Origin of the sequence: Marinicella sediminis (genome assembly GCF_002000055.1) — a bacterium.
GTDB classification, from domain to species: domain Bacteria; phylum Pseudomonadota; class Gammaproteobacteria; order Xanthomonadales; family Marinicellaceae; genus Marinicella; species Marinicella sediminis.
In genome coordinates this window covers 230,686-346,028 of sequence record NZ_MVBD01000003.1, presented here as the reverse complement: position 1 = coordinate 346,028, position 115,343 = coordinate 230,686, and the positions used below count along the sequence as shown (strand labels likewise).

Genomic DNA, 115,343 nt, shown 5'->3' with positions numbered 1-115,343 from the left:
GTAATCACTCAACAGCCACCTGAGTACCGAGAAGTAGTTCTTACCCTGTTGTTTGATGACTGAAATATTCAAATTTGGCCCGCAAGTTTAATCTGCTCTGTGCCAGTTTAGCAGTTCAGCATAAGCTTGATTGTTTTTTCTGAAGTCAGCCACCATCTCCTCGGTGATGCCGAGGGTTGCCATGCGCTTGACAAATAAGTCTTTGGCGTAGTCATAAAGCGCCATATCCACGGCATTGAGTTCCTTGATGCGTTCAATGGTTTGGGGATTGATGGTGGTTTTATCGGTTTTGACTTTTGATTCATTCATCCGCCGATAAAAAATATCCTGCCAACCCATGGTTTGCTGTGCCATCACCAAAAAATGATCATACATCTCGGTCAGACCAAACAAGCTGAACCGATGAGTCAATTGATGACACACGTCTTCGATCATCTGTTGATCATCGCGCTTATCCTTTTGTGATGCATTGTTTTTCAGTAATCCCATGATCCGGTGGCTTTGGGCATTGGGCATCTCATCAATCTGGGGATGCTCAATAAACTCCTCGAGTGACATGTCTTTGGCCAACTCATATTTGGGATGATTTTCACTGGACCTGAGGTAGTCGTAATACGAAATGATGCGGGAAACTGGCTCTCTGATCATCGTAAACTGAGCCATTTTTTGGCGATCAAACAACTGATAATAAACGTCATTCAATTCATAATGCCCCATCAACGTGCGAAACATTTGATTGTTTTTGAACACGCCTGCAATGTGCTGATCAAGGGCTGGTGCATTGACCTGATAGACATAATCAATGCGGTAATTTTTGGCGGTGATGTAATCCAGTGTGGTGCCACCGGTTTTGGGAATGTGGAAAAAAATCACATGAAACCCAGCCAATCCTGGTAATGGCTTCTTCTGAGCCCTCTTGACCATTCTGGGCCACTTAATCAGCATTTCATCAATGACCTGGTTGTTCAGTTCGTTACGCTCTTCAACAGATTTTTTGTACCAACTTCCGGCATCAAATTTCATACTGAATTGTTTTTTCAATGACATCACTCAACTCATTTAAAAGTAACGGTGTAGTATAAAAGAAGGGGCCGGTTGTTTGTAGCTGTATTTCAGTAAAAGACCGATCATGAGAACCAGATCAATGTTTTGCATGACCAGAATCCGATCAACCTGGTGCCCATGACCGCCCACAACGGTCACCACAGTCAAAACCGCAGTGACCAGTACGGGTCATCAACTCAGGAGTGAACTTTGCACTGCACCTGAATGGATTTCAGCGGAACCTCTTTGCCCTCGGCAGTGGCAATGGCCAAAGCATACACATACCCAGGCTCAGCCTGATGATTGAACTGCAGGCGGGAACTGCCATCCAGTTGCAGGATTTTGCTCTCCACCACTGATCTGGAGGTCGGCTTTAACTGCTCTGCTCTGATCAGCTTAAACCGCAGTTTGGCTGATTGAAACAAATCAATCAGCACCTGAAAACTGAACGCATAATCGGCCAGGTAAATCAATTCTGTAAAAGTAAAATGCCCTTTTTCGATTGGCATCAGTTCAAAATGATCCTCGTGGTTACTGACCAGATACTCAAGGTGGTCATTCATCACTGAACGTGAGTTTTTATTCAGTTTGGCAGTGGGATTGAGTGTCTTGTAATCTGCATAAATGGCCTGGATGTTTTTGCTGATTTGATGCTGGCACAATTCAGCCTGCTCACTGCTTCGGTTTTCAGGTAATTCGAACGGCTGCTGCTGGTCGTTTCTAAAAACAAAACAGCTGGAAGTATATGGCACTCCGAATTTTGACAAAATAATGCCGGGAAACAAGTTGATGACTTCTTCATTGAAGCCATCCAGGGCCCCCAGTTCAGGTTTGACCTGATTGAGCTTTGATGATTCAAGGTGTTCGTCAAGGGTGGTGGCCGGAAAAAAATCAGCGGCGGCAAAAACCGATGCCAGATAATCCAGTGAGAATTTATAGTTGCCTTTGGTTTTAATGGTTGGGTGACAAAACAAATGCTCAGTGGTCATGACATAAACACCATCCTTTTTCAGCACCCGTTTGACTTCTTTTAAATGACTGACAAAATCTTCAAAATCACCGATGTGCTCAAACGCACAAGAGGAAGAACAAAAGTCCAGGCTGTTATCTGCAAAGGCAAGGTCGCGCATATCCATGTCCTGAACATCCAGTTTTTCCCGGGGAAAATCCTCACCAGCCAGTTCCAACACAAAATCACGGCACGTCAGGTTTTTATCAACCTTGGCAGTCGTCCAACCCGTGTTAAAGCGATACAGGTCAGTTGCGGTGAATTGTTTAACCCGCTCGGCAATGAGATAAATCAAGGGTTCTCTGCCGGCGCCAAATGACGCCCCGGTGGCATCAGGATTGATTTTACCGGCCTTGAGCAAATTCAGATAAATCACCACAAATTCCCATTGTTTACGGTGATAAGCAGCAGCCCTGCCAAAGACATCTTGCAGAACGGCTTTAAAATCCGGGTGCTCATAATCTTCAGCAGCACAGATTTTTTGCCAGTTCTTTTGTTCATCAATCAGTGATTGCATGTTTCAACTCCTCTTTGCGTTCATTGCCTGAATGGCTGTGATGGTAACATTAAAATTGATAGTAGGGGTTTTTCTTATCAGCCAATTCCAGGTTGTATGTCTTGCCATTAATCGTGACCGGTGCAACTGGCCGTTTTTCCAGGCGACGTAATTGCACCCTGTCTACTTCAAGCTCACTGATCAGACCTTCTTCATGTTGCATGACCCTTGACCAGACGCCATGGGCGATGGTCATTTTATATGATCCTGGCTGCCATTCAGTATGGCCCTGCTTATTCTCCAGGGCAGCCACCACTTTTGCCAAATCAATCTGCAGGTGTTGTTGTTTGCCGGTAAAAGTCAGCGGCAGGGAAAGCATGTCATGAGAATCGATCATTCTTCTGATGGCATCTATGTCTGGATTTTCTCCTGTGGCATTGGAGAACCAGGACCGATACATGAGTTTGACCTGGTCTTCTCTGGCTCCCCAGTGCAACAAGATGATTTTGTCCAGTTTTTGTTCTTTGAACAGGTTCAGTTTGATGTAGCCACCACCACCCCGTTCATCAAAAACCGGCGTTTTGAACCGATAACTCAATACCGGTTGTTGACTCAGGTCTGTGTTCACCAACTGGTAGGATTCCTGGTATTCGTCAAAGCTCCAGGACCCCCAGGGTGAAGTGATTTTCAGCACATTGGAACCCTGACCCAACCTGTTAATGAAAGATGGGTTTCGGGTCTTCCTGTACCGATGGGATGTGTACCACCCGCGTTTGCTGTTGAACCTGGGGTTGAGCAAGTCTTCGTTGGCAGGTAATTGAGCTTCCGGCTTGAAAAAACGTGGCTCAAAAGATTTTTCAAAACGCTTGAATTGTTTGGGGTATTTCGCTTTGCGAGGATGACCGATCTTTCGTCCCAACAAATTGACATTGTTACCATCTACCTGCACTTCAAGGTAAAAGCCCCGTTTGGGATTTGGGTCTTTCCGGCGTTGAAAATAGTGATACTCCTCACCAAAAGGCCTGGCCATCACTGGTGTTGGCACATTGATGAACTTGATTCCTTTGTATGTAACTGATGACTTGACTGAGGCTTTAACCCCACTGTGAACATGACCAGAAAACACATAACGCACATTGCGGTGACGCGTCAGTTCAGCAAGCAGTTCATTGCGGAAGGAAACCGGTTGATAGGTATAGTACTCCAATTGACTGAGACCAATCGGCAGCATGTGGTAATGCATAAAAAACATCACCTGCCGGTCTTTGGCTTTGGTCAGTTCAGCCCTGATCCATTCCAGTTGTTTGGCCTTGTCTTCATCAGAATAATACATTTCCTGAGCACCGATATAAATCATGGTCCAGTTTCCACGCTCAAATGAATAATTGAGCTGCTCAAAACCAGACAATTTTTTCTGTGCCTCAAAAAAATAAGGGTGTACACGGTATCCATCATGATTACCATGCACCAATAAAACAGGGGCCGACTGCTGTTCAACTATACGGGTGAAATTGGCAAATGCCTCAGGACGATAGTGCCAAACCAAATCACCGTTGTAAACGACGAAATCCAGAGGGTCCTTTTTATGCTCAGTATTCACCTCTTTGACAAAATCTGATAACAGGTCGTTGAGCTTGCCCAAGTCCTTTTTATCTGTATTTTGCTCTCCCATTTGAGGGTCAGCATTGATGAAAAATCTGAAGGACTGGCGCTCCCTGTCATCCGGGAACGGTTCTGAAGTGGCGATAAATGCACAGCATAACAACAGAAAAAAGGTCAGAGGTGTTTTGATTTTGTCCATCTTGAGAAGATTCAAATGCTTTTCCAGGGTCGGGAATGTCCTGACTCAGTGCATCAATCGAGCCAGCTCGACCAAGTATAAAAGAGATTAATGCAAAGATTCAACAGATATTGACCGGCCGTTGAGTTTTAATGGAGGGTCCTGCTCATCTGCCGGTACATGACTGACTTTATTTACCACCAGGCGACTGTAGCTGCTGTTGTTTTTCTTCACCACTGACCACACACCATGTGACAAATCGGCCTGCATACCGGTGGTGTTAATTTCTGCGCCTAATACGTCAAGCATGCCTGAAACGCTGATGTCTATGGATTGTGATTCATAAGGTAAATACAGCGGCAGTCTTTTGAGCAAGACCCTGGCCTGAAGCTTGTCATTGTGCCAACCCTGTTCAGTGGCTTGCCACTGCCCACCTGGCAACCAATGATTCAACATGTCTGCTGCGGGGAATGCAGAAGCCCCCCAATACAGCACCAGACCCTTCCAGCCCGATTCCTGTGCCATGAACAACCTGATGAACCCGCCTGCCTGGCCGGCTTTATAATCAGGCGTTTTGAACCGATAGTTGATGCGGGACGGTTGATTGTTGTCAAATGCCAGCCGCTTCAAACTTTCAACCACTTCAACAGACTGCCAATGGCCCTCTGGAAAACGGATTTCAAGTGCGTTCCCGGTTTCGGTGAATTGATTGCTGAAATAGTGAATCTGCTCTCTTTGATACCTGAAAGCCGGTATCCAGTTGTCCTGGACCATGGGCCACTCACCCAACTGTGCTGTCTGTGCTTCGGCTTGCTGCTGATGACGAAAAAACCAATTCAATTCTGATTCAGTCAAAGCCGCCAGCTGTTCCGGATAAGACACTTTATGAACCCGGTTGAGTTGGCGACCAGTCAATTCACTATCCAACTCATCATGCCGCAACTCCAGATAGAAACCCAATTGGTTTTGTGGCTTTTGACCACTCATTTCATATACCGCAAATTCCTCACCAAAAGGCAATGGCAATGAGGCTGAGGGCACATTGATCAGCTTCACCCCCCGGAAAGTGCGCGATGTCACGATGGAGGCCTTTAAACCTGCCTGAACAGAACTGTTCAACACATGAGTTACCCCATGACTGGCTAACAAATCCATGAGGCTTTGCCAGTGACCGGATGAGTATCCAGCGGCATCCTGCCCGAACAATCCAACCGGAGCAAGGTTGCTGTTTATCACTACCAACTTGGGTTGGTGTTTTTTCAGGCGATTTGATAACCACTTCAACTCAGCTTCAGGCTGGGCTGACTGTTGCCAGTGGAGAACATCCCAAAACAGCACACTGTATGGATCTTGCATCACCACATTGGGTTTTTTTTGCCAGCTGCCCTGTTGTTGAATCAATTGGGGTCTGAATGTTTGATGTGAACCCGGGGCTCCATTCAGTATGACATGAGGTATGCTCAAATCCTTCAACAGTTTTTTTAACGAGCGGTGTACAAAAGCAGCCTGGGGGTTCTCAACAGAAAGGATCACTGCCAAATCAACATCGTTGCGGGCATTGATTTCAGCAACAAATTGCTTAATGAGCTGGACATAGTGACGCCGGTGGCTGGTTTTATCTGCTGGTTCAGTGATGGAAAAAAACACCATCCTGACGGGTTTGGCCAGTGGTTTTTCGGAAACACCTTGTTCGGCTGACACCTGCGGAACAATCAAACAAAACAACACGGCCAACCAGACAGTTCTCATCGGCTTATCCATGACAGCGATTCAACAAGTCAGCAGGGTGAATCAGAAATAATCATCGGTACCTGAATCATCATCGCTGGACAGGTTGATGCGCACTTCAAGACCCTGAGCCGAATCGGCATTGGACAAAGCCTCTTCCAGGGTAATGATCCCTTCTTTGTACATGTCATACAATGCCTGATCGAAGGTTTGCATACCATCTTCCAGAGATTTTTCCATGGCCATTTTCAACTCACTGATTTCTCCGCGACGGATCATTTCCCTGATTTGCGGGGTGTTCATCAGCACTTCACAAGCCGGTCGGCGTTTCCCGTTGACGTCAACAATCAACCGTTGTGATATCACTGCCCTGAGGTTCAAAGCCAGATTCATCAGGACGTTGGCGTGCATGTCGCTGGGGAAAAAGTTCAACACCCGCTCCATCGCCTGGTCAGAGTTGTTGGCATGCAAAGTGGCCATACATAAGTGGCCTGTTTCAGCAAATGAAACCGCTGCTTCCATGGTTTCTGCGTCATTGATCTCACCAATCAAAATCAGGTCCGGTGCTTCACGAAGGGCATTTTTCAAGGCCGGTGCATAACCCAGTGTGTCGATACCGATCTCCCTTTGATTGACCACTGATTTTTTGTGCTTGTGGACGTATTCGATGGGGTCTTCTACCGTCAGTATATGACCGGTCTGATTGCTGTTACGGTAATCAATCATAGACGCCATGGTGGTCGATTTACCTGAACCTGTGGCACCTACCACCAGAATCAAACCCCGTTTTTCCATGATCAGGTCATACAAGTGGCTGGGCATGTTCAGTTCATCCAGATCTGGGATGGTGTTTTTGATGGTTCGTATCACCATCGAAACCTCTCCCCTTTGCCGGAATACATTCACCCGGTACCGTCCGACGCCTTTGATGGACACTGCAAGGTTACACTCCATGGTTTCTTCAAATTCCTTGATTTGCCGCTCATCCATTACCGAGTAAGCAATTTTTTCCACAATACCCGGTGGCAACCCGGTCGAACTCAATGACTGCAAGACACCTTCGGCCTTGATGCTGATCGGCGCACCGGTACTCAGGTACATATCAGACCCATTGTTTTCTCTCATGGTTTTCAGGAAATGTGTTAAATCCATAGTGTCCTCACAGGCGCATACTCAGGTATGTTCAAATATCAATGGGTTGACAAATTTCGTCAAGCTGCGATTTTTTAATGCCCAGCTGCTGCCCGGCTTTATAAAACAGGTTCTCTTCCAGCAGGTGAACCTGGTTATCAGCAATGGCCAGTTGCCACAATTGATTCATCAGGTCGACCTTTTGTTCTTTTCCAAGGTAATTATTAATGACATTGGTTTGAGATTCAAGCGAAATGGAAAAGTTAATCCGCAGCTCAGCAGCCTCAATGTACGCATCCATGGCGTCCTTGGGCAACCCCAGCGTTTCAGAGAGGTAACCGGAGAGGGCTTTCTTTTCTGCATGGAGCTCGACAAAATCTGCCTTGACCATTTCCAGCATCAATTCAACAATGGCATGATTCAATTCTTCTTTTTCATCTTCATTGAGCTGCCTGGGACCTTCCTGGCCTCCCAGCAATGACTTGATTGTGTGGAACAAATTCATGACGGAAAGGTTGATGACGCAAGTAAAATACTGATAATACACAATACCCGTAAAGACTGACAATGATTTTATGCGTCTAATTTTGATCATCTTCCTGTTGTTGTTTTTTTCTGCCTGTCAGAAGAAAGCATCGACCCTACCCACACCACCTGAAGCCAAACCCTTATCGGTCGAGGTGCTCCTGGAAGGCATTTCGCAATGCCAGAAAGATCCGATGTGTCTGCAACAGCTGAATACATACTTTACCGAATTATCAGAACAGGCACGGATTGAAGAAACCCTCAGCACTGACTTACCCGAGGACCTGGAAACCGCCAAGCAAACGCCTCTTCCATTGGATCAACCAGCTGATCTGAATCAACCTTTGCTGGACAACCCGAGGGTACAGGCTGCCCTCAATGAATGGCTGACATGGAAACGTCCCAAACTGATTGAGACCTGGAATAACTACCAGTTTCTGAAGGCCAAGGTATGGCCACCGTTTGCCTCCAAAAACATCCCTGAAGCCCTGATCCTGGGTATCATTGCACAGGAATCCGGTGGTCGGGTACATTCCATGTCATCAGCCGGCGCCAGTGGTTTGTTTCAATTCATGCCTGCCACTGCAGACCGTTTTGGGGTCAAAGGGACCATAGGTGATTATGATGCCCGCTTTCACCCTGAGTCCGCATCCAAAGGAGCCGCTTTGTATATCCTGGAACAACGCCAGCGTTATGGTGATGATTATGCCAAAATTCTGGCCGCGTATAATGCCGGAGAGAACCGGTTCAGACGCCTGAATAAAAAACACAACAATCAATCCGTCTGGACCAATCAGTTCTTTTATGAATTACCCGCTGAAACCCAGGATTACATTGCCATTGTATTGTCTGCCATGTTGATTTTCGAGTCTCCTGAGGCGTTCAATGTCACCCTCAAAACCATTGATGGCAGCACCGCCTTAATCCGTGCAAAAAATGACACCTCTTTGAGTGAACTGGCGGTTTGTTTTGGACAGCATGACAATGAAATCGGCTGGTACCGGATTCTCAGAAACTTAAACGCCAGTATCAAGGCCAAACGCGTGATCAAACAAAACGCCGTGGTGGTCATTCCCAACAGCCTCAAACCGGTCTATGAAACCCAGTGTGGCGACAATGAACTGATGAACCTGGCGAAAAAAATTCATGACGCTGATTTCCCTGATCGACCGGTGTTCACCTGGTATAAGATCAAAGCCGGAGATTCCCTCAGCTCGATCAGCCGTAAATTCAAATGCAGCAGCAAACGCGAAATTGCTCAGCTGAACAAAATCAAAGCGCCCAGATACCTGATCAATGCCGGCAAATCACTGAAAGTACCCAGATGCTGAATGCAGGCAGGCTGCGGATCACATTTTTTGGTGCTTTTGCAGTCACCCTGTTAGTTCAGTTCTACACGGCCTTCAATCACCAATTATTTGGCGATGAAGCTTTCTACTGGCTTGAAGGCCAACATCTGGATTGGTCGTATGCCGAGTTACCTGGCTGGACCCAATGGCTGGCTGCCCTGACCGATTGGTTGCTGCCCAGAACTCCGGGGTTTCTCAGGTTACCCTCGCTGCTGGCGGCCATCAGTCTGCCGGTTCTGGCCATGGCCATGGCCAGAACCCTGCAGGCCAATCAAATCCAGGTCTATACCACCGGTTTGCTGACCCTCAGTCTGCCGATGCTGACCTTAACCCATACCCTGGCCTTACCTGATGTCTGGCTGGTGTTTTTTGGCATGCTCTCAGTGTGGCAATTGCTGCTGGCTGTTCACCGCAATGGTCAACGGCATTACCTGATGCTGGGATTGCTGTTGGCGCTTGGCATCAATGTTCATGTCAGATTCTGGTTGCTGGTAATGATCGCTGGGTTGGCCACCCTGTGGTTGTATCGTCATCAACGAGACGTGGTGATGAGTCTGCTGAGTAAAACCCTGCCTGTGATGTTGCTGGGATTTGTGCCTGTTCTGATGTTCAATCTGAAACATCAGTTCCCATTGTTTATGTTCCAGTTTCAGGATCGGCACCCCTGGCAGTTCCAACCAGACCACGGGTGGTTTTTCCTCAGTGAAGCGTTGGTCGCTACTCCTGTGGTTTTTGCATTATGCACCATCGTTGTTCTGCGCCACTTCAATGCCGTTAATCCCGCCATCAAATTGGTGGTTCAACTGGCTGTCTGGCATTGGTTGTTTTATGCGCTGGTGGGGTTTTATTCGGACAACCTGCGATTCAGTCTGCATTGGACACTGTTTTCATATGTATTGTTGCTGATCATTGCCGGCAGTCATTATCGGGTAAACTGGTTATTGAAAGCAGCCATCGTCAGCGGCGTACTCTGTGCCTGGATCATGCCATTGGCTATACTTAACTGGACCCGTGAACACCAGAATAACCGACCGTTTCAAGACGAATTCACCGCCAACATCCGGGGCTGGGAAACCCTGGCTGACAAAACCGGGCAATTGATCAGAAAGTGGCAGCCAGACCAATTGGTGGCAGATCATTTCATGACCCTTTCAACCCTGCGTTATCACAGCACAGCAGCCGTTCACTGGACGGTGCTCCCACACCCCCTGAACCGCAAACACGGCCGGGAAGTTCAATTGAAGCTGATGGGTTATTCAGCCGACAATGACACACACACAAAATCGCTGGTGGTGATTGAGCATTCTGCATTGACAACCAGCCAGCAAATCCCCTTTTACCAGGACGCTTGCCTGCAACTGGGAGGGCTTAAATGGGTGGACAGTCTGAACATTGACAATGGTCTGAAAACTTATCATTTTTTCACCAATCAGACGACTGGGTGTGACTTACCCACCATCAGTTATGTTGACATGGAAGATGGCCTGCTCAGCGGCTGGGCTGTGATTGATAAAGACCAAGTTCCACAAATCGCTTTGGTCAGCAACGGTCAGGTCTGGCAAGCTGACAGCACGGTTGGTCCGCTGGGCAGTAACGCGATTTTTTCTGCATTGAGTAATGAAACCCATCAGTTACTGCGCTTCAGCTTCAGCAGTGCGGATGCCATTGCTCATCCCGGACAACTCCGATTCACCTATACCGATCGGATCACTTACGGTTCAACGTTATACCCGCCATAAACCATGATTAGCCGTCTTCAAGCAATTGCCTGAGATCAATGACCCCGGCATTGGCCCTGGATATGTAAGACGCCATCACCAGGGAATGATTGGCAAAGAATCCGAAACCTGATCCATTCAATACCACGGGGGTCCAGATGGTGTCCTGAGCTGCTTCCAGTTCACGGACAATCTGCCTGAGTGAAACCAGTGCATTTTTCTTTTCCAGAACCTGTTTGAAATCAACCTCAACGGCTTTCATAAAATGAATCAGGGCCCAGGTTGCCCCTCTGGCTTCATAGAAATTATCATCAATTTGTAACCAGGGTGTCTGCACCCTCAATTCACTGGGTTTATAGGTTGAGGTGGTGGCCACTTCATCACCGCCGGTATCGGTATTGACCCGATCCTGACCCACACTGGCACTGAGTTTTTGCGACAATGAACCCAAGCGTTTTTCCACCAGATTCAACCACACCACCAAATTATCGGTCCTGGCGAAAAACTGCGCTTCGGGATCGCTGCTGTCAGCCAGCCGGGTCAGGTAATTATGAAAAAACGCCTGCCCCTCCCGATAGCGTCCTTCGGTTCTGGGCCAGATCCACTTGTCATTGTCATTGTGGAATTTGGGATCAGCAGCAGCCAGATCAACGTCCTCTTCGGACTGACTCTGTGAGCGACTGATGTCGTTGCGCATCACCCTGGCAAAATCGCGAACCTGCACCAAAACCCCATATTCCCAGTTTGGCATGTTGTCCATCAACACAAACGGTGGCATGACATCATTGGACATATAACCACCAGGCTTATTGAGCAGCACATCGGTAACCTCCATGAAAGTGGCACCGGTAACAAACCCAGTAACCATTTCGTGCTGATGCATACCAGCCCGGACTTCGGCATTGGTTTTGATGTCAAAAAATTCCGGTTCCTGGTCGTAATACATGGCCATGATGATTTGTATAACCACCAGTATCAGCAATCCATACAACAACCACTTGCGTTTTTTTTGGGGCGTTTTATAACGGTTTTCCATATGCAATCCATGGGTTTATTCAAGACAATGATTATAGTGCAATCAGTCCTGTAATTTCATGTGCTGATAGTCGGGAATCAGATCAGGGCGCCTGGTCAAAGACTGACACCAAGTATCTCATCATCTGTCAACTCGATGCGTACCGGTTGTCCTTGTGCATCCACCACCAAAACGGCATACTGATCATCATCAATCAACAGGTAATAATCCTGCGCATCCGCATCCGATTGAGATTCATCCGTTTGTAAAGCCGCAACCACTTGCAAGACATGTTTTTTATCCAGGGCTTTTGCTTTGACTGATGAGTCTGTAAATTCCATGGATTCCAGGGCATTTTGTTGGGACATGGCCGAATTGAAGATGTTCACGTCGGCTGACTTTATTTTCACATAATGTGGTCTGCCCAGTGGATTAAACGAAGATTTGAATGGTTCTGGCATGACCTCTTGATCAACCTGTTTTTGTATGACCACTTCAAACATGTTGTTCTTCATCACCACCAGCGATGGCTTACCTGCAAAAAGGGTATAGGCACCGTAGCCAAAGGCCAGCAACTGAACCAGCACAATCAGTGATAAATCCAATTTGAGGTTTTTCTTGCCTGCTTTGTAGATGATGAAGGTGAGCAGGGGCCCCAGAACAACATCCACCAAAACCAGCATTTTGGCTGGTTCCAATACCCCTGAAATGTCAATAAAAATCCATTCATACCAGACCATCATTACCCAGCTCAGAAATAGGGCAATGACGAAAAAACTGATGAGAAAATGAATCAATGCAGCTTTGCTTTTGGTCATCATGATGCTCCTGTAATTGGCTAAACTCAAGAATACAGCAATGATTATAGGGATCAATTGAAATTCTTCAACTCTGCTTGATTGCTGGATATCAAGCCGGAACCAGGTTGTTTAAAAGCACCAACAGGTCAAGTGGCAGTTGCTCAGATCAGAGCAACTGCGTCACACAATTTCAAGGCAGTTAAGGAGTGGACTTAACAGGGACTTTGATAAGGTCGATTAACTGAAGCCGTACAGGTCCATTGCACCGTACCTGAAGCTGAGAGAGTTGGCGTCCAGGTGACTGATGCCGCCAAAACCTGGGGATCTGCCACGCCTTCTGAACCAGCTGCACAATCATAACTGATATCTATCACGCCATCAGTGACCACGATCTGATTGACACAAAACCCCACGGCGTCAGCCGGGCCAATGCCGTTGTTATCATTGCTGAGGCCAGCAAATGTGCCGGTTCTGACAAATGCTTCATTGATCGCCATTTTATAAGCCGCCGACATGGCATTACCTTCACCCAATTTGGTCCGCACGCCGTAATCACGGTATGCCGGCAATGCATATGCCATCAAAATCGCCAATATAGCGATGACGATCATCAATTCGATCAATGTGAACCCTCTGTGTGTGTTTATTTTATTCATTTTGTTTCAACATTGTTTTTTTACCCATATTTATTTTTACAGCCCACTTCATGAGAGTAAACAAAGCTATAATGAAATCACCGTTTTTGATGTCTCTGGTGTTAAATTAAGCATTGCAACCTTTAAATTTCACAACAGTTGACAAATTTTGCCAAGACAAACACATATTCCATGACCGACCAACACCACGAAAAATACGATTCAACGAACCCAATCGCTCAAAAACTCATCAATCAATTCATGACCAGCATTGATTCACTGCTGACATTAACCAGTCATGACATTCAATCAGTCACTGAATGTGGCTGCGGTCAGGGTCATGTCAACAGAAGACTCGAACAGCTGTATCCGAATGCACGCATCAAAGGACTGGACATCAGTGATGCAGATTTAGCGATTGCCAATGCCGAAAAATTATCCAGCCAGACCGAGCTCTACAACAAAAGCATTTACGACATAGGTGAGCATGAAAAAGCCGACTTGGTGGTGTGTTGTGAAGTGCTTGAACATTTGGAAAATCCTGAATTGGCATTGCAAAAAATGAGCCAGTTGAATGCCAGGTATTATCTGTTCAGTGTACCCAGAGAGCCTCTCTGGCGAATATTGAACATGATGCGTGGTAAATATTGGAGCGACTGGGGGAACACACCGGATCACTGTAATCACTGGAGCAGCCGCGGATTTAAAAAGTTCGTCAATGCCGAGTTGACCATCATTGCCAGCCGTCAACCGTTGCCCTGGACCATGATACTGGCCAAGCCTGATTGAAATGTCTGAACGTCTGAAAAAAACGTCACTGCTGGTGATCAAGTCTGCAGTGGTTGTGCTGTCGGTGTATTACATTGGGCTGGTAGTGGCTCAAAACTTAACCGCAATTCACAACACAACTGTACCTGACTGGTACCTGCTTTCAGGCGTACTTGGTGGATCAGTCATGTTGTATGTCATGGCCATGATAGCTTTAATGAATGGCTGGTTATACTTATCACAACCTGAAGATAAAAAAACAATGGCCATGATTTACTTCAAGAGCCAACTCTTGAAATACACACCTGGCAATGTAATGCATTTTGTTTACCGTCACCTGCACAGTAAAAACACAGGTATCAGCCACCAGAGGTTGATCAAAGCAACCATCAGCGAAACTGTGATATTGATCAGTCTGGCATTGTTGTTAACCACTCCATTGTTGTTATGGGGATATCAACATGAACTGCTGTTGGGTTTACCTGTCACCCTGATTGTGTTGATCATTCTCGTTTTGGTCGCAACTTTCCAGATACACCAATTCATCAGCCTGAAAGTGAGCACCTGGCTTCACGTCAATCTGGTTTATTGCCTTTACTTTATGCTCATGGGTATGGTTTGCTTCCTGATCGCCCAATCGCTGAATTTCAGCCATCAACCGCTGATCACTGTTTCAGCGCTTTACGCCGCCGCCTGGGTCGCCGGCTATGTGGTACCAGGTGCTCCCGGTGGACTGGGGGTCAGAGAGGCGGCTTTTGTGTTATTGAGCAACGGCATTTACACACCTCACGAAGCGTTGATCCTCATCGCCCTGATCAGACTGATTGCCGTTGCTGGTGAAGCCATTTGTTATTTGTCAGCCAAACAACTGGCTAACTGGGTCGTTCATCATCGTCCCTAGACTGGTAAAACAGGGTGGTTATTTGTTCTGAAATCAGGCCCATCAAAAATATCATCACTGCAGTAGACAACAGCAACACACCCATGTTTGTGAACCTGCCATCAATCAGGAACGTATAAATGTAATAAATCAAACCAGTGAGAAAAAACAACACACTGGTCGGAAAGAACAGCTTCATGGGCGAATACAGGGTGCCAATTTTAAAAATAATGAGAAAAAATCGCAGACCATCTTTGAGGATGTTGATGTGGCTTTTGCCGATTCTTTTGGGGGCAAAAATGGGATGGTACCCCACTGAATATCCCACCCTAAAAAATGCCATGGTTATCGTGGTTGGGTATGAAAACCCATTGGGCAACAGGTAAAGAAACTTTCGGAATTTTCTGGCATCCACCACCCGAAACCCTGAAGTTAAGTCCTCAATGGGTTGTCCGGTCATGTACCTGGCTAACTTGTTATACAGACCATTACCCATGCCCCTGGCCAGTGAAGCCTGGGATTCACTGCTGCGGGCACCGACCACCATGTCATACCCCTTTGCAAATTGGTCCAGCATGGCCTGAATGTCTTTGGGTTGATGCTGACCATCGGCATCCATCATCACCAGGGTGTCTCCAGAAGCAGCCCTGGCTCCGGACTTGATGGCCGCTCCATTGCCTTTACTGTAGGGATGGGTAACGCATTTGACTTGCTGTTGTTGACAAATCATTGCGGTGTCATCTGTGGAGCCATCATTAACCACAATGATTTCGGCATCGGCTTGTTCCGCACGAAGTGCAGGTAACAGGGTCTGCAGGCTCTCAGCCTCATTTTTTGCCGGGATGATGATGGAAAGCTTCATGTTATTCACTCCTGAATGACTCAATTTTTTGATTCAGCTGCAAAATTTGCGCTTTTATTTTATGCCAGTCCATGCGATACCTGAACTGTTTATGGTAGGCATTCTCTGCCCGTTCCAGCATCAGTCTCGCTTGTTTGATGGCCGATTTGCTGTAAAAATCCCTGCCCGCCTCAAGCAAAACATTGATGTCCTGATCGGTGGCAAAAGTTGCCATATAGTGTTCCACCGCCTGATCGAATTCAGCGGTTTTATGGATGTGGTATTTAGCCCGATAGTATTCATTCAGGCCTACACCAAATTGCGTTGACATCACTGGATTTCGGGCAAAGTATTCGAGAGTTTCAAGCATGCGATCACCGCCCCATTGGTCATCACAGTCACCATTGACCATCACCCTGATCAGGCCATCGAATGGCAACATATCATCTTTGGTGAATCGTTGATTTTGCAAGGCTTGGTTGAACTCATCCAGCCGTTGTTCATCCATGATTTTCATGTTGCAGCGCAGCATGATGGCATTGATTTTAAGTTCCAGATCATCATGGATCAAACTGGCATCTTCAATGATCTTCAGCGCATCGCCGGGCAACCCGGATTGATCATATTGCATGGCATATAAAGTATGAACCCTGACTGATTCAGGAAACTTGCTCAGGGTTTGTTGGTTGAGAAAAGTGTTGTTTGACCAAAAGTGAACCCGCATTTGGGTCTGCATGGCAAACAGGGCAACCAGTACCAGTGGGACCAGAAAATACAACCGGGTTTGTCTGACCAAATGACTGAGCAACAAACAAACAGGCACAAACATGAACAAGGCAGGTACATAGTTCCGGTGTTCAAAATACATTTCCAGCGGAAAAATACTGGATTCAAGGATGTGCGCGGCAAAAAAGAAAAACACCACAAAAGCCAGCCATGGATAGGGCTTCCGCAACAACCAGCCACCAAGCAATAAACCAATCACAAACAGCATGGAAAACATCGTGCTGAGGGGCTGCCATGGTCGTGTCGACGTTTTGAACCCATCGGTATACACACCCTCAGTAAAATAATCCGGTATCAGTAAATGATACAGATAAACTGTCAGGGCTCTGAACTGAGTCAACAACCGTTCTGTCAGGTCAAACTCACGGTAATCATATTTATCGATGGCGCCGGGAACCTGCAACACTATCGCCAACACCAACAAGATCACCGGCACCCTGATAATCCACCAATTGGCCGTGCGGCTCATGGGCTGAAAGCCCAGCCAGCCCTGTAAAATATAAACATTAAACAAAGCCACCAGAAAAATGTACAACACGCCGTTTTCTTTACTGAGCATCGCCAGTACAGTGGCCGCCACCACAGACAACCACAGCAGCAGATACAATGGTTTGCTTTCATGCGCCAACAACCGCCTTCGAAGCAAGAAAAAAACCAGTAGCCCCAACAAGACAAACAGCGCCGGCAGCATGGCCATGCGTTGCACCACATACAAGGTTGAAGACACCAGGAATGGATTGAGCAACCACAGAGCAGTGGCTGTGAACGCCACCCAGATTGCGTGATCCTGATACCGCTGATGAGCCCTCACCACCAACCAGATCAACAGATAGAGCAAGCCACCATTGATGAGGTGAATGATCAGATTGGTGCGTTTAAATGAATAAGCTTCCGCTGGCCAATTAGTGGCATCCAGCAGAAAAGAAAACACCGAAACCGGTCGTTTCAATAACCCGGTTTCGGAGGCTGCAAAGTAATCATACAAGTGATCAAAACTGAGCTCGTCATTGATGATGGCCAGTTTGGACACGCTGGCCTGGTCATCCAGCAAAAAACCACCGGACAGGCCAGGCTTGTAAATGGAGTGCGCGATCACCAGTAACAAGACCAGTGGAACCACCACAAAAAGGAAACGTTTTATCATGCTCTGTATTGTAACCACAAGATCTTCAATTCAATTGAAATAAGCAAAAAAAAAGGGCATCCAACAGGATGCCCTTTCTTATTTAACTGTACTGTCAAATCAGCATGGATCTTGTGCTGGACGGTTTACAGTAGAAGTACAGGTCCATTGCAGGGTTCCTGAAGCACTTACAGTTGGTGTCCAAGTTACTGAAGCGGCAGCCACGTCAGCATCGTCTTCACCAGCTGAACCAGCCAGACAGTCGTATGCAATAGCGATCACACCGTCAGTTACAGTCAGGGTGCTCACACATTGACCAACCTGATCAACTGAACCGATGCCATTGGCATCATTGGTCAAACCAGCCAAATCACCAGTTCTTACGTAAGCTTCGTTGATGGCCATTTTGTAACCAGCAGCCATGGCATTACCCTCGCCCAGTTTTGTACGAACGGTGTAGTCACGGTATGCAGGCAGTGCGTAAGCCATCAGGATTGCAATAATCGCGATCACGATCATCAATTCGATCAATGTAAAACCTTGTTGATTTCTTTTCATTTCAATTTACCTCAAAAAATTAGTAGTTATTAATAATTCATCCATGTGTAAAGGTTATTGGATTCATTGCTTATTGACAAGAACACTTGTTCGTTTTTTTTCTAAAACCAGCTCTTGCAGTCAAAATGTAAACTAATTAAAGCGATTTTGTCACAATTGACCATCCAACCACATCGAATTGACACTTATTGTCAACAATCCCTTTATTATCCTGGCAAAAAAGCCCATTGTGCTAAACTTGGTGCCTCATAACCAGACAATCAGTATAACAAAAATGCAGACCGATTGGTTCAATTCTGATGATCAGACAAACTTTCTGAACAACACAAAACGGCTCAAAGCCATGCTATATAAGGGTTCAACGCGAAAAAAAAATCAGACCATGATTTTTTCCCATGTCCCTAAAACCGGTGGCACCTCGCTGGAAACCATTCTGGCAAAAAACTTTCGGCTTTCAGAAGTACTGCACATCAACGCTGCTGATCTGAACCGCTATCCGGCTCTGCTGAAGTTAAAAAAGAACCCACCTAAATTGATTTGCGGGCACCACCCCATGCACGGACTGCTGTATTCCCTGCTCGATCATCAGCCCATCATTCACTGCACGATGTTAAGACACCCTGTTGACCGTTTACTGTCTTTTTATAATTATATTTTAGGTAAAACCGATCATCCATTGCATGCAGCGAGCCAGTCATTAACCCTCAATGATTTTCTCCAACAACAACTGACCCCTGAGCTTATTAATGGACAAACCAAACGGTTCAATGGAACTTTACATGACAACAATCCAGACATTCATTCATCGCTGGATGTGGCAAAGCAAACCCTCAAAGAGTGTTTCAGTGAAGTTTGGGTTACTGAGATGTTTGATCAATGCCTGATGCAATTACAGCAACAATATGGATTCGCTGATGTGTTTTATCAGCGACAGAACGTCTCGCCAAAAACCATCACCCGCCAGGCATTACCTGATGACAGCCTCAATTTAATTTGTGAGATGAATACCGATGACCTGGCACTTTATGAATGGGTGGAACACAAGTGCCAGACAACTTTTTCGCAAGGCCACACTGCCACAGAATTGGCAGAATTCAGAAACCGGCTCAATCAATGGCAGGCACTGCTTAACCCGGAACAGGCCATTGAGCTGACCAGTCCGGGTTAAGCAACGATTCAATCAATGCACGTAAGGTGCACCGATGTCTGCCAACTGTTGTTCAAATGCCGGCAGTTCCTGTTCTGTGATTTGTTTGATTTGTTCACTCAGAGCCTGCAGTTCATCGCTGGCAATGGCCAGTGATTGACGGTGGGTTGGTGTTGGTCCATAAGTAGACAAACTGGTTCCCAGTGTCACTGCAGATAATCGCCCACCAATGGTCATTCTGGTTTTTTCGCCCACCTGTTGTTTTGAGCGATTACCATTCAACTGTCGATCCAGTGAAATCAGGCGTTGATTCAGGGTAAACCAAAGGGTATCAAGCGCACCATGTTCTGCCATGGACTGGTTCAGGGCTGATTTCAACTGCTCCATGCGCTTAAGCGATTCACTGAGTTTCTTGCCCATGACCGCCGCCTTGTGTTGTGTTGCCGACAGTTGCTGCCAGAAAGCCGCCACCTCTTCAGGTTCAGCACCAGACAAAGCACCCGTTCTCAGGGGTTTGACTTCGAAAGATTGGGGGGAACCCACAGCGGTCATTTGTCCATTGACTTCATGACTCAATGACACTTGATAAGTACCGGGAGCCACCATCATACCAGCTGGCTCTTCAGAGAACCAGCTGCCACCGCTACCCAATACCCCAACCGGGGGGTAGCGCAGATCCCAGGCCACCTGATTGAATCCTTTGTTGGCAGTACCAGCCACCCGTCTGACCACCTCACCAGCCTCGTTCTTCACGGTCAGCCAAACCTGTGGTGCTGGTTCGGTTCGCTCTGCATCAACCGCATCCCATCCTGGAAAACTGATATCTCCATTGTTTTCCATGACTTTTTTCTCGGCTTTTTTCCGACGCTTTTCAAGGGTTGTCATTTCGGTCTGCAGGTGGTAATTGAATACCGCTCCAAAAGGAGGATTTTTAGCTGTATAAAAATCATCACCCTGAGAAGCTTTTTCATTGAAGCCAAGCACAATTCTCGGCAGGTACCAGTGCGCATCACGAACCGCAAACAGTTGATCACCCAATTCAGGCTGATCATCCAAATTTCTTAACCGACTGTAATCATCAAATACATAAAAGCCCCTGCCAAAGGTGGCCATCACCAGGTCATCCTCTCGTTTTTGAATGGCCAGGTCTCTGATGGATATGGTCGGCATACCGCCTTTCATGGCACGCCACTGATCGCCTCCACTGGTGGTGACATACAGGCCAAACTCTGTGCCCAAAAACATCAGCTCGGGATCAACATGATCCTGAACCAGTCGCCAGACCAAATGATCTTTTGGCAAACCGCTGCTGATTTTTTTCCAGGACTTACCCCGGTTCTCACTTTTCAGCAAATAGGGTTGAAAGTCCCCATATTTGTGATTATCCAGCGCCACATATACAGTATCGGCATCATGTAAATCTGCTTTGATGTCATTCACAAAAGCCATGTCAGGTACACCCGGCAAGGAGCCAACTTTGATTTCCCGCCAATTCTGACCACCATTTTCAGTGACCTGGATCAGCCCATCATCTGTACCGGCATAAATCAACCCTTCAACCAGCGGAGATTCACTGATTGAAGTAAGGGTGTTGTAATTACTCATGGCCAACAGATCCCAGGGCATATCCCAACTTTGCTTGCCACCCATGATGGGTAATTCAATGCGTTCCTGATTTTTGGTCAGATCTGGAGAAATGGCTTCCCAGCTGTCACCCCGGTCATCCGACTTCCATACCCGCTGAGAACCAAAATACAATCGGGTATTGGCATGTGGACTGACCAGAATCGGGGCGTCCCAGTTAAAACGCTCTGGTTCTTCACCAGCCCCTGGTTGTGGTTGGATATAGATCATTTCTCCAGTGGTTTTATCAGCCCGCACCAGATTACCCTGCTGCCATTGGGCATAGACTATATCCGGGTTACCTGGTTCTGTGGCTGGCTGATGCCCATCTCCAAACAGCACCACGTACCAGTCAGAGTTCCTGATACCGTGTACATTGTCAGTTTGGGACGGCCCACCCTGGGTGTTGTTATCCTGCGTTCCGCCATAAATGTGATAAAAAGGTTCTGCATCATCAACAGCCAACTTGTAATATTGGGTCACTGGAAGATTGCCAATGAATTTCCACGATTCTGTCAAGTCAAAGGTTTCATACAAGCCACCATCACTGCCCACCAATACATAGTTCTCATCTGAGGCTTTGAAGGCGATGGCATGATTATCCACGTGTTTATTGGTTTCATTCATGGTCCGGTATGTCTTGCCACCATCATCCGAAATGATCATGTAATTGCTCATCAGATACAAACGATCATAATGGTGTGGCGAAGCATAAAGCTCCTGATAGTAATGAGGGCCAGTTCCTCCGGCAACAGCGTCTGACTGTTTGCTCCATGAAGCACCGCGATTGAATGATTTATAAATACCACCAGTGCGTCGTTCAAGTTCGATGGCGGCATAAATTTCGTCTGGTTTTTGTGGTGAAATCGCCAAACCTATTTTACCCATGCTGCCTTGGGGCAAACCTTTGGTCAATTTTTCCCAATGTTCACCACCGTCTTCAGATTTGTACAAGGCGGTGTTAGGACCACCACCCATATAGGCGGCTACGGTGCGGTGACGCTGCCAGGTCGCGGCATACAAGCGATCAGGATTCCTCGGGTCCATCACCACATCGGTGACCCCGGTCCATTCATCATCACCCAGCACCTTTTTCCAATCCTGACCACCATTGGTTGATTTATACAAACCTCGTTGGCCACCTTTACTCCACAATGGACCCTGAGCGGCCACCCACAAAGTTTGGCTGTCTCCGGGATGTATGACCACAGTAGAAATCCGCTCCGATTGTTTGAGCCCCATGTTTTTCCAGCTTTGACCACCGTCTTCGCTCAGGTAAATACCATCACCATAAGCTGCGTGCCGACTGCCGGTATTTTCTCCGGTTCCAACCCAAATTCGCTGGCTGTTGGAAGGATCCAACGTCACGCTTCCAATTGAATAAACCGATTGATCATCAAATACCGGCTTCCATGTGGTACCTGAATTTTCAGTCTTCCAGACTCCGCCGGAGCCGACACCCACATACCAAATATTTTCATTCTTCGGATCAATGGCAATGTCAGCGATTCTACCTGACATCAGTGCCGGGCCTATGCTTCTGAATTCAATGCCCTGGAAGGGGTCGTTCTGATCTTTGTTGTCTTTTTCCGCTGAAACCATTCCGGAATACAGCACAATCAATACCCATATTAAAACGTTCATGTTAATACCTCTCTTTTTTGTGTAGTCATCTTACATTGCATGGATACATTATTCATTAGCCTATAAGTCACAACTGTTGCCATTTTTACCTGCTTCATCATTTATAATAGACAGTCTTTAGCAAAAAATTTGACTCACCATGCAATCAATGACGGCTTTCGCCTCTCATGAACTGGAAAGTGATCCAGGCAAACTGACCTGCGAAATTCGCTCTGTCAACCAACGTTTTCTCGACCTGACCATCAAATGTCCTGAATTCCTCCGGGCCAGTGAACACACTTTCAGGAAAATGTTTAAAAACAGCTTATCCCGTGGAAAAGTCACGGTCTTTATTCGTTTCTACCCCAATGATGAGACCAGCCTCAATGAACTCAATGTTAATCATGCGTTGTTGGCTCAATTAATGAACTGTGCCGACGAGATGGCACAACAACATCAATTGAACAACAACATGCAGGTCAGTCAATACATTAACTGGCCCGAAATGATCATTCAAAAACCTTCAGACATGTCAGCGTTGAATGAGTCATCTGTGCAATTACTTGAACGGACCATACTACAATTGATTGAATCCAGAAAACGTGAAGGCCTGGAAATGAAACAAGTCCTGAAAGACCGGATCAATGATGTTGAAAAAATCAATCAAACCATCAGAACAGAGGTACCTGAGATCAATCAACAGCTGACCCAAAAAATGAAACAAAAACTGGCAGAAATTGATCTTGATGTGAATGCAGAACGTTTTGAACAGGAGCTTGCTTTTCAATTACAAAAAATTGACATTGCTGAAGAACTGGATCGCCTTGATGCACACATCAAGGAATTCAAGCGCATCCTTGAACTCGAAGAGCCTGTTGGCAGGCGTCTGGATTTCCTGGTTCAGGAATTGAACAGAGAATCCAACACCATAGGTTCCAAATCAGCCAGCATGAAGACCTCTAACGCCAGCATTGACCTTAAAGTAGCCATTGAACAAATGCGCGAACAAATTCAAAACATCGAATGACCATGACACATCAAGACTTATCAGGCACTTTATACATCGTTTCTGCACCATCAGGCACCGGCAAAACCTCTCTGGTTAATGCCCTGGTCCGTGACACAAACCATTTGAAATTATCCATTTCACACACCACCAGAACCGCCAGACCCAAAGAAATCGATGGTTACAATTATCACTTCATCAGTGAAGCCAAGTTCAAGCAAATGAAGATGGCCGGGGTATTCATGGAATCGGCCAAAGTTTTTGGCAATTATTATGGAACATCTCAGGATGCCGTACAAAAAATGCTTGATGAAGGTCACGATGTGGTTCTGGAAATTGACTGGCAAGGGGCGGAACAAATCAAAGAACGTTTCCCTGAAGCCATCAGTATCTTCATCTTACCTCCCAGTATTCAGGCATTAAAAGATCGTCTGGAAACCCGTGGACAAGACTCAACGGAAGTCATCAACAACCGCATGACTAAAGCCATTGCGGAACTGAAACATCATCACAAAGCCGATTTTCTGGTGATCAATGACGAATTTGAAGAAGCCCTGAAGAGCCTGAAGGCCATTGTTAAAGCCAACAGAATGACCACAGCCAAACAACAAATCATCAACCGAAGATTGATAGAATCATTGATCAGCGAAGCTTGATGAATTCATAACTGTGACCAGCGATGTGTTCTCCCTGGTACCTGATGACATTTTGTTTTTGTAACTGTAAACCATGTTGCTCAAATGTCAGATACCATTCAGGATCTGCCATCAGTTTATCTGAAACACTCAACATGTCCAGAGCCCGGTTACGGGAGTTTTGATATTGACTGACAAACTGAGCCACTGAGCGTCGCTGGTTCTTAAGTGTCTGGTTGGGCATGGAAATCAATTGCACCATGGACTGGCCCCACTGATTAAACAGCGGCATTGAATTGAACTGCGGCTTTTCCTTTAAATAAGAAATAAACCCATTGAGCCGATTCTTAAAACCATTGACGGTGGATTTACCACTGCCAAATTGGGCCAAATCCTCCCATGCATTGGCTTGATCGAACAACTGATATACCTGCTCTTCCTGACGCATGTAACTGAGTATGGCCGTGTCTGCAGCATGTGCAACAAACACCAAACGACCTTGCGGTTTAAGTAAATATGAGATTGCTTTGGCCGCGCCTTCAGTATCACAGTATTCAATACCATATTGACTGACAATCAGGTCATATATTGGATCAAGCTTTTGGTCCAGTTCTTCAACCAATGTACCTGCAATAAAATGAATGTCATCAATTACTTCACGTTTATTTGGATGGTGTCGCAGCACCACTTGCGGATTGATGTCACTGGCATCCACAGCAGTCACGTGTATTTCTTTAGCATTACTGACAGCGATTTCTTTCAATAAAATGGCCACTGCACCATTACCGGTACAGACATCAAGCACTTTCATTGGAGAGGGGCTGGCAGACATCACAGAGTCCCAGAAGTCAGCCAATTCACCATCATAATTTTCTTTGAAGTCATTGGGCAATGAGGTAAGTACCCCGGTTTGCCAGTATGCAGTCCAATGTTTTTTATCCATCATATTCAGCCAATAAAAAAGGCGTACCGAAGTACGCCTTTTTCCAGTTTATCAATCTCTGTTTAGAAAGATTGAGTGTATCTGAAGTAGGTAATGCGACCATAACCATCATACAGGTTGAAGTCGTAGTCACGAGAACCTTGGTTACCTTGATCGATTGGTGGGAATTTCTCGCCGGCGTTACGAACACCAACGGTGAATTTACCGTCCCAAGGAGCAAAGTAGTTAACTTGTACGTCATGGGTAGTCCATGAACCTACAGTTTCCTGACCATCAATGTAGTTGATGTTGTAAGCCAAAGACCAATCGCCATAAGCGTATACGTTGTTCAAAACAGCGCGTTGCTCAGGCAGACCGTCAGTACCTACAATGTCATCACTCAGAGTACCGTCAGTTTGTGACAACTGTTGGTTCAGCATGTGAGAGATTTGCAGGTTGTTGGTTACGTTACCACCGAACAACTCATAGTTGAAACGGAAGTTCAGATCCAGACCACTGATTTTGTACTCACCTTGGTTACCGAAACCACGGATACATTGGGTGATACGACCAGAAGCGTCACGCTCACAGCCCAAACCAGCCGGAGCACGCTCAGGGAAGTCAATCAGGGTTTGTGAAGAGAAACCACGGATACGGTTATCAATTTCAATATCAAAGTAGTCAACAGTCATGTTGAACCAGTCAGTTGGCTCATAAGCCACACCGATGGCGAACTGATCAGAAGTCTCAGCTTGCAGTGAGCTGTTAGCAATCACTTGAGCGTTGATCTGACAAGACGAGTCAGGATCACCAACTGCCAATTCACAAGTCACAGGATCACGAACAGAATCAGCTGAGAATGAAGGCTGTTGAGTCAGGATGTCCAGAGTAGGAGCACGGAAACCTTGGCCGTAAGAAGCACGAACAGTCAGGTTGTCCATTGGCTGCCATCTGAAAGAAGCTTTAGGTGAGAACTCAGAACCAAAGTCAGAGTAATCATCGTAACGACCAGCCAGATTCATTTCCAGGTTGTCCAGGATAGGAACCAATGCCTCGAAGAAAATTGAGGTCACGTCACGGTTACCACCCGCAGAGTTACCAGCTGAACCACCTACGGCGCCAGACTCAGATTGTGGATCGTATTGATCAACGTATTTCTCTTCGCGGTACTCAGCACCAATCGCCATTGAAACAGGACCGTTGGCCATGTCGAATGCATCGAAAGAAACCGTACCGTAGTACTCGTTTTGATCGTATTTAGAATCACGGAAAACAGTAATTCTCATGCGTTGCAGTGCATCTGGGTTGCCGTATGGGTTAGCCAGAGAGTATTCACCGTTTTCGATCAGTTGCTGTGCAACAGATCTCAACAGGTAGTTTCTGCCCACATCAGTACGAACGTTATTGGTGTGACGTACACCAAACTCAACTTCAGCATTACCGATCACACCAGTGGTGCCCAACAACATGTCAGTCAAAGTGGTACCAACAGTACTGTCACGAGGACCTACTGCATCAAAACGGTGCCACCAATCCATTGGTTGTGGATCCAGACCCAATGAAGGATCATACAGCGGAGAAGCTGGGTTGGTTGGGTTATTCGGGCTGGTAGGAGTCAGTGCGAAGAATACTGGGTTTGCAGGATCATCAAAGAAACGTGCATCCGGTACAGGCGCATAACGACCGAAAGAATTGGTTTTCGAATATGAAGCGTTACCAAACAGGCTCCAGTTGTCATTCACTTCATGCTCAGCTTTGGCGTAGAAAGATCTGTTTTCGATCGAAGCTTCGTCAGCACTTACTTGAGTGAAGTCATAACGACACAGGCCGTCAGCAGACTGGAAGAATGCTGTGTTAGCAGCGAAACCACAGTAGTTGTCATTGGCAGTTGGGATGAAACCGAAAGTTACACCGCCGTCAGCACCAACAACAGAGAAGTTGTTACCGAACAGAGAAGCACCAGTACCAGCAGACCAAGGCAGGTCACGGGCGAAGATGATCTCACGATCGTTCCAGGACATACCTACAGTGATGCTTGATCTGTCGCCAGCAGCACCGAACAGGATAGAACCCTCTTCACGCTCACCACCGTTGGTTGGAATAGAAACTTCCGCACCACCGATCATGATTTCAGCACCCTGGTAATCTTTACGGGTGATTACGTTCACAACACCACCGATGGCGTCAGAACCGTAAATCGCAGAAGCACCGTCAGACAGAACTTCGATACGCTCGATCGCACCCATTGGGATGGTGTTCAAGTCTTGTGTAGCACCAGTACCTGGGGCTTTGGCCAGACGACGACCGTCAACCAATACCAGAGTTCTGGAAGCACCGATACCTCTCAGGTTCAATGAAGATTCGCCCTGAGCAGAGCTACCTGATTGTGGTCTCAGTGAACCTGCACTGTTGAAAGTCAGGTTACGCAGGAAGTCAGCAGCGTTTGACTCACCACTTAATTCGATTTGTTCCCGGGTAATAACTGTTACAGGTAATGCGCCTTCAACGTCTGAACGTTTAATACGCGAACCCGTTACAGTGATTTTACCTTGCTCTTCTACGTTCTCGTCGTCTTGCGCAAGTGCGACAGTTCCGAAAGCTGAAGAAGCGATAAAACCTGTAAATAATGCTTTTTGCACAGCATTAGTAATAGGATTACGTTTCATTTTCATTTATATGTTCTCCAAATTGTTGTCCATGAGTTAACTCAAAAAATTGCATCTATATAGATTCCCTATCCGGCACATACTAACACTTTCATTTGTTAAAAAAAAGATACATTTTATTTTTTTTCACATTTTCTTAACATATTTTTATCGGTCAGTTTTTCATTATGCACAGCCACCCACTGGCTTTTTTACATTTAAGTGCTTAATAATCAACCATCTTTCTGATTTTTATGTAACTTTTACCTTTGATTAATAGCCATTTATCATTTAACAACTGACCCGAAAATAGTTGTAAAACCAGTGATTTTCCAGCCATTTCAGGCAGTTTTAGCGCCCTTGAAAGTGATAATTAAGTATAATCAAATCACAGCATCAGCGATCCACCACCAGCGGCGCGTATGATGTACCGATGACCTAGACCTGGAACCAGTAACTACCTGCTTATGAGCATTGTGAAGACCACAAGACCAACCATCCTGCTGCTGTGCCAGGCTTGTGCAGATCACTTTTTCACCTGCCCGGACTACCAACAATGATCCAACCTTTGTTTGGAGCACGCTCATGATGCCTACCCTGATCAACATCCAGTTTCTCAGGGCCATGGCGGCCATTGCCGTGCTGCTTTTTCACTTCTCCTTACAATACAACAGCATCAGCGGTTCACTGGACAACCCGCTCATGCATGCAGCTTATTGGTTGGGTTACGCCGGAGTGGATTTCTTTTTTGTGATCAGTGGCTACATCATGTGGATCACCACCAGACAACAACACCACACCAGACCGGTGCTTGATTTTGCCTTTAAACGGGCCACCCGCATATATTTTGGCTACTGGCCTTACTTTGCCTTGGCTGTGCTGATTGTCAGCCTGTATCCGGCTCTGTTAAACGACAACGTTAATGTATGGGGCTCATTCTGGCTCACTGAACCAACCACCGCCAATCTACTCATCCAGGTGGCCTGGACCTTACAATACGAACTGTATTTTTACCTGTTATTTGCTGCCATTCTGCTGTTACCTGTGCGCCACAAGCTCACCGCAATACTGATCATGATGCTGCTGATTACAGGCTTTCATGGTTGGCAGGCAATGAGTCCATCAGCAACCACCCCACCAAATTTTTGGGATTTTGCCTTTTCTCCTTACTGTCTGGAGTTTTTCGCTGGCTGCCTGATCGGACATTTCTTTGCGCACAGGCGCCTGAACTTGCTGACCCCATTGATTGGCGGACTGGGTTTGCTGGTGGCAGCTGTGGTCTTACAACAATCTGTGCTGGAAACCTCATTGATTGATCATCAGCTGGTGATTCCCAGGGTGCTGATTTTTGGCACCGCTGCGGTTTGTCTTACCATGACATTGATCGAACTGGAGCTCCGTGGTCGCCAACTGTTACCGAAATTATCCTTGCTGTTGGGCGGTGCTTCTTACAGCATCTACCTGTCACACACCCTGGTTATTGCGCTGGTCTTTGCCCTGGGCTGGCAACAATGGCTGAAAAGCAACAGCGAATATCCCTTACTGTGGTTATTCCTGATCATGCTGCTGACCATTGGCTACAGCACCTTGCACTATCGATGGATCGAACAACCCCTGATGCGCTTAGCCCGCTGGCTCAAAATCAGGTTACTGGGTTCCTGATCGCAGTCATTCACCCAGAACCGGGTGATTTTGTCTGGGAATTAAGAACAACTCTTTTTGCCGGCCATGAATATACCGGACCTGCTGCCCATCAAAAAACGCATCTTCTTCCAGCATGATGCGAATTTCTTTGTCCCATTCATTGATATAGGTGGCCGCATTCAGTTCGATGGCATAAGCGGTGTTGGCGTGCAAGGGATGGTCTCCGGTGTGTGGCACCCCGCCCTGGGAATCCCACATCCCCAGCGTGGTTCCGGCCGCGTGTCCGTAATAGCCGATGGGATGGGTATATATGGCAGGTTTGAGCCCTTCTTCAATGGCCTGTGCACGGGAGGCAGCCAGCACCTCATTGCCAGTGCGTCCGACTTGAAAATGACTGGTGAAGATATCCTGTAAGCGATTGGCGTTTTGTAAAGCCCGGCTGAGGTATGCCGGTGCCGCGGTTTCACCGGGCCTGAGCACGTAGGCATGTTGCTGGGTATCGGTGTTCAGGCGCAGGTAAGTGATACCAAAATCCACATGCAGCAGATCACCCGGCTGAATGATGTTTTCCGCTGGCCGTTTATCAAAGGTGCGCAAATGATCGAATTGTGCCTTGTCCTGCCGCTGAATCGACACTGAAGGATGAAACCAGGTGTCCAGCTTCAGGGCTTTGACGCGTTCTCGGTACCACCAGACCAGGTCTTCAGTGGTGGTCACGCCGGGTTGAACGGCCACCTCAGATAAACCTTCTGCCAGGATGAAGTGCGCCATACGTACAACCTGTGGGTAAACCACCATTTCAGCCGGGGTCCTGGTTTCAATCCAGTTCACCGCCAGGGTTTCGGCACTGGTCAGGCGCTTGCGGTATTTTTTTGGCAGTTGATCAATAAAAGCCTGGTGCTCACTGTAAGTCAGCCCATCGGCCTGCGCAAAATGACCGGACATGTTCAACCCAATGGTTCTGGGATCTTTCTGTTTGATGATATCCACCAACCGTTGCCATTGGTCTGGTTGCTGTTCCTTGTCCCAGGCTTTTTTGAACACCATGCCCACATCATAGCGGGCCACCGCCAGGGTTTCGAGCTCCTGATCTTTGCCTGGGTCATAAATCACCAGAATGGTGCGTCTTCTGGCAGCATGCCAGATGGCAGGCAAAAATGTTCTGATCACCGGGTCTTCATTGTATTCACGGGCCATCACGATCCACATATCAATACCGTTTTGGCGCATCAGACCGGGCAGCACCGTACGCACTTTGTCTTCCAGCAAGCGGTCAATCACCGCCGCCTGTTGTTTCAGGGGCAGAATTTTGGGTATTTCGGCCAAAACCAGGCTGCCAGCAAACAACAGAACCAGGGTGAAAACATGTTTCATGGGATCTCCTTTTTAGTGTGATCGGTAGGAATGATTTGGCTGTTGCCGGGTTGATGAAAAAAATCTGCCCCAACTTGCTTCAAGGCTGCCGGCGCATTGTTCGGCACATGCACCCCAATGGCACTTGCGGCATGAATGCGTTGTTCAAGGATGTGCCGGCCATCCGGAGTCAGCATAAACCAGTAAGGCGGAAAGGCCTGGTCAGTGGTTTTGGCCTCCCAGTGTTCAGCCCAAGGTTTGAAGTGAAGGTCATCAGGATCAGCATCACCCATGTGCATCACCGTGACTGCCTCGTTCAGGGTTACCCGATAGACCAGGTTGGCCACATGGGCCCTGCCGGGCCAACCTGCATGAGGAATGCGCACCACATCAACTGCGACTTGCCCCAAAGTCAGGCTGACCGGCGCATCGCCATAAGCCAGATCAATGGCATGCACCTGACCGGCTATGGCTGCATAACCATCCAGGGCCTGAAGCTCATGTACCGCCTGAACAGGCGCCACCAGCCGGGTTTCAGCAAAAGTCGTCAGGTACAGCAACAAATCCCCGGCATCAAAATGATCCCCATGGGCATGACTGATCAAGATGACCTCAATACCGGCATAGGCTTCACTGCCACTCATCAAAGCGCCTCGGATGTCTTCAGGGACCAATTGATACTGACCAAAATGCTGATGAAAAAAAGGATCAAACAACACCTGGGTTTGTTGGTGACTGATCATCAGCGCGGTGTTTCCCAGGTAAGTGACCTCTGGTTGATCTGTGCTGAAGGCTTGTTGGGTGAAACCCAAAAGACCGAGTATTAACAATGTGTATGTGCTCATGACGATACATTATATATACACCATACCGTGATCGGCCAGTTGTTTGCATGCCCTTTGGAGTCAGACTTGTTTGGGCCAGTGAAAAAAAACCTCACCCACACTGAAAACCACCTACAATGGCCGCATGACACCCACCGATCACAACAAAGGCCTGGCCGCCGGACTGTTTTGTTTTATTTTCTGGGGCTTTGCACCAATTTATTTCAAACTGATCCAGCATGTACCGGCCAGCACCATCATTGCCCACCGCATCATCTGGGCGGCCATGTTCCTGTTGGTGTTTCTGGCCATTCGTGAGCGACGGCGGTTATTCAATGAACTGAGGGTGACTGGCAAGCAGTTGCTGATCCTGTTCATCAGTGGCTCACTGGTGATCAGTAACTGGCTGATTTTTGTTTGGGCAGTGAACGACGGTCAAATCCTGGCCACTTCACTGGGTTATTTTATCAATCCGCTGGTCAACATATTTTTGGGCCTGCTGTTTTTGCATGAACGATTGAACAGAACCCAGGTGGTGGCGTTGATGATCGCTGCATCAACCACCATCTATCTGGGGATATTTATTGGCGAACCACCATGGATCGCACTGGCGCTGGCAATCACTTTTGGATTATATGGCCTGGTCAGAAAACAACTGGATGTTCGGCCATTGATCGGCCTGTTTTGGGAAACGTCTCTCTTGATGCTGCCCGCCTTGCTGTATTTATTGTGGTGGTTGCCAGCCAACACTGATCCCCTCGTTTTTGACACCACCACCTGGTGGTTGCTGGTATTTTCCGGCCTGATCACCATCCTGCCATTGATCGGTTTTAACTACGCCGCCAAACGCCTGACCCTGTCCTTGATCGGCTTTTTACAATACATCGCTCCGACCATCAGTTTCCTGATCGCGGTGCTGTTTTATGGCGAGGCATTCACCTTTGGCCACAAAGTTGCCTTCGCCGGCATTTGGATCGCCCTGGGGATCATCAGCTGGCAACCGATGCAGCGTTTGTTGAAGAACAAAGCACACCCCTGACTGATTACTGCAGGTCGACGGCATATTCACGCAGCAATTTAATATCGACGATTTCCAGCGTGCGCAAGTGGGTGCTGCGGATGTGCACCCTGGGCGCCACACCCGCCTGATATGCCTGTAACCAGCGGCTGGCACACAAGCACCAACGGTCTCCGGCTTTCAAACCAGGAAATTCAAATTCCGGCCGAGGGGTGATCAGGTCATTGCCCATGCGCTGGGAAAACTGCAGAAAATCATCGGTCAGTTGCACACAAACGGTGTGCAGACCCAGGTCTTCATCGGCCGTATTACAACAGCCATCACGAAAAAAACCAGTGACCGGATCTTCACAACAATCTTCCAGGGGCTCTTCATAAACATTCAAACTGGGGTGTTTGATCATGGTGTTCTCATTGAGTTAATAAAACATCATTTTACCTGAGCGCTGGTTCACCGTATATGAATAACACACTTTGACTGATGATCCTTTGCCAACCACAAAACCACTGTGAAAGCTTTCGCTGTTAAAATGGTCTTAATCACAACACATCACCCAGAGAACACTCATGCAAAAACTAACCATCACCTTTCCAGGCAGTCAGGGGCCCTTGTCCGGTTTGTTGGAACGCAGCAATGAACACAGCACCACAGTGGTTTTGTTTGCCCACTGTTTCACCTGCGGCAAAGACTTCATCGCCGCCACGCGCATCAGCAAAGCACTGGTGGAACTGGGTTTTGCGGTGTTTCGCTTTGATTTCACCGGTCTGGGTAACTCATCGGGTGATTTTGCCAACACCAATTTCTCCTCCAATGTCGAAGACCTGGTGGCTGCAGCTGATTACCTGGCTGATCACTTCCAGGCTCCCAGCCTGCTGATCGGGCACTCCCTGGGCGGCGCTGCCATACTCAAAGCCGCCGGCCACATCCCATCAGCCAAAGCCGTGGTCACCCTGGCCGCGCCGGCCGATGCCGCCCACGTTAAGCACCTGTTCCAGTGCGATCTGCCAACCATCGAACAACAGGGCGAGGCTGAAGTCAGTCTCGCCGGCCGACCTTTTAAAATCAAAAAGCAATTCATTGATGACCTCGACCAACAGGACACCTCACACATCAGTGAACTGAAAAAAGCCCTGCTGGTGATGCACTCACCAGTTGATGGTACGGTGTCAATCAAAGAAGCGGAAAAAATATATGTGGCCGCTAAACACCCGAAAAGTTTTGTCAGCCTGGACCACGCCAACCACCTGCTGACCCGAGCCGAAGACGCCGCCTATGCGGCCAAGGTCATCGCCACCTGGTCAGAAAAATTTCTGGACGCCCCGGTCAACGCCCTGCCCACCAAACAAGCGATTCCATCAGGCCAGGTCCGGGTCAGTGAAATTGATCACCAATTCCAATGCGATGTGCAAACCACCGATCATCAATGGTTGGCCGACGAACCGGTCAAAGTCGGCGGCGGCAACAGCGGCCCCGATCCTTACCAGCATCTGTTGGCCTCATTAGGCGCCTGTACAGTGATGACCCTGCGCATGTATGCCAATTTAAAAAACATCCCTCTGACCAACAGCATCGTCACCCTCAGTCATGGCCGTGAACATGGGGCTGACTGCCAGGCCTGTGATGAAGAACACCCCAAAGTCGATGTCATCAGCCGCACCATCCACTTCGAAGGTGAGCTGACCGATGAACAGGTCAACAAATTACTGGTGATCGCCGACAAATGCCCGGTGCACCGGACGCTGCATAACAAGATTGAGGTGAGGACGGGTTTGCTGAAAGACTGAATAAGACTGCGCCATCAGCAGTCCCTTCCATGACCTGAACAATCAGTCCACCCAGACCAACGGCGGCTGCGCTGCTGTGAAAGCCATCTTGCTTAACCCGGCCAGCATCGCCAGACCGGCTGACAACGGATACATTGACTGTTGACCCTGACAGACGAACAAATCAACCACTCATCACCGGTTCATGTTTGGGTGTCTGAGCTGCTGCCTGGTCCTTAATTTGCTGGCGGACTGCGGATACATTGTAGCCCATGGTTTTCTTGAATGCCCTGCGGAAAGCGGCTTCTGATTGATAACCCAGCCGGGCTGCGAAATCCAGATCAACCCGGTCACCCGCCTGGATGTTCATCAAAGCCAGGTTCATGCGCCATTCGGTCAGGTAAGCAAACACCGTCTGTCCGACCAGCTCACTGAACCTGTTGGCCAGCGCGGTGCGGGACATACCGATTTCGCGGCCCAGTTTCTCAATTGTCCAGGCCACTTCCGGACGGGCATGCAGCTGACTGAGGGCCCGGCCAATCTTCTCATCCCTGATGGCACCCAGCCATTGTCCGCCTATTTCGCTGTGCTGTTCAACCCAGGTGCGGATGGCCTGGATCACCAATACATCAGCCAATCGGGTGATAACCGTCTCTCCACCGAGGAAGTTCCCTGAAGCTTCGGTAATCACCAACCGCACCAGTTCGCCCAGCATGTCGCCAAACAAATGTTCATCCCGCCTGATGTGAATCACCTCGGGCATCTGGCTGATCAAGCGTTCTCCGGCCGGGTGGCTGATCCGCACCACGCCACACAGCAGACGGGTTTTTATCGCGGCCTCAGGGTTCACATCAATGGTTTCATAATGTTCACTGATCTGCTGCATCGGCAGCGCAAATAAATCGGTACACTGGTTATCTGGTCTGGCTTTCAACTGGTGCCCGCAGGCCCGGCTGATGAACACCAGGTCACCGGCCTGTAATTGAGTCTGCTGATCATTGATGGTCACATGACATTGCCCTGTGGTGACGATGTGAAACATGCTGGTCTGCTCAAACGGCGGTATATCAATACCCCATTCATCTCCACCCATGGTTGTGCGGCTGTAATACATGCTGTCCAGTTTCAGGTAATGCAAAACCTGATTGATGTTGTGCATACTCATAAATCACCAAAATGTACGATCTGCAATCATTTAAGCACAATCTGATATGGTTAGTCTTGTTTTAATCCATGATAATGACACTTCAATCAACAATCGGAGACCACAACATGTCTGTTAAAAACATTTTAGTGATAGGTGCCACCGGCGGCTCTGGACGCCAGACAGTCTATGCCCTGCGTCACCGCGGTCATCAGGTCACCGCCCTGTCCCGCAAGGCTTCAGCACAATTCAGACCGCCGGTGCGCACCATCGATGGTTCTGCGCTGCATCAGGCCACGCTCAGAAAAGCCATTCAGGGACAAGACGCAGTGATCATCACCCTTGGCATCAGTGAAAATCCATTCCGGGTTCGTTTGCTGGGCCCCAAAAACACCCCGCTTAACATCCGCAGTACCGGCACCCAGGCAGTTATTCGGGTGATGCAAGAACTAGGCGTCAAACGACTGATTGTACAGACTACCTTTGGCTCAGGTCCCAGTAAACAATTGCTACGGACAGTAGACCGCCTGTTCTTTGACTGGGTATTGAAACCACAAATCGCTGACACCGATCAACAGGATCAGCTGGTACGTAACAGTGGCCTTGACTGGACCATCGTTCAACCCGTACATTTATCTGACCGCACCGATGATGACCATGAATTGCTGGCTTCCACTCAGCTGAATGTGGGACAATGGAACATTTCAAGACAGCTGGTTGGGACATTTCATGCCCAGGCCCTGGACAATGACACCACCATCGGACAAACCGTCGCGTTGTCTGCGGTCTGAATACCCTCCCCGCAATGAATCATTCACCAACCACTGACCGGACTCATCATGCATAACCTGAAAAACTCCATTCTGATGTTCATCCTGCTGATCATAACTCAAGCCTTTGTCACCCCGTCCCTGGCCAGCAAAATCGACACCGCACAGTTGCAACAGACGGCCGCAGCCATTGCCGCTGAATACCATCAACTTGGCTGGTTTTCCGGCAGTCTGCTGATCACCCACAACAACCTGCCAGTGGTCAGCCTCAGCCACGGGAAGCAGGACCTCATCAGTCAAACCGCCAACGGCCCCGACACCCGGTACAACCTCGGATCAATCATCAAAGACCTGACCCGGATACTGGTACTACAGCAAATTGAATCAGGCCAGCTGAAATTGACCGATACCCTGGATCGCTTTGCGCTGGGTTTTGCAGCGGAAGAAGCCGGCCAAATCACCATTCAACAACTGCTCACTCACCGCGCTGGTTTCAAAGACATTTTCGTGGCCGCCTACCGTGAAGACCCCCTGGTTTATGACACGTTACAGAAGAAATTTAACCTGTTGAAAGATGAACCGCTGTTGTTTATCCCTGGCAGTGATCAGCGGTACTCCAATTATGGCTATATCGTGCTCGGTATAATTCTCGAACAACTCAGCGGACAGCGCTTTGATGAGCTGCTCAACCAACAAATCCTGCAACCATTAAAGCTCACCAACACCACTTTTCAAGCCGACCCCAAAGCAAATAATCAATCCACCCGCCACACTTATCTGTATGACAACAGCCTCAAATCCACAGGCATCACCGAACACCCCGGGCCAGATGGCGGCATTGAATCAACGGTGGCTGACGTGCAACGCCTGTACCGTGCCTTATTTTATGAAGGAAGTCTGTTGAACAACAAAAGTCAATTGTTTCAAAACACCTTCAAAACCCCCAACCAACACTGGGGCTCATATGGAGGAGGCACAGGCATCAGTGCAGCCGTTGAAGTTGACCTTGAAAACAACATCGAAATCATCGTTCTGGCCAACAGTGACCAACTGGTGGCAGAACGGATCTCCGGCAGGATTTTCGCCTGGCTGCGAAATGGCAGTTACCCACCGATCAGGGCACTGGCCAAAAACCTGACCTATGACCATTACATCACCCAAGGCAAACAAGCCTTTTATCAAAACTTCAAAGACCACTACACCAGGCAGGGGTATCAACAATTCATCGGCCGGCCGGTCAATGAGCTGGGCATGCAGTTACTGAACAACAAGGTCTTTGACGAAGCACTGGACATCATGAACTACCTGACTCACCTGTTTCCGGAAGCCCCACAGGCCTATGACAGCCTGGCCTTTGCTCACCACAGCATGGGTGAATCTGATAAAGCAAAAATGGCTTTTGCCAAGGCCCTGACTCTGAAACCAGGGTTTCAAAGCGATTACCACAGTGACAACTATGGGGTTGAAGGGCCCTATCTTAATCAACGACCACCTGGGTCCTCGCCTGAAGTATTTGCGCCGGGTCTGGTTTCCACCGAACATTATTCCTATGGTGCCGCATTCACCCCTGACATGCAGACCTTCTACTTCCGCAGAATCCCCGGTGCAGGCAGCGACATGGAATACGTGGCTTATCACTACCGCAATCACCAGTGGCAGATGACACTGCTGGATGACATCGCCGGCCAACCTTTTTTCTCCCCCGATGGTCATCGCCTGCACCTGGGCAAACGCTTTAAAGAACACACTGCAGGCGGCTGGAGTGAAACCCAGATGCTCGGACAACCCTATGAAGACCTGCTGATCATGCGCATGACCAGCTCTGCAATGGGCACCTGGGTGTTCGATGAAGTGGGCTCTGAAGATGGGGACGGTGTGCTGCGTTACGCCAAGCAGGTCGATGGCCAGCGTCTGCCACCTGCAGCCTTCGGATCAGCAATCAATGCAGGTACCTTCAACGCTCACCCATTCATCGCCCCGGATGAATCTTATCTGATCTGGGATTGCAGGCGTGAAGGCGGTTTTGGTGGAGCCGACATCTACATCAGTTTCCGCCAGGCCGACAACAGCTGGGGGCCAGCCATCAACCTGGGACCAGAAATCAACTCAGCAGGCTGGGATGCTGCCGCCAGCGTAACACCCGATGGCAAGTACCTGTTTTTTCACCGCCTCAATGAACATGGTAATGCCAATATATACTGGGTGGATGCCAGTTTCATTGATCAATTAAGGCCGTAAACATCGGGAAAGACTGAATGAAATAAAAGCAAATCATGCAGTCCTTCGACAGCCACAGAGCGAACGGTTTGCCGGGAGGTTCAATAGTTCCGTACCCATTGGGGCGTTTTTTTGCTCTAAAAACTTAACAAGCCAACCCCAACCCATGTCATCCTCGGCTTGGCCCGAGGATTTATGTTCATTTGGCCAATACCCAGTGAAACCAGTTACACTGACCCCATTGATTAAATAGCAAAGCACTTACCCAAGCCAGAGAATCTATTACTGATTCAGCCCACTCTAAAAAGGTCACAGGCTTTTCTCAAGTTTTAAAACATAATTTCTCAATTGCAGAATAATGACATATCAAAACTCTCCTCATTGGTCATAATCGCACATATGTTATCGATCATATGCTGCAATCATGATTTTCCCAGTCACTATTGGATTTATTGTCAAGTCAAACCTTTCAAACTTAATACACTGAATACCATTTCAATAAATGTGTAAAAATCCCACAAGAAGGTGCAAACGTCAGCATATCCCCCGATCTTTGATTCAGTCTCCTCACTAACATCGCCACCCCTGTAGAAGATGGATGTTACCTGGCAAAACAGATTATTGGCCTAATTGTGTGCTACTTATGTGGCGTAGAAAACGGCAGGAACCGTAAGTTAATCTCATGATGGTTATCCAGATTCAAGAGATTGCCTCAGCCCGAGTCGCTCACCTGAAGTGCACCTGTAGCAGAAGTATCTGCCTAACTCCATGAACCATTTCAGCTAACCCCGGTCAGAAACAGCAGGAATCATAAAAACAAATAAAAATAACAAAAGGAGTCAAGCGTATGAAAAAATGGGTCGCTGTTACAGCCTTTATCGTCTACATGTCAAAATCCTGGTCAGGTGTTGATGCACAGCAACTGTCAAAGGCAGAGATCGATCAGGTCATCGGTTCAGTTGCACAGATTCTGGAGTCCCGTTATGTGTATCCGGAAAAAGGCAGGAAAATTGCCAATGTGTTGAACAAAAACCACCGCCGGGGGGTATATGATGACATCACCGATGAGTTACAGCTGGTCGAACAAATTCAAGGAGATATGCTGGCGGTGGTCAATGACAGTCATTTGATGTTTGACTATAATCCGGAACACGCAGCTCAGTTACTTAAAGACGCGGAGAATCCTACCCACTCCTGGGAAATCAAAAGCCAATCACCCGGCATGGAACGCTTCAATTATGGTTTTCAGTCCGTGAAAATCCTTGATGGCAATATCGGTTATCTGAAACTTGATGTATTTTATGACACAGAAGATGCCTCTGAGGTGGCAGTGGCCGCGATGAACTTTTTGGGTCGAACCGATGCCATCATCGTTGATCTGCGACAAAACGGCGGTGGCTCCTGGAAAATGATTCAACTGATCAGCAGTTATTTGTTTGATTCTACCCCGGTTCATTTGGGTGGTTTCTACTGGCGCCCGGAAGACAAGCAGACTCAGCACTGGACTTTGCCCCACGTGCCTGGCAACAGGAACCCGGATGCAGAGGTGTTCATTCTGACCAGTGCAAACACCCACTCAGCGGCTGAAGAATTCAGCTACAATCTCAAGCATTTAAAACGTGCCCGGGTGATCGGCGAATCGACCATGGGTGGTGCCCATCCGGGGGAGTTTGTCCCAATCGGCAACCAATTTGTCTTGCTTGTTCCCCATGGTCGCTCGGTCAATCCTGTCACCGGTACCAATTGGGAAGGCACCGGTGTGCAACCAGACACACAGGTAACTGCCTCTGAAGCCCTGGAGGTCGCCAAACTGGAAGCCTTGCAGAGACTGTCAGAAAAATTTCCTGGGTCACATGGCGATCTGCACCGATGGTTTCTGGTGTCGCAACAAGCCCGCTTGAACCCGGTCAGCCTCAGTCAGGCAACGCTACAAAGCTATGCCGGCACCTACGGACCCAGAACACTGGTCGCTCAAAACGGTCAGCTTTACTACCAACGTGCCGGTGGCTCTAAATTGTTATTGAATGCCCTGGCCGAGGACCTGTTTGAACTGGATGTGGACCACAGTTTCCGCATGAAAATCATTCGGAATGACGGCCAGGCGGTGGCTGTTCAGGGGCTGTTCGATAACGGTTACACCGACCAGTTTCCCAGATCAGACTGAATCAGGAGCACAGCCATGTCACATTTGCCCAGAATCACCGGATCCGCGCTGCTCAGTGCGGGCATCACGGCCGCTTTGTTCATCGGCATGCAAGGCTTGCTGGAAGGAGAAAGCCATCCGCTGTCCGCCCAGGAATTGGATCTGACCATGACCCACTTCAGGCCTGATGTAGAAACCAAAGTCCGCAAAAGGGTCAAAAAGCAACCGCCTGAAAAACCACAGTCATCGCAGCCACCGGCTGTACCCAGGCTTCAAGCGGTCAAAAATGAGCAGATCCAGCTGGAGAATCCAAATGAATATTCGAACAGCAAAAGCATCAACTTACTCAGTCAGACAAGCATCCCGGGATTCAGTATCGTTGCGCATCAGGTTCAACATGAGGGTCAGGGTGGCATCAAAGCCGGAATCCCGCCGGTCTACCCACCCAAGGCCGTGCTAAACAACATCGAAGGCTGGGTGCTGGTCAGCATCACCGTCAATCAACAAGGTCAGGTGGATCAGGTGAAGGTAGTGGATTCAGAGCCGGCCCGGATGTTTGAAGAAGCCGCCGTCAAAGCCGTGAAGAAATGGGCTTTCTACAGCAAAACGAACAACGGACAGTCGGTGTCCTATGAGTTCAATCAGAAAATAGAGTTTAAACTTGATCAGTTGGAAGAAACGAACTGAACAAATTATAATGTTTTGAGAAGACGTTGTTTTATGGCTGTGCCATTTTGAAAGACGCCAGCGAGCAGGGCCCCCGACTGCCCCGGGGGGCAAAGAACAATGATGTCATTGCGAGCGAGGAACGACCTCGGCAACACCCAATCGACTATCCGGATTCATGAGACTACCGCGCCAGCCGCTCACAATGACAGATTAACAGGGAGAAGCAAATAAATCCTGTCATCAGCACCGCCGAACCGGTTTTTTAACCATCAATTGGGACTACAGTCCCATGTGGTTTCAAACACAAGGCAATCACTGTTTAACCGGTCGTTGATTCAGACTCCGGAAAAAGTCATCTGTCGCTGTCATGGTTCAGTCTGTTGAGGTGTGGCTGCGCGCTGAACATGTTGTCAGGCCAGCGAATGGAATTTGTCGTGCTTCGCGCGCGCTGAAGGACAAGGTGTGCAGCATCTGCTAAGCCTGAACCGGTATTGACCATAAGCTGTCTGGCATGATTATTGGCAAGAGGCTGCGTTGCAGCCTGTGCCGCAATTTGGGCTAATTGAAGGCCGGGTTACCTTTCTGAGCCCCCCGGGCCAAGCCCGGGGACGAAACGCAAACCCCTCGATGCACTGTCGCTTATGCTGTGAGCTTTTCCAGCCTTGACTTCATCAGCTCCAGGCCCAGGTTGGCTGCACCGCCGAGGGACACCCGGGATTTGATAGAATCTTCCGGAGTGATCACCAACTCATGGTCCTGTTTGGAGTCCAGATAAGCTTCACGAAAACTCTGGCCTTGTCCCACTTTGTGCAGGGCCTGATCGGTGGCCATCATTTCAGGGCTGATGGCGGTGCGCATGTGGTCTTTTTTGAAGACCACAGCACCCAACAAACCAGGCAACAAACCGATGACTTCACGGGTGGCCTGCATGCCTTTGATCAGTGGTTCTTTGCTCAGCTGCAGGTCCCTTTGATAACCACCTGGCAGCGATAACAATGACTGCACCTGAGCCACGGCACCATCGACCACAGCCACCGATGCACGCATCAATTCGACCACATCGGGGTTGTTTTTGTTGGGCATGATTGAGGAACCAGTGGTATGGCTGCTTTGCAGACCCACGAAATCAAATTCACTGGTCATGTATAAACTCAGATCCCAGGCAAATCGGCGCACATCAGTCAATAGGTATGACAAGCCATGCAGTACCATCAGCTCATATTTTCCCCTGGAATTCTGGGTGCTCACCGGGTTGATCTGCACCCGAGCAAAACCCATGGCCGCGGCACTGGTTTCCCGAGCCAGGGGCAACGGCACACCAAAACCAGCGGCTGTGCCCAATGGTGACGAGTTCAGTAACTTTTTCAACCCATTCAGGTGTTCGAGGTCATCCAACAGGCTTTCGGCCAGGCCGAGTAACCACACGGCCACGGTGTTGGGCATGGCCCGCTGCAGATGAGTGTAACCGGGCATCAGTGTGTTCTGGTTGGCCTCCGCCATAGAGAACAGTTGTTCGATCACACCGCTGACCTGATCACTCAATTCATCCAGCTGATCCTGCATAAACAGACGCAAACAGGTCAGTACCTGGTCATTTCTGGAGCGGCCGGTGTGGGCTTTCTTGCCCAGCGCTCCAAGTTGTTCGGTAAGGAAAAACTCGATGGCAGAATGTCCGTCCTCAAAGCGCTGGTCGAGCACGAATTCACCGCTTGCATAGACCTGTTGCAAATCCTCCAGTGCCTGTTTGAACTGATTCAGTTCTGCATCGCTGATGATGCCGATTTCAGCCAGCCCGATCAGATGTGCCCGGGTACCCTGAATGTCATAGACAAACAAAGCCCGATCCAGGCGGACGTCTTCACCCGCCAGAAAAGCCATGACTTCAGGTGGCATGGATTGCTGATCCCCGGACCAGAGCACGTTTGTGGGCCCTTTGTTTTTGTGCACATTCATAAAATCCCCTCATAAGCTTTGGTTTGGTGACTGACGGCCAGCGCCAGGTTCATATTTTGTACGGCCTGGGTTGCGGCACCTTTGAGTAGATTATCCAGGCAAACGTTCCACACCAGGTGTCCTGGCTCACTCGTCGAGCAGGCAAAGCCACCGATGATCAAATCATGACTGTTGGCCACCTGTTGGATTTCCGGAGCAGCCCGCTCTACTTGGATCAACGGATGTTCCTGGTAATGGTTGATGAACAGTTTCCGGACTTCGTTTGCCGACAACGACAGGTTTAATTTACCTGATAAGGTCAGATGAATGCCTCTGAAATGAGCCGCCACATGAGGCATAAAACGGATGGTGTGTTCCAATACATGGCTGACCTCCCGCTCATGGGTGTGGTCAGTGGGTTTGTAGGCCAACAGGTTATCAGCCAGGCGTTGAGGATTGTTTTTATCCGATGGCGTGGTCCCCGCACCGCTGTAACCAGATACCCCAAAGGCAGTTGGCACATCCAGGTCTGCTGGCAGCAGATACGACAACAAAGGCTTGAGTCCCAATTGCATGCCCGTGGCATAACAACCCGGATTGGCGATCAGCCGGGCGCCGGACAACGCAGCCTGGTTGGTCTCAGGTTGTCCATACACCCAGCCATCATCAAAACGATGATCGGCACTGAGGTCAATGATCAGGGTGTCAGGTGCCATCTGTTGCCAGAGTTTCTGATGCCTGACAGCCAGCCCATCGGGCAAGGCCACAAACAACACATCCAGCGACTGTTCAGCCAATTGGTTAAAATCCCCGGTTTCATAAATCAGTTGCTGATCAGAGTAGCCCTGTACCACCTGATGCACGGGCTGGCCGGCATAGGACCTGGAATAAACCGCAGTCAGTTGAACTTTGGGATGGGCATCCAGCAATTGAATCAGCTCCACACCCACATATCCCCGGGCACCGAGGATGGCGGCTTTGATGAGTTCAGGCATGTTTCACCTCCTGTTGATTCAGGTCGTCAGATTGCCATCCGGCGTCTTCGGCAAAGGCCTGTTGCAGACAGGCCATTGATTCTGCAGGAAAGAAGCCACAGGAAAACCCCACCCATGAATGATCGGGATCAGTGGACTTGATTGAGGCATCGGCTTGCTTGAAATACCAGTTGTTAACTGGATTGCTGAGCCTTGAGCGCCAGTACAGTTGTGGATGATTGGCTTTGATTTGTTGCCATAACGCCCCGGCCAGGCCTTCACCCCGGGCTTCCGGGGTGACTGCAAATTTATGCAGATAGGCATGGCCCCGAAAACCCTCTGTGACCACAGCTGCGGCCCGGTGAGATTCGGCCAGGTAAATCGCGGTGATGGGCAGTGAGGACAGAAAGCCCGGTCTGAACTGACGTTCAAAAGCCTGTTCAAACAAAGCATTGAGCACCGTTTCCAGTTCGCCTGTCATGGATGAATGCTCATGAATCGCTTCACCCAGATTGATGAAAGTCCCAGCCCCTTGATGAGTGAACAGCTCCCGGGCCAGGTTCTGACTTGAAGTGATGGATACTGAGTGACCCGCTCCCAGGGGTTCAAGCATCTCCTGGATTTGCTGCAACTTAAGCAACATACCCGAATGCAGCCAGTCCTGCTTAAGCATGTGGGCCAGGTCATTGTTTAACTGGATGGCGGAGATTAACTTGTCATCACCATCCAATACCCCGCCGGTGGGCGTGACGAACAGGATTTTGTGCGGATTGATCTGCCAGACCAGTTCGCGGGTGGCCACATCGGCATTGATGTTCATCACTTGCCCACTGCCGGTTTCTCCCAGGCAGCTGAGCACCGGTATGGCTCCACTGTGAAGGGCCTGACGGATCGGTGACAAATGCACTTTGTGCACTTCGCCAACCAAACCCAGTTCAGCCTGATCAAGATAATCACATTCAAACACCCCATGCACCACACCATTGGCACGCACACCCTGTTGTTCAATGGCAGCCACCAGTTGTTGATTAACCTGGTACATGATCGGCCTGATCACCGCCATGCTGGCTTCATCGGTAACGCGGAAACCGGATTTTTTCTGGCTGACGATCCCTGCTTGTGCAAGCCCCTGATCAATTTGTTCACCGGCCCCATGCACCACAATGGGCGTCAGACCGAGGTTGGCCAACAGGGCCAATGATTCAGCCAGTTGTTCAAGTTCATGGGCAAGGATACCGCCACCGACCTTGACCACCGCGAACCTGAGGTCATCCTGGGCGTGATAACGTTGCAGATAGTGCCTGGCCTCCTGACTGTTGGTCAATTGATGCAAAGCACTCTGGATGATCTGTTTGGGAGAACTTTGGGCAGCATTCAGTGTTTTCATGACAGCAACCCCGCATACAAGTGATAACAATTCAGCAACTGCTCCTCTGCCACCCATTCATCCACCGTGTGCGCCTGAGCTATGTCTCCAGGCCCCAGCACCAAGGCTGGTATTCCCGCCTGGCTGAACAATGCGGCTTCAGTCCAGAAATCCACCGGCTGACCAACGGGCAGATCATGCTTTTGACAAAAGGCCAGTGATTCGACACTCATGCCGGCCTGTTCCGGCAAGGCTGGAGCCAGCATAGACGTGTACCAGCTGGCGTGATTATCCAGCCCTTTGGTCAGCTGCTGATAGACCCCCTGTGAAGACTGCCCGGCCGGAACCCTGACACTGAATCCCAGTTGACAAGACGCAGCAATCATGTTGTTCTTTTCTCCACCGGTGATGTAACCGAGGTTGAAACACACCCCAGCCGGATTGTCTTTAGTTCGGGCATTGGCAGCAAATCCAGTGGCCTGGTTCAGCCATTGAGCGGCTTGATGGACGGCATTACCAGCCAGTGCATTGAGTGATGAAGAATGACCACTGATGCCGCTGAATTCACCATGCGCGGAGGCATAGCCCCGGTGTTCCAGCACCGCATGACAACCAGTCGGTTCAGCCACCACCACCTGGTGAAAGACTGACAAATCATGGCCACTGATGAACTGTTCAACACAGCAACTGTTGGTACCTTCCTCATCAGTGGTGAACAACACCGCCATGTCTGCAGATGACCGCTCCGCCAAGGCCATCAGGCAGGCAGCAGCACCTTTGATGTCGCATACCCCGCGGCCATGATATCGGTTATTCTCCTTGACCAGAGTGAACGGATCATGCCGCCAGTCATCACTGACTGGTACCGTGTCCAGGTGCACATTGAACAGCACTTTGGGCTGCCCCCTCAGGGCATAAAAGGCCACCCGGCCGTCAGCAAAGTCAGCCATGGTAACTTTGAAACCCCAGGCTTTGAAGAACCGTTCCAACCCGATGAATAGCGGATCGGTAAAACAAATTTCACGTGGCGGGTTACAGGTATCGTGACTGATTAACATCGCCAGATGTTGTTCTATGCTTTGTTGAATAGAGGCTTGATTGACCTTACCTGAAGTTTGTCTGGCTGCCTGTGTCATGACGCCCTCCTGACCTGATTGACCAGGGTGGCACCCTGCCCGGTGAGTTTAATGAAACCAAGGGCTTCTTCCGGTGACCAATCACAAGATTGTGCATAAACCGCATTCTGGTCCTGGACGATATAAGGCGAATCCACTGCAGTGGCCAGCAAACTGCCACCGGCGGTTTCAAGGGTCACTGTACCGCTGATGTGTGACTGTGAGTTTTGCAGGTAAGCTTCCAGATCGGCTTTGTGCGGTTCATAGAAAAAACCCTGATAGACCAGCTCGGCCCAGCGCTCAGCCACCTGGGTGCGGAACTGGTTCTGCCATTTGGAGTTGACCAGATCCTCAAGCGCTTTGTGGGCCATCATCAGACCATCGATGCCCGGACACTCAAAGACGATGCGGCCTTTCAGTCCGACACTGACATCACCGGTGTAGATGTGCCGGCCAATCCCATAAGCTGCCAGTTGCTGGTTCAGTTGCTGCAACAACTCAGGTCCTTCGATGGCCTGGCCATTCAACTGAGTCAACACGCCTTGTGCAAAGGTCAGTTGCCATTGGCCCGGGGTGGCCGGCCAATCCGCTTTGGCCTTCACCCAGCTGGCACTGGCTTCAGTCGGCGCCTGAAAGGCATCGATTTCGCTGCCGGAAATGGTCACACCCAACATGTTTTCATTGATGGAATAATGCTGGTGTTGGCTGGACATGACAAAGCCAGCGGCACCCAGCACCGCCAATTCATGATCCCGGACGTTGCCAGTGACTTCGGCCTGCAGGTCCCTGATCGGGGCGATGATTTGGTAATCGCCCAGCGAGTGTACGGTCTGATCAAAGCGGAATTGATCGTTGCCCATGGCCGTACAGCCGTGGGCAAAATACGGGGTGTTCAGCTCATCACACAGCTGTAAACATAAGCTGACAATGACATATCGATCTGAACAGAGCAACGGATATTCACCCCGCATGCGGGCTTTGGACCAGATCAGCGGAACCACAAATTCGTCCCAGATGGCTTGTTGGGCGTTGATGGTGTGGTGCTGATGAGCACCCAGCTTCAGGGCGTTGGCTTCAATGGCCTTCAGCTCCTGGGCCGACATGCCACCGGCATCCACCAGTACGGTGTGGACCTGATGACCCTGGCTGGCCAGTTGATGGAGGCAGAAACTGGTGTCCAGTCCACCTGAAAAAGCCAGCACGATGGTTTTGTTCGATTCAGAATTAATTGAGTTCATGGTCATTCCTGTTCTTTAAGTGATTGGTTCATTAGATTGAGCATCAATGCTTTTTGTACATGCAGTCGGTTTTCCGCTTCCTCCAGCGCCACACAATAATCAGCATCCATCACCTCGTCGGTGGCTTTGATGTTGCGCCTCAATGGCAAACAGTGGCTGAATCGGGCGTTGTTGGTCAGTGCCATCTTGGCGCCATCCACCATAAAATGTTTGTTAGGTTCCCGCTCGGCCAATTCAGCCGTCGGATCACCATAAAAAGGCAAGGCTCCCCAACTTTTGGCGTACACATAATCAGCGCCCTGATAGGCCGCTTTGATGTCATGGGTCACGGTAAAAGTCGCTCCATGGGCCGCGCATTGGGCCTGAGCTGCTTTGAGGTAATGGTCATCCAGCAGATAATGCTCATTGGGACACAGCAGGGTCACGTCCATGCCAAATTTAGAAGCAATCAACAGTCCTGAGTTGGCCACTGCGGTGTTCAGAGGTTTCGGATGATAGGTCCAGGTGAGCAGGAATTTTTTCCTGTGTACGGTTTTCAGGTGGTTTTTGATGGTCATCATCAATGCCAGCTCCTGACAGGGGTGGACAATGGTTTCCATGTTGATCACCGGGACTGTGGCATGGGCGGCCAGACCTTTGATTTTGTGGTCCAGGCGATCCTGCGACCAGTCTTTGAATTCAGGAAAGGCCCGGATGGCGATCATGTCCACATAGGAAGAGAGCACCCCGGCCACTTCTTTGATGTGCTCTTCAGCGTCACCATCCATCACCACACCAGGCTCAAATTCAATGCCCCAGGCATCCTGACCCGGCTGTAAGACGATGGCGGTGCCGCCCAGTTGTTGCATGCCCAGTTCGAAAGAGGTGCGGGTACGCATCGATGGATTAAGAAACAACAAGGCGATGGATTTACCCTGTAAGTGGTTGTGAATGGGATTGGCTTTGAGGTAGCCGGCGTCAGTCAACAGGTCCTCCAGGTCTCCCTGAGGCCAGTCTTCGGTGCTGAGAAAATGCTTTATCATCGTTTTTTCCTGTTTTAAGACACCAGTTGGTGTCTCTTGATAAAGCCAAAAAGCAGGGTATAAAAAAACCCGGCTCTTTGGCCGGGTTTTTAAATTCTTTATTTTACTGAATCACACGCCTAACCAAAGAGCTCCATACGCTTTACCGGACGGCGACGACGAACAACCACTGCACTGCTTTGAGCCGGTGCATTGTTTAAATTAAACAGGTTGTCGAGTTGTTGTGTCATGTGTTATTTACTGTGATTTGTGCGTAACGTAACACGCTTTGAAACACCATGGCAAATGTTTTTTTGTTATGTGGGGGTTTTTTCTGCCTCATGGGGCCTCACCACAATGGCTGTTCATTGAAATGCATTTTCAACAATTGGATGAAACGGGTCAGCTTGGGTGACACGCTGTTGCGTTGTGGGTACAGCGCACAAATGTTAAATGGCTCAAGTCGGTAATCGGCCAATACTTCAATCAGCTCACCTTTTTTCACATACTCACTGACTGAATAGTCAGGTGCCTGGATGATGCCCATGTCGTTGGCTGCAGCTTCATTCAGCAAGCGACCATTGTCGGTGCGCCACTGCCAGGGCAGCTGCTGTTCTGTGACGCAACCGTCAACCTGAAACAACCAACTGTTTTTCCTCGGGGTCTCGGAAAAAAACAAACAGGCGTGTTGCTTCAGCGCAGTCATGTCTCTGGGCACACCGCAACGTTTAAGGTAGCCGGGCGATGCCCAGGTGCGTAAGTGGGTTTGACAAATGGGAATCGCAATCAGGCCCGAATCAGGTAATTTGGGTGCCACCCGAATGGCCAGATCAATGTCTTCATCAAACAAACCCAGGGTGCGGTTGGTGAGGATAAAGTCCAGACTGACCTGCGGATGTTGTTGGCGGTATTGCTTGATCACTTCAGCCAGATAAATGCCTCCGAATTCAATGGTGGCGGTGATCTTTAAATGGCCCCGGACTTCACCGGCATAGGCGGACATCTGTTGATTGAGTTGATCCAGTTCCAGCAGTATGGGTTTGATCCGACGGTGATATTCGCGACCGACATCGGTGAGGCTGATGGCTCGGGTATTGCGGTTGATCAGGTGACAACCGACATCTGATTCCAGTCCTTTCAGGTATTTGCTCATCATGGTCGGTGACACCCCCACAGTGGTGGCCGCTTTTCTGAAACTCATGTGTTCAACAATGGCACAAAAGGCCCTGGATTTTTTGATGTCAAGCATGTCACCACCTGGATGGATTACATGCCATTGTAAACTTTATGTTTATGCTCTGTAAACTTTAAAACTTTGGCATTGGCTTTCAGAGTTTGGGACAATGACCTTTTGATTCCCCGGAAGTTTGCATGATCAAAGCCCTTGTGTTGATGTTGATGGTGACCGCTGTCCACGCCGGAGATCTGGTGCTGGAACATGTGTCGGTGGTTGATGTCGGCAATCTGACGGTCAATCACGAACAGACCGTGTGGATTTCCGGTCAACAGATCAAAGCCATCTATCCAGACCACAAAGCCCGAAAAAGTATTCCCAACGACATCACCCGTCTGGATTTCAGTGGCAAGTTTGTCACCCCAGGTTTGATCGATGCTCATGTGCACCATGCCACCGATCCCGAGCACCATGACAACCGGTCGCGCACCATGCAGTTTTACCAACATTATGTAAGGCACGGGATCACCGCAGTCCGTGACATGGGTGGTGATGCGCGGCTGTTGATGGGATACAAACGTGAAGCCCTGCTTGACAACATTCAGGCTCCGGACATCTATTATTCTGCCATCATCGCTGGACCTGAATTTTTCACCGATCCGCGTACCGTAGCTTCCAGCAAGGGGCATCAATCGGGCACGGTACCCTGGATCAGAGCCATCACCCATGATTCAGACTGGACACAAATCATTCAACAGGCACAAGGCATCGGTGCCACCGGCATCAAAATCTATCGTGAATTGCCGGGTGACATCCTTGAACCGCTGGTGAACGAAGCCCACAAACAAGGCATTCAGGTGTGGTCTCATACCTATATTTATCCAGCCACTCCACTGGATGCAATCAACGCCGGGGTACAAGTGGTATCTCATGCCGATGGACTTGTCGGTACCAGCAAGCGTGACGTGACCGCCTGGTTTGAACAAGGTGGACGAGACTTCCAAGAAATTTTGGCAAACGCTGATCATCATCAAGTCATGACACAGATGCTTGATCAGGACGTGATCCTCGATGCCACTCTGGTGATCTTTGAACAGTTGGGTCAACAGTCAGAACTGACACAGATACGCTATGAACTGGCCAAGGCCATGACCAAAGCGGCCCACCAAAAAGGCATCAAAATCACCACCGGCACGGATTTTCCGGTGCAAGACCTGGCCGATGAACCCATGCTGTACCGTGAGCTCAAACTGTTGGTAGAGGATGTGGGCATGCAGCCCATAGAGGCCATTCAGGCGGCTACCTGGCATGCTGCATTGGCGCTGGGTATCGGTGATACACATGGTCAGATAACAGTCGGCAGACAGGCCAATCTGGCGGTGTTTGATCAGGACCCGACCGCGAACATCAGCCACCTCAGCAGCCTGTCACATGTGCTGAAAAATGGTCAGATGGTGTATCGTGGCATGCCCCCTGGACTGCCTTTCAGTGCAGCCCGTAAAAGCGGGGGGCAACTGTGGCTGTCCGGCCAGTTAGGCAATGTACCAGGTACCAAAACCCTGGTTGCCGGCGGGATCAAAGCGGAGATGCAACAAACCATGATCAACATCGGACATGTGTTGCAGGAACAGCAACTGGATTTCGATGACTTGCTGCAATGTACGCTGATGCTGGCAGACATGAATGAATGGGGGCAGGCCAATGAAGTATACCGCACATTTTTCGGTCAGACCTTACCTGCCCGCAGCGCTTTTGCGGCGGCAGGCCTTGCATTGGGGGCACGGGTTGAACTGACCTGTGTGGCACAGTTATAAATCAGTGAGAGACCACATGACAGACATCAACAGACGCACATTTCTGACCTATTCTTCGCTCATCGCCGCCAGTGCCCTGAAACCGGCTCAGAGTCTGGCCATGAGTGACCAGTCGGCACAAAGCTGGGCACCGTATCACAATAAGCTGGTGATTGACGGCCTGGGCTTTGCCGTCAGAGGCTTGGTGGATACCCCGGCAGAGGAGCTGGAAGAATTCCTGAAAGTCATCCGTCAATCGGGCATCACCGCCATCAACGAGACCGTGACGTATCCGGGATCTGATTTTAAACAGGCTGTGAAGAATGTTTCCTCTTGTCTTGATTGGGCCAACCGCTACCCTGAACAGGTGAGGGTGGTCCGTACTGTGGAGGATTTACTGCAAGCCAAAAAGCAGCAACAGCTGGGTCTGATCATGGGCTTTCAGTCCACGGAGATGTTTGAAGGTACGGTTGAAAACGTATCGGTATTCAGCAACCTGGGGATACGCATCATGCAGATGAGCTATAACAGCCGCAGTGATTTTGCTGATGGCTGTCTTGTCGAAAATGCCCAAGGGGTCAGTCCATTGGGATACCAGGGCATTGAACAGATGAATGCCGAACGGGTATTGATCGACTTATCGCATGCCGCCAAAGCCACAGTACAACAAACCATGAAGCACAGCAAACAACCGGTGGCGATCACCCACAGTGGTTGCAACTCGTTGTATCAACACCCAAGAAACAACGACGACGAAGACCTCAAATCACTGGCAGATCAAGGCGGTGTGTTCGGGGTCTATCTGATGCCATTTTTGGAAGGTGGGGAACATGAAATTGGTGCCGACACAGTGATTGGTCACATAGAACACGCCCTCAAAGTGTGTGGCGAAGAACATGTAGGCATTGGCACCGATCAGGGCATCAAACCAATCAATGACACCCCAGAGTACCGCGAATCGATCCGCCAGGAAGTACTGAGAAGACAGGCCGCCGGCATCTCAGCACCCGGGGAAACCCCCAACCGGCCACCTTTCATTCCACAACTCAATTCAGAACGCCGCATGGACATGATTGCCTGGCGTTTACACAAACGGGGACACTCAGATCGGTTGATTGAGAACGTATTGGGGATGAATTTCCTGCGCCTGTTTCAGGCTGTGTGGGGTTAAAGTACTAACAGCCAGGACCAAAATAATCAATCAACCGGTTGGGTGATCAAAAACCGCAGAACTTGTCGGTCACCATCTGCGGTGCTTGATTCAAGCTCTCCACCACAGGCTTTGATCATATTGGCGGAGGCCTGATTGTCTGCATAACAGTGCACATGCACCTGTGTGATGCCTTTTTGATGGGCTTGCTCTACTGTCAGCCCCAACAATTCAGAACCCAGTCCCAGACCACGTTTCGAAGGCCTGATGCCCAAGCCGATGTGCCCGCCTGAATCCCGTAATGTTTCATTCAGGCGGTGTCGCAGGTTTGACATGCCAAGGATCTCATCACCTTCCACCAGCCAGAACGTGCTGCTGGGCTCAAAAGGTTCAGGCAAATCATCACTGGTTTCATAATGCCTGATCTTGTCCAGTAAGGCGGGAAAATCACGGTGATCGAAATCCAGTGGGAAAGGATGCCTGGATTCATTTCCCAACTCTTTAACATAGGCGTCGTAACTGGCCTGATAGCGAACTTCGGGTTTTATCAGTTTCATGACCATTCAGGTCTGCCTTTGGGTATGGCATCCAACAGCTGTTGGGTGTAAGGATTTTGCGGATTGCGGTAGATGTTTTCTGCGGTGTCCAGCTCCACCAACCGACCCTGATTCATCACTCCCACCCGGTCAGCAATGAAATTCACCACCGACAGGTCATGTGAAATGAAAATGTAAGTCAGGCCACGTTGCTCCTGTAAATCCAAAAGAAGATTCAGCACCTGAGCCTGCACAGAAACATCTAGGGCCGACACCGATTCATCACAGATGATGAATTCCGGGTCCACCGCCAATGCCCTGGCAATGGCAATCCGCTGTCGCTGACCGCCGGAAAACTCATGGGGATAGCGATGTCGCTGGTCAGGATTGAGCCCCACCTGGACAAACAATTCGCAAACCTGATCATCCTGCCGGGATCTGTTCAGCTGACTTTGGTGCAACTGTATGGGTTCCATCACCGCCCGGCCTACGGGCATCCGGGGATTCAGTGAGCCATACGGATCCTGGAAGATGATTTGCATGCGCGAACGCAGTTTACGCAGCTGTGCAGGCGACTGATCAAACACCTCTATACCATCGAAACTGACCGAGCCTGCTGTGGCTTGCTGTAACCTCAAAATGGTCCGGCCCAGGGTGGTTTTACCACAACCTGATTCGCCAACCAGACCAAGGGTTTCGCCTTTTCTGACGGTAAAACTCACACCATCAACGGCCTTGATGGGTGGTTTTTTAGGTTGGAGCCAGCCGCTTTTTTGGACAAAATGCGTGGCCAATTCCCGCACATCAAGCAAGACAGGCTGCCCTGATTTATCGATTTTCTGTTGTGGTTTAAGCTGTTCAGCAGACGGTTCTAATTCCCGCCCATCGGCACTCATGTAATCACCCACGGTCAACAAGCGACCAGGGTTGTCATGCAGTTTAGGACGACACGCCAGCAAGCCTTTGCTGTAAGGATGTCTGGCTCCGGAAAAAATACTTCGAGTGCTGGCTTGTTCCACTTTCTGGCTGCGGTACATCACCACCACTTCATCTGCCAGATCGGCAATCACACCCAAGTCATGGGTGATGAACAACATGCTCATGCCCATCTGGCGCTGCAAATCCTGCAACAGGTTCAATACCTGTTGTTGAATCGTCACATCCAGCGCCGTGGTGGGCTCATCACAGATCAGCAATTGGGGTTCACAGGCAATCGCCATGGCGATCATCACCCGTTGTTTCTGACCACCAGACAATTCATGGGGGTAGCTCCTGACCCGTACATGGGGTTCTGGTATACCCACCCAATCAAGCAGCTCAATGGTCCGCTGCCAGGCGGCTTTTTTACTCAGTTTTTGATGCAGCCGCAACACCTCAGCAATCTGATACCCAACCCGAAAAACCGGATTCAGTGAGGTCATGGGCTCTTGAAAAACCATCGAGATGTCATTTCCCCGAATGGGTCGCAATTGCTTTTCAGACAAAGTCAGCAGGTCTTGCCCGCCAAACCAAATCTGACCACTGGTAATGCGGCCCGGTGGTTGCTTTATGAGGCCCAGGATGGATAATGCGGTCACCGACTTTCCGGAACCACTTTCCCCGACCAACCCCACCGTTTGGCCCGGCTGAATGACCAGATCAAGATCACTGACCGCCTGAGTCCTGCCTTCATCGGTGTTGAAATCAACCGATAATTGTTTGATGTTCAGCAGTGCTTGGTTGTCGGCATGGCTCATGGGGCTCTCATTCCTGGCAAATTATTGTTTTTGGCAAGAGGGGTCCCAGCGATCCCGCAACCCATCTCCCAGCAAGTTGAATCCTACCAGTGTAAAGGACAAAAATAAAGCAGGAAAAAGCAAAGCCCAGGGCGCCAGCTCCATGTTTCCGGCTCCCTCATTGACCAGCGCTCCCCAGGAAGTCATCGGCTCCTGCACACCCAGACCCAGAAAGCTGAGAAACGATTCAATCATGATCACCTGAGGAATGATCAGTGTGGCATAAACCAGCACCACGCCCATAAGGTTAGGCAGCACATGCCGCCGTAAAATGACCACCTGTGACTGCCCAAGGGCCACAGCCGATTCAACAAAGGCCTGTTGTTTAAGCATCATCGTCTGACCCCGAACAATGCGCGCCATGTCCAGCCACAAATAACAACCGATGGCGACAAACAACAACCACAGCTGCTGACCGAAGAACACCAATAACAGGATCACCAAAAACAAAAACGGCAAGGCATACAAGACATCCACAAGACGCATCATGATGGCATCTGTACGCCCACCAACAAAGCCAGCCAGCATGCCATACAGCACACCAATGAACACACTGACCATGCTGGCCACCAATCCAACCAGAATGGATACCTGCCCACCCAACAATGTCCTGATGAATAAATCCCGGCCCATCACATCAGTACCCAGCCAAAATGTCTGATCAGGTTTCACTGCCATGTGATCCCAATGGATGGTTTCCGGGTCCAGAACAGTGAAGAACGGCCCCAACCAGATCAGCAGATTCACCATCACCAACATCCATATGCCCAGTTTCAGTTTCATCGGCTGGCCACCCGCGGATCGATCAGCCGGTAAAGTAAGTCCACCAGCAAATTAAACAACAACATCATCAAGCCAATCACCAGCACCACACCCAGCACCAGGGTATAATCGCGGTTCAGAGCACCCTGAACAAAATAACGACCCATTCCAGGCAAACCAAAAATCTGTTCTATCACCACCGAACCAGTCATCAAACCAACTGCCGCCGGGCCCAGGTAGCTGACCACTGGCAGCATGGCCGGACGCAGACCATGTTTGAACAACACATGACTGGCGGACAAACCCTTCGCCCTGGCTGTTTGTATGAATGGCTGACTCATCACCTCTAACACGGCACTTCGGGTGATGCGGGCCACGGCGGCTATAAACGGTAAACTCAAAGTGAGAACCGGCAAAATCAAATGCTGCCACTGACCATCTCCCCAGCCTCCCACCGGTAGCCAACCCGCGTGAACAGACAGTCCCAGGATCAGTAATGGCGCAATCACGAAATTGGGTGTGCTGATACCGATCACCGCCACCAGCATAGCAACCAGATCAGGCCAGCGATTGGCCTGAGCTGCGGCCACCAATCCAAGACCAACACCCAGCAACAAAGCCAGCAGCAAGGCATAAAAGCCCAATTCCAGCGAAACCGGCAAACCCAATGAGATCAGTTCATTGACGGTGAAATCAGCGTATTGAAAAGAAGGCCCCAGATCGCCCTGTAATAAATCACTCAGGTAGCTCAGGTATTGTTCACTCAGCGGTTGGTCGAGGCGGTATTTGCTGTTGATCAGTTGTTCTACCTGAGGGCTGAGTTGGCGCTCCTGATCAAAGGGACCACCGGGTGCTGCCCTGAGCAAAAAGAAAGTCAGGGTCAGGATCAGCCACAGTACGGGAATACCCCACAGCAACCTCCTGACCACCAGGCTGATCATTCAGTGGCTTTCACCAAGGATCACATCGCTGATTTTTTCGGCCATCATGATGGTTGGTGCATTGGTGTTGCCAGATACCAGGGTCGGCATGGCTGAGGCATCCACCACCCGCAAACCTTCAATCCCATGAACCTGCAGATTGTGATCAACCACAGCCATGTCATCGCTGCCCATTTTGCAGGTACCGATGGGATGGTAAATGGATTCGGCTTTATTTCGGATGAATTCCGTGATCTGCTCGTCGGTCTGCACCTCACTGCCGGGGAAGATTTCTTCATCACGAAAAGGATCGAACGATCCAGCACCAAAAATACGGCGCTGAATTTTAAAACCTTCGATCATCAGTTGCAGATCCTGCTCAGCACTCAGGTAGTTGGCTTCAATCTGCGGATGTTCAGCCGGATCAGTGGATTTCAGGGTGATCTGTCCCCGGCTTTCCGGGCGCAACACACACATATGAAGGGTATAACCACTGCCTTTCAGGCGGTTGCGTCCATGATCATCCAGCATTGCCGGTACAAAATGAAATTGCAAATCAGGCCGGTCATCTTGGGCCTGCGGGCTTTGCCAGAAACCACCCGCTTCAGCCACGTTACTGGTACCAGGTCCTTCTTTAAACAAATAATACTTCAAACCGGAAAGCACTTCGCTGACGGTATCATAGGTGATTTTCTGGGTACACCGCTGAACCAGACAAACATCCAGGTGGTCCTGCAGATTTTTACCCACACCGGGCAATTCATGAACACAATCAATGCCATGTACCGCCAGTTCGTCAGCCTGGCCAATGCCTGACAGCATCAACAATTGTGGCGAGTTGATCGCACCACCTGAGAGGATCACTTCTTTGGTGGCTTTGACAGCCATTGACTGGCCGCCCTTTCTCACCCGCAGCCCGGTGGCTTTTTTACCGGTCAGGATCACTTGTTCAGCCATGGTTTTGGTCCAGACGGTCAGATTGTCACGTTTTTTTGCGGGTTTCAGGAACGCCTGGGCTGTGGAGTGCCGCTGGCCATTCTTTTGGGTCACCTGATAATACCCAAAACCCCTTTGTCTGAGTCCGTTGAAGTCATCTGTGCGGTCATAGCCCACCTCTTCAGCCGCAGCCAGAAAAACATCACTCAGGGGGTTGGTGTATATATGATCCGACACCCACAGCAAGCCGTCACCACTGTGAAATTCATTCTGCAGACGTTGATTATTTTCACTCTTCATGAAGTAAGGCAGCACATCTTTACTGCCCCAACCCGGATTACCCATGCTTTCCCACAAGTCATAATCCTTGCGATGCCCACGACAATAGCACATGGCATTGATCGATGATGAACCACCCAGCACCTTACCCCGCGGCCAGTACAACCGACGGTTATTGAGCTGTGGTTCAGGTGCGGTGTCATACCCCCAGTTGATGGATTTGATGCCTACCAGCTTGGCCAGGCCGGCTGGCATATGAATCAATGGGTTCCAATCAGTACTGCCTGCTTCGATCAGCAGCACCCGGTTGTTTTGATCGGCGGATAACCGGTTGGCCAACACACAGCCGGCTGAGCCGGCACCAACCACAATGTAGTCAAATTCTTTCAAGTTCTATTTTTTGATCGTTCAAACGTTCGTTATTATACCTGAGGCCCATGTACAAAACAGGTAAATAGCCAAGAACTGGACGCAAAAGGGTTAAACCATGATGCAGATCAAACTGACATGAAAAAAGCCTGCCACACAGTGACAGGCTTTGGAAACCGATGGTGCGTCAGGATTACCTGATGTCAGGACATAGTTCGCTGGCTTGAGTGAACAACCTGATCATCTCAAACTGGCCAGCCACGCCAACTGCCGGCACCTCATATGACACAGCGGCATGGGCACAGTCCAGAAATTCAATGCGCAGGGTGCCATAACCGTTGGCCCCTTCTAGGCTCACTTCTGCCGGATCATCAAAATAGCCCCCCGAGGTGTAATACAATTGATAATTCAACACCGCCGGATTCATGTCATCAACCTGGCCAGCTCCAACCAGCCAGCGTTGACCATTGGCACCCACCTGAGCCGCTGGGGTATCGGCCGCATCCATGGTGTCAAAAGTAAACCAGCCCAAGAACGCCGCATCGGTCCCGTAGAACTGGTCGATGAACATGCCCTGACCACTGGTGTCCGGGTTATACCAGTGACCAGTTAATCGTTGATCAAAAACATCAGGTGATTGATCCAGACTGCCACTGGCGAAATCCTGACACACCGCCGAACCGCTGTTCACCGGCCGGTTGATGGTGAATTGGCCTGACAGGTTTTGCGATGGTATCTGATAGCTGACCTGTGCCTGGTCACAACCATCAAACACCACCGTCATGGATCCATATGGATTAACCGCTGGGCCGATCACCGCTTGGTTGTTGTCAAACAAACCACCGGCGGCGTACAACAAATCAAAACTGATTGATTGGGTGCTTTGGTTGATTAAACCGTTACCCACCAACCAGCGGTGTCCGGCATCACCGATGTCTCCACCAGCGCTGACCGGCATGGTGTCATAAGTGAACCAACCGGCATAGGCATAATCATGCTCCGGCCGGACATCAAAAAACAAGCCCTGTCCCTGCGTCTCCAGGTTGTACCAGTTACCATTGAGTCCTTCATTTAATGTGAAGCGTTCGGCATTGGGCTGGATGTCATACACATAGGCCATGCCTTGCCGGCTGGAGGAAAAAGGAGCTCCAACCACCAGACGATCATGATCCAACCCCAGGGCCTGCCCAAAATCATCATGATTGGTATCCGTATCCGCTTTGATCACCCTTACAAGCTGCCAACCAGAGTCTTCCTGGTTGTATACATACACCTGACCATTGATGTTGTTTTCATCAGTGCCAGTATGCCTCTGTCCAATGATCAATTGCTCATCTGCCATCACGACTTCAATACCAAAATTATCGCTCTCATCGGCAACCCTGGCTGTCAGCTTCTGACTCAGGCTCCATTGTTCGCCGATTTTTTGGAACACATACGCCGCTCCAGCCTGACTTTCACCATTGCTGCCTGTCTCCGCGGACGCCCCGACCAGCAAGTGATCGCTAAATACACTGACACTGGCACCAAAGAAATCACCTGGCATACCATCGGGGCTGCTGATGACTTGTTGCAACATCCAATTGTCCTGCTCTTCGGTATACACATGAACATATCCTGTGTATTGATCCATTTGAAAAGTGTTGACTGCGGCAGCCAGTTGACCCTGGTGATAACTCATGGGCCAGCTACCCAACAGACCTCCTGTCTCATAAGGCAGATCATTTCTGATGACTGCCGTCTCCGTCCACTCACCTGCCACCAGGTCATAGACATGAATGGCACCCCGTTGTTGGTCGGCCGGCATGCCCAATTCAAGCGCCGATATGAAAATCCGGTCAACACCCACTGTCAATTGTTTACCAAACCAGTCATTGGCTTTTGCATTGGGTCGAATGATCTGACTGGTTTGGGTCCATTCGCTGTTGCGGTACTCAAACACATAAACAACACCGGCATCTTCTGTTACCACATTGTTTATAACCGGGTCATGATAAGGTGCTGACACCACAATCCGGCCTTGATGTATCCGCACAGAATCTCCAAACTGATCTCCAGCTGCCAAATCAGTCGGATTAAGGACCTGTTCCAGGGTCCATTCTCCGGTCTGCTGCCGATAAACATAGACCGCACCAGCCCGGTCACTACCGTCTCCCACAGATACCCACCCCAAAGGTGCTCCCACAACAGCCACTTCGCCTTCCACATCAACGCTCCAGCCGTGAAATGTAGCAGACAGTGAAGCGCCTGGCAGCTGCGTTGCAGCACTGGTTGAATACAATGATTCAGCAAACAGAATCAGTACACATAAAAGCAGTTTGTTCATCGTTTTTTCCTCAGCAAAAGACAAATAAATGATTCGGATCAGTGTGCAGACTGAACAGAAGTTTTTTTCAATCAGAGGTCTGAAACACAGCCTATCCGGACAACAGGGACAAGGCACTGCCAACTGATACACTTGCGCTCAATTTCAAGCCTCCATCTATTAAAACGAATATTCCTGATAAAACTTGTCAAAAAAATCACAAACAATGAGCCGTCAACAATTTTAAACACCAGCAATGTTATACTTATTGGCTTGATAAAAACCGGGGTATGACAATGACAGAACTCAAAATCAATGGCCAACTGACCCAACTCGAAGTCAGTGAAGACATGCCGCTGCTGTGGGCATTGCGCGATGTGGCCAAATTAACCGGCAGTAAATATGGTTGTGGTAAGGGCATTTGTGGTGCCTGTACGGTGCACATTGATGGTCAGCCGATGCGCTCATGCATCACACCCATGTCTTATGCCAAAGGCAAATCAGTAACCACCATCGAAGGCCTATCAGAACAAGGCGACCATCCGGTACAACAAGCCTGGCAAAACCTCAATGTGGCCCAATGTGGCTATTGTCAATCCGGACAAATCATGTCAGCTGTCGCGTTGCTGGAGAACAACCCCAATCCCTCAGACGAGGACATCAACGGTGCCATGGCAGGGAACATTTGTCGTTGTGGCACCTACCCCAGAATCCGGGCTGCCATCAAACAGGCCGCCAAGCTGAAACAAGCGGATGAAGGAGCACAATCATGATCAAAAAGCTCAATCGCAGACAATTCCTTAAAAGCACCGGACTGGCATCCGGCACCCTGGTGCTGGGCGTACAATTCTCGCCGCTGATGGCCAAACACCATGGTGAAATTCAATTTTCTCCGGATGTGTTTGTTTCGATGGATGGCACTGGCCAGGTCACCATCATTTCCCACCGCAGTGAAATGGGCCAGGGCATCCGCAGCACGCTGCCACTGCTGGTTGCCGATGAACTGGAAGCAGACTGGAACCGGGTCACGGTCAAACAGGCCCTGGGTGATGCCAAATACGGCAGCCAGAACACCGACGGCTCGCGCAGTGTGCGGAAAAACTTCCAAAAACTCAAAGAAGCCGGCGCCATCATGCGCACCATGCTGCAACAGGCCGCTGCCCAGGTCTGGTCAGTACCCGTCGACCAGGTTCGCATCGAGCATCATCAGGCGCACCACAAAGATGAAGCTTTGGACTTCAAAGAGCTGGTCAAGATCGCCAGCAAACTGAAGGTTCCTGAACGGGATACACTGAAACTGAAAACCGCAGCCGAACAAAAATACGTCGGCAAGCCGGACATGGCCCTGCTCGATGGTGCAGACATCGTCACCGGTAAAGCGGTGTTTGGCTACGACGTTCAGCTGGATGACATGAAAACCGCGGTGATCGCCAGACCACCAGTGGTCTTTGGCACCGTGAAAAGCGTCGATGACAGTGAAACCCTGAAAGTGCCTGGCGTGGTCAAAGTGGTGCAATTGCCTGCACTGACACCACCGGCCCTGTTCAAAATGCTCGGTGGGGTGGCAGTGATTGCTGAAAACACCTGGGCTGCCATTGAGGGGCGAAAAAAACTCAACATTGAATGGAACCATGGCAGCAACAGCAGTTACTCCACCAACGATCATGAAGCAGTGTTCATCAAAGCCCTGGAAAACCCCAAAGAAGTGGTGCGATCCCGTGGTGATGTGGAACAAGCCAAAGCGAATGCAACGAAAACCATTGAGGCTGATTATCATGTCGCAGGACTGGCCCATGCCACCATGGAACCACCGGCAGCCACCGCCCGCATCACTGGCGATCGGGTGGAAGTCTGGGCCTGCACCCAAACCCCACAGGCCTCACAACGCAACGTCATGGGCACCCTGGAAATCCCGCAGGAAAACGCTGCCAATGTAGAGATCAATGTGACCCTGCTGGGTGGTGGATTCGGTCGCAAGTCTAAACCTGATTTTGTCGCCGAAGCGGCCTACCTGGCACACCAAACCAAGATGCCCATCAAAGTCTTATGGACCCGTGAAGACGAAATCAAACACGGTTACTACCACAGTCCCAGCTACCAACAGCTCAAAGGCACCCTGGATGAAAACAACCGGGTCACCAGCTGGTACCACGCCATGGTTAATCATCCGATCAGCTCAACCTTTGATCCCACCGCCAAACTGGCCGGCAGCACCGACCTCGGCCAGGGCGACATGATGTTTGATGTGCCCAATATCAAGATCGCATTGGGCGAAACCGACACCTTTATGCGCATCGGCTGGGTGCGCTCGGTAACCAACATCAACAATGTGTTTGCTGCTTCATCCTTCGTTGACGAGATGGCCCATGCCGCCGGTAAAGACAGCAAAGACTTTCTGCTGGAACTGATCGGTGATGACCGGATAGAAGATTTCAGCAAAGACGGTTTTGAGTACAGCAACTACGGCGAACCCGCTGAACAATACCCCGCCGAGACCAGCCGCCTGAAAAACGTCATTCAACTGGCCGCCAAAGAAGCTAACTGGGGCGAAAAACTACCTGAGGGCACGGGTATGGGCATCGCCGCCTGGCGCTCATTTCTGAGTTACATCGCCGTGGTCATTAAGGTTTCCACCAACGGCAATCAGGTGAAAATCGAAGATGTCCACATGGCGGTCGACGCCGGTCAACTGCTGAATCCTGATCGGGTCAAATCGCAGATGGAAGGTTCACTGATCTTTGGTGCTTCTTTGGCCTTTTACGGTGAAATCACCGCCAAAGACGGCATCATCGAACAAGGTAACTTTGATGATTATCAGATGACACGCATCAACCAAATACCCGATGTACATGTGCACCTGGTCAACAGCACCGCCATCCCAACGGGCGTGGGCGAACCCGGACTACCACCCGTGGCTCCGGCGTTGTGTAACGCGATCTTTGCCGCCAATGGCCAACGTCACCGCCGTTTGCCACTGAAGGACCTGCGCCTGGTTTGATCGTCTGAACAGCTGCTTGCCGTGCCCCTTCATGGGTACGGCAAATGGCTCAGCAGAGAACCATTGCTGACCAACGCTGTCCATCACTCCATGTTTGTCTGGCCCCTCATCAAAACCCTGCTCAGTGCCTACCTGCTGCTGATGCTGGCAGTCTATCTGTTGCAAAACCGCTTGATTTACCATCCGCCACCGACCATTGAACACCCCCATCAAACCCTGCAACTGACCACCGCTGAGGCCACCATCAATGCGGTGCAGCTGAATCCTCAGGGTGAACGGGTGTTGTTGTATTTGGGTGGCAATGCCGAACAGGTGGCCTACAGTGCCAGTGATTTTTTACACCACCTGCCCAACACCCGGGTGCTGCTGATGCAATACCGCGGTTATGGTGGCAGCGGGGGCTCACCCAGCGAAGCCGCTTTGTTTGCTGACGCCCTGGCGTTGTTTGACCACCTGCAGGGTCAGACCAACCACCCGGTCACGGTGATGGGCCGCTCTTTGGGCAGTGGCATCGCCACCTATGTCGCCAGTCAGCGGGAAGTGGCGCAATTGATCCTGGTCACCCCATTCGACAGCCTGCGGGCGGTGGCAGCCAAACTGATGCCGATCCTGCCGGTGAACTGGATGCCGGGCACAACGACATCGATCTCAAACCGGCTTATTTCCGCAGCATCAAGGGTTTTCTCGCTTGTGATGTGAGTTGTTGATACAGCACTGAAGTTAACCTGACTTAGTAATTGTAGTGCACCTGAAACTCACTGTACTCATCGTGTTCAATGACCCGGTAACGGATGTCAAAAGGCTTCAGGTTTAACCGGGATGCATTGAGTTCTTGTTTAAAGAGTTCCATGGCGGCTTCGCCCTGACCTTTGGTCAACTGATATCTGAGTAAGTCGTAATATTCAGAAAAATCACAATCACGCTTTTTGAAATTTTTGTCAAAATCCACATCATAGCAACGTTCTTCCTGGTCTTCAGTATCAACCACATGTGTTCCATCACTTAACTGGTGATCCTCCACAGAACGCAAAATGTCGTCCTTGTCTAACCGGTACTGAACCCGTTCAACCACTTCATTGAACATTTCATATCTCAACTCATCAGCGATGAGATTTCCTTTTGCATTTATTAGTTTGGTCTGTATGCAGGATTCATCATCGCCAAAGTAACTGCTGTATTTTTTAAATGGATAGATCAAACAATGCTCTGCTTTCAATTGTGAAAACTCCACGAGATTATAAGGTGTATCCAAATGTTGTTCCCAACTCGGATTCGTAACCCGCTCAATCACAAACAACGCCGTTTGACTGCTTCTGAACAGATATTTGGCGTGTTGAAATCGGGCAACTTTGATCTTTCTGCTTAATGACTCACCAACTATCACATCATCAACTTTGATGTGATAATGATAAAAGCTACTCATACAAACAGCTTCAATACAACGTGTTGGCATGACATCATCTACATATTCTTGTCTTTGCAAGCGTCCAACCATTATTGTATATTCAGGCTTGGACTCCTTGTTCAATTCATCACTGGCTTCAATGCCATCAGACAGCACAGTGGTAGAATTTGCCTGATTCCAGATAAGTATCATGCTGATGAAAAAAGTTTTCATGGTTTGATTTCCAATCCTTGATTCACCTTCATTATAACCAAACTTGATCGATGTCATACCAGCGGTCTGTGGGCTTTGTGGCACAATTGAAAAACAGACGGGGCACCCCCATTTCTTTGTCAATCTAGAATTTTTAATTGGGAATCATGAACTTTAATAAATTAACCACCAATTTCCAGCAAGCCATCAACGAAGCCCAATCGATTGCGGTCGGCAAAGACCACAACGTGATTGAATCGGCCCATGTGTTGTCAGCTATGCTGGATCAGGAGCACTCCTCCATCAAGCATGTGTTCACCAAATCCGGGGTCAACATCAACCTGCTGCGCAACAGCCTGGCAGAAACCATTGAAATGATGCCGGTGATCGGTAACAACACGGGACAAGTCAATCTGTCAAACAACCTGGTCAAGGTGTTGAATCTGGCTGATAAACTGGCGCAAAAACGCAATGATCAGTACATTGCCAGTGAGCTGTTTGCCCTCGCGCTGATGGACTCCAGTGACACCACCGCCCAGCTGTTGAAAAAAGCCGGTGCACAACGGGACTCACTGGAAAAAACCATCGATGAGATCCGCGGCGATGGCACTGTGGATGACGCGGGAGCCGAAGAAAACCGCCAGGCGCTGGAAAAATACACCGTCGACCTGACGGCGCGCGCCGAAGCCTCAAAAATGGATCCGATCATTGGTCGTGATGCGGAGATTCGCCGCACCATCCAGATACTCCAACGTCGCACCAAGAACAACCCGGTGATCATCGGCGAACCCGGGGTGGGTAAAACCGCCATCGTCGAAGGCCTGGCTCAACGCATCGTTAACAACGAAGTGCCGGAAGGCGTGAAAGGCAAACGCTTACTGTCCCTGGATCTGGGCGCACTGATCGCCGGTGCCAAATACCGCGGTGAATTTGAAGAACGACTCAAAGCCCTGCTCAATGACCTGAGTAAGCAGGAAGGTCAGATCATCCTGTTCATCGATGAATTACACACCATGGTCGGAGCCGGTGCTGCCGAAGGGGCCATGGATGCAGGTAACATGCTCAAACCAGCCCTTGCCCGCGGTGAATTGCACTGTATTGGTGCCACCACGCTGGATGAATACCGGCAACACATTGAAAAAGACAAAGCCCTGGAACGGCGCTTTCAGAAGGTGTTGGTCGATGAACCTTCCGTGGAAGACACCATTGCCATATTGCGTGGTCTGAATGAACGTTATGAAGTCCATCATGCGGTGGAAATCACCGATCCGGCCATCATTGCTGCGGCCACCTTATCCCACCGCTACATCACCGACCGCAACCTACCAGACAAAGCCATTGATCTGATGGATGAGGCGGCATCGAGAATCCGCATGGAGATCGACTCCAAGCCGGACAAGATGGACAAACTCGACCGCAAGCTGATTCAGCTTAAAATGGAGCGTGAATCCCTGCTCAGAGAAAAAGACAAGGCCTCTAAAAAACGCCGCAGTGAATTGGAAACCAACATCGAAAGTCTGGAGCGGGAGTATTCTGACCTGGAAGAAATCTGGAACAGCGAAAAAGCCGCGGTACAAGGTACCACACACTTGAAAGAAGAACTGGAACAAGCCAAAGCTGATTTTGAAGTGGCGCAAAGGGCTGGTGATCTGGCAAAAATGTCTGAATTACAGTACGGCAAAATTCCTGATCTGGAAAAACAAATCGCGCAGGCAACTGAAGTCGACATGAGCAGCTTTCAACTGCTGCGCAACAAAGTGACCGAAACTGAAATCGCTGAGATTGTCTCCATGTGGACCGGTATTCCGGTCACCAAGATGATGGAAGGTGAGAAACAGAAACTGCTGCAGATGGAAGACACCATCCATCAGCGTCTGATCGGTCAGGAAGAGGCCGTCAATGCAGTGGCCGATGCCATACGCCGATCACGTTCAGGTTTGGCTGATCCCAACCGACCGATTGGTTCCTTTATGTTCCTTGGCCCCACCGGTGTCGGTAAAACCGAACTGTGTAAGGCCCTGGCTGAGTTCATGTTTGACACCGAGGATTCTATCATTCGCCTTGACATGTCTGAATTCATGGAAAAACACTCAGTGGCCCGCCTGATCGGTGCGCCTCCAGGTTATGTGGGCTATGACCAGGGCGGTTATCTCACCGAAGCGGTGCGCCGCAAGCCCTACTCGCTGATCCTGTTGGATGAGGTAGAAAAAGCCCATGCCGATGTGTTCAATGTGCTGTTGCAGGTACTGGATGATGGCCGCCTGACCGATGGCCAGGGCCGTACTGTGGATTTCAAAAACACCGTGATCATCATGACCTCGAATCTGGGCTCTGACCTGATTCAGGCCAAAATCAATGAGTCGTACAAAGACATCAAAGACTCGGTGATGACCGTTGTGGGTTCGCATTTCCGCCCTGAGTTCATCAACCGGGTGGATGACATCGTGGTGTTCCATCCGCTGAAGCAGGAACAAATCAGACTGATTGCCGGCATCCAGATCAATCGGGTGAAAAAACGCCTGGCCACCCGCGACTTGCACCTGGAAGTCTCAGATGAAGCGCTGGATTTCCTGGGCAGTGTGGGTTTTGATCCAGTCTATGGTGCCCGCCCACTGAAACGGGCGATTCAGGATGAATTAGAGAATCCACTGGCCACCCAGCTGCTGTCTGGTGCGTTTGCCCCTGGCCAGGTCATTCGAGTGACTTTGTCAGATGATCACCTTGAATTTGCAGCCGTCAACCCCCACTAATGGCGCAATCTCATGCAGACGACACCTGAACCGGTGTCGTCTGCCAATGTTTTGTTGTTACATTAAGGAGCCATATTGCCATGCCGATTTATGAATATCAGTGCCAATCCTGTGGCCATGAGTTGGAAAAACTTCAAAAAATGTCAGATGCACCGCTGACCGATTGCCCATCCTGTGAAACCGATGGCCTGCAAAAAAAAGTCTCAGCTGCCGGATTCCGCCTCAAGGGGACCGGTTGGTATGAAACTGATTTCAAAAACAAATCCAACAAAAAAACCACTGAAAGCAGTAAAAACACCACATCCAGCGACCCTTAATGCCATGAACACACCGCTTTGTCTATATTTTCTTACAAGCTGGTAATAATCATTGGACAGACACAACCTCCATAGAAATCACATAATATCCCCAAGGGATCAGGCAACAGGAGTTGCCAGCCAGTGAGGCACTTAAGGAAGACTTAAGGAATGGTCTCTTAACAAGGCAGTCAACAAGGAGTGATTGCCCGGTACATGAAGTACCACACTCGGGGATCAAGGACAGGAAGGCTCGTGTTTGTGCCTTCGCAAATTAACCGCCGTCTTTTTGATGGCGGTTTTTTTTGACCTCAACAATCGCCTGCCTTTTGTTACAATACCGCCATGCGGGCTTTTCTGTTTCAATTCATCATCACCCTCACCAGCTGGATGTCACTGCGCAGTGCGCATCGTTGGGCCAGTTGGGTGGCTGCCATGGTTTGGCGTTGGAGTGAGAAACAACGCCGCATCACCCTCACCAACATACGTCTGTGTTATCCGGACCTCAAGAAGCCCGCACAAAAACAACTGGCCAGGGACAGCCTGACCGAAACCATCAAAGCCATGTTTGAACTGGGTATCATCTGGAAAAAACATGGTCGTAACATCGACCCTCTGATCGGACAAATCCATGGCCGCGAGGTGCTGGAACAGGCACTGGAACAAAAACAGGGGCTGCTGCTGGCAGCACCACACTTTGGTAATTGGGAAGTACTTAACCTGTGGCTCTCCCGGCACCCGGGGTTTTCATTCCTGTATAAACCACCGGAAGATGCCAGCATCGAACGCTTGCTTTTGAAGTACCGGGGGACCGGCGGAGCCAATCAAATCACCGCCAATCCCAAAGGCGTGCGTCAAATATTCAAAGTACTGAAACAACAACACATTCTGGCCATACTGCCTGATCAACAGCCCAAAGCCGGTCAAGGGGTTTTTGTGCCCTTCATGGGGCATCCGGCACTGACCATGACTTTGTTTGGAAAAATCGCCGGAAAAACCGGAGTGCCAGTGGTGTTTGCAGTGGCAGAACGATTGGCCGATGGCCGCGGCTTTGACCTGCATTTCAAGGCCGCTCCGGCTGGCATTTACGGTAATCCGGAGGCATCAGCCAGCGCCTTGAATCAAACCATTGAATCCATGGTGGCGATTAATCCAGCGCAATATCAGTGGACATATAAACGCTTCAGCATCCAACCTGATGGTCACATCCCTTACCGTCCGGATCAATCAGCCGACATTCAGTCCTGATTCAATCCTGCTCAGCAGGCACCACATTAAAAATCGTTAAATCACGGATATCCCAGGTTGCCTGCGGCTGCATGGGTGCAGGTGGATAACTGATGATGTATTGGTTGATTTGACCATTTTGCTGACCATTGAATTCCATGCCCAATGTGCCGATCTGTTCACCTTCCTGTAACAACACCGGACAGTGCGGACAGAATGCTTTGGCATGAAACACATCACGGGTGCTGCTGTCATTGGTCCCACTGGAAATGGTCCACATGGGATTGCCCAACAGGTCATAGATATAACTGATCACCACCCGGGCGGTGCCCAGGGTAATCACCGACTGGCCCCAGCCATCCTGTTCAGGGGAAAAATAATGACCGGTGTGCATATTGGGTGTCTGGTCAGCAGCAAACTGGTCCAGGACCATCAAATCTGCACTGAGCTGTCCGTTGATTTCCCGTACCTGTACCGCCCGGGAGTCATCAATGAACGTGGTTTCAGCCCAGCCAACCTGGCTGAATCGCTGATCACCGAGGGCAAAACCACCTGGAAATAAGACCTCATACAAATCATTGCGGTATTGGTTGTTGGCGCTGTCCGCACCATTGGCCAGGTACCAGATTGGGCTGCGGTCTTCCCGGGCGGTGTACATCACTGACAACATGGATTGTTGGTTACTGACGTGCAGATCCACTCCATTGCCCGAACGGGCAGGATTCCACCACAGGCCATTTCGCGGTTTCACATCATTGCTTTCGGAACGTTCAGTACTGATACCCACACCACAATCATTCACCGCTTCACACAAACCCTGATCATCACCCACCTGTGTGGTGAAAAATCCATTGTTACCGGTGTTGAACCCCTCAAGGAACACACTGGCCTGGTGATCAAAACCAATTGGCAGGCCACAGCTGGCATCCTCGGTAACGGCAAAGTTCAGCATCGCTTGTCGCGTCTGATTAATGCCAACATCAGCCAGACTGATGACTGGTGACTCCAGGCTGACACCGGTGATGCTGGAGACCAAAGGCGGGGCAAATGCCGCGTTGATCACACACACCGCGGCGGAATCACTGATGTTGTTTTGCCCATTACAGGTATAGGCATAACCGTCATCGGCAGCGGCATTTTGCAAACCAATGGTGGGGTTGGCTGCTGAAAAGCCTTCACCGCCGTACTGAAACACCCATTGCGAGGTGGCTGGATACAAAATTGCCTGAACATCAATCGCTTCGACCGCTCCACTGGTGGCCCACAGGTCTGCACCCAACCAGGAAAACACCTCACAGGATTGATCGTTGCCATCATCTGCAAGGCGGGGACAATCAGTGAATGACTGATGATAAAACAAGGCGTCCCGTAAATCACTGTGAAACGGTATGATCCGCCCACCAACCGAATCAAAATCCGGATTGGCTGGTAAGGGACAGTCCGGGCTCCAGTCTGAGCCATTGGCATCAACTGATGTGCTCAGGTAGCCATTGGTGGAGGCCACCAGGGTATTTATGGTTTCACCATAATGGTCAAAACTGTCAGCCAGCGAGATGGTTACAAAACCTTCATCAGCAGCGGTAAATTCACTGCCTGCCGCCTGCCATTCATGTAAGGTACCTGATTCAGTGATGTCAATGAATGTCCGTTCACAACTGGCGATCAGGTTACCGTACTGATCCCGGCCGTCAGCGAATGTCAAAGAGCGGTTGCCGGATAAGGCCAGCCAGGCATCATTGGCCGCCTGGGTACCCTGATTGCTCACTGCCAGTTCCAGTTGCCAGCGTTCACCGGGATCAATCACCTGATCATCATTGCCACAGACCTGTTGCAACTGATCAGTGAGGTCACCAGCTGCTGAAATCTGAATGTCCGGACTGTCGGTCTTCAGTGCCAATTGCCCGAATCCAAACTGATCGCCGACATCCTGTACCAGCACCTGAACGGTGCCGGCAAATGCTTGAGAATAGGTCACCGTGATGCTGCTTTGGGTACCATCGGTGTGGCCATCGCCGTTGATGTCCCAGGCAAAACTCAGCAATCCGCTGGCACCAGCTACGCTGGCTGAAAAAGTCACCTGCTGACCCAGCTCGGGCTGTGGGTCACTGGCATTGATCTGCACCGTCAATTGCCCCTGTGGCAAATTGATGTTGTAACCACAGGACTGGAATGACTGACCTATGAACAACAGGTCATCGGTGTACCCCAGTTCCTCCGCTGCCAGCAGCATGGCCTGAGCGGCATCTTGTTGTCCGGTGTTGGAATCAGTCATCGCCAGGCCTTCAATGACCATGGTATCGGTGCGCTCCCGCCCTACTGTTTCCCAGATATTCATCAGACAAGAAGACCAGATTTGCCCATCGGTGTGGATTTGACCCACCAGATCATCCGGGTAAGTGCGCTGATCATTGGTGATGCGCCCACCCCAGCACTCATTGTGTCCGTCCCAGGAGAACACCTGATGATATTCCGGATCCGCCGGTGTCCAGGCATAACCCGGACGGCTGCGGCTGTAACTTTGGGCAAAATAATCACCCAGACCCTCGCTCAAACCATCCACCTGAGACAAGTTGCCATCTGTCACCCAGTCATGAATGCCATGACCCAATTCATGAATGATGACATCAGCATCTTCACCGTCGTCAACACATCCCTGACCAAACTCAAGGGTGCCATCACCGGTAAAATAACTCGAGGCATCTGCGTTGTTTCTGGCATGGGCATCAAAACGCACCCCGGTATCGTATTGATAAGGCCGTACATTCAAGCCCAGGGTGTTGTTCAAATAGGACATGTATTCATTGAGGTGCCAGGCAATGTTCACGGCTTCAAATGAAGGATCAGACCGGTTGTACAGAAAATCATCGTTGTCCTGCGAATAATCACCCTCCAATGGTTCGCTGATATCGATGGATTCTGCCCACTCATTGGTGATGAAATACCTGTCATCCTGATGCAGCACCTCCAATGTTCTGCTTTGCAGCTGTGCTGTCAGTTCAGGGGTGTTGGCATCGCCACCATCGACCAATCCTCCGCCATAAGACTGACCTGAGGAACTCAATGGATCCGGATCAAACACATTAACTGGTACCGTATTGTAATGTTTGTTATCTATGGCTTTGATCACTTCACCATCGTTGGCATCCACCAGCAACAGCCACCTGGATGTATCCTGGTCAAAAGCATAGTTCACTTGCCAGACCAACCGTGGCCGGTCGCCATGAGCCCAGATCTTTGCTGTTCTGGCGGCAGATTTTTGCCTGGCCTGTTGATGATTGAAATAACCGGTCACACGTGACATGACTTGGTCATCGGAGAGTAATTTTTTGGGGGTCTGCAGGTTATCTGTGGCAAACAATTGATGGCTGGCATGGCGCACCACGCCTTGCTGGTTGATGCTCACAGTGAAATGACCATCGATCACTTCAAGTCCCTGGTGTTGTTGCTGAAAACGGTAGGTATTGAGAGCCAAGCCCTGACGTTCACTGACCAGTACCAGATCAACTTCGGCAGCGTTCAGTTGTGGCTGTTGTTGCAGTACCTGATCGATGTATTGCCGAGCGGTGCTGAGGTGGTCGGTTTTGCCACCGGACTGAAGCGATTCACCGGCTGCCACTGCAGTGCTGTGGCGAATGATTTTTTGTGGTTCATTGGCGCGGGTCTGAAGCGTTAGCGGAATCAGCTGCTTGTGGGTTGGTTGCGGAGGCTTTTTGGCCGCTGCCTGGTTGAGTACCCCAACCAGGAGTAACAGCAACAAGGTATGTAAGGTTTTCATGTATTCACCTTATGTTTTGGTTTCTTTCAACACCAGGGGCTTGTGTCCTCCTTGTTCCAGTTGTCTTTTTTGTTTATCCGCTTCGCGGCTGGAATCGAATGGTCCCACACGCACCCGGTGCCATTCTGTGCCATTGACATCAATGGCCTGTATGTGAGCGATCTGCCCCGTGAAGGCAATCCGGGCTTTCAGCTCTTCGGCATCCTGGCGGTTATTAAACGATGCCACCTGTAAAATATATGTGTATTCTTTGCTGTCACGGGCGGCTTGTTGTTCAAGCTCTTCCCGGGGAATCACCACTTCCATTTCCGGCAACACCGAGTAAAAATCATAGTCGGGTTTTTTTGACACCGTCTGTGACACGTCTTCGACCGGTTGTACCACCTCTTCGGCCACACCGGGCACCGGTTGGTTGTTCTGTATCGGTTGTGGCACCCAACCTTTGACGTAAATCAACACCGCCAGCAACAAGCCGGACAGTACCCCGCTGAGCAGAATGATCCAACCTGGCACCGGCCTTTTGTGTCCGGCTTTGCGGGTGGTTTTCCTTTTTGTGGTTTTCTTTGTGGTTTTCCGGGTCATGCGGGTGTTTTGTCCTCTGCACGCATCTCTTCAGGTGCCGAAGAACCCAACAGTGCCAGGCCATCGGCCAGCACATAACGGGTCGCCAGACATAAGTTTAGCCGTGCGTTGCGTAAATTTTCGTTATCAATCTGTACCTGATGGGCGTTGTAGTAGCTGTGAAACAGCTGGGCCAGTTCCCTGAGGTAATTGGCCACGGTGTGTACCTGATAATTGACTGCGGCCTTTTCGATGGTTTCAGGGTACTGTGACAATGCCTTGATCAGGTCTTGTTCCTGTTCCTCGATCAACAACTCAATCGACACATGGCCAATTTCGATGTTGTGGGTCATGTTTTGCTCTTCCAGCTTGCGCAGGATGCTGCAAATCCGGGCATGGGCGTATTGAATGTAATAAACCGGATTCTCATTGGACTGCGATTTGGCCAGGTCCATGTCAAAATCCAGGTGCTGATCATGGGAGCGCATCACATAAAAGAACCGCGCTGCGTCGCAACCCACCTCAGAAACCAATTCATTGAGGGTGACAAACTGACCGGAGCGGGTGGACATCTGCAGTTTTTCGCCACCTTTGAACAGGTGCGCAAATTGTACCAACAGGATGTCAATTTTATCGGCATCAAAGCCCATGGCTTTGGCCGCCGCTTTCAGGCGTGGAATATAGCCGTGATGATCGGCACCAAACACATAGATGGATTTCTCAAATCCCCGCTCAAATTTATCAAGCAGGTACGCCACGTCAGAGGCAAAATAGGTTTTCAAGCCATTTTCCCGCATCACCACCCGATCTTTCTCGTCGCCAAAGTGTGTGGCATTGAACCACAGTGCACCTTCTTTTTTATACAGGTGATCACCTGCTTTGAGCTTATTGAGGGCCCGTTCAATGGTGTCTGATTTGTGCAGTGATTTTTCGGAAAACCACTGGTCGTAATGCACATTGAATGACTCCAGATCATCTTCAATGCCCGACAAAATCGACTTCAGGGCTTTCTTGAAAATTTTCTGATAACCCTTGCCCAGGATGTCTTTGGCATTGATCACCAGATCATCGATGTGCTGTTCTTTATCACCGCCGGCCGGTTCATCCGGACTGACCTGAGCAAACACCTCTGCTTGCTGATGACGAAAATCATCACCATACTGCTGACGCACATCACGGGCAATGTCGATGATGTAATCACCTTTATAACCATTCACCGGAAAGGTGATGGGCTCACCGCACAATTCCAGATACCGCAACCACACCGAGGTGGCCAGGATGTCCATCTGCCGGCCATGGTCATTGACATAGTATTCAGCATGTACCTGATAACCGACTTTTTTCAACAGGTTGGTCAGTGACGAACCAAATGCCGCTCCTCGACCATGCCCTACATGCAACGGGCCGGTTGGATTGGCGGAAACAAACTCCACAGTGATCGGGTGATCCTGGCCCAATTGGCTGCTGCCGTAATCCCCTTTGTGCTTCAGTATGCGCTTGATGACCTGTAAACGACAGGCATCGGTGAGGTAAAAATTGATGAAGCCAGGTCCGGCAATTTCTACTTTTTTGACATGACTGGATTCAGCCAGTTCAGCAATGATTTGTTCGGCAATGGCCCGCGGATTGGACTGCAGTGGCTTGGCCAGGGTCAGGGCCACATTTGAGGCGTAATCGCCATGACTTTTGTTGCGGGTTCTTTCGATGGTGATCGCCGGGGTTTCGGTCAATTCAAACTCGCCCTTGGCCTGCAAATGTTCCAGGGCATTTTCAATCAATTCCTGAATGTGTCCAATCATCAATGATTCCAGTCAAAATAAACGGCTGATTTTATCAAATAGAGGCCCGGTAAACCAATCAATTCGGCAGACTTTGTACTGATGGCATCGGCTGAGCAGAACAATTGACCGGCAGCGGTATGATAAAGATCAAACTTTTTCATATTTTCCGATTTGAGGCTTGATTATTTACACCCAATACACAATAATGAGAACCATTATTATTTAGATTAACTCCCTGCCATGACAGAACCCCGTGATCAATCAGTGCAACTGTCCAAAGCCACTGCAGGCCGAACCTATCAGGTTTGCCAGAATGTTTGTTCTGAATCGATGAGTCAAAAGCTCACGCTGATGGGCCTGGGCCTGGGCATGATGATCGAATTGATCGCCCTTTACAAACATGGTGCAGTGGTTAAAACCCCTTTTGGCAACATCGCTGTGGGCTCCGACCTGATCAATTCCATTTCTGTTTCGCTGATTTAATCTCCACCGCCTGTGAATCAACCTGCCAAAGTCGCCCTGATTGGTAATCCCAACAGTGGTAAAACCACCCTGTTCAACGCCCTTGCGGGGCAAAACAAAAAAACCGGCAACTGGGCTGGTGTCACCGTCAGTGAATCGAAAGCCAGACTGGTGCGTCACAACACTCAATTTGAATTGGTTGATTTACCTGGCATCTATGGATTGTCTCTGGCTGAATTGTCTCAGGATGAACTGGTTGTTAAGCAAGCCATCGACAAGGACGACATTGACCTGTACGTCAATGTCCTCAATGCCACCAACCTGGAACGGGGCTTGTTCCTGACCACCGAAATTCTGGATCTGGACAAACCCACCATCCTGGTGTTAAACATGGACGATGAGCGGGCTGCCAGTGGCAAAGACCTGGACACCATCAAACTGGCTGAGTTGACCGGCTGTGTGGTGCTGACCACCACCGCCATCAAAAACGTCGGCATGGTTGCTTTGTTTGATGCCATCGCGGCACAACTTTCTTCTGCAGCAGCCCCCGATCATCAACACACTGAATTACCTGATGACATAGACCTGCCAGAAGCCAAAACCCGGGCTGCCGCCATCAAACGTTATGTGCGGTCATCTGAACAGATCATAGGCGACAGTAAACGGATTTTTGAAGCCCGCTTTCAACAGTCGCTGGAAATGGCCAGGGCCGTCACCCGTCAGGCGTCTGCCGGGGCAACACCTTCCTCAAAGTCAGCCACATTCAGTCGCGTTGACCGCTGGCTGACCAGTCCATTCAGTGGCTCACTGGCTTTTATGCTGGCGATGTACCTGATGTTCTTTTTTGCCATCAATGTGGCAGATGTGTTCATTGATTTTTTTGACATAGCCACCGGGGCGATTTTCATTGATGGCACCAAACAACTGCTCAATGCAATGCATGCACCTGACTGGCTCGCGGTGATCCTGGCTGACGGAGTGGGTGCCGGTATCCAGACGGTGGCCACCTTTATCCCGGTCATCGGGTTTTTATTCCTGTTCCTCACTTTACTGGAAGAATCCGGTTACATGGTGCGGGCAGCATTTGTGATGAACAACTGGTTACAGAAAATCGGTTTGTCTGGCAAAGCCTTCGTGCCCCTGATTGTCAGTTTTGGCTGTAATGTCCCGGCGGTGATGGCCACCCGGCAACTGGCCAGAAAGGATGAACGCATCATCACCACCCTGATGGCGCCGTTCATGTCCTGTGGTGCCCGGCTCTCAGTTTATGCCTTGTTTGTGGCGGCCTTTTTTACTGAGCATGCGGCATTGATTGTGTTGTCACTGTACCTCACCGGTATTGTGGTGGCGATCGCCACAGGTCTGCTGATGCGCAAAACCATCCTCCCGGGCGAACCGGATCCATTTGTCATTGAGTTACCCAAATGGCGATTCCCCGGGGTGAAGTTCATTGTCCGGTCTACCTGGCACAAACTCCGTGGTTTCATTGTTGATGCCGGAAAAATCATCATCATCATTGTGTTGATTTTACAGATCATCTCATCCATGGGCCGGGATTTCAGCTGGGGCAATGAAGACGTCGATGAATCGTTGTTGGCTGCCGGCTCTCAACTGGCAACTCCTTTGTTTGCACCCATGGGCATTGATGAAGACAATTGGCCGGCTGTGGTTGGCCTGTTCACCGGCTTACTGGCCAAAGAAGTGATGGTCGGCTCCCTTGATGCGATTTATTCAAAATCAGTGGATGACAGCGAAGCCACCATAGGAGAACAGTTACAGGAAGCCTTGCAATCCATTCCTGATAAGGCCGCTGGTCTGGCTGATGCCCTGATCGATCCACTGGGCTTGTCACTGACTGAAATTGATGCCGTGGAAAGCATGGCTGAAAATCAAGGTGTATCCAGCCAGTTATTCGGCATTTTACAGGATAAATTCACCAGTGCATGGGCGGCTTATGCTTACCTGTTATTTGTGTTATTGTATTTCCCCTGTGTCACGGTGGTGGCCACCATTGCCAAAGAATCCGGCAAAAAATGGGCCGTGTTTTCAGCGACTTACTCAACGGCCATTGCTTACCTGATTGCCAGTAGTTTTTACCAGGTGGTGACGTTCAACACCCAACCGTTGTTTGCCGGCCTCTGGTTAACTGGTTGTCTGGCCGCACTGGTGATCTTTTACCTGTTGCTGAAAAGACATGCCAACAAGCAAACCCAGCGGGTCATCCCACTCAACATTCAATGACGACAAAAGCAGTTCAATAATCACTGATTGAGACCCGCTATTTCTGTGCCGGGCATGTTAAAATTCATGTCATGCTGATTAAAAAACTCCCCAATCAACTGATTGACCAGATCGCCGCAGGTGAGGTGGTCGAACGACCGGCTTCGGTGGTCAAAGAACTGGTTGAAAATGCCCTGGACGCCGGTGCCACGGTGATTGACATCGACGTTCAGACCGGTGGTAAAAAGCGCATCAAAATCACCGACAATGGCCAGGGCATCAGCCAGGATGATCTGGCCATGGCCCTGCAGCGCCATGCCACCAGTAAAATTCATTCACTGGATGATCTGGAGTCCTTGTTGTCCATGGGTTTTCGTGGCGAAGCCCTGCCGAGCATTGCTTCGGTCAGCCGCTTTGACCTGATTTCAAGACACCAGGATGCAGAAATGGCCTATCAGGTCAGTGCCCATGGTGGTGACATTGAAGGCCCGGTGCCAGCGGCCCACCCAGTGGGCACCACCGTGATCGTTGCTGATCTGTTTTTCAACACCCCGGCACGCAGGCGGTTTTTGAAAACCGACAAAACCGAATACCTGAGAATTGACGACCTGATCAAACGCGTATCTTTGTCACGCTTTGATGTCACCTTCCGCCTCAGCCACAACGGCAAAATGATCCGCAATGCCCAGGGTGGAGACACCGATGTCCTCAGGCATCAGCGCATCAACCAGCTGTGTGGTAAAGACTTCATTGAGAACGCCATTTTCATTGAACAACAACGCGGCAATCTGAAAATGTCCGGCTGGGTGGCCAAGCCTTCGTGGAACCGGGCCCAGCCAGACCGGCAATTTTTTTACATCAACAACCGCATGATCAAGGATAAACTGGTTGGCCATGCCATTCGGCAGGCTTATCAGGATGTGTTATTTCATGGGCGATTCCCGGCTTTTGTGTTGTATCTGGACATCGATCCGGAGCTGGTGGACGTCAATGTCCATCCAACCAAACACGAAGTGCGTTTCCGTGACTCAAAGCTGGTGCATGATTTTATCTTTGGTTCGATCCACCAATCATTGGCACAAACCCGGGTTGGAGCCATGTCGGCCACGCCAACCACCAGTGATCAACCACTGCCCGATTATCGGCAGATGCAACACCGGCTCAACCTTGGCGGCCAAAACACTGCCCTTGGCCAGCCCGGCTCAACCCTGCCTCCGCAGGGCATCAGAGAAGCCGGTCTGAACTACCTGAACCAGGCCGCTCAAGCCAGTCAGCAACTCAGTGAATACCCATCCGCTCCTCCGATGGTCTTGCCAGAGGATGATGGTGATGATCAGGACATTCCGCCATTGGGCTATGCCAAAGCTCAGATTCACGGGGTCTTCATCATTGCTGAGAATCAGCATGGACTGATCATTGTCGACATGCATGCCGCCCACGAGCGCATCACCTACGAACGCATGAAACAGCGATTTGCCGAAGACCAGTTGAAAAACCAAAAATTGCTGGTGCCCATTCAAGTCAATGTTTCCAGCCGCGAAGTCAATGTGGTGGAAAATCACCCCGAACGTTTTGCTCAGCTGGGGTTCGAGATCAGCGTCACCGGAGAGGAAAGCCTGGTGATCCGCAAAATACCGGCGCTGCTGGCCAATGCCGATGTAGAAAACCTGATCAAGGATGTACTTTCTGAGATGGTGGCTATGGGCTCAAGCCAGAAAATTGAGGCTCACATCAATGAAATCATGTCGACCATGGCTTGCCACGGTTCGGTGCGGGCCAACCACCAGCTGACCATCATGGAAATGAATGCATTGCTCAGAGACATGGAACAAACGTTGCGATCAGACCAGTGTAACCACGGCCGGCCCACCTGGACCCAACTGGACATGAAGCAGCTGGATAAATTGTTCCTCAGAGGGCAGTGATGTGACTTTACCCAAAGCCATCATGTTGATGGGGCCTACCGCAGCGGGTAAAACCGATGCCGCGATTTGTCTGCATGAACTGTATGCCGGCGACATCATTTCGGTGGATTCTGCCTTGGTCTACAAAGGCATGGACATCGGCACCGCCAAACCGGATACCGAAACCCTCAGGCGTGCGCCGCATGCCCTGGTGGACATTTGCGAACCCTGGGAGCCTTATTCTGCTTCCCAGTTCTGTGCCGATGCCCTGAAGCTGATGCAGGCCAGCAATGACGTCGGACGGATACCCATCCTGGCCGGCGGCACCATGTTGTACTACAACGCCCTGCAAAATGGCTTGTCACAACTTCCAGAAGCCAATCCTGAGGTTCGTCAAAAGATACAACAGCTGGCCGACGAGCATGGCTGGCAACATGTCCATGACTTATTGAAAAAAGTCGATCCGCAGAGTGCAGCCAGAATTCATGCCAATGACCCACAACGCATCAACCGGGCTTACGAAGTGTATCTGCTCAGCGGTCAAACCATGACCGAGCTGTATGCCCGTGACCAGGGCCAATCGCTGGAATATGACACCCTGAAAATCATCATCTCACCGGCAGATCGCAGCGTGCTGCATGAACGCATCGCGCGGCGCTTTGAATCGATGCTGGAAGCTGGTTTTCTCGATGAGATGCGCACCCTGATGGCCGATTCCAGGAACCATCAGGAGCTGCCATCCATGCGTTCGGTTGGCTATCGCCAGGCTTGGGAACATTTATCAGGTGATACTGATCTTGAGACATTTATCTTTAAGGGCATCGCCGCCACCCGGCAACTGGCGAAAAGACAACTGACCTGGCTGCGCAAAGAGGCCAATGCCATTTGGCTGGATCCTATGCAAGCGGATTATCTGAAGAAATTACAACACCAGGTTGAAAACTTTTTGCATGAATAACAGTCAGAAACCAGGGGACCACCCAAACCATCAAGCAGAGAAGTTTGATGGCAGGTTGGTTATACAGGATCTTTTTTGAACACCTCATCAAGTACATGAAAATTCTGATTCAAAGGGTCAAGCAGGCCGAAGTCAAAGTCAATGACCAGACCGTTGGAGCCATCAGCCAGGGCATCCTCGCACTGGTTGGTGTGGAGCGGGAAGACACCATTCAAACGACAGAGAAGTTGCTCAGTAAAATGCTTCGTTACCGGATTTTTCCTGATGATGAAGACCGCATGAACCGCTCACTGCTGGACATCAAAGGTGAATTGTTGCTGGTCTCGCAATTCACCCTGGTGGCCGACACCCGAAAAGGCACTCGCCCGGGCTTCTCCAAAGGCGCCTCTCCCGAACACGGCGAACACATCTTCAATGAGCTGGTTAAACAGGCCCAACAAACCGGGTTGCATGTCCAGACCGGACGCTTTGGAGCCGACATGCAGGTCAGCCTGATCAATGACGGTCCAGTGACTTTTTGGCTGGAGGCCTCATGAAACATATTTCACTGATCACCTGTTTGCTGTTGGCACACAGTCCCTTACACGCCTGCTTACCAATGGCCAAGCCCGAAACGCCCCCCAAATTGATCAATGGCCAATGGGTTCAGGCCGCTCAGGCAAATTCTCAGGCCTTGTTGAAAGCTGATCACGATATGCTCGAAAACCGTGCATATGATTTTGTGTTTTCAGCCACTTTGCGCCGGGGTTCCCGCTTTCAGGATAAGCAACTCAGTTTTCTTGAAAGTAAAAATGTTTGGCAGGGCCAGGTACCGAAAACCCTGGACATTGAGCTCGATGACATGCCCACGCCACGCAACTGCAACCCCATTGTTTACGACAAAGAATACCTGTTTTTTGGCATCCTTGGCAGTCGCCAAAAACCCATCATTCTGAAAACCTTCCGACCATTGACCGCTGATCGCAAAGAGTTGCTCGGCACAGCCAAAAAACGCTGGCTACGGGGCAGACTGATTCAACTCAGGTAACTGCCGTTCTGATGACCTGATTCTGCTGACCTTTTCTGGCAGCCATTGACAATTCAACGCATCACAGGCAGTATGATTGGCTCATTAACAAAGAGGATCCATGATGCCAAAACCATCACATATACTCAGCTTACTGCTGTTGGCCTTTTGGCTGACTGGCTGCCAGCAAAACAGCAACCGAACCACAGCCAGCTCCGATTTTCAAACATACTCGGCCGAGGCTTTTTTCAAAACCACGACCGTTTTTGGCTCATCAATCAACCATGATCAGACAGCTGTCCTGGTCAGCAGCGATGAAACCGGTATTTTCAATGCTTACCGGGTCCCCCTGGATGGTTCAGCCAAAGTGCAGTTAACCCACTCTGATACCGAATCAATCAATGCCTATAGCTGGTTCCCCAAAGATGACCGCATTCTTTATGGTGCAGATCAGGGAGGCAATGAATTGGATCATTTGTATGTCAGAAATCTGGACGGCACGGTGGTTGATCTGACACCTGGCGAAAACCTCAAAGCAGGACTGTTGGGTTGGCACGAAGGGGATCAATCCTTTTTTGTTTTCAATAACCAACGTGATCCTAAGTTCTTTGATGTGTACCTGTATCAGGTCGCTGACTACAGTCACCAAATGGTTTATCAAAATGACTCCGGGCATCAATTGGAAGACATCAGTTCCAATGGCCGCTGGCTGGCGGTCAGCAAAAACAACAGCAATGCCGATTCAGATTTGTTTCTGATTGACTTGCACTCTGAAGACAAAAAACCCATGATGGTGGCCGGCAATGACCCCAGGGATGTGGCCCACAGTGTATATACGTTCACCCCGGATAATCGCCAATTAATATACGGCAGCAATGCCATGGGTGAATTCAATCAGGCCATGGCCTACGACATCCACACCAAATCCCACCAGGTCAGTTTCCAGGCCGATTGGGATGTCAGTTTTATGTACTTTTCAAAGAATGGCCAATACCGTGTCACAGGCATCAACCAGGACGCGCAAACCATTTTAGGCATCACCAACACCACAGACGGCAATGCCGTGGAGCTGCCAGATTTACCTGCCGGCGATTTACGCGGAGTTAACTTCAGTGACGATGCCAGTCGCATGGTATTTTACCTGAATTCAGACACTTCCCCATCCAATCTGTATACCTATGAGCTGGGCACAAATGCAGTCATCAGGCTGACCAACAATGGCAACCCACAGATCCGGGAAGAACACCTGGTTGCCGGCGAAGTCAGACGCTTTCAAAGCTTTGATGGTTTGGAAATTCCTGGTATTTTATATAAGCCCAGACAAGCGGCCAACGGACCAGTGCCCGCTCTGATCTTCATCCATGGCGGACCTGGAGGCCAGTCACGCTTTGGCTATTCCGCCCTCACCCAACACCTGGTCAACAATGGCTATGCCGTTTTCAAAATCAATAACCGGGGCTCCAGTGGTTATGGTAAAACTTTTTTTCACCTGGATGATAAAAAACATGGCGACCATGACCTCAAGGACGTGGTTTACAACAAAAAATACCTGCAATCACTGGATTGGGTTGATGATGAAAAAATTGGTGTCATGGGGGGCAGCTACGGAGGTTATCTGACCATGGCGGCAATGGCTTTCACCGATGAATTCAAAGTAGGCGTAAATATTTTTGGGGTCACCAACTGGGTAAGAACCCTGAAAAGCATACCACCTTACTGGGAAGCCTTCAGGAAATCGCTGTATGACGAACTGGGCGATCCGGAAACCGACGAAGAACGCCTGTATAACATTTCTCCGGTGTTTTTCGGTCATCAGGTGAAAAGCCCCGTACTGGTGGTTCAGGGCGCTAACGACCCACGGGTGCTGAAGATCGAAAGTGACGAAATGGTGGACGCCATCCGTCAGGGTGGTACTTACGTGGATTACCTGTTATTTGATGACGAAGGCCATGGCTTTAGCAAGAAAGAAAACCGCATCGCCGCTTCGAACAAATACCTGGCGTTTCTTGACACTTACCTGAAACAATAAACCCTCTTAATTGACCCGGACAGCTTACTGGTTATCCGGGTCAATGTCTTGATTCACACTTCCCAAACTGCTTATGCGGTAAACAAATTCAGTCAATCTTCGATGCTTAACCCACAGGACAATGATTTTTTCGTGTTAAGAGGAGAACGATATGAACAAGACTTTACTGTTATGTGGGTGCGTGCTGGTGAGCCACACCCTTCCAGCTGCGGTGATCACCGACAACGTTAAATGGAACCTTGATACCGCCGGTATCAGTGGTGCCAATGAACCCATCGATCGGTTTGGAGAAACTGTGGCCAGGGGGGATTTCAATGGTGACGGCATCGATGACCTGGCCATCGGGATACCCAATCATGATTTTTTTGGTGGTGCGATTCTCAACACCGGCACCGTGCTGGTGATCTATGGTTCAGCCAACGGGTTATCGACCAATGATGAACAATACCTGTTTCAGACCTTTGATAATTCAGGATCCAATCTGGAAACCCTCAATGGCATTGAAGCCAATGATTTTTTTGGCCATGCGATGGCCAGCGGCGACTTCAATTGTGATGGCTTCACTGACCTGGCGGTTGGCACCCCGGATGAATCAGTAACCATCTCCGGCGAATTACTCAATGCGGTGGGGGCCATCAATATTTTCTATGGCGCTCAAACTGGCTTCCCAGACAATGGCCAGGGTTCAACTTTCATCTGGCAGGGCACGGGTCAGGGAGCCTTGTTTTCTGACTTCATAGAAGACGGTGACCGATTTGGCTGGAGCATGACCAGCGGTAATTTTGATGGTGATGCTGACAATGGCCATGCCTGTGATGACCTGGCGGTGGGCACCCCATTTGAAGACTTTGGCAATGCCAATCAAATCGCCAACGGAGGAGTGATTGATATTTTCTTTGGTCACCCGACAGATGGCATCACTGGCGAAAACCGTCAGCGCATGAGTCAAAATTCAGCTGGTGCAGAAGGTTCAACTGACGCCAACGATCAATTTGGCCTGAGTCTGGCTGCCGGTCGCTTCCGGGACGGCTCTGCTTTTGATGATCTGGCCGTAGGCATCCCTGGCGAAGACATCAATGGCCTGAACAATGCCGGAGGTGTGCAGGTGTTTTATGGATCATCCGGTGGCATCACCACCGGCAGTGATGAAATCTGGTCGCAAGCTGGCTCCATTGAGGGCGCCGTTGAAGCATTGGATCGTTTTGGCACCTCCGTGACCACCGGCAATTTTGATGGCGATGCCGCTGAAGACCTGGCCATTGGCGTGCCCAATGAACACATCAATGTCGATGGCATCAACGATGCCGGCGCGGTCAATGTGATCTATGGTTCTGCTGGCGGTCTGACCACCACCGGCAATCAGATATTCCACCAAAGCTCGCCCAGTCAAAACAGCCTCAATGGCTTGGCTGAAGCCGCAGATCAATTTGGTGACAGTTTGGTGGCCGGTAACATCAATTATGACGATTATGATGACCTGGTGGTTGGAATTCCACGGGAGAATTCATTGCGTGGCGCATTTAATGTCATCCATGGAGGTCCTGGTGGTCTCACCCTTTCCGGCAACACCTACCACACCCTGGGGGCCAGTTTAGGCGATGAAATGACTCGCTCATTGACACTCGGCGATTTCGGCAACGGCGCTGAACTGGTGGTGGGAATGCCTGGTGATGATTCTGCGGATGCCGAAAATGACACCGGTTCGGTTCAAGTCATGACTTTTGCTTTGCCTGACCTGATTTTTGCTGATGATTTTGATTGAACATCCAAGCCCTTGCGCGTGTCCTGAATTGAATATACATCACTCAGGGCACGCATTTCACCCTGGCTTTATGATTCCCGATCAGCATGTTTATCTGTCTGAATCCAGCGCCATTCAGAAGTGGGCAGAATTCTTCAGAATGATTCACTCGGTGATTCCAGCACACTTACCTACACTTGGGGCACTTTTCATTATCACAGGAATGTCTCATGAATAAACATATTAAATACAGCTTACTGGTTTGGGCCATCGTTGCCGGACAGGCCATCGCCGGTGGCTTCGAGGAAGGATTTGAAAACATCAATCAACTGACCGGACAGGGCTGGGTATTTGATAACCGCTCTGATTTCATTGGCGACTTATCATGGAATCAGGGCTTTGCCAGTGTATTTCCTGCAGAAGCCGGTCCGGATGATTCCTACATCCTTGGCGGGGCTGGCCAAACCGGAGGCAATGTATTGTGTGACTGGTTGATCCTGCCAGATATTGGCTTTGTTGAACAATTGAATTTTTTCACCCGCACCGAAACCGGCTCTATGGCTGCAGATCGGCTGATGGTGGTCCACAGCCCAACCGGCAGCACCAACACCGGCCCCTGTATCACTGACCAACCCAATGGTAATGGGGGTAGTGGGACTGACTTTGGTGATTTTCAGGTTTTGGCCAGCGTCAATCCCGACTTGGTGACCAACGGTTACCCACAACAATGGACGGCTTTTCATGTACCGGTCAATGGTGCTGGGCGGTTGGCTTTGGTTTACTTTGTTGAGAACGTCAGTCAGGCACCGTTCAATGGCAATCTGATTGGCATCGACAGCCTGAGTATTGGGCCTGTTACTCCAGCCGGCAATAACCCGATACCCGTCCCTGGCCTGGGGCTGGCAGGCATCCTGGTGCTGGCTGTTATGATCCTGATGTGGTTTGCATTGCTGTTTACTTTTAACCCCAAAAGAAACTGACCGGAACGGCCACAGATCGAATGGTTCTGGTCTGTGGCTATTGGTGTTCGATGATCCAATCTTTGAGTTGTTGATCAAAACCTTGAGGATAACTGGCCCCGTCTTCTACACCGACATAGAGCAGGCACATTTTTTCAGCATCGGCAAAAACCCGGTGGTATTTATTCAACCAAATCGTCAGGTGGGTCATCAAATCCGGTGCCAGTGGCAAAGCCTCCACCATATCCGGGTTGGCTTTCAATAAATCCAATGCAGCCTGATTGTGCTCCAGCAAAGGGCCTTCAGAATATGCCCGGGTTTGCTGGCACAAAAACCGTTCCTGTTCATTCATTTGGTCATAATAACCATAAAAACGCTTTTCCCACGAATCCTCTGCCCGCCATGGCAGCCGCTGTTGCAACAATTCACCCAGCTCATTCCGGCGGTTGATTTGACTGATAAAAGCCTGCTTGGTCACTGCCAGCGTGCGATCCAACTCGACCATTTTAGCCAGCAAATGATCTTGTTGACGCAAATGCATTAACCACCACATCAGGACAGATGTAATCAACAGAAGGATTGATCCACCTATCAGATGCATCGCATACCCACCTTTATTCTGACTGACCTGCTCAGTAGATTCTGAGATCTCTGTCAGGTTGGTTAAACGATAACCTTCTCCAAAAACTGATTCAACTTCAATGCCATCAGCTGCTAATTCCTGTCGCAGTTTGCTGATGATTTTGTACAATGAATTTTCCGTCACCACGCGGTCTTTCCAGACATAATCAAAAATGGCTTCTTTACTGGTGGTGGTTGGGGAGTTTCTGAGTAGCAGCATGAACAATTGGCTGGCCTTTTCACCCCATTTCACCGGTTTGCCATTTTTAAGCACTTTGGTGTTGGTCGGATCAACAGAATAAGGGCCAATGTGTAGCTTCATTGAATTATTCAGAACAACAAACTCAACACAATGATGACCAGAATAATCGCCAACATCCATTTGATGGCCACAGAGCGATCAGGAATGGGGGTTTGATTTTTACGGTCCTCAATGATCAGCTGACTCATCAATACATCAATGTCCTGTGATGAAGCTGTCGCGGTTTTCTTATTGGCCACTGGTTTGTCGGGTTTAATGTCAGGCCTGATTGGGGTCACGGCTTGGCTGTCAGGTTTTTTGACGTGCTCAGCCTGATGGATCACTTCGAGCACTTTAATCAGCTGTTTGCGGTCTTCCCATGGCAAGCTTTTAATGCCCTCAGGATCATCCAGCCTGAGCTGATGGGTTTTGCCATTGATGGTGATACTGATGGTTGATTGGTCCATGTTTCGAGCACATTTTTTTGCATTATTCTATCACAACACAAATGACTGTTTTCTGTGATCAATTCAGCAAATCAAAGACGTTGATGTCCTTGTTAAACATGGCTCAGGTATTTTGAATGTTATCGATGATGAATGGGTCTGCGTCTGACATACAGGGTTTTGGTGGCTTTGGCGACCAGCTCTCCGGTTTCATCACGAATTTCAGCGATGAACCTGGGCAGAAACTTGTGTCCACTGCTGGTTTGTTCTATGACCTCCTCAAGTTGTTCATCGGTGATCAACATGGTGGCCCTGACAGTGCCGGTGCCAGGTTTGATGAAGTCAATGTGAGCAGCCTTATCCCATACCACATAGTCCTTACCCAGTAACTTCATCAGCATCAGCATGTAGTGCGGATCGATCATCGCATACAATGATCCACCAAAATGAGTGCCAACCGCATTGCGGTTATACCACTTCATGTGCATCGCCACCCTGACTTCACGCCAGTCATCAGCAATGTATTCAAGTTTGATCCCTGCACCCAGGTAAGGCCCATACCAATTGAGTAGTTTTTTGAGTTTAGCCGCCTGATTGACTGTCGAAAATTTTTTGAAAATACCCATGAGTCAATCACCTTCATCAATCAGTTGTAAGGCCAGGTCAATGGTCTGTTCGAGTGCAGCCAATGACTTACCTGCCCGGGCCATGGCCGCTGTGCCATGCAATAGAGTCACATAGTATGCAGCCAGTTGCCGGACATTGGCTGACTGACTGATTTCAGCCTTTTGCTGAGCCTGGCTGAAAAACCCCACCAATAATTCTTCTGTGATGTTTTTCATCTGTTCTATGGTGGCATGGGCCTGATCTGGAAAATCCAGACTGGCCGCTTCTGAAACACAGACTGACAGGTAACAGCCTTTGGGGCCATGTTCGCCGCATTGAGCTGCCACTGCTGACAACAGGAAATTCTTCAGGCGCAATGCCATGGGCTGGTCATCAGCCTGTAAAAAGCGGGCATGTCCTGATGCATAATGAGCCATGTAGTTTTCTGTGGCCTGGATAAACAATTGTTCTTTGTTTCCAAAGGCGGCATACATACTGGGTTTATTGATGCCCATACTCTGGGTTAAGTCAGCCAGTGAAGCGCCTACAAAACCTTTCTGCCAGAAAACCCGCATTGCTTGTTCAAGGGCCTGTTGTTTATCAAATGTTCGCTGTCTGCCTGCTGCCATTGGTTCCTGAAGAAATTGCTAAAATTAATCCTTGTTAATTTTATACCGCTCGGTATAATATTGCAAACATACCGATCGGTACACATTAAACAAAATCAATCGATCGGCGAGCCGCGCTGAATAACAGCATTCATCAACAACAACATAGTGAACACATCAATGACCTTTCAAATCAACAATAAAATCGCTGTGGTAACCGGCGCCAATCGCGGCATCGGACTGGCCATCGTCCAATCATTTCTTAAGCATGGTGCCAAAAAAGTCTATCTGGCTGTGCGTAACACCGATTCAGTGCAATCACTGGTCGAACAATACGGATCACGCGTTGAACCCGTTCAAGTGGATGTGGCAGATCCTGCTGCAATCAAAAACCTGGCTGCCCAAACCACTGATGCTGACGTGGTGGTCAATAACGCCGGAGTCCTGAAATCGGCCGATGTGCTTGATCCAACTGCCGAAGATGCTCTGAACTTCGAACTCAACATCAATACCTTTGGGCTGCTGCGCATGGCACAGGCCTATCAACCCATTCTGGCTGACAAAGAAAAGGCTGCTTTTGTGCAATTGAACTCCGTGGCATCGATCAAGAATTTCGCACCTTTCACCACTTATTCAGCTTCCAAAGCAGCAGCCTATTCGTTAACACAAGGGCTGAAAGACAGTTGGGCGGATCACAACATTCAGGTGTTGTCTGTGCACCCTGGACCAATCGCCACTGACATGGCCAATGAGGCTGGAATGTCAGAAGGTGCTGACCCGGCGGAACTGGTCTCAGAAGGTATTGTAGAGGCATTGCAATCCGGCCAATTCCACTTGTTTCCGGACACCATGGCCAAAGATTTTGAAACCCAGTATCATGATTATGCAGTCAACATCGTTGAGCCTTTACCAGAATCAAACTGATTCACACCTGACCAGGATGAACTCCACTCATCCTGGTCAAAAACTGGTTTTATCTGTGGCTGTTTTGACCTATCATGAAGCATTGATGTTTTGAGCAGATTATCATGAGCCACATTCGTCAGGCCATCCACGAAGATCTACCGACCCTGCTGGCCTTTGAACAACAAATCATTGCCACTGAACGCCCCATGGACCCCACCCTGATCCAGGATCAGCCCATCAGTTACTATCCGCTTGAAGAATACCTGGATGCCAAAGACACTCAGGTACTGGTTGCCGAAAACCATGATGGTCAGGTAGTGGGTAGTCTGTATGGTCAGATCAGACCGCGAAAACCCTTTTTCCAAACTTCCCATCTGGGTTACATCGGTTTCATGTATGTCAAACCAGAACACCGGGGAAAGGGGCTTGCAGAAGCGTTGATTGACAACATCAGGAATTGGTTTAACCATCAGGGCATCAGCGAAATCATCCTGCATGTTTATGCCAGCAATGAACGAGCCATCAAAGCCTATGAAAAAATCGGCTTTGTTCATCACCTGGTTGAAATGCGGCTGGATCAAACCGCCAAAGGCTCAACATGAAAGTCAAACCTATGCTGTTGGCCAGTTTGCTGTTGACCGGGGTAACAGTGAACGCCAAAGTCAGTGAAGCTGAGGCGGAGCAACTGGGACGAACGCTGACCGTTATGGGAGCAGGTCCGGCAGATGAACAGGCTGGCATCCCCGCCTGGCAGGATGTAACCCACATAGCATCCGATGAGAAACCCCTGTTTTTCATTAATCAGCACAACATGGGCGCACATCAGGAACGACTGTCAGCCGGGTTGCAGGCCCTACTGAAGACCTACCCACAACACTTTCAGATTCCGGTTTATCCCAGTCACCGGACTTTTTCAGCACCCGACTGGGTCTATGAAAACACCCGACGCAATGCCACTCAGGCTGAACTGAATCCTGACCAAACAGGCCTGACAAATACCCTGTCAGGCATTCCCTTCCCTATACCCAAATCGGCGCTGGAAGTGTACTTCAATCACCTGGCCCGATGGCGTGGTCAGTACATTCGCAGTTTTGCCAGTGACGCCAATGTCAATGCCAAAGGCCAGTGGCAACTGGTCAGTAGGGAGACCCTGATCCGTTTTGACCATTACCTGCAAAAAAACAACAACAGACTGTTTTCAGCACTGTCCAAAATCACCGCACCAGCCACTCAATCCGGTGGCGGCGGCCTGGTACTGGAACCATTGGATCAAATGGCTGAATCGCGCACGGCCTGGTTGTGGGACAACGGACGGCGGCGGGTTATCAGGGCCCCCAATGTGGCTTATGACCAACCGGTTAGCAGTGCCAACGGACTGCGCACAGCAGATGACACCGACATGATCAATGGCTCTCCGGATCGGTTTGACTGGCAATTACTTGGCCAACGCATCCTCTATATACCTTACAACAATGAAAAACTCGCCGATGATGACCTGCACCTGGACCAATTATTGACAGCGGGTCATCTGAACCCGGTATATACCCGATTTGAAGCCCACCGGGTGTGGGTGATCAGAGCCAGCCTGAAAGACCAATGGCGACATATTTACAGTCAACGGGATTTTTATGTGGACGAAGATTCCTGGTCAGTGGTGATGGCCGATCAATACAATAAACAAGGTCAATTGTTCAGGGTCAGCCTGTCATTCCTCAGACAGGAACATCAACTGCCAGGCACATTACCAGTGGTAAACACCTATCATGACTTGAACCAACGCAGTTACCATGTCATGGGGCTTAAAAATGAGGCACCCAAAAGTACCGATTACTCTGCTGAGCCATTGCCAGACCAAATGTTCACCACCAATGGTCTGAAAAGGTTTGTCAAATAAATGTCACAATTAACCAAACACCCCTACAGTCTGTCGGCTTAAAGCCATTAACTGACCCTGACTGTTCCAGATATGAGCATCACCAATGACATAACCGCTGGCGGCATGAGCAGTCGTTGCCTGATATGCCATCCAGTCATTTTGAGTTGGTAACTGTGCCGTTTGAGTGAATGCCAGATTCCAGTTCATGGTACTGGCGGCTGCTGGCTTTTTCAATTGTTGAAGCACTGTGCTGGGCCAGGCATCAATCGCTGCAATCACATGTTCTTCATGCAGCACAGCAGGTGGTTTTTTAAACCGCATCCAACCATGCAAATGGCTTTTTGTACCGCGCATGAATGGTAAACGACCCGCTTGCAAGTTGATCTCAAAATGACGCAGAAAACGAGGCACCACCCGAGGAATCTGCGGAATGAAATTGGCTTTTTTAGGAGGTGTCATCTCATGACCACACCGATCGGTCAAATGAATCGCAGAATCACGTTCGATGGCAAAACAGCCCTGAGCTACCACACAGGTCTGACCGGCCTGTAAGACCGTAGTCATGACTTGTGTGGCACTGCGCCCCGATCGCAAGACCGTTGATTCAAAATGGATGGGTACATTGACTTTAAGTGGACCTACAAAACTGACATTCAGGTACCTCACCGGTCGGTGATCGTTGTTTTGCCGGCTCATCTTTTGCTGCATATCGCGAAGCACCAATGCCGCCGTCAGCCCCCCATAAACCGTTCGGCCCTGGGCCCAGGTATCCGGGATACAAAGACCGTGTTGACCGGTTTTCGCCAAAGCCAGCAGTAAATCATCCAGGTGCATCATTGGTCTCCACATCAGAATCAGCCAGGGTATGCGCAATGATGTCCCAGACTTCTGCACTCACCCCCATACCCATGTGTGAACAACTGACCTCCAGGTTCCTGGCCTGGGGATTGTAAGCGTCCAATGCAGCTCGCCAACCAACAATGCCGTCTGACTTGCTGTATATCACTGTCAGTGGTTGGCTCAAACCCTGCTCATTGATGGCATGAATCTCTGCTTCATAGGCATCCAGATCCATGTTCATGCTTTTGGCATATCGATTGGCCACCACCGTGTATTTGGGTCCACCGATCAAGGGGGTACCCAGGGTGATGATTTGACTGACCCAATGTGGGTGCAACCGTGCCACTTCTCTGGACAATACCCCACCCAGGCTCCAGCCAATCAAATGTACCGCTTGCTGATCATGCTTTTTATACAGGTTTTCAACAGTGACAGCCAACCGTTGGGTGTCGTGAGTAACCAGTCCCCGGTTACGTCCGTGGCCCCAGTCGAAGACCCGGTAGCCGATGCCGGTCAGGAACTTTTTCAGTGGTCGCATAGACCATTCATCGGCGCCATAACCCGGAACCAGTACCACCAGTTGTCCCTGACCGCGGGGCACATGGGCCAGCTTTCGCCTGTTCTGATAGCTGAACAGCCATTCCAATGGCGCACGCATCTCTTTCAGGGTATTGAACTTACCAGGCGGTTTCAATGGACCAACTGAGGATGAATACATATTATTTTGCTCCATGGTTTACATATGGGTAGATTCATTATACAGTATATAGTTCATATGTGAACCATTTGTGAATATGCAACCAACTCCATCATTCAGACCCGCCGACATCAAAGGCCACGCCTCATGGCTGGCTGTGGTCAAATGCTACCTAAAGTGCCAGAAAGTCATGAACCAGAAACTGGCCAGGCTGGATCTGACCACAGCACAGCATGAAATTTTGATGAATGTGTTTCACAAACCAGGCAGTTCTCAGCAACAACTCAGCGACCGGTTACTGGTGGTAAAAAGCAACACCTCTGCGTTGTTGAAAAAACTGTCAGAACGGGGGTTTATTGAACGACGCAAGAGCAATCAGGATGGTCGTCAACAGTTGCTTTTCCTGACCCCCCATGGACTGGCCAAACTACAACAATCGATGGCCGTGCAAATTGAAGTTGTCCAGGCCATGACTCAAGTGCTCAGTGACCAGGAAATTGAAACCAACCTCATCATCATGAACCGGGTGTATGATGCCCTCGATCAATTGGGCTGATTGATGTCAACTGATGCCACATCCAGCACCAGTTTTCCTACCACCCTCCCGGTTTCACTCAAGCGATGAGCCGACGCCACTGAAGACAATGGGAAAATCTGCTGGATCACTGGTTTCAATTGACCTTCTTCAATCCATTTTTTCAATTGCTCGAGGTCGCCATGACTGGGTTTGACCATGATGTGATCCGGCCTCCTGACTGACAGTGGCCTGATCAGCTGACCAGTCATTGTGTACATGTCTGGCATGGTTTTGATGTGCACGCCCCCTGGTTTGAGGGTTCGGTAAACCCGAAAGAACGATTGATTGGCCACACAATCAAAAAACACCTGATAGGCTTTGTTGGCTGCCAGAATGTCATCCTGCCGGTAATCAAGAACATGGTCAGCACCCATGGACCTGACCAGGGCCTGGTTTTTCCCACTGCACACCGCAGTGACCTCGCAATCCATGGCTTTGGCCATTTGTACCGCCATCAGTCCAACCCCTCCGGAAGCTCCATTGATGAGCACCTGTTGTCCTGGCTGTAACCTGGCTTTATGAACCATCGCCTGATAAGCTGTCAGGCCGACATTGGGTACCGCCGCGGCCTGGAAAAAATCCAGATTAACCGGTTTCAGACCGATCTGACTGGTTCTGGCAACCACCATTTGGGCATATGAGCCACCTTTGAATGAATCAAACTTACCCCAAACTTCGTCACCAACGGCGTACTCGTTCACTTGTGAACCAATTGCCTGAATGACCCCGGAAAAATCAGATCCAAGTATCTTTGGAGGACGCAGACCAGTCTTGATCAACAACCGTCCGGACCGGATTTTCCAATCCACCGGATTAACCGAAGCAGCCTTTACTTCGATCAATACCTCATGCTTGCCAGGTGTCGGCACAGCCTGCTGTGCCAATGACAAAACATCGGTTGTTCCATAAAACTTACAAACTATGACTTTCATGACACCTCAGGTATTGGAGCCGGATAAACTGAAAACATCTTCAACAGTTACAGCAAAATATTGGGCAATTTTCAGGGCGATGACCGTAGAGGGTACAAAACGTCCTACCTCGATGGTACTGATGGTTTTCCTGGATACGCCTATGGCCGCTGCCAATTCACTTTGACTGATCCGGTGCTCGGCCCGGAACACCCTGATGCGGTTGTTAAGTTGACCTTTCATTCGCTCCACTCATCCGGTTGAATCTGATCGTAGCCGGAATGAGTCAGATACAAAAATGTCGAACTGGCAGATATGAACAGCAAAGCCATGGCAGCATTGAAATAAACCGCTCCGTTCAATTCATGGGAAAACAAAACCTTGCTGACAGATTGCATCAGAACCAAACCGCAAATGGTCGCCCCCCAGGAAATGGCCAATGCCTGATTGATCATCTCAGCAGAAAAGCCCTCAGGTTCCTGCTGCATGGGTTGTTTGTTTTTCAGTTTACTGAACACCGATGGCCCCAAGGTCCATATTATCAGTAAACTGACCACCAAGCCCATCCATGGTGTGATTGCGGTAATCCATGCTTGCCAGTCGGCGGCAACCACCAGTTCAATCAATTTGAAAACAAACATCAAACCCATCAGTAACATACCCCAGGCCATTCTTGAGTAAATGCGGTCAATCTTTTCTGCACAATGATCAGTATTCATGCCCTTTCTCCATTATTTAAGATAGTTTAAGGTGACATAATGTAACCTATAGGTATCATTTAGGCACATAAAGCACCCAATTGTCAACTTTTTCCTCCAGTGTGTCGAAATCCGGACACTCCATACGTCTTAACCATAAGGTCATAGAACCTGAACAACAGAACCCCTGCACCTACCGCAGGGTGGATACCACACGTGCCCAATGACTAACCAATTGTTATTGAGTTATGATGTTTAATTACCAAAGGAGAAAAAACATGCAATATTTACTGATGATATACAGTGCAGAAGATGCCGGTCCGCAACCAGGCACCGAAGCGTTTATGAAGATGCTTGGAGAATACCAGTCATTCAACGATGAAACCCAGAACGATGGCGTGTACGTGGCCGGTGAACCACTTGAATCGATCAACACCGCAACCACGGTGCGCGTCAGAAATGGCCAGCAGGAAATCACTGACGGACCATTCGCAGAAACCAAAGAAGCCTTGGGGGGATTCTATCTCCTGGACTGCGAAAATCTGGACGAAGCCATTGCATATGCAGCTAAAATTCCCACGGCAGCCTATGGCAGCATTGAAATCAGGCCCATTATGAATCTGTCAGACTGAAATCAATAGATGAAACCCTGCCAGCTGAAACAACACATTGATGATCTGGTTAGACAGCACCGGGCCCGCCTGCTGGCCGGGCTGATCAGTCGATTCAGGGACATTGAACTGGCAGAGGACGCTTTACAGGAAGCGTTCAGCAAAGCCTGGATTCACTGGCAGGACAGCGTGCCTGACAATCCCCTGAGCTGGTTGATGACCACTGCCAGCAGAATCATCATTGACGGACTACGCAGAACGCAGTCTTTCCGCCGCAAACAACCACTGCTGCAGTCTCTGGCAGTGGGCTGTGATGATTCTGCTGAGAACCCAGATGAATACCTTGAAGATGAACGACTTAAATTGATTTTCACTTGCTGCCACCCGGCCCTCGATAACAACAGCCAGGTGGCATTGACCCTCAATACCGTCTGTGGCTTCAGCACCCAGCAGGTTGCAGCAGCATTCATCATAAAAACCCCTACCATGGCACAACGCCTGGTCAGGGCCAAAAGGAAAATCAAACTCAGCAGCATACCCTACCAGGTTCCTGCCAGCCAGGACTTGCCTGACCGGCTTGATAATGTACTGACAGTGATTTATCTGATCTATAACCAGGGTTATTACAGCCACGACACCCCTTCATTGGTGGATGACAAACAGACAGAAGAAGCGTTATACCTGGGCGCCACCCTCAATCATTTATTACCTCAACAGGCCGAAATCATGGGCTTATTATCATTGATGTGTTTTCATCAATCACGCATCAAAGCACGCCAGGGCAGCCAGGCGTTTATCAGCTTGCAGCAACAAGACCGCGGACTTTGGAACAGAGAATTGATTGACCAGGCGAATGACTGGTTCAGACAAGCCATCCGGTGCCGAAAACCCGGCCGCTATCAAATCCAGGCAGCCATCAGTGGTGTTCATAGCCAGGCAACTTGCTGGGAAGACACCGACTGGCCACAGATCGTGGCCTTGTACCAGAAATTACTGATGCACCAATGCACTGATACGGTGCAGATCAATCTTGCGGTAGCGCTGAGCTTTGCCAAAAAACCTCAACAAGCCCAGCACGTCATCGAACAACTGAATGAGGATAACCTCAACCAATACCTGCCATACCACCTGGCCCGGGCAGAGATTACCCGGGCATTGAGCGATAAAGAGGCTGCCAGAAAACATTTTGTCCAAGCGCTGAAATTAAGTCAGAATCGCCGTGAACAAGGGTATATTAAGCAACAAATCAACGCATTATGAATGCAACAAACATCACTCAGTCAGGCGATCCAAGTCTTCTTGTGCTGGCTCAAAGTCACCATTTAACTGCACACTCTGCCGCAACAATCGAATCGCTTCGCTGACTTCACCTTGCTGCTCATGTGCCAGGGCCATGCGCCAGTAAACTGCAGAGTCATCGGGTAAACTCAATGCCGATACCACCTCTGGTAAAGCTTGTCGATACGCAATCAATAGATCAATCGCTGTGTCTAAATCCTGCTTGGCCAACACCCGGGCTTTGGCGCGTTGATAGGTCGCCATCAATGGCCATCCCGCGTCCTGTTCAGCTGTTATATTAAGTAAGTACTCATCGGCTTGCTGAAAATCATTGTCTTGCATGGCAACCACTGCCAATTGCATCAACGCACCTGGGTTATGCGGATCCAGAGCAATCAATGACTGTAACACCGTTACTGCACCAGCCTGGTCTTCATTGACCGCAGCCAGTTGCGCCTCCATTTCCAGACCTTTGATCTGATTCACCATTTTAAGTGCCGCGATTTTATTGGCCGCAACGGCCTTGTCACCACCGGCCATTCCAGGAGCAAACATATAGAAACCAATTTCTTCGGTTCTGGCATCGAGGTTCTGCGGATCCAACTCAATGGCTTTGGCCAGCGATTCTTTGTAGTCACCGATGGAAAACATGGCCCGCACCTGGCTGACTTCCTGCATTTTGACCCTGATGGCACTGGCCAACAGGTAATGAGCCAGAGAACTTTGTGGGTGGGCATCGACCAGATCCTCAGCCAGATCCATGGCGGTGTCCCAATCATTCTTTTGGAGTAATTCATTGATGGCTGTGCGTTGAACTTCGGTGACCGCGCCGGTTATCGTTGCGTGAAATAAGAAAGTGGTGATGATCAGGGATTGTTTGAGCTTCATATCAATGGCCAATTCAAATAATCAAATCTTAGCGGGTTGAAATTGAATCGCAACTGAATGATTGCATTTCTCGAAACAAAGACTCACGAAACCAGTGACCTGCAAGAGAACACCGCACAATTGGTCAACATAAACTCACATCCGATGGCAGGCTGTTTCCTGAGCATAAGGAGCCAGAAGGAGGTTAGATGATGTGTCAGACATTGCTGCCTTGATGCTCAGCGCAAACCAATGGAGTGACTGTGGCCATTGGGACTGTGGCCGATGAGGTGATGGCCGGGCAAAAATAACACAAGAACCTGAACTCAAAGATGTAGAATTCACGCCCACAAGCTACAATGGCATACATGAACATCAACATGGACTTTTCCAAAAGGCTGGTCATAGACACCGGGAAACAGGAATGGCAAGCCAGTCCTTCACCTTCCGTGCTGCGTAAGCCACTGGCCCGTGAAGCCGCTGAATCCGGTCATGCCACCAGTGTGGTCAAATACCAAGCCGGCGCCAGTTTTAACAGTCATCAACACCCCAGGGGAGAGGAAATTCTGGTGCTTGAAGGGGTGTTTTCAGATGAACACGGAAATTATCCTGCAGGCACTTACCTGCGAAATCCACCCGGCACCTCACACGCCCCATTCAGCAAACCTGGCTGTGTGTTACTGGTCAAACTCTGTCAGTTTCAGTTCAGCGATCAAACCCAGTTGAAGATTGATACCCGCAAACAACCCTGGCAACCCGGTATTGGCGGCCTGCAGGTGATGTCTCTGCACAATCATGGTCATGAGCGCACGGCACTGGTTAAATGGCCGCCCGGAGAGGTCTTCCAACCCCACACCCATTTTGGTGGTGAAGAATTGTTCGTCTTGTCAGGCACTTTTCGTGATGAACACGGGCAATACCCCAAGGGCACCTGGGTGCGCAGCCCACACCTCAGCAGCCACCACCCGTTTGTCGAAGAAGAAACCATCATCTGGGTCAAAACCGGTCACTTGCCGGCGGCTACGTAACATCTGCAACACATGGTCATGCATGACGATTTGGAAATGAAAACCACGCAAACACCATTTGCAAACAAGAATCATTTTCATTAAAATAACTCATTGATTCACAGCTGACCTAACCATGCAAAAACACCACACTACCCGCTGTACCCTGATGGTATTGATCGTCATGATGATCATCCAGGGATGTGCAGTACAAAGCCAACCAGAAGTCAACGTGTATTCATCACGCAAGGAAGCCCTGATCAAGCCGATGCTCGATCGCTTCACTGAAGTCACCGGCATCCGGGTCAACCTCGTCACCGGAAAAGACGATGCCCTGATCGAACGACTGAAAGCCGAAGGCGCTGCTTCTCCGGCTGATGTGCTGATGACAGTAGATGCCGGACGCCTGTACAGAGCCAAATCACAGGGACTGACTCAAGCCATCGACAGTCCGTTATTGCAGCAGTCGATTCCGCCCAATTACCGGGACCCGGATAACCACTGGTTCGGTCTGTCTTTGCGCGCCAGGCCGATCATGTATGCCAAAGACCGCGTCAATCCGGCTTCACTGACGAATTATGCATCCCTGACCACAGAACAGTGGCGCAAAAAAGTCTGCATCCGTTCTTCAGGCAACATCTATAACCAATCACTGGTTGCCTCAATGCTGGCCAGTGAAAGCACAGCAGCAGTTGAACAATGGGCCGCTGCCCTGGTTAAAAACTTTGCCCGCCAACCAGTGGGTGGCGACCGGGATCAAATCAAAGCCGTGGCTGCCGGCTTGTGCGATGTGGCCGTGGCCAACACTTATTATCTGTTTGGTATGTTGCAATCCGAAGATCCGACAGAAGCCGCAGTGGCTCAAAAGGTGGGTGTTTTCTGGCCCAACCAACAAGATCGCGGTACCCATGTGAATGTGTCTGGTATCGCTGTCACCAAAGCGGCTGATCATGTTGGCCATGCCCAAAGATTGATTGAATTTATGATTCAGGCTGAATCGCAAAACTGGTTTGCCAGCGCCAACGGTGAATATCCTGTTGTGCCGGGTACTGCGGTTCATCCAACGCTGGCTGAATGGGGTGAATTCAGGAAGGATGCCATCAACTTATCCCGCTTGGGTGAGTTGAACAATGAAGCGGTAAAAATCATGGACCGGGTTGGCTGGCCTTGATCCAATGATGATCAGGTCATTGCATTGTTGACGACAAAATCGCACTGGTTGATATGGCCAATGGTGGTGGTTTTTGGACTGCCATTGGCTGCCTTGTTGTGGCAATTATTCCAGCCCGACCTGGAGGTCTGGCATCACCTGAGTGAAACTGTATTGGGTGGCTATATTCGCCAATCACTGTCATTGCTGTTGTGGGTCACCGTTGGCAGTGCCCTGGTGGGAGTCAGCAGTGCCTGGCTGATTGCCAGACACCGGTTCAGCGGTCAACGTGTGTTCCAGTGGCTGCTGATACTGCCCATGGCCATGCCAGCCTATATCGTGGCTTATGCATATACCTGGTGGCTGGATGTCGCCGGACCTGTGCAGAGTACACTGCGCACCTATAACAACTGGTCATTTGGTGATTACGTCTTCCCCAACATCCGCTCTTTCGGAGGCGCTGTACTGGTGCTGACGCTGGTCCTGTATCCCTATGTTTATTTGCTGGCGAGAGCCGCTTTCCAGCGCCAATCAAAACAATTATTCGAAGCTCATCAGCTGGCCGGAGGGCGACACTATTTTCGTCAAGTGGCTTTGCCTCTGGCCAGACCGGCCATTTTTGGAGGACTGGCTCTGGTGATGATGGAGACCCTGGCAGATTACGGTACAGTTCAGTATTTCGGTCTGAACACCCTCACCACCGGCATCCTGAAAACGTGGTTTGGGCTCGGTTCACTGGCTGGTGCTGCGCAAATCGCCAGTCTTTTACTGAGCCTGGTGATGGTGATCATGTTATTGGAAAAATATGTCCGTGGAACTGCCGGTTATGCCATTGACAAAGGGCCTCAGCAAGGGCCACCATCAATCACCTTAAGCGGCTGGAAAAACTGGATGGCTTCCCTGTGGTGCGGACTGGTGGTTGCCCTGGGGTTTGTTTTGCCACTGTGCTTGCTGCTGGTGATGGCGTTTCATTCCAGAATCTACGACTGGTGGTCAGACTTCATCAATCTGATCATTCATACCTTGAGTGTGGCCGGACTGGGAGCAGTGCTCACCGTGGCGCTGGCCCTGCTGTTGTTGTTCGTGCATCGCCACACCAGATCATCGCGGACCCAATTCGCCATCCGGGCGATGGGACTGGGATATGCAGTACCTGGGTTGGTCATCGCGGTCGGAGTAACCATGGCCTTTGGTTGGTTGGATCAGGGACTCAATGGCATCATCAGCACGTTTTCTGCTGCGCCACCTACTTTGCTGTTCAGTGGTGGTTTTCTGGCTCTGATCACAGCTTATGTGATTCGTTTTCTGGCGGTGGCCATGCAACCGGTGGAAGCCGCATACCAAACCATCAACAAAAACCTGGATGAAGCCAGTTTACTGACGGGTAAAAATACCAACCAGACTTTTCGCTTTGTTCACTTACCCTTGCTGAAACCCAGTCTGTGGACAGCTGTGTTATTGGTTTTTGTGGATTTACTTAAAGAATTACCGGCAACCCTGGTATTACGCCCTTTTAATTTCAACACCCTGGCCGTAAAAGCCTATGAACTGGCTGCTGATGAACGACTGGCTGATGCCGCTGTGCCGGCTCTGTGCATCGTAGCCGTGGGACTGATCCCGGTCATCATCCTGAACAATAAAATCAACCACCGATTATGAAGACCCTGCTTGACATCAAACAGCTCACTTTTGCCTATGCACAACAACCGTTGTTGCAGAATATCAACCTGACAATAGATGCCGGTCAGGTAGGTTGTTTGCTGGGACCCAGTGGTTGCGGTAAAAGCACATTATTGCGCCTGATTGCCGGCTTTGAGCAACCTCAGTCCGGCACAGTGATGATCGACCACCTGCAAGTGACTGGTGATCATCACATGTTGCCCCCTCAGCAACGCCAGGTGGGCATGCTGTTTCAGGATCTGGCCCTGTTTCCCCACCTGACTGTGCAACAAAACATTGCCTTTGGGTTGCAGCACCTGCCCCAAGAACAACGCCGCCAGCGCACCGCTGAACTGATCCAGCTTTGCCGCCTTCAAAAGCTCAACACACGTCATCCCCATCACTTGTCCGGGGGCCAGTGCCAAAGGGTTGCTTTGGCCCGCGCCATGGCTCCCAAACCAAAACTGATCCTGCTGGATGAACCCTTCTCCAGTGTTGACCGTGGACTACAGAGCGAGATGGCCCAGGAAGTCAAAAGCATGTTGCAAGCCGACGGCTCCACCGCCTTGTGGGTCACTCACTCACTGGAGGAAGCATTTGCGGTCGCCGATCAAATGGGCGTGATGCTCAACGGTCAGTTATTGCAATGGGGAACACCTGTTGAATTGCATGACCAGCCAGCCAGCCCTGATGTGATTCGATTTCTGAATCAGGCCAACCTGATCAATGGACAACTCAACCCGGAATCCCGGCTGGACACCGTGCTGGGCACTTTTGACCTGTGTAACGCTGATCAGTTCATGCCAGGTGATATCCTGCAAATCGGCCTCAGTAAACACCTGCTGCAGGTCTCAACACCCACAGAAGGTTCGAAGGCCATCATCAATAAGTGTATTTATCAGGGTGGTCACCATGTGTTGACCGCCACCCTGACTAACGGCGATCAGGTTCAACTGTTTCACCACCAATCCATTCCGGTCGGACAATCCATCCAACTCAAAGTAAGCAATCCGCAGCCCGTATTGGGTTTTGCGATAAGCTAGCCCTGAATTCAAAGATCCCTTCAAAAAAAATCAGCCACGGCATCTACCATGGCTGACTCATTTTCGTGACCAACGGTCACGGCAGGGGTTGGTTGATCAAAACGCTTTAGTTCATTACCTCAAAAGTGCCATTGGGCTGATAAACGGGCATTTAAAGGAGCACCCACGGTGGCCTGATGGGTGCTGTGTGCATGGGGAAAATACAGTTCATCAGTGAGGTTTTCCACATTCAGCTGCAAACTCAGGCGATCTGATACCGTGTAATATGCCGCTGCGTCAAAACGGGTATATGACGGTAATTCTGCACTGTTGCTGTTGTTGATGAAACTGTCATCCTGGTACGTCATTCCCAATCCCAAACCCAGACGGTCGGTGAGCTGAAAATTATTCCACAAAGAAAAACTGTTTTCCGGCAGCTCCCTGGGGCGCAGTCCTGTTGGGCCTGTGCGGCTGACCTGTTCTCCATCCAGATAACTGTAACCTGCTGAAACGTACCATTTGTCATTGATCTGACCTTTCAGCTGGGCTTCAAAACCGGTGATTTCTGAATCAATCACATCAAGTGTTGAAGGATCATCATCAGCCACCTGGGGTGAACTTTGTTCAATTTCAAAGACCGCAGCAGTGAAACTCATTGCCTGACCAAAATCCCACTTAAAACCAACTTCCAGGTTACTGAATGTATTCGGATCGAGTTGATCGTTGTTACCATTGATGTTGGCAAATTGTTCACCACTGCGGGGCAGGAAAGACTCACTGTAACTGCCATACAATGAAATGTGTTCCTTTGGCTTATAGATCAATCCAAGTCGTGGTGAAACAGCTTCATCTTCCCGGCTGCGGGTCTCATTGTCAGGCACGTTGAACACCGTGATGTCAAAACGATCAAACCGGGCTCCCAACACCAGATCCACGTGATCGGTGATTTGAATTTCATCTTGTACAAAAACTGAAAACACATCAATATTCACCCGAGTGTCATCATTCAGATCCGCGGTATAATCATTGCTGGTTGGATCACCGGATGCATTGATGCCCTGCCCACCATTGAGGAGCAATGGACGGTTGATGTTGAACTGTTCATTGTCATCCAGGGTGGTGTTCCAGAAGGCATTGTACCGATCCTGATCGGAAGAGGTATCAATGAATTCCACACCAGTGATCAGGGTGTGTTCCACATCACCGGTGTAAAACTGACCAACCAGATGGCCAGACAAGATCATGTTTTCACGTTGGGTGGTGTCCAGATATCCATCCAGGGTAACCACATCAGGGCTGTTGACCTGATCATAGCCGGAAACATAAAAATTTTCGTACAGTTTGTCATAATCTCCGTAAAACGCACTGAAGTTACCTTTCAGGCTGTCGGTGAAGTTATGCTGTAAAGTGGCCCGCAACAAATGGGCTTCAAGCTCCGTATTATTCAATGTCGGATCGCCAAACACAATGTCCCTGAATGCTTCCACCGGACGACCATCGCTGCCTGTTGGAATACCCCGGTCAATGAACCGCTGATGATCAATGTATTCATAGGACAAATCCAGAATACTGTCATCCGACAACTCCAGTCTGGCAGTCGGATTGATACCCACCCGGTCACCAGTAAAGAAATCCCGATGGTTTTCAAGGCCTTCAAACATGGCATTGATGCGAAACGCTGAACGTGTTCCCGTGTCGAAATTACTGTCTACCTGAATGCCGTATCCTCCAAATGAGTCAACATGAGAACGGAGATCAGTGAACGACGCTCCGACGAGGCCTTTTTTGGTCACCCGATTGAGGATACCACCGGTACCGCCCCGGCCAAACAACAAGGCATTGGGGCCTCGCAGAACTTCAACCTGTTCCAGGTTATACAAAGGACGGTAATATTGCACATCATCGCGCATGCCATCAATGAAGAAGTCAGCGGTTGAGCGTACCCCACGAAACACCACCGCATCACGATGACCTTCACCCTGTGAATTACTGACGCCAGGGATGTAGTCAATGAGATCACCGACACTGTCAAACCCCCTCAGCCTGATGTCATCCGCGGTGATGATGGACAGGCTTTGTGGCACATCAACAATCGGCGTTGGGGTCTTCAGGGCGTTGAGCTGATCACTGTAGAGGATCTGCCCCACAACCACCAGTTTTTCAAGGCTGGCCTGCTCTGAAGTTGGTTTTTCAGTTGGGTCAATATCATCTGGTGCTTCATTTTGCGCTGTGACAGTGCAGGTAAACAATACCGAAGTCCATACGGCGAGTTTTATCAGGGAAGAAGTGGCTTGATTCATGGTTCATGCAATTAATTAAAAAACCAAATTATAATCGTATTGCGAATCATTATCAATTGCGTTAATGAGAAAAACACTTTTTTTACAGCTGATCAGCCATTGCAAATGGCTCAAAAAAGAATGACCCTGAGGCATCATTCACTGTTCCTGATATGTGGTTTACTCTGCCTGATCAACGACTGGCAGGTGCGCAAAATGCCTGGTCTGAAAGATGGACCGTTCAACCACCTGATAAATCACCAGATCAGGTTGGTATAGGCTGATGAAGCGGGCCAGTTGCTCACCGTACAATTGATCGTAATGCACCGCCCAAATGGTTTGAAAAGACCGCTGATAAAGGTGGGCATTCTGCATAGAAAATGAATCGGCCAATAACAACACTTTCTGTTGGTTAAGGGCCTGATCATTGATGACATACTGTGCTGCTGTGTTGACACTGAGGTGAACAAATGATTGTTGTTCACAGGGATCCAATACCAGATCAGGCAGGACAATTTTGCCAGCACAAAACGAGGCATATTGAGCAGTCCCATACTGCTGACCCAACTCAATGTCATCTGGTAACAAATGGTCAATTTTCATGATTCTGGCCAGATCCATCGCCGCCAAAGGAAATTCCGTGACCGAGACAACCGGCAGTTGAACCGACCATCCAGTCAACTGCTCAACAGCTTGCATAATGGCAGAAAAACCAATCTCGGCCCCGCGCAGGTTCCAATGTGAATCGGTCTTCCAGTACAACAAATCAGTCCTGCCGGCCTTCGCCGAAGACAAAGACTGACGCAGATCCAGTAATTGCACATTCTGTTTTGTGGCTTCTTCAACCAGGTTGTCAGATAGACCCGGTCTATCAGGCACAATCCACTCAGGCAAATGTTCGGCATACACACTGTGCTTATTGGGCACCATGGCCAGTACAATGGGTATGCCTTGCCTGGCGTACCAATGTTGTAACGCTTTGACCTGACCACCCCAGGCAGGTACTTCAGATGAAGCATAAGGGAAAATGTTCTGCGTTTTGTAAATCAGGTGGCCGTATTGATTGCCTAAAAATAAAAAACCATTTTTTCCGACAACCACTTTATCTGGCACCATTGAACGGTCAAACAGACCATAAACCAATACATTAAGCCAGGCTTCAGCGTGGTCGGCTCTGAACCAATCCTGACGGCTGGATTGCCAACCATCACGATACAGATTGCTCAACGGTATGGCCGCTATGGTCAAACCGGCTGTCACCAGAAAGGTCAGTATTTTTATGTGGTTTTTATCCATCTGCTTATCAAAAGTTAAAATACAAAAATACTTCAGTAGTCGACAACACTGACTGAATCACAGAACAACCAAACAGGACCGCAGCCACCCACATCATGGTTGTTGACGGTAACTGCTCTTTGATGAATCGATTGTTGTTGCGGAACACCAGCACCATCGCCAGCATCAGCACACATGCCAGAATGGTCTGTTCCGGCACCACCACTGTTCTGAACCGGTAGGGTACCCAGTCATACACCGGGGTGTTGAGCCACCTGGACAGGGTATCAACAAACTGAATACTGAAATCGTACCGTTCATTGGCCGACATCCCAAACATGGCCCGCAACAAATTGATCGCCTGGCCCCAGTTTTCAGCCCGGAAAAACACCCAGGCCAGATTCACAAAATTGATGGTAATCAGCCAACCCAACCAACCCCAAAGACGCAATCCCAGACGATGCCATAAACGGTGTACACACAACGCCAGACCATGCAAAACCCCCCAAAACACGAAAGTCCAGCCAGCCCCATGCCAAATGCCACCCAGCACAAATGTGGCCATCAGATTGCGGTATGTGGAAAACCGGCCGTGGCGATTTCCACCCAACGGGATGTACACATAATCACGCAGAAACCGACTCAATGTCATGTGCCAGCGGCGCCAGAAATCCTGTATATCCCGGGCCTTGTACGGGCTGTTGAAGTTCAAAGGCAACACGATGTTGAATAACAAGGCCAGACCAATGGCCATGTCTGTATAACCACTGAAATCAAAATACAATTGAAATGTGTATGACCAGGAAGTAGCCCATCCCTGATAAATGGTCAGGGCCTCAGTGTCGGCAAATCCGGCGTTGGCCCAGACCGCAAAACTGTCGGCAATGATGACCTTCTTAAACAGACCGATGGCAAAAATAAACAAGCCCCTGACAATATTTTCCGGGATGATGTGGCGGTTGGCCTGATTGGCAAATTGTGGCATCATTTCTTTGTGATGCACTATGGGTCCGGCAATCAGCTGAGGAAAGAAACTGACAAAAACGGCATAAGTCAGAAAATTGTTCTCTTCGGTCTCCCCCCGATAGCTGTCAACCAGATAAGCAATTTGTTGAAAAGTAAAGAATGAAATGGCCAGTGGTAACGCCAGATTCAACGGTTCAAAATGGGCATCTGACAACAGGCTGAGGTTTTCCAGAAAAAAATCCGTGTATTTGAAATAGCCCAATAAGCCCAGGTTTGCCACCACTCCGGAAATCAGCAGCCAGCGGTTATGCCTGCGCCCACCCTCTTGACCACTGCGCAACTGTTGGCCGAGGTAAAAGTTCACCACCATCGAACCCACAATCAGGGGCAGGTAAACGACATTCCACCAACTGTAAAAAAACAATGAGGCCAGCACCAGAAAACCATGTGCCAGCGTCTGACTGGAATGACGGCACAACAGAAAATAGCCTGCAAAAGCCAGGGGCAAAAACGCAAATATAAAAATGCTGGAATTAAATAACAATGTCAGGTCCTTGTTCTGTCAGCCCCAGTCATTGGTGACTGTATAAGTCCGGTATTGTCCAAAACAACCAGCACTTAAAACTCAGTCATTAACTGCTGCTGTAGGATTCAAGACCCGATTATAGCTGATTTATATGACAAAAAAATGTGGCACGCATCCAACTACGGACAATGAAACTGGCTGGTGAGGTCTGCGATTTGGCAAACCAGAAAAAGTCGGCATTATCCCCATCCATTGTTCACCAGAATCAATCCACTTATGAACCCATTACCCCGCCATTGCCTGCAGAATAATCCCGGTCAGCATGGCCGCTGAGGTACCCACCACGTATCCCAGCACGGCCAACAGTACGCCCACCGGCGCGAGGGCGGTGTGGAATGCCGAGGCCACCACCGGAGCGGATGCTGCGCCCCCGACATTGGCCTGAGAACCCACTGCCAGGAAAAACACCGGGGCTTTGATCAATTTGCCAACCAGCAGCAACAAAACCGCATGCGTACCGATCCAGATGCCACCAATAACGAACAGAAAAGGTTTGATTTGGGTGACATCCATTTTCAGACCAATGGTGGCCACCAGCATATATACAAACAAGGAACCGATGCCTGAGGCACCAGAACCTTCAAATTTACGGGCCCGGGTAAAGGACAACAGCACACCACCGATGGTGGCCAGAATCACCAGCCAGAAAAAAGTGGAATGCAGGTTCAGGTCAGCCAGCACCGGTAGGTTGTCTTTGATCGCCGGCCCCAACCAGTTGGCCACCGCATGAGCAGCACCAGTGACGCCAAAAGCCATTGCCGCCATAAACACCAGATCGGGTAAGGTCAGGGCTTTGGCGTTGTCTTTCTGGAAGGTTTCCATCTTCAGTTTGATGCGTTCAATGGCCGACACATCAGCACCTGTTCTGGCATCGATTTTGGCTGACCGCGCGGCCATCAACAGCAATACGGCCATCCAGATATTGGCCCACACCACATCAATCGCCACCATCTGTGTAAAAGCTGCATCAGACACTTCCCAGACTTCTTTCATCGCCGCCTGGTTGGCACCACCGCCAATCCAGGATCCGGCCAGCGTGGTCATGCCACGCCAGATGTCATCTGCTCCGGACGCAGCAAAGGCTTCTGGAAACATGGCCCGGGTGGCCAGAAAAGCAATCGGGCCACCAATCACAATGCCCAGCGTACCGGTGAGGAACATGATGCCGGCTTTGGGCCCCAGGCGAATGATGCCTTTCAGATCAACACTCAGGGTCAGCAAAACCAGGGCTGCTGGTAACAGGTAACGCGAAGCCATGTAATACAGGTTGGAGGCATCCGGGTCCACCAGGCCAAAGGTGGTCAGAAAAGATGGCAACAGATAACACATCAACAAGGCCGGTACGTAAGTGTAAAACTTCACCCATACCGGATGCAGACTTTGTTTGGTGTAAAACACCAGTCCCAGTATCAGGGCCAGAATACCGAACAACACGGCATCGCTTTGAATCAGATAAGTTGGTGCTTCGGCCTTCATGCGTATTCCTGGTTGGTTAAAGTCAATTCAGTTTAACAAAATTCTGACCATCGCTCACTGGCCTGAGAAAAAACAACAGACACCATTGAGGCTGCCATGGACTGTTGGGTACAATAATTGCTTTTGGACGATCTTATGATCCGATTGACTGCTTTGTTTTTGTTGTGCGTAGTGAGTCACAATGAAGCCGCCACCATCAGCACCGAAACCTTTTTCAAGAACCCTGATCTGACGGCGATCAAAATTTCCCCGGATGGCAAACACTTTGCCGCCACCACTGAAACAGACGGGGTCAAAAAACTGGTGATTCTGGACGTCAACGCAACTCAGATTCTACAGGTATTTGATTTTTCCTCTGAGAAAAGAGAAATTGGCAATTTTGGATGGCTTAATAATGAACGGATTTACGCCACCATGGTGCGTAAAGTCGGACCATTGGATCAACCTTCGCCCACCGGTTTTCTGTTCGCCGGCAACATCAATGGCAAGAAAACCATCCAATTGCTACCGGCCAAAAGCCGTACCAAAGGAGGTAACCGCGACATCCAGCGCCCTTTCCGGATACTCAATCTGTTGCCGGATGACGACAAACACATCCTCATTTCGTTGATGGATGACAACCGCTTTACCTATGCCTACCGACTGAATGTCTATAATGGCAGGCAGAAGGTGGTGGGCAAAAGCGCCGAACCTTTTTCCCGGCTGATGGCTGACCACAGTGGCAAAATCAAGGTATCTACCAACTCCAGTGACGATGGCAGTGAATATTTTATCCATCTGTGGAATCAGGCCGAAGAACAGTGGCAGCTGTTTAAAAAATTCGATGACAAGGGCATCAATCTGCGTCCACTTGAGTTCTCGGCTGACAACAATCTGCTGTACATTGAAAATGATTCCGGTGATTCTGGACGCGGCATTTACGCACTGGACCTGAGCAGCCAGGACTACAAATTGATCCACGCCATCAATGGAGATGCAGACATCCAGGCCTTGATCAGGGACTTCAATCAAGTGACCCCAGATGTCATTGGCTTTACCCGTATGCCTGGCCATGTAGAAGTCGAATTTTTTGACCCCAACCACCAGGTGGCCAAATTGTACCGCTCACTGTACCAGTCATTTCAGGGACAGGCCATCAACCTGGTCAATGCCTCAGCCGATGGCCAACAAGTGGTGGTCCGGGTGTGGAGTGACTACAACCCCGGTAATCACTACCTGATGGACCTGAACAGCAATCAGGTGAAACCTCTGTTCAAAACCCTGCCCTGGATCGACCGCCGGCAAATCCCCGATCAGCTTCACCGCACGTGACGGTCTGGAAATTCGTGGCTACCTGTCCCAGCCCCTGAATGCAGACAAAACGCCAGGCCCCATGGTACTGCTGATTCACGGTGGGCCCTATGGCGTGGCAGATCAATGGCGCTATGACCGGGAAGTACAGTTCCTGGCGCATCATGGCTACACAGTACTACAGGTAAATTACCGCGGTTCCGGCGGCCGCGGCGCGACTTTTCAATATGATCATTACGGTAAAATGGGAGCTGAAATGCAACACGACCTCACCGACGCCACCCATTGGGCCATTGAACAGGGTTATGCCGATGCCAACCGCATCTGTATTTATGGCGCCTCTTATGGCGGCTACGCGGCGCTGATGGGTGCGGCCATGGAACCTGACCTGTACCAGTGCAGCATTGGCTATGTGGGTTTGTATGACATCAGCCTGTGGCGTCAGGCGGACACCATGCGTTCTGAGGGTGGCAGGCGCTTTGTTGATGAAGCCTGGAATTACAACGACGATGCCTTCGTCAAAGCACGTTCACCACTGACCCATGCCAGCAAGATCAAAGCCCCGGTGATGCTGGTACATGGCGGCAAGGACCCCAGGGTACCGGTGGCCAATTACCACCGCATGAAGGACGCCCTGACCCAGGCGGGCAACGAACCGGTGACCTTACTCAAAACTTATGAAGGACATGGCTTTTATAACCTGGAAAACAATGTGGGATTGTATGATCTGATGCTGCAATTTCTTAACCAACACATTGGCCAGGCCAGCGGGCTGGTGAATGAACCTGCTGCCAGTCCCTAATCACTGGCCAGGGTATCGGTCCACAGCCACAACACAAAGCCCCCGGTAACAAACAACATGATACCGTTGACCGGGGTCAATAAAGTGCTCCAGACGGCTGCTGGTATCAACAACCACAGATAAGCCAGGGTCAGCAACACGCCCAGCACAATGAACATCAGCATGATGCGCCACCGGCGGCGATTTTCTGCCTGTACCCGCTGCATCAGTTGGGCGGTAAAAGCCTGGTCATCCAGGGGTTGCTGATAGGACAATAAATCATTCAGTGTTGGGTCATTCATGAACTCACCTGTTGTTGTTTGGTTGGTTGAGCAAAGTGTTTGAGCAGTTTTTGCCGACCGCGTTGGATCAGGGATTTGATGGTACCCAGGGGCAATTGTGTGACCGCCTGTATCTCACCATGACTCATGCCCGCTGCACAGGACAGGGTGATCACTGCCCGTTCTTTCTGATTGAGGATCTGCATCAGGCGCTCGGCCTCCAGATCGGCATCATTGGGGTTACTGCCAGTCGCTTGACTGTGCAGCTCAGCATCAAAACTCACCACTTGGACGGGTTTGATCTGTTTCAGAAACAAGCGGTAGGCAATGGTGTGCAGCCAGGCGCTGAAGCTGCCTTTGCCTTTGAATTGTCTGATTTTGCGGTAAGCCAACAAAAAGGTTTCCTGAGACAGGTCTTCAGCCGTGGCATGATCACCCGCTGTCAGCCGGCGCAAAAAATGTCTGATCAGGTTTTGGTGTATCTGCACCAGGCGCGCAAAAGCCGCGTGATCATCGCGGGAGATCACACGGTTGACCAGTGACAAGACGGTGTCCTGATTCACCAGTTTCAGTCGTTGTAGTTGTTGATTTTCCAAACCAGTAAAAACCCCGCACCAATGAAAACAGGTAACAATGACAATCCACGGAAAACCCTGGCCGTGTCATCTTGCGGGATGATCAAACTGAAACACAGCACCGCAGCACCGATCGCAACCATGATGATACCACGGCGAAAGTCTTTAAATCTTGGCGAACGGTCCTGATTGAGTTTATCCAGTAATTCGGGAGTGACATCGATGCCTTTATCGATGCTTTTTTCCAATAATTCGTGGGTTTTTACTTTCAACCGATAGCGATTGGTCATGTGTAAAACAATGATCAGGGTAAAAATACCCATGATAAGAAACAATGTAGCCAGTTCTGCAGACATGTAATGAATTCCTCTGATGATTTATGTGAGATACCTGTTAGAGGAGTGACAACAGTCTTTTGGATGCAGGGCGGAATGATATCACTTAATTTTTCTGGTGCGGGGTTGTTTAAAAAACAAATAGATACCGGATAAACAAAGATATAACAAGGCCAGGGCTGACAACACATTCAGCCAAAAAGAGGATTTCAATCCTGAATGAATTCCGTGCAAAACTTTTTCTGCAGTCAAGCGACCTTTCAATAAGCTGGCAAAATGTTCGGCTTGTTCCTGATCATTCAATGCCCTACCAGACTGGCTGGCCGTAAACCGCAGCTCAGTTTCGCTGAACTGATAATTATCGGCCTGCCACGCATACCACTTGTGCTGATGTTGGACATAAACCTGATCTGCATGGACAAACAAACCATCCACTGGGGTTGGTAAGCCATCAAATTCATCGACCTGTAAGATTGGCGAACCCTCATTGTTGTACCAGCGCAGTGAATGACTTGTGGCCAGCAACCACTGACCGCCACTCCGTGCCACCGCCAGAATCGGTTCTGGTACATCGACCACGACGCCATGCAGACTGACCCGATCATCGATCTGGACCACTGTATCTTCAGCCACATCAAAAGCCTGTTGCAAGCGACCGAAATCAAACCATTTCAGGATCATCGCAGACTGTACAGAACGCTTGGTCAATCCCAATGGATCAGCCAGCTGTATCAACAGGCCTGTGACTGCCAGTTGTAATAACCACAGGGAGGCTAACAGACCAACCCAGCGGTGAACTTTACGCAGCAATTTGCGCAACCTCATGACAGCTGCTGACTCAGGTAAAGCGCGAGTTCAGTTTGTTTTTTCAGTGCCCAGACAGACAATGTGGCACCACTGATGCCATCAATTTCATTTTGCCAGTCACCCTCGTGAACCGCACCTTTGAATTGCTCAGTGAACCAGGGCACCTGAACTTCACCACCCCGTGACTCCCGGTAGATCAGTACCTTGACCGCATATACCTGCTGTTCTTTGATGACCACTGCCGTGGTGATGTCACGCTCTTTACCCAGTTCGTCCAGCAACCAAACGGTTTTACCATCGGCCTGCCAATAGCGGTAACTGAGTTTATGTGATGTGCGACCGAGGATGTGTTGAATGGAGGTTTTCATCTCACCTTTGATCCAGACCCGTTTGGGTTTGGGGATCTGTTGGTCAAAGGTTTGGTTGAGGAATGTCTGTATTTTTTCATTTTCAGCCGGTGTATAAGACCAGCCTGTTGATGCTAAGATCAACAGGCTGAACACATACAGCGGTTTGATGAATACCGATTTCAAATGAATCTATTGTCTGTCAGAAAGAGTAGCCAACACCCAGGTTAAAGCCATCATCGGAACCACCCTCACGCTGATCCTGATAATCGAATTTAAACACCGTGGTTGGGGTTAACCAAAAATTGAACCCGAGGTCCATTTGTTCCACGTCATCTGCGTTGTTATCCGCAGCGTCGTTATTATACACCGAGTATCTGGCAAACACACCGAAGCGGCGGTCGGCGCCAAACCGGTAAGAAGGTTCCAGGTAGTAACCCATCTGTTCAGCCCGGGCTGCATTCACGGTGTTCACGTTGTTGTCCAGATCCCATTGGGCATAA

Annotated in this window: 99 protein-coding genes and 1 pseudogene (2 of these 100 only partly in view); 43 read left to right on the top strand and 57 right to left on the bottom strand. The window is 49.7% G+C overall.

Features of this window, described 5'->3' with window-relative positions; all coding sequences use genetic code 11:
- The 7 genes from B0475_RS06310 to B0475_RS06280 form a co-directional block, all read right to left on the bottom strand.
- Positions 1-72: the start of an ABC transporter ATP-binding protein gene (locus tag B0475_RS06310; protein ID WP_077410913.1), read on the bottom strand. The gene continues 1,353 nt to the left of window position 1, outside the view; the window shows 72 of its 1,425 coding nt (coding positions 1-72); its start codon is at positions 70-72; its stop codon lies beyond the left edge, outside the window.
- Positions 73-87: 15 nt separating this feature from the next.
- Positions 88-1,047, bottom strand: coding sequence for a sulfotransferase family 2 domain-containing protein (locus B0475_RS06305; protein WP_077410912.1), 960 nt, complete (start codon positions 1,045-1,047; stop codon positions 88-90).
- 194 nt (positions 1,048-1,241) lie between these two features.
- Positions 1,242-2,570, bottom strand: a complete 1,329-nt coding sequence (locus B0475_RS06300; protein WP_077410911.1) for a class I SAM-dependent methyltransferase — start codon at positions 2,568-2,570, stop codon at positions 1,242-1,244.
- A 49-nt stretch (positions 2,571-2,619) separates the two neighbouring features.
- A complete protein-coding gene (locus B0475_RS06295; protein WP_077410910.1) occupies positions 2,620-4,350 on the bottom strand; it encodes a metallophosphoesterase family protein in 1,731 nt (576 codons plus the stop codon).
- Positions 4,351-4,437: 87 nt separating this feature from the next.
- Positions 4,438-6,078, bottom strand: coding sequence for a hypothetical protein (locus B0475_RS06290; protein WP_077410909.1), 1,641 nt, complete (start codon positions 6,076-6,078; stop codon positions 4,438-4,440).
- Positions 6,079-6,120: 42 nt separating this feature from the next.
- A complete protein-coding gene (locus tag B0475_RS06285; protein ID WP_077410908.1) occupies positions 6,121-7,209 on the bottom strand; it encodes a PilT/PilU family type 4a pilus ATPase in 1,089 nt (362 codons plus the stop codon).
- A gap of 31 nt (positions 7,210-7,240) precedes the next feature.
- Positions 7,241-7,693 carry a tellurite resistance TerB family protein gene (locus B0475_RS06280; RefSeq protein ID WP_157892746.1) on the bottom strand — a complete coding sequence of 151 codons (453 nt, stop codon included), beginning with the start codon at positions 7,691-7,693 and terminating at the stop codon, positions 7,241-7,243.
- Between the two features lie 70 nt (positions 7,694-7,763).
- Here B0475_RS06280 and B0475_RS06275 point away from each other — a divergent pair, with 70 nt between their 5' ends.
- Positions 7,764-9,044, top strand: coding sequence for a lytic transglycosylase (locus B0475_RS06275; protein ID WP_077410906.1), 1,281 nt, complete (start codon positions 7,764-7,766; stop codon positions 9,042-9,044).
- On the top strand, positions 9,038-10,801 hold the full coding sequence (locus B0475_RS06270) for an ArnT family glycosyltransferase (protein WP_157892745.1): 1,764 nt from the start codon (positions 9,038-9,040) through the stop codon (positions 10,799-10,801). The genes B0475_RS06275 and B0475_RS06270 overlap by 7 nt, the downstream gene beginning before the upstream one ends.
- Positions 10,802-10,808: 7 nt before the next feature.
- Here B0475_RS06270 and B0475_RS06265 read toward each other — a convergent pair whose 3' ends face one another.
- From B0475_RS06265 to B0475_RS17970, 3 genes are all read right to left on the bottom strand, one after another.
- A complete protein-coding gene (locus tag B0475_RS06265) occupies positions 10,809-11,816 on the bottom strand; it encodes a DUF2333 family protein (RefSeq protein WP_077410904.1) in 1,008 nt (335 codons plus the stop codon).
- Positions 11,817-11,911: 95 nt separating this feature from the next.
- Entirely contained in the window at positions 11,912-12,616 is a 705-nt protein-coding gene (locus B0475_RS06260) for a hypothetical protein (protein WP_077410903.1), read from the bottom strand.
- Between the two features lie 191 nt (positions 12,617-12,807).
- Positions 12,808-13,251, bottom strand: coding sequence for a pilin (locus B0475_RS17970; protein ID WP_077410941.1), 444 nt, complete (start codon positions 13,249-13,251; stop codon positions 12,808-12,810).
- Between the two features lie 171 nt (positions 13,252-13,422).
- Between B0475_RS17970 and B0475_RS06250 the strand changes: the two genes are divergently transcribed.
- Positions 13,423-14,019: a class I SAM-dependent methyltransferase gene (locus B0475_RS06250; protein ID WP_077410902.1), complete on the top strand. Its 597-nt coding sequence runs from the start codon at positions 13,423-13,425 to the stop codon at positions 14,017-14,019.
- Between the two features lies 1 nt (position 14,020).
- The gene (locus B0475_RS06245) at positions 14,021-14,899 is read left to right on the top strand and encodes a lysylphosphatidylglycerol synthase domain-containing protein (RefSeq protein WP_077410901.1); all 879 of its coding nucleotides are present in this window, start codon (positions 14,021-14,023) and stop codon (positions 14,897-14,899) included.
- On the opposite strand, the gene B0475_RS06240 is transcribed toward B0475_RS06245, so the two are convergent.
- From B0475_RS06240 to B0475_RS06230, 3 genes are all read right to left on the bottom strand, one after another.
- Entirely contained in the window at positions 14,871-15,740 is an 870-nt protein-coding gene (locus B0475_RS06240) for a glycosyltransferase family 2 protein (protein ID WP_077410900.1), read from the bottom strand. The two genes, B0475_RS06245 and B0475_RS06240, sit on opposite strands and share 29 nt — an antisense overlap.
- 1 nt (position 15,741) lies before the next feature.
- A complete protein-coding gene (locus B0475_RS06235; protein WP_077410899.1) occupies positions 15,742-17,649 on the bottom strand; it encodes a hypothetical protein in 1,908 nt (635 codons plus the stop codon).
- Between the two features lie 99 nt (positions 17,650-17,748).
- Positions 17,749-18,186: a pilin gene (locus B0475_RS06230; protein WP_077410898.1), complete on the bottom strand. Its 438-nt coding sequence runs from the start codon at positions 18,184-18,186 to the stop codon at positions 17,749-17,751.
- Positions 18,187-18,460: 274 nt separating this feature from the next.
- Here B0475_RS06230 and B0475_RS06225 point away from each other — a divergent pair, with 274 nt between their 5' ends.
- Positions 18,461-19,354, top strand: a complete 894-nt coding sequence (locus B0475_RS06225; RefSeq protein WP_077410897.1) for a sulfotransferase family 2 domain-containing protein — start codon at positions 18,461-18,463, stop codon at positions 19,352-19,354.
- Positions 19,355-19,366: 12 nt separating this feature from the next.
- On the opposite strand, the gene B0475_RS06220 is transcribed toward B0475_RS06225, so the two are convergent.
- Positions 19,367-22,600 carry a VPS10 domain-containing protein gene (locus tag B0475_RS06220; RefSeq protein WP_077410896.1) on the bottom strand — a complete coding sequence of 1,078 codons (3,234 nt, stop codon included), beginning with the start codon at positions 22,598-22,600 and terminating at the stop codon, positions 19,367-19,369.
- Between the two features lie 139 nt (positions 22,601-22,739).
- On the opposite strand from B0475_RS06220, the gene B0475_RS06215 reads away from it, so the two are divergent.
- Both B0475_RS06215 and gmk read left to right on the top strand, forming a co-directional pair.
- Positions 22,740-23,606 carry a YicC/YloC family endoribonuclease gene (locus B0475_RS06215; RefSeq protein ID WP_077410895.1) on the top strand — a complete coding sequence of 289 codons (867 nt, stop codon included), beginning with the start codon at positions 22,740-22,742 and terminating at the stop codon, positions 23,604-23,606.
- 2 nt (positions 23,607-23,608) lie between these two features.
- The gene (gene gmk / locus B0475_RS06210; RefSeq protein WP_077410940.1) at positions 23,609-24,241 is read left to right on the top strand and encodes a guanylate kinase; all 633 of its coding nucleotides are present in this window, start codon (positions 23,609-23,611) and stop codon (positions 24,239-24,241) included.
- Here gmk and B0475_RS06205 read toward each other — a convergent pair.
- Together B0475_RS06205 and B0475_RS06200 are read right to left on the bottom strand one after the other, a co-directional pair.
- Positions 24,228-25,166: a class I SAM-dependent methyltransferase gene (locus B0475_RS06205; RefSeq protein WP_077410894.1), complete on the bottom strand. Its 939-nt coding sequence runs from the start codon at positions 25,164-25,166 to the stop codon at positions 24,228-24,230. The two genes, gmk and B0475_RS06205, sit on opposite strands and share 14 nt — an antisense overlap.
- A gap of 59 nt (positions 25,167-25,225) precedes the next feature.
- Positions 25,226-27,781: a TonB-dependent receptor plug domain-containing protein gene (locus tag B0475_RS06200; protein ID WP_232781847.1), complete on the bottom strand. Its 2,556-nt coding sequence runs from the start codon at positions 27,779-27,781 to the stop codon at positions 25,226-25,228.
- A gap of 591 nt (positions 27,782-28,372) precedes the next feature.
- On the opposite strand from B0475_RS06200, the gene B0475_RS06195 reads away from it, so the two are divergent.
- Positions 28,373-29,449 carry an acyltransferase family protein gene (locus B0475_RS06195; RefSeq protein ID WP_077410893.1) on the top strand — a complete coding sequence of 359 codons (1,077 nt, stop codon included), beginning with the start codon at positions 28,373-28,375 and terminating at the stop codon, positions 29,447-29,449.
- Between the two features lie 6 nt (positions 29,450-29,455).
- Here the strand turns inward: B0475_RS06195 and B0475_RS06190 are convergent, their stop codons facing one another.
- Together B0475_RS06190 and B0475_RS06185 are read right to left on the bottom strand one after the other, a co-directional pair.
- Positions 29,456-30,805, bottom strand: a complete 1,350-nt coding sequence (locus tag B0475_RS06190) for a M24 family metallopeptidase (RefSeq protein ID WP_077410892.1) — start codon at positions 30,803-30,805, stop codon at positions 29,456-29,458.
- On the bottom strand, positions 30,802-31,629 hold the full coding sequence (locus B0475_RS06185; protein ID WP_077410891.1) for an MBL fold metallo-hydrolase: 828 nt from the start codon (positions 31,627-31,629) through the stop codon (positions 30,802-30,804). Before B0475_RS06185 ends, B0475_RS06190 begins: the two co-directional genes overlap by 4 nt.
- Positions 31,630-31,753: 124 nt before the next feature.
- Between B0475_RS06185 and rarD the strand changes: the two genes are divergently transcribed.
- On the top strand, positions 31,754-32,647 hold the full coding sequence (rarD, locus tag B0475_RS06180) for an EamA family transporter RarD (protein WP_077410890.1): 894 nt from the start codon (positions 31,754-31,756) through the stop codon (positions 32,645-32,647).
- Between the two features lie 4 nt (positions 32,648-32,651).
- Here rarD and B0475_RS06175 read toward each other — a convergent pair whose 3' ends face one another.
- Positions 32,652-33,029, bottom strand: a complete 378-nt coding sequence (locus tag B0475_RS06175) for a DUF2237 family protein (protein WP_077410889.1) — start codon at positions 33,027-33,029, stop codon at positions 32,652-32,654.
- Between the two features lie 163 nt (positions 33,030-33,192).
- Between B0475_RS06175 and B0475_RS06170 the strand changes: the two genes are divergently transcribed.
- The gene (locus tag B0475_RS06170; RefSeq protein WP_077410888.1) at positions 33,193-34,410 is read left to right on the top strand and encodes a bifunctional alpha/beta hydrolase/OsmC family protein; all 1,218 of its coding nucleotides are present in this window, start codon (positions 33,193-33,195) and stop codon (positions 34,408-34,410) included.
- A gap of 163 nt (positions 34,411-34,573) precedes the next feature.
- Here B0475_RS06170 and B0475_RS06165 read toward each other — a convergent pair whose 3' ends face one another.
- On the bottom strand, positions 34,574-35,554 hold the full coding sequence (locus B0475_RS06165) for an AraC family transcriptional regulator (RefSeq protein ID WP_077410887.1): 981 nt from the start codon (positions 35,552-35,554) through the stop codon (positions 34,574-34,576).
- Positions 35,555-35,661: 107 nt separating this feature from the next.
- Between B0475_RS06165 and B0475_RS06160 the strand changes: the two genes are divergently transcribed.
- The 4 genes from B0475_RS06160 to B0475_RS06145 all read left to right on the top strand — a co-directional run bounded on the left by B0475_RS06160 (position 35,662) and on the right by B0475_RS06145 (position 41,350).
- Entirely contained in the window at positions 35,662-36,324 is a 663-nt protein-coding gene (locus tag B0475_RS06160; protein WP_157892743.1) for an NAD(P)-dependent oxidoreductase, read from the top strand.
- Positions 36,325-36,372: 48 nt separating this feature from the next.
- On the top strand, positions 36,373-38,541 hold the full coding sequence (locus B0475_RS06155) for a serine hydrolase (RefSeq protein WP_077410885.1): 2,169 nt from the start codon (positions 36,373-36,375) through the stop codon (positions 38,539-38,541).
- A gap of 826 nt (positions 38,542-39,367) precedes the next feature.
- Positions 39,368-40,684 (top strand): S41 family peptidase, encoded by a 1,317-nt coding sequence (locus B0475_RS06150; protein WP_077410884.1) that lies wholly within the window; start codon positions 39,368-39,370, stop codon positions 40,682-40,684.
- A 15-nt stretch (positions 40,685-40,699) separates the two neighbouring features.
- A complete protein-coding gene (locus B0475_RS06145) occupies positions 40,700-41,350 on the top strand; it encodes an energy transducer TonB (RefSeq protein WP_077410883.1) in 651 nt (216 codons plus the stop codon).
- A gap of 621 nt (positions 41,351-41,971) precedes the next feature.
- Here B0475_RS06145 and argH read toward each other — a convergent pair.
- From argH to B0475_RS06110, 7 genes are all read right to left on the bottom strand, one after another.
- Positions 41,972-43,285, bottom strand: a complete 1,314-nt coding sequence (argH, locus tag B0475_RS06140) for an argininosuccinate lyase (RefSeq protein WP_077410882.1) — start codon at positions 43,283-43,285, stop codon at positions 41,972-41,974.
- Positions 43,282-44,259: an N-acetyl-gamma-glutamyl-phosphate reductase gene (gene argC, locus B0475_RS06135; protein ID WP_077410881.1), complete on the bottom strand. Its 978-nt coding sequence runs from the start codon at positions 44,257-44,259 to the stop codon at positions 43,282-43,284. Before argC ends, argH begins: the two co-directional genes overlap by 4 nt.
- Positions 44,252-45,625, bottom strand: coding sequence for an acetylglutamate kinase (locus B0475_RS06130; protein WP_157892742.1), 1,374 nt, complete (start codon positions 45,623-45,625; stop codon positions 44,252-44,254). The genes argC and B0475_RS06130 overlap by 8 nt, the downstream gene beginning before the upstream one ends.
- Positions 45,622-46,740: an acetylornithine deacetylase gene (locus B0475_RS06125; protein ID WP_077410879.1), complete on the bottom strand. Its 1,119-nt coding sequence runs from the start codon at positions 46,738-46,740 to the stop codon at positions 45,622-45,624. The genes B0475_RS06130 and B0475_RS06125 overlap by 4 nt, the downstream gene beginning before the upstream one ends.
- Entirely contained in the window at positions 46,737-47,963 is a 1,227-nt protein-coding gene (locus tag B0475_RS06120; protein ID WP_077410878.1) for an argininosuccinate synthase domain-containing protein, read from the bottom strand. Before B0475_RS06120 ends, B0475_RS06125 begins: the two co-directional genes overlap by 4 nt.
- Positions 47,960-48,979 (bottom strand): N-acetylornithine carbamoyltransferase, encoded by a 1,020-nt coding sequence (locus B0475_RS06115; protein ID WP_077410877.1) that lies wholly within the window; start codon positions 48,977-48,979, stop codon positions 47,960-47,962. Before B0475_RS06115 ends, B0475_RS06120 begins: the two co-directional genes overlap by 4 nt.
- Before the next feature lie 328 nt (positions 48,980-49,307).
- Entirely contained in the window at positions 49,308-50,207 is a 900-nt protein-coding gene (locus B0475_RS06110) for a LysR family transcriptional regulator (RefSeq protein WP_077410876.1), read from the bottom strand.
- A gap of 122 nt (positions 50,208-50,329) precedes the next feature.
- Between B0475_RS06110 and B0475_RS06105 the strand changes: the two genes are divergently transcribed.
- Positions 50,330-51,946, top strand: a complete 1,617-nt coding sequence (locus B0475_RS06105) for an amidohydrolase family protein (RefSeq protein ID WP_077410875.1) — start codon at positions 50,330-50,332, stop codon at positions 51,944-51,946.
- A 16-nt stretch (positions 51,947-51,962) separates the two neighbouring features.
- Positions 51,963-53,096: a dipeptidase gene (locus B0475_RS06100; RefSeq protein ID WP_077410874.1), complete on the top strand. Its 1,134-nt coding sequence runs from the start codon at positions 51,963-51,965 to the stop codon at positions 53,094-53,096.
- 26 nt (positions 53,097-53,122) lie between these two features.
- On the opposite strand, the gene B0475_RS06095 is transcribed toward B0475_RS06100, so the two are convergent.
- From B0475_RS06095 to B0475_RS06070, 6 genes are all read right to left on the bottom strand, one after another.
- Positions 53,123-53,632 carry a GNAT family N-acetyltransferase gene (locus tag B0475_RS06095; protein WP_077410873.1) on the bottom strand — a complete coding sequence of 170 codons (510 nt, stop codon included), beginning with the start codon at positions 53,630-53,632 and terminating at the stop codon, positions 53,123-53,125.
- The gene (locus B0475_RS06090; protein ID WP_077410872.1) at positions 53,629-55,347 is read right to left on the bottom strand and encodes an ABC transporter ATP-binding protein; all 1,719 of its coding nucleotides are present in this window, start codon (positions 55,345-55,347) and stop codon (positions 53,629-53,631) included. The genes B0475_RS06095 and B0475_RS06090 overlap by 4 nt, the downstream gene beginning before the upstream one ends.
- 21 nt (positions 55,348-55,368) lie before the next feature.
- Positions 55,369-56,169 (bottom strand): ABC transporter permease, encoded by an 801-nt coding sequence (locus B0475_RS06085; RefSeq protein WP_077410871.1) that lies wholly within the window; start codon positions 56,167-56,169, stop codon positions 55,369-55,371.
- Positions 56,166-57,089, bottom strand: a complete 924-nt coding sequence (oppB, locus tag B0475_RS06080) for an oligopeptide ABC transporter permease OppB (RefSeq protein WP_077410870.1) — start codon at positions 57,087-57,089, stop codon at positions 56,166-56,168. The genes B0475_RS06085 and oppB overlap by 4 nt, the downstream gene beginning before the upstream one ends.
- Positions 57,090-58,673, bottom strand: coding sequence for a GMC family oxidoreductase (locus B0475_RS06075; RefSeq protein ID WP_077410869.1), 1,584 nt, complete (start codon positions 58,671-58,673; stop codon positions 57,090-57,092).
- A 172-nt stretch (positions 58,674-58,845) separates the two neighbouring features.
- The gene (locus B0475_RS06070) at positions 58,846-60,978 is read right to left on the bottom strand and encodes a hypothetical protein (protein ID WP_077410868.1); all 2,133 of its coding nucleotides are present in this window, start codon (positions 60,976-60,978) and stop codon (positions 58,846-58,848) included.
- A 275-nt stretch (positions 60,979-61,253) separates the two neighbouring features.
- On the opposite strand from B0475_RS06070, the gene B0475_RS06065 reads away from it, so the two are divergent.
- Genes B0475_RS06065 through B0475_RS06055 form a run of 3 tightly spaced genes read left to right on the top strand, consistent with a single transcriptional unit; the run spans position 61,254 to position 64,654 of the window.
- Positions 61,254-61,730 carry a (2Fe-2S)-binding protein gene (locus tag B0475_RS06065; protein ID WP_077410867.1) on the top strand — a complete coding sequence of 159 codons (477 nt, stop codon included), beginning with the start codon at positions 61,254-61,256 and terminating at the stop codon, positions 61,728-61,730.
- Complete coding sequence (locus tag B0475_RS06060) at positions 61,727-63,955, top strand: xanthine dehydrogenase family protein molybdopterin-binding subunit (RefSeq protein ID WP_077410866.1); 2,229 nt, start codon at positions 61,727-61,729, stop codon at positions 63,953-63,955. Before B0475_RS06065 ends, B0475_RS06060 begins: the two co-directional genes overlap by 4 nt.
- Positions 63,956-63,976: 21 nt before the next feature.
- On the top strand, positions 63,977-64,654 hold the full coding sequence (locus B0475_RS06055) for an alpha/beta fold hydrolase (RefSeq protein ID WP_077410865.1): 678 nt from the start codon (positions 63,977-63,979) through the stop codon (positions 64,652-64,654).
- Positions 64,655-64,685: 31 nt separating this feature from the next.
- Here the strand turns inward: B0475_RS06055 and B0475_RS06050 are convergent, their stop codons facing one another.
- Complete coding sequence (locus B0475_RS06050) at positions 64,686-65,573, bottom strand: hypothetical protein (protein WP_157892741.1); 888 nt, start codon at positions 65,571-65,573, stop codon at positions 64,686-64,688.
- Between the two features lie 146 nt (positions 65,574-65,719).
- Between B0475_RS06050 and clpB the strand changes: the two genes are divergently transcribed.
- From clpB to B0475_RS06035, 3 genes and pseudogenes are all read left to right on the top strand, one after another.
- Positions 65,720-68,302, top strand: a complete 2,583-nt coding sequence (gene clpB, locus B0475_RS06045) for an ATP-dependent chaperone ClpB (protein ID WP_077410863.1) — start codon at positions 65,720-65,722, stop codon at positions 68,300-68,302.
- Positions 68,303-68,382: 80 nt separating this feature from the next.
- Complete coding sequence (locus tag B0475_RS06040) at positions 68,383-68,619, top strand: FmdB family zinc ribbon protein (protein ID WP_077410862.1); 237 nt, start codon at positions 68,383-68,385, stop codon at positions 68,617-68,619.
- 309 nt (positions 68,620-68,928) lie between these two features.
- Positions 68,929-69,846 (top strand): annotated as a pseudogene (locus tag B0475_RS06035) (lysophospholipid acyltransferase family protein); the annotation flags it as partial.
- A gap of 1 nt (position 69,847) precedes the next feature.
- Here B0475_RS06035 and B0475_RS06030 read toward each other — a convergent pair.
- Genes B0475_RS06030 through argS form a run of 3 tightly spaced genes read right to left on the bottom strand, consistent with a single transcriptional unit; the run spans position 69,848 to position 75,960 of the window.
- Entirely contained in the window at positions 69,848-73,600 is a 3,753-nt protein-coding gene (locus B0475_RS06030; protein WP_077410860.1) for a hypothetical protein, read from the bottom strand.
- A 9-nt stretch (positions 73,601-73,609) separates the two neighbouring features.
- Complete coding sequence (locus B0475_RS06025; RefSeq protein ID WP_077410859.1) at positions 73,610-74,182, bottom strand: SPOR domain-containing protein; 573 nt, start codon at positions 74,180-74,182, stop codon at positions 73,610-73,612.
- On the bottom strand, positions 74,179-75,960 hold the full coding sequence (gene argS / locus B0475_RS06020) for an arginine--tRNA ligase (protein ID WP_077410858.1): 1,782 nt from the start codon (positions 75,958-75,960) through the stop codon (positions 74,179-74,181). The genes B0475_RS06025 and argS overlap by 4 nt, the downstream gene beginning before the upstream one ends.
- 222 nt (positions 75,961-76,182) lie before the next feature.
- Here argS and B0475_RS06015 point away from each other — a divergent pair, with 222 nt between their 5' ends.
- The 9 genes from B0475_RS06015 to B0475_RS05975 all read left to right on the top strand — a co-directional run bounded on the left by B0475_RS06015 (position 76,183) and on the right by B0475_RS05975 (position 87,242).
- Positions 76,183-76,425, top strand: a complete 243-nt coding sequence (locus tag B0475_RS06015; protein WP_077410857.1) for a hypothetical protein — start codon at positions 76,183-76,185, stop codon at positions 76,423-76,425.
- 12 nt (positions 76,426-76,437) lie between these two features.
- A complete protein-coding gene (feoB, locus tag B0475_RS06010) occupies positions 76,438-78,645 on the top strand; it encodes a ferrous iron transport protein B (protein WP_077410856.1) in 2,208 nt (735 codons plus the stop codon).
- Between the two features lie 71 nt (positions 78,646-78,716).
- Positions 78,717-80,549 (top strand): DNA mismatch repair endonuclease MutL, encoded by a 1,833-nt coding sequence (gene mutL / locus B0475_RS06005; protein ID WP_077410855.1) that lies wholly within the window; start codon positions 78,717-78,719, stop codon positions 80,547-80,549.
- Between the two features lie 22 nt (positions 80,550-80,571).
- Positions 80,572-81,486, top strand: coding sequence for a tRNA (adenosine(37)-N6)-dimethylallyltransferase MiaA (miaA, locus tag B0475_RS06000; protein ID WP_077410938.1), 915 nt, complete (start codon positions 80,572-80,574; stop codon positions 81,484-81,486).
- A gap of 95 nt (positions 81,487-81,581) precedes the next feature.
- Positions 81,582-82,022 carry a D-aminoacyl-tRNA deacylase gene (gene dtd / locus B0475_RS05995; RefSeq protein ID WP_077410937.1) on the top strand — a complete coding sequence of 147 codons (441 nt, stop codon included), beginning with the start codon at positions 81,582-81,584 and terminating at the stop codon, positions 82,020-82,022.
- On the top strand, positions 82,019-82,513 hold the full coding sequence (locus B0475_RS05990) for a hypothetical protein (RefSeq protein WP_077410854.1): 495 nt from the start codon (positions 82,019-82,021) through the stop codon (positions 82,511-82,513). Before dtd ends, B0475_RS05990 begins: the two co-directional genes overlap by 4 nt.
- Positions 82,514-82,613: 100 nt before the next feature.
- On the top strand, positions 82,614-84,521 hold the full coding sequence (locus B0475_RS05985) for a S9 family peptidase (RefSeq protein WP_077410853.1): 1,908 nt from the start codon (positions 82,614-82,616) through the stop codon (positions 84,519-84,521).
- 151 nt (positions 84,522-84,672) lie between these two features.
- Positions 84,673-86,283, top strand: a complete 1,611-nt coding sequence (locus B0475_RS05980; RefSeq protein WP_077410852.1) for an integrin alpha — start codon at positions 84,673-84,675, stop codon at positions 86,281-86,283.
- Between the two features lie 209 nt (positions 86,284-86,492).
- Positions 86,493-87,242: a choice-of-anchor J domain-containing protein gene (locus B0475_RS05975; protein ID WP_077410851.1), complete on the top strand. Its 750-nt coding sequence runs from the start codon at positions 86,493-86,495 to the stop codon at positions 87,240-87,242.
- A 37-nt stretch (positions 87,243-87,279) separates the two neighbouring features.
- Here B0475_RS05975 and B0475_RS05970 read toward each other — a convergent pair whose 3' ends face one another.
- From B0475_RS05970 to B0475_RS05960, 4 genes are all read right to left on the bottom strand, one after another.
- Positions 87,280-88,164 (bottom strand): winged helix-turn-helix domain-containing protein, encoded by an 885-nt coding sequence (locus tag B0475_RS05970; protein WP_157892740.1) that lies wholly within the window; start codon positions 88,162-88,164, stop codon positions 87,280-87,282.
- Positions 88,165-88,172: 8 nt separating this feature from the next.
- Positions 88,173-88,550, bottom strand: coding sequence for a hypothetical protein (locus B0475_RS17620; RefSeq protein ID WP_157892739.1), 378 nt, complete (start codon positions 88,548-88,550; stop codon positions 88,173-88,175).
- A gap of 119 nt (positions 88,551-88,669) precedes the next feature.
- The gene (locus B0475_RS05965) at positions 88,670-89,155 is read right to left on the bottom strand and encodes a DUF4442 domain-containing protein (RefSeq protein WP_077410849.1); all 486 of its coding nucleotides are present in this window, start codon (positions 89,153-89,155) and stop codon (positions 88,670-88,672) included.
- Positions 89,156-89,158: 3 nt separating this feature from the next.
- Positions 89,159-89,764 carry a TetR/AcrR family transcriptional regulator gene (locus B0475_RS05960; RefSeq protein WP_077410848.1) on the bottom strand — a complete coding sequence of 202 codons (606 nt, stop codon included), beginning with the start codon at positions 89,762-89,764 and terminating at the stop codon, positions 89,159-89,161.
- Between the two features lie 159 nt (positions 89,765-89,923).
- On the opposite strand from B0475_RS05960, the gene B0475_RS05955 reads away from it, so the two are divergent.
- The 3 genes from B0475_RS05955 (at position 89,924) to B0475_RS05945 (ending at position 92,543) form a co-directional block, all read left to right on the top strand.
- Positions 89,924-90,667 (top strand): SDR family oxidoreductase, encoded by a 744-nt coding sequence (locus B0475_RS05955; RefSeq protein WP_077410847.1) that lies wholly within the window; start codon positions 89,924-89,926, stop codon positions 90,665-90,667.
- A gap of 104 nt (positions 90,668-90,771) precedes the next feature.
- Complete coding sequence (locus B0475_RS05950) at positions 90,772-91,251, top strand: GNAT family N-acetyltransferase (protein WP_077410846.1); 480 nt, start codon at positions 90,772-90,774, stop codon at positions 91,249-91,251.
- Complete coding sequence (locus tag B0475_RS05945; RefSeq protein WP_077410845.1) at positions 91,248-92,543, top strand: DUF1329 domain-containing protein; 1,296 nt, start codon at positions 91,248-91,250, stop codon at positions 92,541-92,543. The genes B0475_RS05950 and B0475_RS05945 overlap by 4 nt, the downstream gene beginning before the upstream one ends.
- A gap of 9 nt (positions 92,544-92,552) precedes the next feature.
- Here B0475_RS05945 and B0475_RS05940 read toward each other — a convergent pair whose 3' ends face one another.
- Together B0475_RS05940 and B0475_RS05935 are read right to left on the bottom strand one after the other, a co-directional pair.
- On the bottom strand, positions 92,553-93,362 hold the full coding sequence (locus tag B0475_RS05940; RefSeq protein ID WP_157892738.1) for an acyl-CoA thioesterase: 810 nt from the start codon (positions 93,360-93,362) through the stop codon (positions 92,553-92,555).
- Positions 93,346-94,083, bottom strand: coding sequence for an alpha/beta fold hydrolase (locus B0475_RS05935; protein WP_077410843.1), 738 nt, complete (start codon positions 94,081-94,083; stop codon positions 93,346-93,348). Before B0475_RS05935 ends, B0475_RS05940 begins: the two co-directional genes overlap by 17 nt.
- Before the next feature lie 169 nt (positions 94,084-94,252).
- Between B0475_RS05935 and B0475_RS05930 the strand changes: the two genes are divergently transcribed.
- A complete protein-coding gene (locus B0475_RS05930) occupies positions 94,253-94,618 on the top strand; it encodes a MarR family winged helix-turn-helix transcriptional regulator (protein ID WP_198538142.1) in 366 nt (121 codons plus the stop codon).
- Here B0475_RS05930 and B0475_RS05925 read toward each other — a convergent pair.
- The 3 genes from B0475_RS05925 to B0475_RS05915 are packed head-to-tail and all read right to left on the bottom strand — an operon-like array spanning position 94,606 to position 96,269.
- Positions 94,606-95,571, bottom strand: a complete 966-nt coding sequence (locus B0475_RS05925) for an NAD(P)-dependent alcohol dehydrogenase (RefSeq protein WP_077410841.1) — start codon at positions 95,569-95,571, stop codon at positions 94,606-94,608. The two genes, B0475_RS05930 and B0475_RS05925, sit on opposite strands and share 13 nt — an antisense overlap.
- A 6-nt stretch (positions 95,572-95,577) precedes the next feature.
- Positions 95,578-95,793 carry a helix-turn-helix transcriptional regulator gene (locus tag B0475_RS05920; RefSeq protein ID WP_077410840.1) on the bottom strand — a complete coding sequence of 72 codons (216 nt, stop codon included), beginning with the start codon at positions 95,791-95,793 and terminating at the stop codon, positions 95,578-95,580.
- Positions 95,790-96,269: a hypothetical protein gene (locus B0475_RS05915; protein WP_157892737.1), complete on the bottom strand. Its 480-nt coding sequence runs from the start codon at positions 96,267-96,269 to the stop codon at positions 95,790-95,792. The genes B0475_RS05920 and B0475_RS05915 overlap by 4 nt, the downstream gene beginning before the upstream one ends.
- Before the next feature lie 257 nt (positions 96,270-96,526).
- On the opposite strand from B0475_RS05915, the gene B0475_RS05910 reads away from it, so the two are divergent.
- Both B0475_RS05910 and B0475_RS05905 read left to right on the top strand, forming a co-directional pair.
- The gene (locus B0475_RS05910) at positions 96,527-96,880 is read left to right on the top strand and encodes a YciI family protein (RefSeq protein WP_077410838.1); all 354 of its coding nucleotides are present in this window, start codon (positions 96,527-96,529) and stop codon (positions 96,878-96,880) included.
- 9 nt (positions 96,881-96,889) lie between these two features.
- Positions 96,890-98,119: an RNA polymerase sigma factor gene (locus tag B0475_RS05905; RefSeq protein ID WP_077410837.1), complete on the top strand. Its 1,230-nt coding sequence runs from the start codon at positions 96,890-96,892 to the stop codon at positions 98,117-98,119.
- Between the two features lie 12 nt (positions 98,120-98,131).
- Here the strand turns inward: B0475_RS05905 and B0475_RS05900 are convergent, their stop codons facing one another.
- Positions 98,132-99,025, bottom strand: coding sequence for a tetratricopeptide repeat protein (locus tag B0475_RS05900; RefSeq protein ID WP_077410836.1), 894 nt, complete (start codon positions 99,023-99,025; stop codon positions 98,132-98,134).
- A 359-nt stretch (positions 99,026-99,384) separates the two neighbouring features.
- Between B0475_RS05900 and B0475_RS05895 the strand changes: the two genes are divergently transcribed.
- The 4 genes from B0475_RS05895 to B0475_RS05880 all read left to right on the top strand — a co-directional run bounded on the left by B0475_RS05895 (position 99,385) and on the right by B0475_RS05880 (position 103,863).
- Positions 99,385-100,032 (top strand): cupin domain-containing protein, encoded by a 648-nt coding sequence (locus B0475_RS05895; RefSeq protein ID WP_232781846.1) that lies wholly within the window; start codon positions 99,385-99,387, stop codon positions 100,030-100,032.
- Between the two features lie 115 nt (positions 100,033-100,147).
- Complete coding sequence (locus tag B0475_RS05890; RefSeq protein ID WP_109862354.1) at positions 100,148-101,182, top strand: Fe(3+) ABC transporter substrate-binding protein; 1,035 nt, start codon at positions 100,148-100,150, stop codon at positions 101,180-101,182.
- A gap of 24 nt (positions 101,183-101,206) precedes the next feature.
- Positions 101,207-102,820, top strand: a complete 1,614-nt coding sequence (locus tag B0475_RS05885; protein WP_198538141.1) for an ABC transporter permease — start codon at positions 101,207-101,209, stop codon at positions 102,818-102,820.
- Positions 102,817-103,863, top strand: coding sequence for an ABC transporter ATP-binding protein (locus B0475_RS05880; protein WP_077410833.1), 1,047 nt, complete (start codon positions 102,817-102,819; stop codon positions 103,861-103,863). Before B0475_RS05885 ends, B0475_RS05880 begins: the two co-directional genes overlap by 4 nt.
- 119 nt (positions 103,864-103,982) lie before the next feature.
- Here the strand turns inward: B0475_RS05880 and B0475_RS05875 are convergent, their stop codons facing one another.
- From B0475_RS05875 to B0475_RS05860, 4 genes are all read right to left on the bottom strand, one after another.
- A complete protein-coding gene (locus B0475_RS05875) occupies positions 103,983-106,142 on the bottom strand; it encodes a TonB-dependent receptor (protein WP_077410832.1) in 2,160 nt (719 codons plus the stop codon).
- A gap of 159 nt (positions 106,143-106,301) precedes the next feature.
- Positions 106,302-107,417 (bottom strand): alginate O-acetyltransferase AlgX-related protein, encoded by a 1,116-nt coding sequence (locus B0475_RS05870; RefSeq protein WP_077410831.1) that lies wholly within the window; start codon positions 107,415-107,417, stop codon positions 106,302-106,304.
- Between the two features lie 7 nt (positions 107,418-107,424).
- Complete coding sequence (locus B0475_RS05865; protein ID WP_077410830.1) at positions 107,425-108,906, bottom strand: MBOAT family O-acyltransferase; 1,482 nt, start codon at positions 108,904-108,906, stop codon at positions 107,425-107,427.
- Between the two features lie 267 nt (positions 108,907-109,173).
- The gene (locus B0475_RS05860; protein ID WP_077410829.1) at positions 109,174-110,424 is read right to left on the bottom strand and encodes a DUF819 family protein; all 1,251 of its coding nucleotides are present in this window, start codon (positions 110,422-110,424) and stop codon (positions 109,174-109,176) included.
- A 135-nt stretch (positions 110,425-110,559) separates the two neighbouring features.
- Between B0475_RS05860 and B0475_RS05855 the strand changes: the two genes are divergently transcribed.
- Together B0475_RS05855 and B0475_RS05850 are read left to right on the top strand one after the other, a co-directional pair.
- A complete protein-coding gene (locus tag B0475_RS05855) occupies positions 110,560-111,735 on the top strand; it encodes a hypothetical protein (protein WP_077410828.1) in 1,176 nt (391 codons plus the stop codon).
- Positions 111,716-112,516 carry an alpha/beta hydrolase family protein gene (locus B0475_RS05850; protein WP_077410827.1) on the top strand — a complete coding sequence of 267 codons (801 nt, stop codon included), beginning with the start codon at positions 111,716-111,718 and terminating at the stop codon, positions 112,514-112,516. The genes B0475_RS05855 and B0475_RS05850 overlap by 20 nt, the downstream gene beginning before the upstream one ends.
- On the opposite strand, the gene B0475_RS05845 is transcribed toward B0475_RS05850, so the two are convergent.
- The 6 genes from B0475_RS05845 to B0475_RS05820 form a co-directional block, all read right to left on the bottom strand.
- The gene (locus tag B0475_RS05845; RefSeq protein ID WP_077410826.1) at positions 112,513-112,797 is read right to left on the bottom strand and encodes a hypothetical protein; all 285 of its coding nucleotides are present in this window, start codon (positions 112,795-112,797) and stop codon (positions 112,513-112,515) included. The genes B0475_RS05850 and B0475_RS05845 overlap by 4 nt on opposite strands.
- Positions 112,794-113,372, bottom strand: coding sequence for an RNA polymerase sigma factor (locus B0475_RS05840; protein WP_157892736.1), 579 nt, complete (start codon positions 113,370-113,372; stop codon positions 112,794-112,796). Before B0475_RS05840 ends, B0475_RS05845 begins: the two co-directional genes overlap by 4 nt.
- Complete coding sequence (locus tag B0475_RS05835; RefSeq protein WP_077410824.1) at positions 113,345-113,707, bottom strand: DUF6249 domain-containing protein; 363 nt, start codon at positions 113,705-113,707, stop codon at positions 113,345-113,347. Before B0475_RS05835 ends, B0475_RS05840 begins: the two co-directional genes overlap by 28 nt.
- A gap of 81 nt (positions 113,708-113,788) precedes the next feature.
- On the bottom strand, positions 113,789-114,511 hold the full coding sequence (locus tag B0475_RS05830) for a PepSY domain-containing protein (RefSeq protein ID WP_077410823.1): 723 nt from the start codon (positions 114,509-114,511) through the stop codon (positions 113,789-113,791).
- Positions 114,508-115,026, bottom strand: a complete 519-nt coding sequence (locus tag B0475_RS05825; RefSeq protein ID WP_077410822.1) for an FMN-binding protein — start codon at positions 115,024-115,026, stop codon at positions 114,508-114,510. The genes B0475_RS05830 and B0475_RS05825 overlap by 4 nt, the downstream gene beginning before the upstream one ends.
- A gap of 16 nt (positions 115,027-115,042) precedes the next feature.
- Positions 115,043-115,343, bottom strand: partial view of a porin family protein gene (locus B0475_RS05820; RefSeq protein ID WP_077410821.1) — the 3' end only. It continues 914 nt past the right edge of the window; the window shows 301 of its 1,215 coding nt (coding positions 915-1,215); its start codon lies off the right edge, out of view — the gene reads right to left on this strand; its stop codon occupies positions 115,043-115,045.

Coding starts and splice junctions, on each gene's coding strand:
- B0475_RS06015 (WP_077410857.1), top strand. CDS start 76,183: ATGACAGAACCCCGTGATCAATCAGTGCAACTGTCCAAAGCCACTGCA.
- B0475_RS06065 (WP_077410867.1), top strand. CDS start 61,254: ATGACAGAACTCAAAATCAATGGCCAACTGACCCAACTCGAAGTCAGT.
- B0475_RS06305 (WP_077410912.1), bottom strand. CDS start 1,047: ATGTCATTGAAAAAACAATTCAGTATGAAATTTGATGCCGGAAGTTGG.
- B0475_RS06190 (WP_077410892.1), bottom strand. CDS start 30,805: ATGAAACATGTTTTCACCCTGGTTCTGTTGTTTGCTGGCAGCCTGGTT.
- B0475_RS06265 (WP_077410904.1), bottom strand. CDS start 11,816: ATGGAAAACCGTTATAAAACGCCCCAAAAAAAACGCAAGTGGTTGTTG.
- B0475_RS06205 (WP_077410894.1), bottom strand. CDS start 25,166: ATGATGGATAAAAAACATTGGACTGCATACTGGCAAACCGGGGTACTT.
- B0475_RS06300 (WP_077410911.1), bottom strand. CDS start 2,570: ATGCAATCACTGATTGATGAACAAAAGAACTGGCAAAAAATCTGTGCT.
- B0475_RS05960 (WP_077410848.1), bottom strand. CDS start 89,764: ATGGCAGCAGGCAGACAGCGAACATTTGATAAACAACAGGCCCTTGAA.
- B0475_RS06275 (WP_077410906.1), top strand. CDS start 7,764: ATGCGTCTAATTTTGATCATCTTCCTGTTGTTGTTTTTTTCTGCCTGT.
- B0475_RS05965 (WP_077410849.1), bottom strand. CDS start 89,155: ATGGGTATTTTCAAAAAATTTTCGACAGTCAATCAGGCGGCTAAACTC.
- B0475_RS06090 (WP_077410872.1), bottom strand. CDS start 55,347: ATGAGCCATGCCGACAACCAAGCACTGCTGAACATCAAACAATTATCG.
- gmk (WP_077410940.1), top strand. CDS start 23,609: ATGACACATCAAGACTTATCAGGCACTTTATACATCGTTTCTGCACCA.
- B0475_RS05910 (WP_077410838.1), top strand. CDS start 96,527: ATGCAATATTTACTGATGATATACAGTGCAGAAGATGCCGGTCCGCAA.
- B0475_RS05930 (WP_198538142.1), top strand. CDS start 94,253: ATGAACCAGAAACTGGCCAGGCTGGATCTGACCACAGCACAGCATGAA.
- B0475_RS06095 (WP_077410873.1), bottom strand. CDS start 53,632: ATGAAACTGATAAAACCCGAAGTTCGCTATCAGGCCAGTTACGACGCC.
- B0475_RS05890 (WP_109862354.1), top strand. CDS start 100,148: ATGCAAAAACACCACACTACCCGCTGTACCCTGATGGTATTGATCGTC.
- B0475_RS06100 (WP_077410874.1), top strand. CDS start 51,963: ATGACAGACATCAACAGACGCACATTTCTGACCTATTCTTCGCTCATC.
- argC (WP_077410881.1), bottom strand. CDS start 44,259: ATGCCTGAACTCATCAAAGCCGCCATCCTCGGTGCCCGGGGATATGTG.
- B0475_RS05940 (WP_157892738.1), bottom strand. CDS start 93,362: ATGATGCACCTGGATGATTTACTGCTGGCTTTGGCGAAAACCGGTCAA.
- B0475_RS06115 (WP_077410877.1), bottom strand. CDS start 48,979: ATGATAAAGCATTTTCTCAGCACCGAAGACTGGCCTCAGGGAGACCTG.
- B0475_RS06030 (WP_077410860.1), bottom strand. CDS start 73,600: ATGAAAACCTTACATACCTTGTTGCTGTTACTCCTGGTTGGGGTACTC.
- B0475_RS06025 (WP_077410859.1), bottom strand. CDS start 74,182: ATGACCCGGAAAACCACAAAGAAAACCACAAAAAGGAAAACCACCCGC.
- oppB (WP_077410870.1), bottom strand. CDS start 57,089: ATGATCAGCCTGGTGGTCAGGAGGTTGCTGTGGGGTATTCCCGTACTG.
- B0475_RS05835 (WP_077410824.1), bottom strand. CDS start 113,707: ATGTCTGCAGAACTGGCTACATTGTTTCTTATCATGGGTATTTTTACC.
- B0475_RS06130 (WP_157892742.1), bottom strand. CDS start 45,625: ATGAAAACACTGAATGCTGCCCAAAGTTCTCCCAAACAGATCATCCAG.
- B0475_RS06125 (WP_077410879.1), bottom strand. CDS start 46,740: ATGACACAGGCAGCCAGACAAACTTCAGGTAAGGTCAATCAAGCCTCT.
- B0475_RS06245 (WP_077410901.1), top strand. CDS start 14,021: ATGTCTGAACGTCTGAAAAAAACGTCACTGCTGGTGATCAAGTCTGCA.
- B0475_RS06240 (WP_077410900.1), bottom strand. CDS start 15,740: ATGAAGCTTTCCATCATCATCCCGGCAAAAAATGAGGCTGAGAGCCTG.
- B0475_RS06225 (WP_077410897.1), top strand. CDS start 18,461: ATGCAGACCGATTGGTTCAATTCTGATGATCAGACAAACTTTCTGAAC.
- B0475_RS06260 (WP_077410903.1), bottom strand. CDS start 12,616: ATGATGACCAAAAGCAAAGCTGCATTGATTCATTTTCTCATCAGTTTT.
- B0475_RS05970 (WP_157892740.1), bottom strand. CDS start 88,164: ATGAAGCTACACATTGGCCCTTATTCTGTTGATCCGACCAACACCAAA.
- B0475_RS05845 (WP_077410826.1), bottom strand. CDS start 112,797: ATGAATGACCCAACACTGAATGATTTATTGTCCTATCAGCAACCCCTG.
- B0475_RS06110 (WP_077410876.1), bottom strand. CDS start 50,207: ATGCTTGACATCAAAAAATCCAGGGCCTTTTGTGCCATTGTTGAACAC.
- B0475_RS06295 (WP_077410910.1), bottom strand. CDS start 4,350: ATGGACAAAATCAAAACACCTCTGACCTTTTTTCTGTTGTTATGCTGT.
- B0475_RS05905 (WP_077410837.1), top strand. CDS start 96,890: ATGAAACCCTGCCAGCTGAAACAACACATTGATGATCTGGTTAGACAG.
- B0475_RS06285 (WP_077410908.1), bottom strand. CDS start 7,209: ATGGATTTAACACATTTCCTGAAAACCATGAGAGAAAACAATGGGTCT.
- B0475_RS06165 (WP_077410887.1), bottom strand. CDS start 35,554: ATGAGTATGCACAACATCAATCAGGTTTTGCATTACCTGAAACTGGAC.
- B0475_RS06270 (WP_157892745.1), top strand. CDS start 9,038: ATGCTGAATGCAGGCAGGCTGCGGATCACATTTTTTGGTGCTTTTGCA.
- B0475_RS05925 (WP_077410841.1), bottom strand. CDS start 95,571: ATGAAAGTCATAGTTTGTAAGTTTTATGGAACAACCGATGTTTTGTCA.
- rarD (WP_077410890.1), top strand. CDS start 31,754: ATGACACCCACCGATCACAACAAAGGCCTGGCCGCCGGACTGTTTTGT.
- B0475_RS17620 (WP_157892739.1), bottom strand. CDS start 88,550: ATGGACCAATCAACCATCAGTATCACCATCAATGGCAAAACCCATCAG.
- B0475_RS06040 (WP_077410862.1), top strand. CDS start 68,383: ATGCCGATTTATGAATATCAGTGCCAATCCTGTGGCCATGAGTTGGAA.
- B0475_RS06280 (WP_157892746.1), bottom strand. CDS start 7,693: ATGAATTTGTTCCACACAATCAAGTCATTGCTGGGAGGCCAGGAAGGT.
- B0475_RS06195 (WP_077410893.1), top strand. CDS start 28,373: ATGATGCCTACCCTGATCAACATCCAGTTTCTCAGGGCCATGGCGGCC.
- B0475_RS06050 (WP_157892741.1), bottom strand. CDS start 65,573: ATGAAAACTTTTTTCATCAGCATGATACTTATCTGGAATCAGGCAAAT.
- B0475_RS05855 (WP_077410828.1), top strand. CDS start 110,560: ATGATCCGATTGACTGCTTTGTTTTTGTTGTGCGTAGTGAGTCACAAT.
- B0475_RS05935 (WP_077410843.1), bottom strand. CDS start 94,083: ATGTATTCATCCTCAGTTGGTCCATTGAAACCGCCTGGTAAGTTCAAT.
- argH (WP_077410882.1), bottom strand. CDS start 43,285: ATGAATGTGCACAAAAACAAAGGGCCCACAAACGTGCTCTGGTCCGGG.
- B0475_RS06220 (WP_077410896.1), bottom strand. CDS start 22,600: ATGAACGTTTTAATATGGGTATTGATTGTGCTGTATTCCGGAATGGTT.
- B0475_RS05980 (WP_077410852.1), top strand. CDS start 84,673: ATGAACAAGACTTTACTGTTATGTGGGTGCGTGCTGGTGAGCCACACC.
- miaA (WP_077410938.1), top strand. CDS start 80,572: ATGTTGATGGGGCCTACCGCAGCGGGTAAAACCGATGCCGCGATTTGT.
- B0475_RS05955 (WP_077410847.1), top strand. CDS start 89,924: ATGACCTTTCAAATCAACAATAAAATCGCTGTGGTAACCGGCGCCAAT.
- B0475_RS06155 (WP_077410885.1), top strand. CDS start 36,373: ATGCATAACCTGAAAAACTCCATTCTGATGTTCATCCTGCTGATCATA.
- B0475_RS06150 (WP_077410884.1), top strand. CDS start 39,368: ATGAAAAAATGGGTCGCTGTTACAGCCTTTATCGTCTACATGTCAAAA.
- B0475_RS05975 (WP_077410851.1), top strand. CDS start 86,493: ATGAATAAACATATTAAATACAGCTTACTGGTTTGGGCCATCGTTGCC.
- B0475_RS05895 (WP_232781846.1), top strand. CDS start 99,385: ATGGACTTTTCCAAAAGGCTGGTCATAGACACCGGGAAACAGGAATGG.
- B0475_RS06230 (WP_077410898.1), bottom strand. CDS start 18,186: ATGAAAAGAAATCAACAAGGTTTTACATTGATCGAATTGATGATCGTG.
- B0475_RS05990 (WP_077410854.1), top strand. CDS start 82,019: ATGAAACATATTTCACTGATCACCTGTTTGCTGTTGGCACACAGTCCC.
- B0475_RS06185 (WP_077410891.1), bottom strand. CDS start 31,629: ATGAGCACATACACATTGTTAATACTCGGTCTTTTGGGTTTCACCCAA.
- B0475_RS06105 (WP_077410875.1), top strand. CDS start 50,330: ATGATCAAAGCCCTTGTGTTGATGTTGATGGTGACCGCTGTCCACGCC.
- clpB (WP_077410863.1), top strand. CDS start 65,720: ATGAACTTTAATAAATTAACCACCAATTTCCAGCAAGCCATCAACGAA.
- B0475_RS05830 (WP_077410823.1), bottom strand. CDS start 114,511: ATGAGGTTGCGCAAATTGCTGCGTAAAGTTCACCGCTGGGTTGGTCTG.
- B0475_RS05985 (WP_077410853.1), top strand. CDS start 82,614: ATGATGCCAAAACCATCACATATACTCAGCTTACTGCTGTTGGCCTTT.
- B0475_RS06215 (WP_077410895.1), top strand. CDS start 22,740: ATGCAATCAATGACGGCTTTCGCCTCTCATGAACTGGAAAGTGATCCA.
- B0475_RS05950 (WP_077410846.1), top strand. CDS start 90,772: ATGAGCCACATTCGTCAGGCCATCCACGAAGATCTACCGACCCTGCTG.
- B0475_RS06290 (WP_077410909.1), bottom strand. CDS start 6,078: ATGAGAACTGTCTGGTTGGCCGTGTTGTTTTGTTTGATTGTTCCGCAG.
- B0475_RS06060 (WP_077410866.1), top strand. CDS start 61,727: ATGATCAAAAAGCTCAATCGCAGACAATTCCTTAAAAGCACCGGACTG.
- B0475_RS05920 (WP_077410840.1), bottom strand. CDS start 95,793: ATGAAAGGTCAACTTAACAACCGCATCAGGGTGTTCCGGGCCGAGCAC.
- dtd (WP_077410937.1), top strand. CDS start 81,582: ATGAAAATTCTGATTCAAAGGGTCAAGCAGGCCGAAGTCAAAGTCAAT.
- B0475_RS06250 (WP_077410902.1), top strand. CDS start 13,423: ATGACCGACCAACACCACGAAAAATACGATTCAACGAACCCAATCGCT.
- mutL (WP_077410855.1), top strand. CDS start 78,717: ATGCTGATTAAAAAACTCCCCAATCAACTGATTGACCAGATCGCCGCA.
- B0475_RS06235 (WP_077410899.1), bottom strand. CDS start 17,649: ATGATAAAACGTTTCCTTTTTGTGGTGGTTCCACTGGTCTTGTTACTG.
- B0475_RS05875 (WP_077410832.1), bottom strand. CDS start 106,142: ATGAATCAAGCCACTTCTTCCCTGATAAAACTCGCCGTATGGACTTCG.
- B0475_RS06145 (WP_077410883.1), top strand. CDS start 40,700: ATGTCACATTTGCCCAGAATCACCGGATCCGCGCTGCTCAGTGCGGGC.
- B0475_RS05860 (WP_077410829.1), bottom strand. CDS start 110,424: ATGAAGGCCGAAGCACCAACTTATCTGATTCAAAGCGATGCCGTGTTG.
- B0475_RS05945 (WP_077410845.1), top strand. CDS start 91,248: ATGAAAGTCAAACCTATGCTGTTGGCCAGTTTGCTGTTGACCGGGGTA.
- B0475_RS06160 (WP_157892743.1), top strand. CDS start 35,662: ATGTCTGTTAAAAACATTTTAGTGATAGGTGCCACCGGCGGCTCTGGA.
- argS (WP_077410858.1), bottom strand. CDS start 75,960: ATGATTGGACACATTCAGGAATTGATTGAAAATGCCCTGGAACATTTG.
- B0475_RS17970 (WP_077410941.1), bottom strand. CDS start 13,251: ATGAATAAAATAAACACACACAGAGGGTTCACATTGATCGAATTGATG.
- B0475_RS05915 (WP_157892737.1), bottom strand. CDS start 96,269: ATGAATACTGATCATTGTGCAGAAAAGATTGACCGCATTTACTCAAGA.
- B0475_RS06070 (WP_077410868.1), bottom strand. CDS start 60,978: ATGAACAAACTGCTTTTATGTGTACTGATTCTGTTTGCTGAATCATTG.
- B0475_RS05870 (WP_077410831.1), bottom strand. CDS start 107,417: ATGGATAAAAACCACATAAAAATACTGACCTTTCTGGTGACAGCCGGT.
- B0475_RS06085 (WP_077410871.1), bottom strand. CDS start 56,169: ATGAAACTGAAACTGGGCATATGGATGTTGGTGATGGTGAATCTGCTG.
- B0475_RS05880 (WP_077410833.1), top strand. CDS start 102,817: ATGAAGACCCTGCTTGACATCAAACAGCTCACTTTTGCCTATGCACAA.
- B0475_RS06170 (WP_077410888.1), top strand. CDS start 33,193: ATGCAAAAACTAACCATCACCTTTCCAGGCAGTCAGGGGCCCTTGTCC.
- B0475_RS05900 (WP_077410836.1), bottom strand. CDS start 99,025: ATGAAGCTCAAACAATCCCTGATCATCACCACTTTCTTATTTCACGCA.
- B0475_RS06120 (WP_077410878.1), bottom strand. CDS start 47,963: ATGACCATGAACTCAATTAATTCTGAATCGAACAAAACCATCGTGCTG.
- B0475_RS06175 (WP_077410889.1), bottom strand. CDS start 33,029: ATGATCAAACACCCCAGTTTGAATGTTTATGAAGAGCCCCTGGAAGAT.